Origin of the sequence: Bartonella sp. AP65SXKL (genome assembly GCF_042195725.1) — a bacterium.
GTDB lineage: Bacteria > Pseudomonadota > Alphaproteobacteria > Rhizobiales > Rhizobiaceae > Bartonella.
Map to the genome: position 1 here is coordinate 173,014 of NZ_JBHIOW010000002.1, position 92,209 is coordinate 265,222.

The 92,209-nt window shown below is 37.3% G+C and carries 62 protein-coding genes, 3 tRNA genes and 4 pseudogenes (1 of these 69 cut by a window edge); 36 read left to right on the forward strand and 33 right to left on the reverse strand.

Annotation, left to right across the window (positions count from 1 at the left end; translation table 11 throughout):
- The 5 genes from pheT to nth all read right to left on the reverse strand — a co-directional run.
- Window positions 1–315 carry the 5' portion of a phenylalanine--tRNA ligase subunit beta gene (gene pheT, locus ACFIMP_RS02090; RefSeq protein ID WP_375685943.1) on the reverse strand. 2,100 nt of this gene lie to the left of the window's left edge, so only the first 315 of its 2,415 coding nucleotides appear in the window; the start codon lies at window positions 313–315; its stop codon lies beyond the left edge, outside the window.
- A 32-nt stretch (window positions 316–347) separates the two neighbouring features.
- Window positions 348–1,430, reverse strand: a complete 1,083-nt coding sequence (gene pheS / locus ACFIMP_RS02095) for a phenylalanine--tRNA ligase subunit alpha (RefSeq protein WP_375612817.1) — start codon at window positions 1,428–1,430, stop codon at window positions 348–350.
- A 94-nt stretch (window positions 1,431–1,524) separates the two neighbouring features.
- Window positions 1,525–1,926: a 50S ribosomal protein L20 gene (gene rplT, locus ACFIMP_RS02100; protein ID WP_012754515.1), complete on the reverse strand. Its 402-nt coding sequence runs from the start codon at window positions 1,924–1,926 to the stop codon at window positions 1,525–1,527.
- Window positions 1,927–1,959: 33 nt separating this feature from the next.
- A complete protein-coding gene (gene rpmI / locus ACFIMP_RS02105) occupies window positions 1,960–2,163 on the reverse strand; it encodes a 50S ribosomal protein L35 (protein ID WP_183193590.1) in 204 nt (67 codons plus the stop codon).
- A gap of 155 nt (window positions 2,164–2,318) precedes the next feature.
- Window positions 2,319–3,059 (reverse strand): endonuclease III, encoded by a 741-nt coding sequence (gene nth, locus ACFIMP_RS02110; RefSeq protein ID WP_375612818.1) that lies wholly within the window; start codon window positions 3,057–3,059, stop codon window positions 2,319–2,321.
- Window positions 3,060–3,179: 120 nt separating this feature from the next.
- Here nth and ACFIMP_RS02115 point away from each other — a divergent pair, with 120 nt between their 5' ends.
- The 3 genes from ACFIMP_RS02115 to ilvD all read left to right on the forward strand — a co-directional run bounded on the left by ACFIMP_RS02115 (window position 3,180) and on the right by ilvD (window position 6,699).
- Window positions 3,180–3,611, forward strand: a complete 432-nt coding sequence (locus tag ACFIMP_RS02115) for an Hsp20 family protein (protein WP_375612819.1) — start codon at window positions 3,180–3,182, stop codon at window positions 3,609–3,611.
- A gap of 26 nt (window positions 3,612–3,637) precedes the next feature.
- Window positions 3,638–3,889, forward strand: coding sequence for a BQ00720 family protein (locus tag ACFIMP_RS02120; protein WP_012754519.1), 252 nt, complete (start codon window positions 3,638–3,640; stop codon window positions 3,887–3,889).
- Window positions 3,890–4,860: 971 nt separating this feature from the next.
- Window positions 4,861–6,699 (forward strand): dihydroxy-acid dehydratase, encoded by a 1,839-nt coding sequence (gene ilvD, locus ACFIMP_RS02125; RefSeq protein ID WP_375685944.1) that lies wholly within the window; start codon window positions 4,861–4,863, stop codon window positions 6,697–6,699.
- A 1,031-nt stretch (window positions 6,700–7,730) separates the two neighbouring features.
- Here ilvD and mutS read toward each other — a convergent pair.
- Window positions 7,731–10,475 carry a DNA mismatch repair protein MutS gene (mutS, locus tag ACFIMP_RS02130; RefSeq protein WP_375685945.1) on the reverse strand — a complete coding sequence of 915 codons (2,745 nt, stop codon included), beginning with the start codon at window positions 10,473–10,475 and terminating at the stop codon, window positions 7,731–7,733.
- A gap of 195 nt (window positions 10,476–10,670) precedes the next feature.
- Between mutS and ACFIMP_RS02135 the strand changes: the two genes are divergently transcribed.
- Window positions 10,671–12,971, forward strand: a complete 2,301-nt coding sequence (locus ACFIMP_RS02135) for an NADP-dependent malic enzyme (protein ID WP_375611416.1) — start codon at window positions 10,671–10,673, stop codon at window positions 12,969–12,971.
- Window positions 12,972–13,038: 67 nt separating this feature from the next.
- Here the strand turns inward: ACFIMP_RS02135 and secB are convergent, their stop codons facing one another.
- Window positions 13,039–13,515, reverse strand: coding sequence for a protein-export chaperone SecB (gene secB / locus ACFIMP_RS02140; RefSeq protein ID WP_375611417.1), 477 nt, complete (start codon window positions 13,513–13,515; stop codon window positions 13,039–13,041).
- Between the two features lie 142 nt (window positions 13,516–13,657).
- Entirely contained in the window at window positions 13,658–14,152 is a 495-nt protein-coding gene (locus tag ACFIMP_RS02145; RefSeq protein ID WP_375675441.1) for an FxsA family protein, read from the reverse strand.
- A 174-nt stretch (window positions 14,153–14,326) separates the two neighbouring features.
- On the opposite strand from ACFIMP_RS02145, the gene ACFIMP_RS02150 reads away from it, so the two are divergent.
- Together ACFIMP_RS02150 and ACFIMP_RS02155 are read left to right on the forward strand one after the other, a co-directional pair.
- On the forward strand, window positions 14,327–15,019 hold the full coding sequence (locus ACFIMP_RS02150) for a Tim44/TimA family putative adaptor protein (protein WP_375612823.1): 693 nt from the start codon (window positions 14,327–14,329) through the stop codon (window positions 15,017–15,019).
- Window positions 15,020–15,071: 52 nt separating this feature from the next.
- Complete coding sequence (locus ACFIMP_RS02155) at window positions 15,072–15,662, forward strand: Smr/MutS family protein (RefSeq protein WP_375611420.1); 591 nt, start codon at window positions 15,072–15,074, stop codon at window positions 15,660–15,662.
- A 135-nt stretch (window positions 15,663–15,797) separates the two neighbouring features.
- Here the strand turns inward: ACFIMP_RS02155 and ACFIMP_RS02160 are convergent.
- Window positions 15,798–16,046 (reverse strand): annotated as a pseudogene (locus tag ACFIMP_RS02160) (integrase arm-type DNA-binding domain-containing protein); the annotation flags it as partial.
- A 528-nt stretch (window positions 16,047–16,574) separates the two neighbouring features.
- Entirely contained in the window at window positions 16,575–17,111 is a 537-nt protein-coding gene (locus ACFIMP_RS02165) for a GcrA family cell cycle regulator (RefSeq protein WP_375677680.1), read from the reverse strand.
- Between the two features lie 486 nt (window positions 17,112–17,597).
- On the opposite strand from ACFIMP_RS02165, the gene ACFIMP_RS02170 reads away from it, so the two are divergent.
- Genes ACFIMP_RS02170 through ACFIMP_RS02180 form a run of 3 tightly spaced genes read left to right on the forward strand, consistent with a single transcriptional unit; the run spans window position 17,598 to window position 20,782 of the window.
- Window positions 17,598–18,812 (forward strand): aspartate aminotransferase family protein, encoded by a 1,215-nt coding sequence (locus ACFIMP_RS02170; RefSeq protein ID WP_375671742.1) that lies wholly within the window; start codon window positions 17,598–17,600, stop codon window positions 18,810–18,812.
- Window positions 18,809–19,744: an ornithine carbamoyltransferase gene (gene argF, locus ACFIMP_RS02175; RefSeq protein WP_375685946.1), complete on the forward strand. Its 936-nt coding sequence runs from the start codon at window positions 18,809–18,811 to the stop codon at window positions 19,742–19,744. The genes ACFIMP_RS02170 and argF overlap by 4 nt, the downstream gene beginning before the upstream one ends.
- A 36-nt stretch (window positions 19,745–19,780) precedes the next feature.
- Window positions 19,781–20,782, forward strand: a complete 1,002-nt coding sequence (locus ACFIMP_RS02180) for an Hsp33 family molecular chaperone (RefSeq protein ID WP_375685947.1) — start codon at window positions 19,781–19,783, stop codon at window positions 20,780–20,782.
- 841 nt (window positions 20,783–21,623) lie between these two features.
- Here ACFIMP_RS02180 and ACFIMP_RS02185 read toward each other — a convergent pair.
- Genes ACFIMP_RS02185 through ccmA form a run of 5 tightly spaced genes read right to left on the reverse strand, consistent with a single transcriptional unit; the run spans window position 21,624 to window position 24,545 of the window.
- Window positions 21,624–22,217: a DsbE family thiol:disulfide interchange protein gene (locus ACFIMP_RS02185; protein ID WP_375612827.1), complete on the reverse strand. Its 594-nt coding sequence runs from the start codon at window positions 22,215–22,217 to the stop codon at window positions 21,624–21,626.
- Window positions 22,192–22,443: a hypothetical protein gene (locus ACFIMP_RS02190; protein WP_375612828.1), complete on the reverse strand. Its 252-nt coding sequence runs from the start codon at window positions 22,441–22,443 to the stop codon at window positions 22,192–22,194. Before ACFIMP_RS02190 ends, ACFIMP_RS02185 begins: the two co-directional genes overlap by 26 nt.
- Window positions 22,431–23,210, reverse strand: a complete 780-nt coding sequence (locus tag ACFIMP_RS02195) for a heme ABC transporter permease (protein WP_375611426.1) — start codon at window positions 23,208–23,210, stop codon at window positions 22,431–22,433. The genes ACFIMP_RS02190 and ACFIMP_RS02195 overlap by 13 nt, the downstream gene beginning before the upstream one ends.
- 46 nt (window positions 23,211–23,256) lie before the next feature.
- The gene (gene ccmB / locus ACFIMP_RS02200) at window positions 23,257–23,922 is read right to left on the reverse strand and encodes a heme exporter protein CcmB (RefSeq protein ID WP_375611427.1); all 666 of its coding nucleotides are present in this window, start codon (window positions 23,920–23,922) and stop codon (window positions 23,257–23,259) included.
- A gap of 11 nt (window positions 23,923–23,933) precedes the next feature.
- Window positions 23,934–24,545, reverse strand: coding sequence for a heme ABC exporter ATP-binding protein CcmA (ccmA, locus tag ACFIMP_RS02205; RefSeq protein WP_375611428.1), 612 nt, complete (start codon window positions 24,543–24,545; stop codon window positions 23,934–23,936).
- A gap of 295 nt (window positions 24,546–24,840) precedes the next feature.
- On the opposite strand from ccmA, the gene acnA reads away from it, so the two are divergent.
- The 11 genes from acnA to gpsA all read left to right on the forward strand — a co-directional run bounded on the left by acnA (window position 24,841) and on the right by gpsA (window position 39,344).
- The gene (gene acnA / locus ACFIMP_RS02210; RefSeq protein WP_375685948.1) at window positions 24,841–27,528 is read left to right on the forward strand and encodes an aconitate hydratase AcnA; all 2,688 of its coding nucleotides are present in this window, start codon (window positions 24,841–24,843) and stop codon (window positions 27,526–27,528) included.
- 237 nt (window positions 27,529–27,765) lie between these two features.
- Window positions 27,766–28,032: a 30S ribosomal protein S20 gene (gene rpsT / locus ACFIMP_RS02215; RefSeq protein WP_375612830.1), complete on the forward strand. Its 267-nt coding sequence runs from the start codon at window positions 27,766–27,768 to the stop codon at window positions 28,030–28,032.
- A gap of 701 nt (window positions 28,033–28,733) precedes the next feature.
- Complete coding sequence (gene dnaA / locus ACFIMP_RS02220; RefSeq protein WP_375611430.1) at window positions 28,734–30,305, forward strand: chromosomal replication initiator protein DnaA; 1,572 nt, start codon at window positions 28,734–28,736, stop codon at window positions 30,303–30,305.
- Window positions 30,306–30,491: 186 nt separating this feature from the next.
- On the forward strand, window positions 30,492–31,613 hold the full coding sequence (gene dnaN / locus ACFIMP_RS02225; RefSeq protein WP_375685949.1) for a DNA polymerase III subunit beta: 1,122 nt from the start codon (window positions 30,492–30,494) through the stop codon (window positions 31,611–31,613).
- Window positions 31,614–31,633: 20 nt separating this feature from the next.
- On the forward strand, window positions 31,634–32,767 hold the full coding sequence (recF, locus tag ACFIMP_RS02230) for a DNA replication/repair protein RecF (protein ID WP_375611469.1): 1,134 nt from the start codon (window positions 31,634–31,636) through the stop codon (window positions 32,765–32,767).
- A gap of 54 nt (window positions 32,768–32,821) precedes the next feature.
- Window positions 32,822–33,274, forward strand: coding sequence for a type II 3-dehydroquinate dehydratase (aroQ, locus tag ACFIMP_RS02235; protein ID WP_375611431.1), 453 nt, complete (start codon window positions 32,822–32,824; stop codon window positions 33,272–33,274).
- Between the two features lie 130 nt (window positions 33,275–33,404).
- Window positions 33,405–34,376: a ubiquinol oxidase subunit II gene (gene cyoA / locus ACFIMP_RS02240; protein WP_375611432.1), complete on the forward strand. Its 972-nt coding sequence runs from the start codon at window positions 33,405–33,407 to the stop codon at window positions 34,374–34,376.
- A 76-nt stretch (window positions 34,377–34,452) separates the two neighbouring features.
- Window positions 34,453–36,471, forward strand: a complete 2,019-nt coding sequence (cyoB, locus tag ACFIMP_RS02245; RefSeq protein ID WP_375611433.1) for a cytochrome o ubiquinol oxidase subunit I — start codon at window positions 34,453–34,455, stop codon at window positions 36,469–36,471.
- Window positions 36,468–37,136 (forward strand): cytochrome (ubi)quinol oxidase subunit III, encoded by a 669-nt coding sequence (locus tag ACFIMP_RS02250; RefSeq protein WP_375628427.1) that lies wholly within the window; start codon window positions 36,468–36,470, stop codon window positions 37,134–37,136. Before cyoB ends, ACFIMP_RS02250 begins: the two co-directional genes overlap by 4 nt.
- Window positions 37,136–38,104, forward strand: a complete 969-nt coding sequence (gene cyoD / locus ACFIMP_RS02255) for a cytochrome o ubiquinol oxidase subunit IV (RefSeq protein ID WP_375685950.1) — start codon at window positions 37,136–37,138, stop codon at window positions 38,102–38,104. Before ACFIMP_RS02250 ends, cyoD begins: the two co-directional genes overlap by 1 nt.
- 232 nt (window positions 38,105–38,336) lie before the next feature.
- Window positions 38,337–39,344 (forward strand): NAD(P)H-dependent glycerol-3-phosphate dehydrogenase, encoded by a 1,008-nt coding sequence (gpsA, locus tag ACFIMP_RS02260; RefSeq protein ID WP_375612834.1) that lies wholly within the window; start codon window positions 38,337–38,339, stop codon window positions 39,342–39,344.
- Window positions 39,345–41,190: 1,846 nt separating this feature from the next.
- Here the strand turns inward: gpsA and fabI are convergent.
- Genes fabI through fabA form a run of 3 tightly spaced genes read right to left on the reverse strand, consistent with a single transcriptional unit; the run spans window position 41,191 to window position 43,845 of the window.
- A complete protein-coding gene (gene fabI, locus ACFIMP_RS02265) occupies window positions 41,191–42,009 on the reverse strand; it encodes an enoyl-ACP reductase FabI (RefSeq protein ID WP_375610038.1) in 819 nt (272 codons plus the stop codon).
- Window positions 42,010–42,057: 48 nt separating this feature from the next.
- On the reverse strand, window positions 42,058–43,278 hold the full coding sequence (gene fabB, locus ACFIMP_RS02270; RefSeq protein WP_375628420.1) for a beta-ketoacyl-ACP synthase I: 1,221 nt from the start codon (window positions 43,276–43,278) through the stop codon (window positions 42,058–42,060).
- 57 nt (window positions 43,279–43,335) lie between these two features.
- Complete coding sequence (gene fabA / locus ACFIMP_RS02275; RefSeq protein WP_273722474.1) at window positions 43,336–43,845, reverse strand: 3-hydroxyacyl-[acyl-carrier-protein] dehydratase FabA; 510 nt, start codon at window positions 43,843–43,845, stop codon at window positions 43,336–43,338.
- 232 nt (window positions 43,846–44,077) lie between these two features.
- Between fabA and irrA the strand changes: the two genes are divergently transcribed.
- The gene (gene irrA, locus ACFIMP_RS02280; protein WP_375612837.1) at window positions 44,078–44,590 is read left to right on the forward strand and encodes an iron response transcriptional regulator IrrA; all 513 of its coding nucleotides are present in this window, start codon (window positions 44,078–44,080) and stop codon (window positions 44,588–44,590) included.
- Window positions 44,591–44,636: 46 nt separating this feature from the next.
- Here irrA and ACFIMP_RS02285 read toward each other — a convergent pair whose 3' ends face one another.
- From ACFIMP_RS02285 to ACFIMP_RS02300, 4 genes are all read right to left on the reverse strand, one after another.
- The gene (locus ACFIMP_RS02285) at window positions 44,637–45,197 is read right to left on the reverse strand and encodes an SH3 domain-containing protein (protein ID WP_375612838.1); all 561 of its coding nucleotides are present in this window, start codon (window positions 45,195–45,197) and stop codon (window positions 44,637–44,639) included.
- Window positions 45,198–46,816: 1,619 nt separating this feature from the next.
- Window positions 46,817–47,050, reverse strand: a complete 234-nt coding sequence (rpsU, locus tag ACFIMP_RS02290; protein ID WP_012754552.1) for a 30S ribosomal protein S21 — start codon at window positions 47,048–47,050, stop codon at window positions 46,817–46,819.
- Between the two features lie 185 nt (window positions 47,051–47,235).
- Window positions 47,236–48,909: a formate--tetrahydrofolate ligase gene (locus ACFIMP_RS02295; protein ID WP_375611441.1), complete on the reverse strand. Its 1,674-nt coding sequence runs from the start codon at window positions 48,907–48,909 to the stop codon at window positions 47,236–47,238.
- A 755-nt stretch (window positions 48,910–49,664) separates the two neighbouring features.
- A tRNA-Arg gene (locus ACFIMP_RS02300) sits at window positions 49,665–49,741 on the reverse strand.
- A 367-nt stretch (window positions 49,742–50,108) separates the two neighbouring features.
- Here ACFIMP_RS02300 and ACFIMP_RS02305 point away from each other — a divergent pair.
- The 3 genes from ACFIMP_RS02305 to pgi all read left to right on the forward strand — a co-directional run bounded on the left by ACFIMP_RS02305 (window position 50,109) and on the right by pgi (window position 56,233).
- Complete coding sequence (locus ACFIMP_RS02305; protein WP_375612839.1) at window positions 50,109–51,248, forward strand: efflux RND transporter periplasmic adaptor subunit; 1,140 nt, start codon at window positions 50,109–50,111, stop codon at window positions 51,246–51,248.
- Complete coding sequence (locus ACFIMP_RS02310; RefSeq protein WP_375612840.1) at window positions 51,245–54,379, forward strand: efflux RND transporter permease subunit; 3,135 nt, start codon at window positions 51,245–51,247, stop codon at window positions 54,377–54,379. Before ACFIMP_RS02305 ends, ACFIMP_RS02310 begins: the two co-directional genes overlap by 4 nt.
- A 189-nt stretch (window positions 54,380–54,568) precedes the next feature.
- Window positions 54,569–56,233: a glucose-6-phosphate isomerase gene (pgi, locus tag ACFIMP_RS02315; protein WP_375612841.1), complete on the forward strand. Its 1,665-nt coding sequence runs from the start codon at window positions 54,569–54,571 to the stop codon at window positions 56,231–56,233.
- Between the two features lie 317 nt (window positions 56,234–56,550).
- Here the strand turns inward: pgi and ACFIMP_RS02320 are convergent.
- Window positions 56,551–56,640, reverse strand: a tRNA-Ser gene (locus ACFIMP_RS02320).
- A gap of 285 nt (window positions 56,641–56,925) precedes the next feature.
- Between ACFIMP_RS02320 and rplU the strand changes: the two genes are divergently transcribed.
- The 4 genes from rplU to ACFIMP_RS02340 all read left to right on the forward strand — a co-directional run bounded on the left by rplU (window position 56,926) and on the right by ACFIMP_RS02340 (window position 62,996).
- The gene (rplU, locus tag ACFIMP_RS02325; protein WP_375612842.1) at window positions 56,926–57,405 is read left to right on the forward strand and encodes a 50S ribosomal protein L21; all 480 of its coding nucleotides are present in this window, start codon (window positions 56,926–56,928) and stop codon (window positions 57,403–57,405) included.
- A gap of 12 nt (window positions 57,406–57,417) precedes the next feature.
- Window positions 57,418–57,687, forward strand: coding sequence for a 50S ribosomal protein L27 (gene rpmA, locus ACFIMP_RS02330; protein WP_100130483.1), 270 nt, complete (start codon window positions 57,418–57,420; stop codon window positions 57,685–57,687).
- 1,416 nt (window positions 57,688–59,103) lie between these two features.
- A complete protein-coding gene (gene ptsP / locus ACFIMP_RS02335; protein ID WP_375685951.1) occupies window positions 59,104–61,635 on the forward strand; it encodes a phosphoenolpyruvate--protein phosphotransferase in 2,532 nt (843 codons plus the stop codon).
- A gap of 1,271 nt (window positions 61,636–62,906) precedes the next feature.
- Window positions 62,907–62,996 (forward strand) — tRNA-Ser (locus ACFIMP_RS02340).
- Between the two features lie 680 nt (window positions 62,997–63,676).
- On the opposite strand, the pseudogene ACFIMP_RS02345 reads toward ACFIMP_RS02340, so the two are convergent.
- The 7 genes and pseudogenes from ACFIMP_RS02345 to ACFIMP_RS02375 form a co-directional block, all read right to left on the reverse strand.
- Window positions 63,677–64,247 (reverse strand): annotated as a pseudogene (locus ACFIMP_RS02345) (integrase); the annotation flags it as partial.
- Window positions 64,248–65,071: 824 nt separating this feature from the next.
- Window positions 65,072–66,295, reverse strand: coding sequence for an MFS transporter (locus tag ACFIMP_RS02350; protein ID WP_375685952.1), 1,224 nt, complete (start codon window positions 66,293–66,295; stop codon window positions 65,072–65,074).
- 365 nt (window positions 66,296–66,660) lie between these two features.
- Complete coding sequence (locus tag ACFIMP_RS02355) at window positions 66,661–66,831, reverse strand: hypothetical protein (protein ID WP_375612867.1); 171 nt, start codon at window positions 66,829–66,831, stop codon at window positions 66,661–66,663.
- Between the two features lie 912 nt (window positions 66,832–67,743).
- A complete protein-coding gene (locus tag ACFIMP_RS02360) occupies window positions 67,744–67,833 on the reverse strand; it encodes a YqcI/YcgG family protein (RefSeq protein ID WP_375612870.1) in 90 nt (29 codons plus the stop codon).
- A gap of 154 nt (window positions 67,834–67,987) precedes the next feature.
- Window positions 67,988–68,059, reverse strand: a pseudogene (locus tag ACFIMP_RS02365) (YqcI/YcgG family protein); the annotation flags it as partial.
- A 164-nt stretch (window positions 68,060–68,223) separates the two neighbouring features.
- Window positions 68,224–69,429: an ATP-grasp domain-containing protein gene (locus ACFIMP_RS02370; RefSeq protein ID WP_375685953.1), complete on the reverse strand. Its 1,206-nt coding sequence runs from the start codon at window positions 69,427–69,429 to the stop codon at window positions 68,224–68,226.
- Entirely contained in the window at window positions 69,426–70,616 is a 1,191-nt protein-coding gene (locus ACFIMP_RS02375) for an MFS transporter (RefSeq protein ID WP_375629323.1), read from the reverse strand. The genes ACFIMP_RS02370 and ACFIMP_RS02375 overlap by 4 nt, the downstream gene beginning before the upstream one ends.
- Before the next feature lie 1,126 nt (window positions 70,617–71,742).
- Here ACFIMP_RS02375 and ACFIMP_RS02380 point away from each other — a divergent pair.
- Together ACFIMP_RS02380 and ACFIMP_RS02385 are read left to right on the forward strand one after the other, a co-directional pair.
- Window positions 71,743–72,111: a dTMP kinase gene (locus tag ACFIMP_RS02380; protein WP_375685954.1), complete on the forward strand. Its 369-nt coding sequence runs from the start codon at window positions 71,743–71,745 to the stop codon at window positions 72,109–72,111.
- 682 nt (window positions 72,112–72,793) lie between these two features.
- The gene (locus tag ACFIMP_RS02385; RefSeq protein ID WP_375629578.1) at window positions 72,794–74,005 is read left to right on the forward strand and encodes an MFS transporter; all 1,212 of its coding nucleotides are present in this window, start codon (window positions 72,794–72,796) and stop codon (window positions 74,003–74,005) included.
- A 319-nt stretch (window positions 74,006–74,324) separates the two neighbouring features.
- On the opposite strand, the gene ACFIMP_RS02390 is transcribed toward ACFIMP_RS02385, so the two are convergent.
- The 3 genes from ACFIMP_RS02390 to ACFIMP_RS02400 form a co-directional block, all read right to left on the reverse strand.
- The gene (locus ACFIMP_RS02390) at window positions 74,325–74,594 is read right to left on the reverse strand and encodes a hypothetical protein (protein ID WP_012754562.1); all 270 of its coding nucleotides are present in this window, start codon (window positions 74,592–74,594) and stop codon (window positions 74,325–74,327) included.
- Between the two features lie 2 nt (window positions 74,595–74,596).
- Window positions 74,597–75,043 carry a hypothetical protein gene (locus tag ACFIMP_RS02395; RefSeq protein ID WP_375612874.1) on the reverse strand — a complete coding sequence of 149 codons (447 nt, stop codon included), beginning with the start codon at window positions 75,041–75,043 and terminating at the stop codon, window positions 74,597–74,599.
- Between the two features lie 104 nt (window positions 75,044–75,147).
- A complete protein-coding gene (locus ACFIMP_RS02400; RefSeq protein ID WP_375612875.1) occupies window positions 75,148–75,387 on the reverse strand; it encodes a hypothetical protein in 240 nt (79 codons plus the stop codon).
- A 149-nt stretch (window positions 75,388–75,536) separates the two neighbouring features.
- Here ACFIMP_RS02400 and ACFIMP_RS02405 point away from each other — a divergent pair, with 149 nt between their 5' ends.
- The 6 genes and pseudogenes from ACFIMP_RS02405 to ACFIMP_RS02430 all read left to right on the forward strand — a co-directional run.
- Window positions 75,537–76,043, forward strand: a complete 507-nt coding sequence (locus tag ACFIMP_RS02405) for a helix-turn-helix domain-containing protein (protein WP_375610047.1) — start codon at window positions 75,537–75,539, stop codon at window positions 76,041–76,043.
- Between the two features lie 1,064 nt (window positions 76,044–77,107).
- A complete protein-coding gene (locus ACFIMP_RS02410; protein ID WP_375685955.1) occupies window positions 77,108–83,425 on the forward strand; it encodes a Vomp family autotransporter in 6,318 nt (2,105 codons plus the stop codon).
- Between the two features lie 635 nt (window positions 83,426–84,060).
- Window positions 84,061–89,055 carry a YadA-like family protein gene (locus ACFIMP_RS02415; RefSeq protein WP_375685956.1) on the forward strand — a complete coding sequence of 1,665 codons (4,995 nt, stop codon included), beginning with the start codon at window positions 84,061–84,063 and terminating at the stop codon, window positions 89,053–89,055.
- 612 nt (window positions 89,056–89,667) lie between these two features.
- Window positions 89,668–89,862, forward strand: a complete 195-nt coding sequence (locus tag ACFIMP_RS02420; RefSeq protein ID WP_375681851.1) for a hypothetical protein — start codon at window positions 89,668–89,670, stop codon at window positions 89,860–89,862.
- A 180-nt stretch (window positions 89,863–90,042) separates the two neighbouring features.
- Window positions 90,043–90,345: a hypothetical protein gene (locus tag ACFIMP_RS02425; RefSeq protein WP_375611461.1), complete on the forward strand. Its 303-nt coding sequence runs from the start codon at window positions 90,043–90,045 to the stop codon at window positions 90,343–90,345.
- Window positions 90,346–90,771: 426 nt separating this feature from the next.
- Window positions 90,772–92,209: pseudogene (locus tag ACFIMP_RS02430) on the forward strand (Vomp family autotransporter); the annotation flags it as partial.

Consider the following 92,209-nt stretch of genomic DNA (forward strand, 5'->3'; position numbering starts at 1 on the left):
TAATGTTACATCAAGTCCTGGAATATAAGTGCCTGGTAGTGCCAGAACACCAACAAGACCTGCGCGTGCATTTGGTGCTCCACAGACAACTTGAACAGGTGTGGAAGTCCCTGTATCGACTGATAAAATTTGAAGTTTATCTGCATCAGGATGCTTTATTGCTGTTAAAACTTTTGCAATCACAAAACCTTTTAAAGAAGACCGATCATCAACGTAATCAACCTCAAGACCTATAGCGGTTAATTTTTCACAAATTTCATTCAAAGATGCATTTGTTTCTAAGTGATCTTTTAACCAGGACAATGTAAACTTCATTTTAAAACCTCACATGAAAGCGATGACTAAGATCACACATTTCTATTAGGAAAAAAAGCAGGCATATCAAAGCAACGAAAGCCATAATGGTCTAACCAACGCAGGTCAGCATCAAAAAAAGCCCGCAAATCAGGCATACCGTATTTCAACATGGCAATACGATCAATGCCCATGCCCCATGCAAAACCTTGATATTCATCTGGATCTAAACCAACATTTTTCAACACCTGGGGATGCACCATTCCGCATCCTAAAATTTCCAACCAATCCTGCCCTTCTCCGAACTTTACTTCTGAACCAGAACGATCACATTGAATATCTACCTCCATAGATGGTTCGGTAAAAGGGAAAAAAGAGGGACGAAAACGCATTTTTACAGAGGGAACTTCAAAAAATGCTTTACAAAAAGTTTCATGCAGCCACATCATATGTGCAATGGTGGAGGTTTTATCAATGACAAGACCCTCGACCTGATGGAACATGGGAGAATGTGTTGCATCCGAATCCATGCGGTAAGTTTTTCCAGGAATAATGATTCGTATCGGTGCTTTTTGTTTTTCTAGTGTGCGAATTTGTACGGGTGATGTATGGGTTCGCAATAATTTTCGTTCTCCCATTTTATCAACATCAAAAAAGAAGGTATCATGCATTTCACGCGCTGGATGCCCTTCAGGAAAATTCAATGCTGTAAAATTATAATAATCTGTTTCAATATCAGGTCCCTCTGCAAGAGAAAAACCCAACTTTGTATAAATGGCAATAATTTCCTCAATCACTTGTGAAATAGGATGAATGCGTCCCCGTTCTATAGGTGAAGAGCGAACAGGCAAGGTAACATCAACTGTTTCACGAGAAAGACGGGCATCCATTGCCTGTCTTTTCAGAAGATCACGCTTTTGTGCCCATAATTCTAAAATGCGATTTTTTAATCCATTAAGAACTGGTCCAACTTTATGGCGCTCGCCAGCATCCATTTTTCCTAATTCTTTTAATTTTTCAGAGATACTACCTTTTTTACCCAATGCTGCAATACGCACTTCTTCAAGTGCTTGTTCATCACCTGCTGCCTCTAAGGCTAAACAAATTTCTTGTTCCAGACGCTCAATATCATTCATATTTTTGCCTATTTTTTAATAAAGAAAAACCCGCACTCGCAATAGCCAGCACGGGACCTCGAATAAATGAATGCTTTAAGAGAACACGACTGGCTTATTTGACAGCGCCTTCGAAAGCATTAGGTGTCGTATCTTTTAAATATTCTAAAGCTTTTTTTGCCGAAGCAACTAAAGCAGAAAATGCTTCTGCCTCATGGATTGCTATATCTGAAAGAACCTTACGATCAACCTCAATACCGGCTTTTGATAAGCCATCAATAAAACGTCCATAAGTTAAACCTTCTGCGCGAACAGCCGCATTAATTCTCTGAATCCACAAAGCACGGAAAGTACGTTTCCTATTTTTGCGGTCACGATAAGCGTATTGCTTTGAACGATCAACCGCTGCTTTAGCTGCACGAATGGTATTTTTACGACGACCGTAAAAACCTTCAGCCTGTTTAAGAACTTTTTTGTGCTTAGCGTGTGCTGTCACACCTCTTTTCACACGAGCCATATTATAATCTCCTCAAAATCAAAAGCGTAAGGTTTAAATACCATTCGGCAAATAATGCTGAATGACTTTTTTAGCATCTTGTTCACACAAAACCATTGTTCCACGTGCATCGCGAATAAATTTATTCGAACGCTTAATCATGCCGTGGCGCTTACCGGCAGCTGCTACTTTAATTTTGCCTGACGCAGTGATTTTAAACCGCTTTTTAGCGGATGATTTGGTCTTCATCTTGGGCATTTTGCTACTCCGTACATTAATTTATTCAATCAAACATTTTATTCACTCAAGCGGACCAACGCTTGAACAAGCATTTAAACAGCCACGGCATGCCCTGCCGGGCGGCTCTTAAAGACGTTTTCATAAGCTAGTATACACAAAATAGCAAGACCGTATTACAAAAAAATCGGCGCTCCATTGCCTTGAAGCTCAACCAAAGGTGCTGGAATTGCATTTGTTTTGATGGCTGCTTTACATAAATCGGCAATAATGCATTGCGTACATTGTGGTTTACGGGCTTGACAAATATAGCGACCATGTAAAATCAGCCAATGATGCGCATGGCGAATATAATGAACCGGTATAATCTTTAATAATTTTTTCTCAACAATTTCTGGTGTTTTTCCAGGCGCCAAACCAAGACGATTGCTTAAGCGAAAAATATGTGTATCTACTGCCAATGTAGGCTGACCAAAAGCAACATTCAAGACCACATTAGCCGTTTTGCGCCCCACTCCAGGAAGGGCCATGAGTGCTTCACGCGTATCGGGTACTTGACCGCCATAATAATCAATTAAACAGTTGCAAAGCGCATAAACATTACGTGCTTTTGCACGCCAAAGGCCAATTGAACGGATATGATTTGCTATTTCTTCTTCCCCTAATGCAACCATTTTTTCCGGTTGATCAGCAAGGCAAAATAATTCTTTTGTCGCTTTATTAACGCTTACATCTGTCGCTTGAGCCGAAAGCACAACGGCAACTAAAAGTGTAAAAGTATTTATGTAGTTAAGATCACTCTTAGGTGTTGGGCGTTGCACAGAAAAACGGCGAAATATTTCCGCAATTTCATCTTTATTATACAATATACTAGATAAATTTCGCACCTTTGATAATTTTATGTTACTTTGAGGCATTGAACTCTCTTAAATCTTCTCTCTTGAAGTTATCATTCACGCTCGCCATATGAGAGGAGTGCAGCGAACACTTTTATAGAGTTTGGTCAAGTAAAGCCGTTTTAAAGAGGATACTCATGAATGACACATGTGACGCCTTTCTCCAATCCTTTTCTTTTAGGGTTTGAAACCGTAGAAAAAATATTGCAACGTATCGGTAAAGCTGATGAGGCTTACCCAGCCTATAATATTGAACGTTTGCATAAAAGTGATGATGCAAATCATATCCGGATAACTTTGGCTGTTGCTGGATTTAAGATTAACCATCTTAATATTTTACTCGATGATAATCAATTGGTTATTCATGGTAAACAAACAGACAACCAAAATCATCAATATTTATATCGCGGTATAGCTGCGCGACAATTCCAGCGAACCTTTGTTCTCGCGGAAGGGATGCATGTTACAAATGCAGAGTTGAAAAATGGTCTTTTATCAATTAATCTGTATCAACCAAAATTAAAAAAAGAAATAAAACAGATTCCAATTAAAGTCAGTAGTGGTGAGTCATAAAAGTTAAGGCGTAAAGGAACAGTGAAATGGGAGAACACAAACAAAACTTGTCGTTTCAGAACACATCCTACTCTGATGCGGGACAGATTGCCTATTTAAAAAAAGTTTGTACAGATGATCTGGCTAAAAACTTTCCAGATCTTCCACCAATGACCCCAGGCATTACGATATGGGCTCTCTTTGGTGAAACAGGTTATCCTATCATTTTATCCGATGAGCGTTCTATCGCCCTTGCTGGAGCCAATGAGCATGAACTACAAATTGTAACTCTGCACTAGATTACCTTACGAGAAAAAGCTGTACTCTTTATAAATTCTATCTGTTTTTTCGTAAAGGGTGTAATGTGAGTTATAATTAGATTAAGTATTGATTTATATTCATAATTAATTTTTTACAACTGGAATGAGAGTCCCGAATATCATAAGGTTCTCTCATTTGAGATCTTCTTATATTGAAACAATTAAAGTCACTTGCTTGATGTCATAAGCAGGGAGAGCCATGTGGATAAAAACACTTGAAGAAAGGAATAAAAATATCTCTTTTTAATTGTCTCAATTACCAAGGACGTTCACGATATGGGGATAAAAAAATGTATGATGGTGTCAGTTTTCTTCTTCATAAGTGTGAAGATGTCCCTTATAGATTTATATTATTCACGGGGGCTGTTATACCATTCATAGGCGCTATCGTGAAATGGGCTCGAGTGCATTGAAAGATGTCTCTTTAAAATGAGTATAAAGGCTATACAAGTGTATTTTGTTTGGTGTGTTTTGTTCTTCCTGAGGGGAGTAGCTCTATTGAAGAGTGTAAAAACAAAAGCATGAGATAATGCGTCATCATTATTTAAAAGATATTTTTATGAATGCGTTTGAAAGGTGTAAAGCTGAATTATAAGGAGATGATAGATTTTTATCACGATTTCTTTATATTCTTTCCAATTCCAGAAATTACGCAAACAGATAGATGCAATATGCTAACCAAATCTGGCATACAAAAATCTGGAACAGTTCGTGTCATACTGAAGCGTTTTGATATTTGTCTCAAACGTGGACTTGCACAGGGATTAGATGTTGATTAACAGGTAATAAAAAACAAAGGCTTTATGAAAAAGTTTATGCAGAGCTTTTAATTTTGTGCTTCAAATGCCGCAGTACAAGGTATTTTTCTCTTTTGAATATTAAAGCTCTTGTTTTTATAATGAAGTTACAGCACAACAAGCAAAATGGAATTATTTGAGGGGAAAAAAATAATGCCTTCTTACCGTTCAAGAATATCAACCCACGGGCGTAATATGGCAGGAGCCCGCGGACTTTGGCGTGCAACAGGGATGAAAGATACTGATTTTGGTAAACCCATTATTGCGATTGCGAATTCTTTTACACAATTTGTACCAGGGCATGTTCATTTAAAAGATCTTGGGCAATTAGTCGCACAACAGATAGCAGTTGCCGGTGGTGTTGCGAAAGAATTTAATACCATTGCTGTAGATGATGGAATTGCGATGGGGCACGATGGAATGCTCTATTCGTTGCCCTCACGTGAAATCATTGCTGATTCTGTAGAGTATATGGTTAATGCACACTGTGCAGATGCACTTGTTTGTATTTCTAATTGTGACAAAATTACACCTGGTATGTTAATGGCTGCTTTACGGTTGAATATTCCGACAATCTTTGTTTCAGGCGGTCCTATGGAAGCAGGTAAGATTAAATGGAAGGATCAAGATCTAACGGTTGATTTGGTCGATGCCATGGTTGCAGCAGCTTCAGAACAAAATTCAGAAGAAGAAGTTGCTGAAATGGAGCGTGCTGCTTGTCCTACATGTGGTTCTTGTTCAGGAATGTTTACGGCCAATTCTATGAATTGCTTAACGGAAGCATTGGGGCTTTCTCTTCCCGGAAATGGATCAATGTTAGCAACACATGCAGATCGACGAATGCTTTTTGAAGAAGCTGGAAAACAGATTGTTGCATTGGTTAAACGTTATTATGAAGAAGATGATGAAACAGTTTTGCCGCGCTCTATTGCTTCACGCAAGGCTTTTGAAAATGCAATGACCGTTGATATTGCCATGGGGGGATCAACCAATACAGTACTGCATCTTTTAGCTGCAGCGCAAGAAGGTGAGGTGGATTTTACCATGACGGATATTGATCATCTTTCACGTTGTGTTCCTGTTTTATGTAAGGTTGCTCCTGCTGTTGCAAATGTACATATGGAAGATGTTCATCGCGCTGGTGGTATTATGGGGCTTTTAGGTGAACTGGATGCGGCAGGACTCATTGATACATCAACTTATACGGTTCACGCAAAAACAATGAAAGAAGCTCTTTACCGCTGGGATGTAAAGCAAACTAATGAGCCAACAGTTCATGCATTTTATCGTGCCGCTCCAGGTGGTATTCCAACACAGACAGCTTTTAGTCAATCTTGTCGCTATGAGACCCTTGACCTTGATCGTGAAAAAGGTGTGATTCGCGATAGGGAACACGCATATTCACAAGATGGGGGATTGGCAGTTCTTTATGGAAATCTTGCAAAAGATGGCTGCATTGTAAAAACAGCAGGCGTTGATCAATCAATTTTAACTTTTAAAGGTCCGGCAAGAATTTTTGAAAGCCAAGATTCAGCTGTTTCAGCTATATTAACTGATAAGATTAAAACAGGTGAAATTGTTTTAATCCGTTATGAAGGCCCACGTGGTGGACCTGGAATGCAAGAAATGCTTTATCCAACGAGTTATCTCAAATCTAAAGGATTAGGCAAGGTTTGTGCACTTGTTACAGATGGACGTTTTTCAGGTGGAAGTTCAGGGCTCTCAATAGGACATATTTCACCAGAAGCTGCTGAAGGAGGAGAAATTGCGTTGGTGGAAGAGGGGGATATCATAGAAATTGATATTCCAAATCGTAGAATTCATATGTTGGTGGATGACGTTGAGATGAACCAGCGCCGTTCTAAGATGGAAGCAAAAGGAAAAGGCGCTTGGCAACCGATTGAGAAGCGTCAGCGTAAAGTTTCAAAGGCTCTCAAAGCCTATGCAGCGATGACCACATCTGCTGCAAAGGGTGCAGTACGTAATATTTGATGAGTTGAATAGAGATAGTGCTCTGATTTTTTGCATCTTTTGCACGATATTCTAAGCTAATTATTTTATGAGTTTATGAACTTATCAGAATATTTCGAGTCATGATGAGTATGATTAAAAAGCTATCAATACAACTAAAAACTGCGGTAGATTGCTTATTTTAGCAGCTATGTAAGACAGATACAGTATAATTACTTTTCATATCATATTCCAATCTTATATGAGATTATGATTTCTTATTACTCATAATTTATGAAAGATATTTATTGTACTGGTGGCATTATCTTGTTGTACCGTAAAAACACTGTCATTTAGAGCTGTGATATACGGCATCTTCCTTAAATATTAAGTGTGTTTTTAGTGTGTGGTGAATATTCTTAGACTTGTTTGTAAAGCTTTGAGTTTAAGAGAAGCACATGATTAGGAAGTCAAGGAAAATCCGTTAGAAGCTGGACTATTTGCAGACTTGATTCGAATGAAAATCCTTATCCATTAAGGTGTGGGAAGGAGTTGAAGGATGTTTATGAAAATAAAGTACAGCTGTGATATATCTGATTATATGTTTCATATGAAAACAGTAAAAGAGCTCTTTATAACTTAAAATGTGAAGAAAATGCGAGACCCATTATCCATGAATTTATTATGCAAAATGGGATGGTATTTCAACACCAACAGCTTTAAACTAGAAATGTTGCTATGATAACAATAATATCGATCATGAAAAAGCATAATTCACTAAATATGGCGTATTTGCAAGGTGGAGGAGATTTCATGACAATCTTTACAAAAAACGACTATCTTGTAAAAATAGTCGATATTGACCAATTTTGTGTATACGGGCCAATATTGATCTAAGGAAATATGAAATATAATGCATAGGGTTTTGCCTATAGGCAATTACACTTATCAAAATATATTATGTAGAAAAGCGATGGGAATACGATAAATAACTGTTTATGCTGTGGTATATCAAAAATGGTTACGTTATCTCCTATTAAGAAGGTTTTTTAATAAAAAATAACATCTGTTTTCTATAAAGGGTTACTCTTTTCAAGCTGTTTGAGGTGGTAAATTGCTTCTAAAGCTTGTTTAGGAGAGAGTTCATCGGGATGAATATTTTTTAAAGCTTCGTGAAGTATACAATGTTTGTTTTTTGCTTCATTGACGGGAGATGTTGCTTTAAGAGAAAAGAGTGGTAAATCATCAATGAGTTTATGTCCTTTTCCAGCCATTTCGCCTTGTTCTAATTGATGGAGTACATCTGTTGCTCGTGTAATAACGGCTGGGGGAAGTCCAGCAAGCTTTGCGACTTGTACACCATAGGAACGGTCAGCGGCTCCTGGTGTGACCTCATGAAGAAAAACTACATCACCATCCCAATTTTTGACTTTCATGGTTACATTATGCAGTCTGTCAAGTTTTTCGGTAAGTGCAGTCATTTCATGAAAATGGGTAGCAAGAATAGCACGACAATGGTTAACTTCATGGAGATATTCAACAGCAGCCCAAGCAATAGAAAGTCCATCAAAGGTTGATGTTCCACGTCCTATTTCATCAAGAATAACAAGGGAATGGTGGCTAGCATGATTGAGAATCGTTGCTGTTTCAACCATTTCCATCATAAAGGTTGAGCGCCCTCGTGCAAGATCATCGGAAGCCCCAACGCGACTAAATAGGCGATCAACGACACCAATATGTGCTGAAGTTGCTGGAACGAAGGACCCCATTTGCGCCATAATAGCAATAAGAGCATTTTGCCGCAAAAAAGTTGATTTTCCTCCCATATTAGGCCCTGTCAACAGCCAGATTGCTGCATATTGCTGATTTTCTTGCACAGAGAGATCACAATTATTGGCAATAAAAGGTTCTGCTGCTTGTTTGCGGAGTGCTTGCTCAACGACAGGATGGCGTCCTGCTGTAATATGAAAGGTAAGTGAAAGATCAATTTTAGGGCGGCAATATCCTTGTTCTTCAGCAAGATATGCTAAAGCGACAGAGACATCTAAAATAGCAAGTGCTTCAGAGGCTTTACGAATAAAATCAACTTGTTCGGTAATTTCATGAACGAGAATATCAAAAATCTCTAGTTCAAGTGTCAATGCGTGATTGGCAGCATGGGCAATACGGCTTTCAAGGTCAGCGAGCTCTGTTGTCGTAAAACGCATAGCGTTTGCCATTGTTTGCCGATGAATAAAACGTGCTTTAGCTTGTGGATTATTTGTAAGGGAAGATGCTTGTGTGCTGGTTACTTCAATGAAATAACCTAGAATATTATTATGCTTTATTTTAAGCGTCTTAATATCTGTTTCTTGGGCATATTGCGCTTGAAGCTCAGCAATGACACGGCGAGATTCATCACGTAAAGCACGCATTTCATCGAGCTCTTTATGATAATTAGAACGAATAAAACCACCATCACGTTTAAGGAGTGGGAGATCATCAGCTAATGCTTGTTCTAAATGAAAGTATAACGCTGTAGGTAATTTTGAGAACACCTGTTGTACATCACTTATTTCTTGAGGCAGAAGCTCATTATCAAGAAGTTGATGCAATTCACGAATGATTTCAAAGCCACGCTGGATTGTCGCTATATCACGGGGACCTCCTCGTCCAAGAGCCAAACGTGAAACGGCGCGGGGCATATCTGGTCCCCCCTTTAAAATAAGCTTTATCGCTTCTGCAAGAGAAGGATTACGTAGAAAAAAATCGATAGAATCCAAACGCGTATCAATAGCTGAAGGAGTTGTGAGGGGAGCAATAAGGCGGTCAATAAGAAGGCGTGATCCTCCTCCTGTTACAGTGCGATCAATAGCTTTTAATAAACTTCCATCCCGTTGACCTGATGTCGTACGAATAAGTTCAAGGCTTAGTCTGGTTGCAGCATCAATAAAAAGAGTTGCACTTTCATTTTGGCGCTCAGGCTGCATGAGGGGAGGGCGATGCGTGATTTGTGTTTTTTCGATATAACGAATAGCAGCTACAATTGCAGAGAGTTCACAGCGTGAATAATCGGCAACGCCTTCAAGAGTTGAGAGTTTAAAATAATTGCAAATATCGCGTTCAGCGGTGAGTGCATCAAAGAGACAAGCAGGTTGAGGTGAAACGATACGATCAAGAACACTAAAAAGTGACTTGTGAGATTTATCATGAAAAAATGAATCAGAAACAATGATTTCTTGTGGATCCACACGCATAATATCTGCTAAAAGTTTTTCTTGGCGGCTCTCTGTTACACGAAATATGCCTGTTGAGATATCAATCCAAGAAAGAGCAAATTCCTCTCCATCGCTAGTTTTTATACGGGAAAGTGTCATCAAATAATTTGCGCGTGTTGGATCAAGGAGTTTTTCTTCTGTTATTGTTCCAGGTGTTACAAGACGAACAACATCACGCCGAACAACAGATTTTGAGCCACGTTTTTTTGCTTCAGCAGGATCTTCTATTTGTTCACAAACAGCAACTCGGTAACCACAAGCAATCAGTTTTTGTAAATAATCATCTGCAGCATGAACGGGAACACCACACATAGGAATATCTTGTCCTAAATGTTTTCCGCGTGCTGTGAGTGTGATTCCTAAAGCCTGAGCAGCTTCAATCGCATCATTAAAAAATAATTCATAAAAATCCCCCATTCGGTAAAAGAGAAGGGAATCATGATGGACGGCTTTGATTTCTATGTACTGCTCCATCATAGGTGTAAGACGTTCTTGAGAGGAAGCAGATGGGGAGGCAGGCTGTGGAATTAAATTATTTTTATGATTGTTTTTTTTATCCATTTGTACGAGGCCTGTTTCCTTTAAGTGAAGTTTTTACTCTTTTTTGTTTACTTCAATATCTATTTATCTCTAAATTGCAACGCATCATCAGATTTGCTAAGGCAAGAATAGCGATTTCTAATATATGAATCAAATTTAATGACTATACGCATTATCAAGCAAAATTTACACTGTTTTTGGAGAAAATAAAGTGAGATGAAAAAGAGCGAGCAGGATCAGAAAATGTCTCAAACTGTTTACAGTGCGAGCGAAAGAGAAGCTCTAGATTTTCATAGTCGTGGTCGACCAGGAAAGCTTGAGATTATTGCAACAAAGTCTATGGCAACACAGCATGATTTAGCACTTGCTTATTCACCAGGTGTTGCCGTTCCAGTTAAGGCAATTGCTCAAAATCCAGCGCTAGCTTATGATTATACAGCAAAAGGTAATCTTGTTGCTGTTATTTCAAATGGAACCGCTATTTTAGGGTTAGGCAATTTAGGTGCACTTGCCTCTAAGCCGGTCATGGAAGGCAAAGCAGTGCTGTTTAAGCGTTTTGCGGATATTGATTCCATTGATTTAGAAATTGATATAAATGATACGGAAAGTTTTATCAATTTGGTGCGTCATTTAGAACCTTCTTTTGGTGGAATCAATCTTGAAGACATTAAGGCACCTGAGTGCTTTATGATTGAAAGCCGCCTACGCGAGGTGATGAATATTCCTGTTTTTCACGATGATCAACATGGTACAGCGATTATTGTTGCTGCGGGTGTTCTCAATGCTTTGACTTTAACAGGGCGCGATATGCAAAATACGCGGTTAGTCTGTAATGGTGCTGGTTCTGCTGGGATTGCTTGTATTGAACTGATTAAAGCAATGGGCTTTCGTTCTGAAAATATCATATTATGTGATACAAAGGGTGTGGTCTATGAAGGTCGTAAAGAGGGAATGAATCAGTGGAAATCTGCGCATGCTATTCAAACGGATAAACGTACGCTTATGGAAGCAATGGAAGGAGCAGATATATTTTTCGGGGTTTCTGCTAAAGGTGCTCTTACCCCTGAAATGGTAAAATCCATGGCGCCGCAGCCGATCATTTTTGCTATGGCCAATCCCGATCCAGAAATTACACCGGAAGAGGTTATGCAAGTGCGTCATGATGCTATTGTTGCAACAGGGCGTTCCGATTATCCAAATCAGATTAATAATGTTCTCTGTTTTCCTTATATATTTCGTGGTGCGCTTGATGTGCGTGCAACAGTTATTAATGAAGACATGAAGATTGCTGCGGCAAGGGCTCTTGCCGATTTAGCGCATGAGGAAGTACCTGACAGCGTTGCAGAAGCTTATCGTGGAAAGCGATTAAAATTTGGTCCTAATTATATCATTCCCGTTCCTTTTGATCCGCGTTTGTTCACAGTTGTTTCAATAGCGGTAGCAAAAGCAGCAATGGAAAGCGGTGTTGCACAAAAGAACATAGATGATTTAGAGGCCTATGAGCGTGATTTAAATGCGAGGCGTGATCCTACTTCTTCGATAATGCGTGGGGTTTATAACCACGTTCGTCAAGCGCCAAAACAAATTGTTTTTGCAGAAGGTGAAGAAGAACAAGTTATGCGGGCAGCCGTTTCTTATGTTCATCAAAAATTAGGACAAGCGATTTTGGTTGGTCGGGAAGAGCAAATAAGAGAAGCAGCTGTTATCGCTGGAATTGATTTGGAGCGTGAAGGTATTTCTATTATAAATGCCAAGCTTTCTTGCCGTACAGATGCTTATGCGAATTATCTTTATAAAAAGATGCAGCGTCAAGGCTGGCTGTTGCGTGACTGTCATCGTCGTATCAATAATGATCGCAATTATTTTGCTGCGTGTATGGTGGCACTAGGAGATGCTGATGCAATGGTTACAGGGGTGACACGCAATTATGAAACAGCGTTGATCGATATACGTCGGGCAATTGATGAAAAACCAAAAGAACGATTGATTGGTATTTCAATGGCCATTTGCCGTGGCCGAACTGTGTTTATTGCCGATACAGCTGTTTATGAAAATCCTAATGCTGAAGAATTTGCTGATATAGCGGAACAAACAGCTTCGTTTGTACGTGGATTTGGGTATCAACCACGGGTAGCATTTTTAGCATTTTCTACGTTTGGCTACATGAAAGGGCAGACGACGCAGCAAATTCAGGATGCAATTAATATTTTGCACGAACGCAAGGTTGATTTTGAGTTTGATGGAGAAATAAGCGCTGATGTGGCGCTCAATTCCAAATTGATGCAGCAATATCCATTTATGGGATTAACGGAGCCTGCTAACATTTTGGTTATGCCTGGATATCACGCATCTTCCATTGCAAGCAAAATGTTACAAGAACTCGGTGAAGCAACTATCATTGGTCCTATTTTAATTGGATTGGAAAAATCTGTCCAAATTGTACCGTTTAGTGGGAGCGATACAGATGTTGTCAATATTGCAATGCTTGCGGCTTATCATGCCGCAAAAGTCGTCTAAAGGAAAAAAGCCCCTAATATACCAATAATATATCAAGGGGCTTTTTGATAGCAAAAAAATAAATTTTTTAAGAGGGCTGTATTTGATTGTCTTTTTGCTCTTCAGAAAGACGCTTTTGGAAGAGTGCTGCAAAATCAATAGGATCAATCCACAAAGGTGGAAAACCACCACTTTGAGTAGCATCAGATATAATTTGGCGAGCAAATGGAAATAAAAGACGGGGACATTCAATAAAGACCAGTGGCATAACATGTTCTTGTGGAATGTTTTTAAGGTGGAAAACACCACCGTAAATAAGTTCTACATGAAATAAGGTTTCAGTTTCATCATTGGCTTTGACGGAGAGAGACAAAACGACATCATAATTGTCATCACCAATTGGGTTAGCATTGACGTTAATATTGATATCAATTTGTGGTGATTTTTCACGTGCACGTAATGAACGAGGAGCACCAGGGTTTTCGAATGATAAATCTTTTAAATATTGAGTTAATACAGCAAAAACCGGCTCTCCACCACTGTTATTCATTTCATCTTCGGCCATACGACAAACCTCTTCCATTATAATATGTATATTTATTTTAGATCTAAAGACCAGATTGGTTATCACGCCTTGCAAAAGGTTGCAAGAAATGCGCTCTTTATCTTGAATATTTTTTTAGTTTGTTACAGATTTTTTAGGTATTTCAATGGTTATCATCATTTTTGCGCCATGGAGATTCTGTCGTATCATGAATTGTGTAATCTTCTGCTTTTAGATCAATTATTTTTTCAGAGTCATTTTTTCTTTTAGTATTGGGATTCATTTTGTTTTTTAATGATGCAAAGAAATACCAAGCAACAGAGCGAATTGGTTTAATAAGAAGTAATATTCCCAAGAGGTCAGTTACAAAGCCGGGAAGAATAAGTAAAATTGCACTAAACATGATGAAAGCATCATTAATAATATTATTCTCTAATGTGCGTCCTTGGATAAGTTCATTTTGTATATTTTTTAAGAGGCTAATCCCTTGAATTCGCAATAAAACAACCCCAACTATGGTTGTGAGAATAACCAAGCTCAAGGTTGCCAAAATACCAATTTCTTGACCAACAAAGATAAAACCAGCAATCTCGATTAAAAGAATGCAAAGAAAGATAACAACAAAAAAACGAGGATTTATAGAATAAAGTTTTATCACATGAAAGTTTCCTTCTAGATGAGTAGGGGGAGAAATTCTTAAGAGAACTCCGTTTAAATACAAAATCTATAAAAATATTTGAATGATAAGATTCCTTATTTTACATATTTATTGATAAATGGTATTGACTGCAATGTTTATTAGAGACTTAAGCTTTGGAGATTGATAGCGCCTATGGAATTTGACGTTATACTTGTCATAGCTCTTGTTGTTATGGTTGTTATTTTTGTGCAACTCCGTAATGTATTAGGGAAACGAATTGGGTTTGAAAAGCCACCCTTTGATCCTTATTCACGACGTTCTAAAAAACAAGTTGAAGCAGAAACGGCTGATAATATTGTTTCGTTCCCTCATCAGAAAAATTCACAAAAAGACGACTTTAGTGAAATTGATAAAATTTCACCGGAGGGGAGTGTTTTGAATAAAAATTTGCGGGAATTTCATAGAATTGATCCTCATTTTTCTCCTCAACTTTTTATAAAAGGTGCACAAATTGCGTATGAAATGATTGTAACAGCTTTTGCCAAAGGTGATCGCAATCAACTTAAAAGCTTGCTTTGTCAGGATGTTTTTGAGAGCTTTTGTATGGCTATTGAGCAACGAGAAAAAAATAAAGAAAGAATAGAATTCACTTTTGTTGGAATTAATAAGGCCGAATTTGTTGCGGCGGCAATACAAGAAAAAGATGAACTTTTAACAATACGTATTGTCAGTGAGATGATTTCTGTTACTTATAATGAACAGGGCGAGCGTATAGACGGTGATCCTGATGCTATTGTAGAAATCAGGGATATTTGGACTTTTGTTCGCAATAGTTTATCGTCAGATCCCAACTGGAAGCTTTTTGCTACAGAAAATGAAAATTAAAATACTTTTTGTTTTTCTTCCATAAGCATTCAATGATTTATGAGAAATTAAAATGTCCTCAAGTAAATGGAGACAAAAAAGAGATTTATTGGCTTCACAAGATCGTCTTTTATGGGAGATGGTTTGTCGTACGATAACACCGCTTCACGGTAAGATGCTCTCTTCTGCTTCAGAAACTATTGCAAATATTAATGATAAAAAACAGCCTGTAACTCAAATCTCCTCATTGTCTCAGGAAAATCAACAACCCTCGACAATTATTAAAAGAGAAAAGAGGTCAGTTACACAAGCACAAAAGATTCATTTCTTTGATCATGTTGCATATCGTAAAATTTCCCAAGGTCGTTGTCCTCTTGAGGCGCGTCTTGATCTCCATGGTTATATGCAGGAAGAAGCTTATTTTTTCTTAAAAAAATTTCTACAGTCCTCTCAGCAGAGAGGATTGCGTTATGTCCTTGTGATTACAGGAAAAGGACGATCCGTTGGGAGCGATGGAGCTTTGTATAGATTTGTTCCGTATTGGTTATCAACACCAGCTTTTCGATATTATGTCCACGCGTTTGAGCAAGCAGCGCGTCAGCATGGCGGAGAAGGTGCGCTTTATGTTTGGTTGCGCCGTTTTGTGTCGGGAGAAGGAAAGTGATGTTATTGTGGTCGCTCTAGATTTTATATTTATTTATACTTATAATTTATTGTTTTTGTATATTTCGTAAGAGCCTTGAATACAATATTCCCTTCTTTATAATTTTTTATAAAAAATTATAAAGATATTATTTTACATTCTACGTATTGCTTCACGCTTTTGTTTATCGCATTCTTTAACGGGGCACATCCCTCACGCAAAACAGAATGACATTGAATTGCATGTATTCACAGGCTTGTTTTAAAGAAATATCTCTCAACGCTCCCAAGCCTATTTTGCGACGGCATCCGTGAAGAGTATAATGATAAATCCATGAAGCACCCCCTATCTTTATACTTAATAAAAGGGCAATCTGGCATCATCATACACTTTGCCATCTCCCAATGTTGCAACAACCCTTTAAGTCCTTGGCACTTGAAAGCATTTATAAGAGGCATGCTTTTCTTTAAGTGTTTTTAACTCTCCACAGTTCTCATCTCGCTCGTGACGCCCAAACAAAAGATTTTGATTGATTCAATATAAGAGGACTTAAAATGAGAGAGATATAAATGGATCTCATTCAGGTTGCAAAGCGATAAATTATTTTTATAAACCACAGCATTACTCTATTAAATACACGAAGCATAAAAACATGAGAAATTGAGAAACTAGCTTATTCAAAAGATGTCGCTATGGATAGTGTTAAAAGCAGTACAACTAAATTAAAGAAAATTGTGAAAATAAACAGGAATATAACTTTACAACACACAGCTGCGCAATAGCACCAAAAGATACAGTTTCGTTGAATAGTTTCATGAAGAAATTTTTTCATTCATTAAAAGCTCCATTAAATTTCTTTCTCATAATAATTCGATAATTAAAATTTAATAGCGAAGCGCAGAAGGCGTAGAATACGAGATTCAATTGAGGATATTACACTCTTATCCGACGTCTTTCAGATATTGGTTGAAATGCTAGCTTAGCATGAAAGGCACAATAGGGGCTATTTTCATCAGAATCTGCACCACAAAAATGAAAATCTGCTGATAATGGATCGCCAACCGGCCATCTACATGTATTTTCACTCAATTGTAGAAGATTAAGTTGACGTGATATAGGCACAACTACATTGGATTTTGTGGACATATCAACTTCTTTTACATTTTCCACTACAAATTCTGTCTTTAAAGCGGTTTCTTCAATACTTACAGATGATGTGTTTATTGGCGATACCGTGGATGTGTTGCGACGCACACGTGGAGATGATGGGCTGCTACTTCCCACGGGAGTTTTTTGCGCACGCGTGCTTCCTTGTGCTGTCTTACCACGTCCTGGTAATTTTAATCGATGTACTTTGCCGATGACTGCATTTCTGCTGACCCCACCTAATTGAGCAGCAATTTGACTTGCACTTAACCCTTCACTCCAAAGCTTTTTAAGAAGCTCAACGCGTTCACATGTCCAACCCATACCAGCACTCCATTCCGATTACGTCACTAAGATGCTCTCCCCCGTTGCATCTTCAAATGTTTAAATAATGTTTTCATTACGCTGAATGAAAGAACTTTACACTCTACGTGAGCATAAAAAAATCATCCAACCTGTGGATTTACAAATCAAAACACATCATCTTGCTTATTATATTGTAAATTACAATATGCACTCACTCTATGACAAGAGTCTTTACCTCTTAAAGAGTTTATTTAGAATGTTTTCCCCAACTTGCAAATCAATCATAGGTTAAACTTTCACTTTTGTTTAAGGCTTTTTCCCAAAATGCTTATTTGTAGAACCTTCATTGACTTTTTTTCAATTGGTGTAATGATCTATTCTATAGGTGTAATCACTAATCGTAATGAAATGTTGAAAGCACCGTAACGAAATATACCATGCTGTTTTATTTGTAGTGTTGCTTTGTATATATATTGAAAAGACTAAAATATAAAGGGAATTATGATGGATGCCGTCTCTATACAACCACTTTATGAATGCTTCGCAAGACGAAATTTGCATTTTGAACAAGGGCATGGTGTATGGCTTATTTCCGATAAAGGAGAACATTATCTTGATTTCACATCTGGTATTGCTGTTAACGCATTAGGGTATTCACATCCAAAATTGATTGATACGCTCAAAATACAAGCTGAAAAACTTTGGCATATTTCTAATATTTTTCAATCTCCTGAACAGGCATCTTTTGCCACGCGGCTTTGTGCAAATAGTTTTGCGGATAAGGTTTTTTTCTGCAATTCAGGTACTGAAGCATTGGAGTGCGCATTCAAAACGGCACGCCATTATTACTATGCTGCTGGTCATTCAGAACGCATTGAAATAATTACTTTTGAAGGGGCATTTCATGGACGTACACTTGCTGCACTTGCTGCGACTGGGCATGAAAAATATCTTGAAGGCTTTGGACCTAAAGCTGGTGGATTTATTCAAGTACCTTTTTGTGATGAAGTCGCTTTGCGTAACGCTATTAATAAAAATACCGCCGCTATTCTTATTGAACCTATTCAAGGAGAAGGAGGAATACGAACGGTCCCTCATGAATATTTAAGATTTTTGCGCAAAATATGCGATGATAATGGTCTGTTATTGATTTTAGATGAAGTCCAAACGGGTATAGGACGAACAGGAAAGCTTTTTGCTTATGAATGGAGTGATATCACGCCTGATATTCTTACCCTCGCAAAAGGATTAGGAGGGGGATTTCCATTAGGTGCTTGCCTTGCAACGGATAAAGTTGCAAAAAGCATGACACTTGGGACACATGGCTCAACCTTTGGAGGAAATCTTCTTGGAATGGCTGTAGGAAATAGTGTTCTTGATGTTTTGTTAGAGCCAAGTTTTCTTAACCATGTTCAGCGTATGGGGGATAAACTAAAAAGTGGACTTTTGCACATTCTCAATATCTATCCTGATATTATCTGCGCAGTTCAGGGGATGGGGCTTATGTTGGGTATTCAGTGTATTGTACCTTCAAATCTTGTCGTTAATGCTTTGGAAAATGAATATCTCTTAAGCGTTGCAGCCAACAACAACGTTGTGCGCTTATTGCCTCCTCTTATCATTAGGGAAGAAGAAATAGATGAAAGTTTACATCGTATTGAAAAAGCAATAGCGTATCTTTCACAAGTAAACAAAGAAAGACAAATATCACACACATGACAAATGCTCTTCGTCATTTCACGGACTTATCCATTTTAACGCCAGCAATAGCACGTGCACTGATCGATTATGCAAAGATCCTTAAAGCATCTTTTAAAGCAGGAAAAGGTTCAAAACCTTTTATAGGTAAAACACTTGCGATGATTTTTGAAAAACCATCCACACGAACCCGTATTTCATTCGATATCAGTATGCGCCAGCTTGGCGGAGATACAATCATGCTCACGGGTTCAGAGATGCAACTTGGTCATAGTGAAACCATAGCTGATACGGCGCGCGTTTTATCCCGTTTTGTGGATATTGTGATATTGCGAACAACGAAACACCAACGTATGCTCGAATTGGCACAATATGCACAAATTCCTGTCATTAATGCCCTTACAGATGATACACATCCTTGCCAAATTCTAGCAGATATCTTAACCTATGAGGAACATAGAGGGCCAATTGCTGGCAAAATATTTGCGTGGATGGGGGATGGTAATAATGTGCTTCATTCCTTAATTGAAGCTGCAGCTCTTTTTGGTTTTCATTTGCGTATTGCCACACCAAAGGGCAGTGAACCACAGGAACAATTTGTACATTGGGCACGTGAGCGGGGAGCACATCTTATGCTAACCCATGATCCCCAAAAAGCGGCTCAAGATGCTGATTGTATTATGACCGATACATGGGTCTCCATGGGACAAGAATTTCGTGCTCGCAGTCATTCTATTTTTCAGCCTTATCAAGTCAATGAATCTCTCATGAAATTAGCAAAATCTGATGCTCTTTTTATGCATTGTCTTCCTGCTCATCGTGGTGAAGAAGTGGTTGATTCTGTGATTGATGGACCGCACTCCGTTGTTTTCGATGAGGCTGAAAATCGTCTTCATGCTCAAAAAGCAATTCTTTCTTGGTGTTTACAAGATGCGTTTTTCTCTCCACAATAGCCTCCCTACAACAAATTATATAAAAAAGGCAAAGCTATGAGTGAACAAGCTAAAGATGAAGCCTCTCTCAACAACAACTTCTTGCATGAAGATGATAGTGTTATTCCCTTTCAAGTTGAAGAACTTGATATCCGTGGACGTGCCGTACAACTTGGGGAAACTTTAAATTCTATTCTCACAAGACATCAATACCCTGAACCGGTTTCTTATCTTCTAGCAGAAGCTTTACTTTTAACGGTTCTGTTTGGAACTTCTCTAAAACTTACGGGAAAATTTATTTTACAAACTCATTCCGATGGACCAGTTAATATGTTGGTGTGCGATTTTTTGCCTCCTTCAAGTTTACGTGGATACGCTCGTTTTGATAAAGAACAGCTTAAACAAGCCATAGACAATGGTCAAACCTCTTCAGAAACACTTTTAGGAAAAGGCACTTTAGCTTTCACAATTGATCAAGGTCCCCATATGCAACCCTATCAAGGGATAGTTGCATTAGATGGATCAAATTTACAAGAAGCTTCTCGTATTTATTTTGATCAATCAGAACAAATTCCTACCGATATCCGTCTGGCTGTTGCTATATTAATTAATCGTGACCAACAAGGAAAACAGCAGAAAAGCTGGCGAGCTGGAGGTATTTTGATCCAACTTTTACCCCAAGAATCGTCTCATCATAAAATAGATGCCCCTCATCAAAAGCGAGAAGAAACGAAAACTCATACCCAATTGGATAACCAATGGCAGGAAGCTAAAATACTCATGGCAACGATTGAAAGTTCAGAATTAACAGATCCCCAAGTCGGTAGTAAACAGCTCTTGTTCCGTCTTTTTCATGAACAAGGTATTAGAGTTTTTAACCCTTTTTCTCTTGTCGATCAATGTTCTTGTTCACACGAAAAAATTAAAGGAATCCTAGAAGGCTTTTCTATTGATGAACGCAATAAAATGGTTAAAAATAAATATATTTCAGTCACATGTGAATTTTGCTCAAAAACATATTGTTTTACACCGCAAGAATTTTTAGAAGAAAAAACATAATCAAATATTTTTCATAAAAAATGATGATTGCAACAAAAGCCTATTTTATTTGCGTCATAAAAGTTTACGCATAAGCTCATATGAACTTCTAGAATATTTCTTGTCTTAGAGTTTTTTTAGTGTATACGAGTGATCGTTCTGTTGAGATCGGTAATTACGTCATAGAGTGCTTAAAAAAGAGTTCTCTGTAAAATATATTTTCTCTTCTCGAAAAAGCTTCTTTTGTACTTTTTACATCTCAAAAGTTTATTTCTTACAATGAATTCTTTTATAATTTTCATTGATAAATTGATTATGTACTCATAACTTATCTTCTCTGTTAAATGAGACTTTTTGATTGTAGTCATATTTTCTTACTCGAATTTATCTTATTAAGACTCAATAAAGCTTATTAGTTATAATCATAAGGGAAATTATCGAGAGAATAAGAATGTATAGATTCAATATAGACTTTATGGAGTCTATTACGAACAGATAAGTGTAATGGGAATAAATATAACAATGACGCTGCAAAAGAGCAGATTTATTATTTTATAAAGATGAGAATAGTGGTGAAGTCCCCTCATAACAATGTGTATTTCAGATAAAAAAGCGGAGAAAAAATACTATATGATTTTGAAAACAATAGTTGGTTGCTGTCACTAAGCTAACGATGGTTCTATAGCAATATTGTTTTGTCCAAATAATCAAAAATAAAGCTCCCAAACAGATATTTCTTTACACATGTTTTTGAATCAACAATGGTAATGCTCTTGTAAAATTTTTCTAAGAAGAATGATGGTCCGTATAAATAAAATAGCATACATAGCATGATAAAACGTTATGTTTTTACAAACCTGCATTATTTTTCTTCTGTCATAATCGCTTGTTCAATTTTTGGTAGAATTTTTTTTTGATAAATTTGCCATGTTAAGGGACCAACATGTTTGGCAATAATGATGCTCTCTTTATTCAAGAGAAAGGTTTCTGGAGGTCCATATATTCCCCAATCAATGGCTGTATATCCTGAAACATCAAAGCCAATAAATTTAAAAGGATTACCAAAACTGTTTAAAAAGCGCAGGGCGTTTGTTTTATTGTCTTTGTAATTAATACCAATCAGATCAAAACGTTTATCTTGTGCAATTTGCATAAGAATAGGATGCTCTTCGCGACAGGGCAAACACCAAGAACCCCAAAAATTGACCAATGTGACACGTCCTTTAAACTGTTTTGAATTGAGATAACTGTCTTTATCAAGAAGAGGAAGATAAATATTGGGAGCAGGTTTTTCAGCTAATGCGTTTGGGAGAAGAGAAGAATCTTGAAGGTGTTTTTTATCCATAAAGTTGAAAAAAAACATCATGAGAAGAAGAAAAAGCACAAATGGTCCAAAAAAAACAAGCAGAACAGGCAAAGATATATTTTTTTTAAGTTTTGGAGGGATGTTTTTCATTATACTTTTCTTTTTGTGACAGCTCTTTTTTGTTTAGCTGTTGGAGAATTTTTTTTTGGTAGAGGGCTTTGCAAAGAATATATCCAATAAGACATAAGAGGGATATTGCAGAAAGCACATAGCTTAAAACAACAATTTGCTCGTGTTTAAGGGTGCTCAGGAAAAAATCAATTTTCTGAGATAGATTTCCTAAAAGTCCGCCGTGGATGCCATTTAGGTCGAGCATGATGAAGCGTCCTGTTGTTGTGCACGACGGGATTTTTTAATCTGAAGTATTCGGATATAATGACGATTGATTTCATTTCGCATAGCCATCAAATAAAGAGCAATAAACATAAAGATGAAACAAAAGAGCATTGTTATAAGGGGCCATAACATAGCATTGTCGATTGTTGATCCTCCAGCACGTAACAATGATGCTGGTTGATGCAATGTATTCCACCAATTAACGGAAAATTTAATAACAGGGATATTAACAAATCCAACAAGTGTAAGAATTGCAGTAGCACGAGCGGCTTTTACTTGGTTGTCAAAAGCACGCCCAAGCAGGATAATGGAGAGATAGATAAAAAGCAGAATTAAAACTGATGTTAACCGTGCATCCCAGACCCACCATGTTCCCCATGTAGGTCGCCCCCAAAGTGCTCCTGTCATGAGAGCCAAGGCGGTAAAAATTGCCCCAATAGGCGCTCCACATTTAAGTGCCACGTCAGCAAGATGATATTTCCAAATCAGATTTCCTAATGCTGCTGCACTCATCGTTACATAGCAGAATGTAGACAACCACGCAAAGGGTACATGAAGGTACATAATCTTAACAGTAATGCCTTGTTGATAGTCATCAGGGGAATGCATCACTAGAATAAGCCCTAAGATAAGGAAACACAATGTTATGCCGGCCAACCAAGGTAAGACGACTCTGCTTATTTTCATGAAAAGGGTGAAACTTGCAGGGAGTAACCTGATTTTATATGTACGAGATAGTTTATTCATAAAATTCATAATAGGCAGAGTTTTGCTATGCGGCAATCATCTTTTATTATTCTGATAAAAGTTTAAGCGTTATCGCAGCAACAAAAGAGCTAAAGAGACTCAAAAGAAGTGAAAAAGCGCTGAGAAGAGCTAGAGAAGTGAGAAAAGAGGTATTTGGGTTTATTGGGGCTGTAGCAGCGGAAACACCAAAAATCATAATTGGAATGATCCACGGCAAGATAATGATAAAAATAAGCAAAGTACTGTGCAACAATGAGGTTGCGAGTGCAGCGCCTATAGCACCAATAAAAATAATAGCTGGTGTTCCGCATAAAAGGGTAAGTATTGTTGTAAAAGTTATTACTACATCTAAATGGAGCATGAGGGCTAAAATAGGTGTGGCAAAAATAAGAGGAAGCATTGTTCCTACCCAATGGGCAAGACATTTTGTAAAGACAATTAGTGTAAAACTTTGTCTTTTTCCTGAAAGGATAAATTGGTCGAGATTACCATCATCGCGATCGATTTGGAAAAGTTTGTTCAGATTGAGGAGTCCTGCAAGAAGGGCTCCAAACCACAATATACCTGGTCCTATTTGTGCAAGAGTTTTGGGATCTGGTCCAATGGCAAAGGGGGTTATGACAACAACAGCGATAAAAAACAATAATCCTGTTAGTGAAGTGGCTTGTAGCGCTAATAATAGTTTAAGATCACGCCAGAACAGTGCTTTCATTTTATTCTCTCCTAGAGAGGTAAAAATTTTTCCAGAGCGATTTTATGGTTTTCTGGAATGCCTATGGAATTATGAGTTGCAGCGATAATCATACCTCCTTGATTGAGATGACGCTGGAAAATACGAGCAAGGAGTTTTTGAGCATGGTTATCAAGCCCAGATATTGGTTCATCTAAAATCCAAAGAGGACGATAGGAGAGCAAAAGGCGCGCAATAGCTACGCGTCTTTGTTGTCCAGTTGACAGGGCGTTAAAGGGTAAATGTTCAAGGTTAGAAAGACCAATATCGGCAAGAGCTTCATGCGCAAAACGTAAATGTTGACCGTAAAAGTCTGCCCAAAATTGCAAATTATCAATGACAGATAAGAGAGGTTTCATAGCATTTTGAGGACCAAGATAATGACAAGCAGTTGCAACAGGGTATATTTGATCATGGTCTTTAAGTATTATATGACCTTCAGCAGCCTCAAGAAGACCGACAATGATTCGGAGTAATGTAGACTTTCCGATACCATTAGGACCGGTGATTGTCATAAGTTGCTGTGAAAATAAACAAAAAGAAAGACCTTGAAACAGAATTTCCTCGTTTCTGTAAGCGGCTAAATCTTTGCCTGATAACACCATGTGATTGCCTATTTTGTTTTTATTTTCATATTCTTTATTGCATTATAGAATAAAAAACACATTTTTTATGCAATTGTACCTAGAATAGTTCTAGAAATAGTTCTATAAGGGATACCTTACATCAATATCTGGTGTAAAATGGTTTCTGGCGCTGATTTCCGCATTATGCCTAGAGGGTGGAGGGGGAAATGGATGGCGGAGGTAATTGCGTCTGCGCTCAAGCTGCGACCTTGACTCGTAGTTTGTGTTGTTCATTCCTGGAAATTGGGTGGTTATAGTATGAGGGTGGACAGTCATGACTCAAATTGATAGCTTTAATTGTCGTAGAGTATTAAATGTTGGTGGCAAAGAATATACTTATTATAGCTTGATTGAAGCGGAGAAGAACGGACTTGAAGGTGTTTCTCGTTTACCGTTTTCGATGAAAGTTATTCTCGAAAATTTATTGCGATTCGAAGATGGTCGCACAGTTAAAAAAGAGGATATCTTCAATGTTGCTAAGTGGTTAAACGACAAAGGGAGCGCTGGGGCAGAAATTGCTTACCGTCCTGCACGTGTTCTTATGCAGGATTTTACAGGTGTTCCAGCAGTTGTTGATCTTTCTGCAATGCGTGATGCTATGGTTAAACTTGGCGGTAACGCTGAAAAAATTAATCCTCTCATTCCCGTTGATCTCATCATTGATCACTCAGTTATTGTTGATGCTTTTGGCAATTCCATGGCTTTTAAGGAAAACGTTGAGCATGAATATGAACGCAATGGTGAACGCTATCGTTTCCTTAAATGGGGGCAACAAGCCTTTCAAAATTTTCGCGTTGTTCCTCCAGGAACAGGGATTTGTCATCAGGTTAACTTAGAATATTTAGCACAATGTGTATGGATGAAGAATGAAGAGGGCTGTGAGACGATTTATCCTGACACCTGTGTGGGAACTGATTCGCATACGACTATGGTAAATGGTTTAGGGGTTTTAGGTTGGGGGGTTGGTGGTATTGAAGCAGAAGCAGCAATGTTAGGCCAACCTGTTTCTATGTTGTTACCTGAAGTGATTGGTTTTCGTCTAACAGGTAAACTTAAGGAAGGTGTAACAGCCACCGATCTCGTATTAACGGTGACCCAAATGCTACGTCGGAAGGGTGTTGTCGGTAAATTTGTTGAGTTTTTTGGTCCTGGTTTGGAGCATATGACGCTTGCTGATCGGGCAACGATTGGAAATATGGCACCTGAATATGGAGCAACGTGTGGTTTTTTCCCAATTGATAAGGAGACAGTGCGTTATCTCAATATGACAGGGCGTGATGAAAGTCGGATTGCCTTAGTGGAGGCTTACACCAAAGCACAAGGGATGTGGCATGATGAAATGGTGGCTCATCCCATTTTTAGTGATACAATTGAATTAGATATGGGAACCGTTGTCCCTTCTATGGCTGGTCCTAAACGTCCTGAAGGACGTATTGCATTGGAAAATGTTGGGCAGGGTTTTGAGAAGGCATTGGTCGAAGACTATAAGAAGACTTCTGGACAAGATAAGCGTTATCAGGTTGAGGGTGAAGAATATACGCTTGGTCACGGTGATGTGGTGATCGCTGCGATTACGTCGTGTACGAATACATCGAATCCAAGTGTTCTTATTGCAGCGGGTCTTTTGGCACGAAATGCTGTGGCAAAGGGTCTTAAGAGTAAACCATGGGTAAAAACTTCTCTTGCACCTGGTTCACAAGTCGTTGAAGCTTACCTTCAAAATTCGGGTCTGCAAAAAGATTTAGATGCATTAGGATTTAACTTAGTAGGATTTGGGTGCACAACATGTATTGGGAATTCTGGTCCTTTGCATCCAGCTATTTCCAAAACGATTAATGACAATGGTATAATTGCATCTGCGGTTCTTTCAGGAAATCGTAATTTTGAAGGGCGTGTTTCCCCTGATGTGCAAGCGAATTATTTAGCTTCACCACCATTAGTTGTTGCACATGCGCTCATCGGGACGGTGTGTAAAGATTTAACCAAGGAGCCTCTAGGTGAAGATTCAAATGGCCACCCCATTTATTTGAGAGATATTTGGCCAACTTCTCAAGAAATACAGGAGTTTATCGAAAAAAATGTCACGCGGAAGGTTTTTGCCGAAAAGTATGCAGATGTTTTTAAGGGAGATGAAAATTGGCAAAAAGTTCAGATTCCTACGGGTTCTACCTATTCTTGGGATGAGCAATCCACCTATGTACGCAATCCACCTTATTTCGATGATATGCAGAAAACACCTGATATCTTACCAGATATTAAAGATGCACGGATTTTAGGTTTATTTGGTAATAAAATCACGACGGATCATATTTCTCCTGCTGGTTCTATTAAAGCAGCTTCTCCTGCCGGAAAATATTTAATGGATCATGGTGTTAAAGTGGCTGATTTTAATCAGTATGGAACGCGTCGTGGGAATCATGAAGTTATGGTGCGTGGGACCTTTGCCAATATTCGCATTCGTAATTTCATGTTAGGGGAAAATGGTCGAGAAGGAGGTTATACGGTTCATTATCCGTCAGCGGTAGAACAAACCATTTACGATGCAGCAATGGCGTATAAACAAGAAGGTATTCCACTCGTTGTTTTTGCAGGTATTGAATATGGTAATGGATCATCTCGCGATTGGGCTGCCAAGGGGACCAATCTTCTTGGTGTCAAAGCAGTGATTGTGCAGTCTTTTGAAAGGATTCATCGCTCTAATCTTGTTGGTATGGGCATTGTCCCTTTTGTTTTTGAGGAGGGGCTAAGTTGGAAATCTTTAGGCTTAAAGGGAGATGAAAAGGTGACAATTGAAGGGATTCATAACTTGAAACCTCGTCAAAAGACTGTAGCGAAAATTACTTTTTCTGATGGTACGGTAAAAACCGTTCCATTATTATGCCGTGTTGATACTGAAGATGAGCTAGATTATTTGCATCATGGTGGAATTTTGCAATATGTCTTGCGTAAGTTAGCCGTTTAAATTCTTTTGTTTGTTAAGGAATATCTATTATTAAGCTATAAAGTTGCGGATCAAAGAGTTTGGCTTCGTTTTTTTATGGCTATCTTTGAAAATCTAATTGACGTTAGCTTTAGGATTGCGCTATAACCCACACGGTTATAGGCAGCTTTATAGTTTTGCTTGGGTTGGATTTATTTATATTGGTAGAGTTGTTATTGAGACTTATTTTACCAAGGTGTTGAAAGAGAGATTATATTTATGGCGAATACACCTTCTGCTCGAAAAGCGGTGCGCAAGGTTGCGGCGCGCGCACAGGTTAATAAGGCCCGCCGTTCACGCGTTCGTACTTTTATACGTAAGTTTGATGATGCTTTAGCGGGTGGCGATAAGGCATCTGCAGAGATTGCATTTAAGAATTTTGAGCCTGAAATTATGCGTGCAGTTTCTAAAGGGGTTTTTCATAAAAATGCTGCTGCGAGGAAAGTATCGCGTTTAGCTAAACGTTTGAAGGCTCTCAGCGTTTAAGCTTTTTCTCCTTTAATTGAGAACAAAGCCAGTATCCATGAGGATGCTGGCTTTTTGTTTATTATTTCAAAAGTTTCTATTGAAAATAAGAATCGATAATGATTCTCCACTTGAAAAAGGAGAGAAAGTTTATAGGGGGAGGTATGGTTATCCACAAGCTTTGTGGATTTGTACAGAGTCTTTTTTGTCAAGCATTTTATTTTTTTTTTTAAATCTGAAGAGATTCTTTAATTATTGGTAAATTTAGAGAAAAAAAATGAATTGAATCAATATTTTTTTCAGTCCTCATTAATATAAGCATTTTTTTCGGGTTTTTTGATTTTATTTTGACCTCTTGCATTTTACCTCTGCTGTTTTGTATGGTTCTTATGAAGACTAAGAAGCATGAAGGGGTCACATCAGCGCATTATTCTGTATTTTGTTGAATACAAGATGTTTTGATTTAGGCTTTTCGAAACTTTTGTGTTGGAGAGGTTTTCTGACGGTTTTTTAGTTTTCTTAATGGATATGTTTACCATTTTAGAAGGGTGGGTCATATCATGAGTGCAAGTAAATCTTATTGGTCATCTTTGTTAGTAGGGTTGTGATGAGGCTATCCTAGGGGAGGGTGAGTAATCTTATTTGGGGTAGGGCGTTTTGCCTTCGCTAGATTTATTTTAGTTGTTTGGCAGGACAAAATTTTATTTTTATCAGGATGGAAGATGGTGGATAAATTGAACTCTAAAGCTAGTTCCTTTAAAAGGGTTTCGGTAAATATCCTGTCGGCAGAGAACATAATAAAGAATAGGATGACGGAAAGTGATGAGAACGTTTGTAGAAATGCTTCTATAGGGCATTCTATTGTTTCAGAGGAGGAAAGTGCGGCGGCTTTTATACGTGTTATGGCGCAATTAAAGGTGCAGGTTGGTGTTGAGGCTTATACCAGTTGGTTTGGACGTGTGAAGCTTGCTGAATATAGTCATACTCTTGTAAAACTTTCTGTTCCTACTGCTTTTTTACGTTCATGGATTAATAATCACTATGGTTCTCTTTTGACTCATTTATGGAAACAAGAGAATTCAGCAATTCTTCGTGTTGAAGTTATTGTTCGTGGTATGGAACGCGTTTCAAGAGATGTCGTTTGTAAAAGAAGTGTTCCTCCTGTTGTGCTAGAGGAGCAGGCGACTTCATCTTTTGTTGAAAGTTGCGCAGAGCATTCAGTTAAGAATTCTCAAACGGGAGTTTTTGGATCTCCACTTGATTCTCGCTATACTTTTGAAAGTTTTGTTGAGGGGGCTTCTAATCGTGTTGCTTTAGCAGCTGCGCGTTCCATTGCAGAGGGGCATAAAAGTGCCTTACGTTTTAATCCTCTTTTTATTCACGCATCTGTTGGCTTAGGAAAAACACATTTGCTTCAAGCGATTGCTGCTTCTGCATTGAAGCGTTTAACGTCTGCGCGCGTTATTTATTTAACTGCTGAATATTTTATGTGGCGTTTTGCAACAGCTATTCGTGATAATGATGCTCTTTCTTTTAAAGAACAGCTTCGTGATATCGACCTTTTGATTATTGATGATATGCAGTTTTTGCAGGGTAAGTCGATACAACATGAGTTTTGCCATTTGCTTAATATGTTGCTTGATAGTGCAAAACAGGTTGTTGTCGCTGCAGATCGTCCACCAGCAGAATTAGAATCGCTTGATCTTCGCGTTCGCTCTCGTCTTCAGGGAGGGGTAGCTCTTGAAATTGAAGCACCAGATTATGAAATGCGTTTGCAAATGTTGCGCCAGCGGTTGAAGGTGGCACAACAAGATGATGGCATGGTATCAATTTCTGATGATATCTTGGAATATATTGCGAAAACGGTTTTAGGGTCGGGGCGTGATATTGAAGGTGCGTTTAATCAGCTCTTGTTTCGTCAATCTTTTGAGTCTGATTTATCTTTAGAGCGGATTGATGAGTTATTAGGTCATTTGACACGTCCTGGTGAACCTAAGCGTATTCGGATTGAAGAAATTCAGCGTACGGTAGCACGCCATTATAATGTTTCTAAACAGGACTTGTTATCTAATCGTCGAACACGTACGGTTGTGAAGCCACGGCAAGTTGCAATGTATTTAGCAAAAGTATTAACTCCTCGCTCATTACCAGAAATTGGGCGCCGTTTTGGTGGGCGTGATCATACAACAGTTTTACACGCTGTGCGTAAAATTGAAGATTTGGTTTGTGGTGATCAGACCTTGGCTAAGGAACTTGAGTTGCTTAAGCGGTTGATTGGAGAACAGGCTGTATAGTGTTTATCGTTTCTTTCTTTGGAGAGACTTTAAAGAATTTAATGAAAAGATTTATTTTTTCTTATGCAGGAGTGACTTGCCATTTTAAGAGAGGTTTAATAAACTCTAGCAGGCGATTCTCTAAAGGGATCTATTCTTTAATTCTAAGGAATTCTTATAGTTTTTAGTAAATCATACGGGGCTTTTATGCGGATTACAGTTGATCGCAGTCAATTTCTCAAGTCTCTTGGTCGGGTTCACCGAGTGGTAGAGCGCCGTAATACTGTTCCTATTTTATCGAATGTGTTGATTGATGCAGAAAATGGCCGTGTACAGTTAAAAGCAACAGACCTTGATTTAGAGGTTATGGAATCTTTTGCAGTTAATGTTAAACAAGCTGGAGCAACAACTGTTCCGGCACATTTGCTCTATGATATCATTCGAAAACTTCCTGATAGCAATGAAGTTGTATTGTCCGTCGATGAGAATCAAGCAGGTACAATGTCCGTGGTTTCGGGGTGTGCACATTTTCAGCTTCAATGTCTTCCGAAGTCAGACTTTCCAGAGTCACTTCCTGGGCAGTTTGGTTATCGTTTTTCTTTATCGGCATCAGGCTTAAAACATTTACTTGATTGTACACAATTTGCCATTTCTACTGAAGAAACCCGTTATTATCTTAATGGTATTTATTTCCATATTATTAATGATGGTGTTTTGAAATTGCGTTTGGTTGCAACTGATGGTCATCGTTTGGCACAAGTTGAGATGGAAGCTCCTTCGGGAGTTGAGGGAATGCCTGGTGTTATTATTCCCCGTAAAGCTGTAGGAGAATTGCAAAAACTTCTTTCAGAAGAAAATGATAGCGATGTATGTATAGAGCTTTCGGAGACAAAAATTCGTTTTTCTATAGGCTCTGTGATTTTTACATCAAAATTAATTGATGGAACATTTCCAGATTATCAACGTGTTATCCCTCTTGGAAATGATAAAGAATTAATTGTTAATAGGCAGGACTTTTCTTCTGCAGTTGATCGTGTTTCAACGATTTCAAGTGATCGGGGGCGTGCAGTTAAATTAACGATTGAGCATGGACAGTTAAGGCTTGTTGTTAATAGCCCAGATTCGGGCAGTGCAGAAGATCAATTATCAGTAACTTATGCATCTGAACCGCTTGAGATAGGATTTAATTCACGTTATCTTTTGGATATTGCTGGGCAGCTTTCAAGTGATGAGATGGTTTTTATGTTGGCTGAGGCTGGAGCACCAGCTCTGATTCGTGATAATGATGATGCGGATGTGCTCTATGTACTGATGCCTATTCGCGTTTAGGGGCAGTTGTTTTGCAATGCATGGCCAGTCATGTGCACAAAGTGGCAGTGAGGCAGCTGAAGCTTTTACGTTATCGCAATTATTCTTTTTTCAATATTCATTTTTCTGGTCAGCATGTGGTTTTTACTGGCCATAATGGTGCTGGTAAGACGAATCTTTTAGAGGCGTTATCTTTTCTTTCTCCTGGTCGTGGTTTGCGGCGTGCTGTTTATTCTGACGTTAGTTTTGTAGATGGTGGTGGTGGAGGATTTGTTGTATTTGCGCGTCTTGAATGCGCTCTTTATGGTGAAGTAAAGATTGGTACAGCTTTTGAGGTTAGCGATAACAGTCGAAAGGTCCATATTAATGGTGTGAATGAGTCGAGTGATTGCCTAACAGATTATTGTCATATTAGTGTCCTAACACCGTCTATGGATGGTCTTTTTACAGGTCCTTCACTTGAGCGCCGTAGTTTTTTGGACCGTATGGTTTTGGCGATTGATCCCTTGCATAGGCGCCGCATAGCCGATTATGATAGAGCTATGCGCGCACGTAATCGTTTGTTTTTAGATGGAAATGAAGATTGTGCTTGGTTTGATGCTTTAGAAAAGCAAATGGCAGAATTGGCGACAGCTATTTCTGCGGCGCGTGTTGATGTTATTCGTCTTTTAAATGACATGTTTACACAAATGCCCTCACAGATACCTTTTCCACGAGCTTTTTTGCAAATTGATGGTTTTTTAGAAACAGCTCTTAGTGAAATATCAGCAACTGAAGTTGAAGAACAATTTTGTGATCGATTGCGGCATAATCGCGCAATGGATCGTGCTGCTGGTCGGACGTTAGAAGGACCACATCGTGCAGATTTGCAGGTTTTTTATGCTGATAAAAATAGAGCAGCAACATCTTGTTCAACAGGTGAACAAAAAGCGCTGCTAACAGGTTTAGTTTTGTGTCATGCACGTCTAACAGGTATGATGTCGGAAAGATCTCCCATTCTTCTTCTTGATGAAATGGCTGCCCATCTTGATTCGCATCGACGTGCTGCTCTATTTGATATTCTTGATGATTTAGCTGTACAAACATTTATGACAGGAACAGATCGTCTTTTATTTGATGACTTAAAAGGACGCGCAGAATTCTTTGAGATTAAGGATGGAGCTTTATTGCCGTAAAAACATGCTAAATATTTTTTTAATAAGTGATAGGTCTGAAAGAAAAGGCTTGCTATGTCAGAGATAATAACGATTTTAAATGGTCCTAATTTAAATTTTCTAGGTCAACGTGAGCCAGAAATTTATGGAACTGAAACTCTAGAAGATATTGAAAAAAGATGCAGAGAATGGGCAAAAAAAAATGATATTATAATAAATTTTTATCAAAGTAACTATGAAGGGCAATTAGTGGCATGGATACAAGAAGCAATAGAGGCAAGTTCTGGATTGATCATTAACCCAGCGGCTTACAGTCATACATCTGTTGCACTTCTTGATGCCCTAAAAATGTTTTCAGGGCCGAAAGTAGAAGTTCATTTATCTCATATTTATCAGCGTGAAGCTTTTCGTCACCATTCTTATACATCTGCAGGTGTAGACGCTATTATAACTGGGTGTGGAGGTGATGGATATCGGTTTGCACTTGAGTATATTGCAAAACAATTAAGCAAAACAATTAAATTGTGATAGGTAAAGAGTAAGCGTTTAATAAGAGTAATATAGGCATTTAATTCTCTTGATAATTATTTTCAAATCTGTACAATGTGAGGTATATATTTATGACAGTTTTTAGTGCGTATGACGGGGGTAAATAGAGATGAAAAGCTTTGTTAGACAATTAGAAATGCTTGTGATTTTAGGGGGAGCACTGCTTTTGTCTGGTTGTAAAATTGATGTTATGCAGCCATCAGGTTATGTTGCACGTCAACAGCTCATTTTGATCGTTGTTTGTGTGGTGGTGATGCTTTGTATTGTTATCCCAGTTATGGTGAGTGTGGTATTTTTAGCTATAAAATATCGTGCATCGAATATGAAAGCGGACTATTCTCCTGATTGGGCACATTCAAATAAAATTGAAGCATTGATGTGGGGTATTCCAGTTGTAATTGTAATGGTTTTAGGTTCATTAACAGCTTATTATACCTATAAGCTTGAACCTACAAATCCTCTTCCAGTGGAAGTTGTAGGTGAAGGAAAGCCATTACAGATTGATGCTGTTGCTCTTGATTGGAAATGGCTTTTTATTTATCCTGAATACGGTGTTGCATCGATTAATGAGATTTATGCGCCTGAAGGACGTCAAGTTTTATTGCAATTGACGTCAGAGAATTCTGTCAATGCTTTTTGGGTTCCCAAATTGGGTACAGTTCTTTACGCTATGCCGCAGATGAATGCTAAGTTGCATTTGGTCGCTGAAGAGCAAGGAGTATTCAAAGGAGCCTCAGCAAATTATAGTGGTGATGGTTTTTCGGGTATGCGGTTTAAGTGGCATTCTGTGTCTTTGCAGGATTTTGAGGATTGGATTGTAAAAGCTCGGGCTAATGGTCGAGTACTTGATCGTTCATCTTATCGTCAACTTTCTATTGCGCCTCGTATGGGTGATATTGCTGCGAAGGAAAAAGATGCTGAAGTTCGTTATTTTGCACCTGTTGAGAAGCGGCTTTACTATCGTGTTGTTAATCGATGTGTCGATGAAAAGACGGTATGTAATGAAGATTTAATGAAACGTGCTGCTGCTCAGACGCTATGGGGTGCACTATGTTCAGTATTTGATCCTGATGTTATTTAACAGAGTCAATAAAGTAAAGAGCCCTTTTAACAAAGGTTTCTTTTAAACTTGAATTTCATTTGAAATGGGTTGAGAAATGTTTGGAAGACTTACAGATCCTACGGCAGGTGCTTTTCATGCGCTTGCACATGAACCGATCGTTTTGTATACATGTATTGCGATTGTTTTGGTTGGTTTAATTGCTGTTATTGCTCTAACAGTACTTGGGTGGTGGGGGATTCTATGGCGAAATTGGATTACAACGGTTGACCATAAACGCATAGGTATTATGTACATCGTTCTTGGAATTATTATGCTTGTTCGCGGTTTTGCGGACGCACTTATGATGCGAACGCATCAAGCTTTAGCTCTTGGGAGTGAAACAGCAGGTTATTTGCCCCCTGAGCATTTTGATCAAATTTTTTCGGCGCATGGTACGATCATGATTTTTTTCATGGCCACGCCTATTTTATTTGGTCTTTTTAATTATCTTATACCACTTCAAATTGGTGCGCGTGATGTTGCTTTTCCCTTTGCAAATAATCTAGGTTTTTGGATTACGGCTGCAGGGGCGATATTGATTAACATATCCCTAGGTGTTGGGAATTTTGGTCGTGGTGGTTGGTTGATGTATCCACCTTTTACAGAATTGCAAACGAGTCCAGATACAGGGGTAGATTATTATTTATGGTCACTTCAGCTTTCTGGTATTGCAACAACAATGGGATCAGTGAATTTTATTGCAACGATGATTAAAATGCGTGCTCCTGGAATGACAATGATGAGAATGCCTATTTTTTGTTGGAGTGCTTTTGTCAGCAATGTTCTTATTGTAGTCATTTATCCTGTTTTGGCTGTAGCATTTGCACTCTTGGCATGTGATCGTTATTTGAACATGAATTTCTTTACCAATGTTGGTGGCGGAAATCCGATGGTATGGATTAACTATGTTTGGGTTTTTGGTCATCCTGAGGTTTATGTTTTGGTTGTTCCTGCTTTTGGAATTGTTTCTGAAGTTGTATCAACTTTTTCTTCAAAACGCCTCTTTGGTTATACTTCAATGATATGGGCCATGTTGGTTATTTTGATTCTTTCGCTTCTTGTTTGGGGCCATCATTTCTTCACAATGGGTGGGGGTGAAGCTGTAAATACCTTCTTTAGTATTGCTACGATGATTATTGCAGTTCCAACCGGTGTAAAAGTTTTTAATTGGCTGCTTACGATGTATAGAGGTCGGATTCGCTTTGAGCCTCCTATGCTTTGGTGCATGGGTATGATCTTTACATTTGTTGGTGGTGGATTAACAGGTGTTTTATTATCTATTGTTCCTGCTGATTGGCAGTTTCATAATTCGCTCTTTTTGATAGCACATTTCCATCATACAATTATTGGAGGTGTGGTTTTTGCGTACTTAGCGGGGATTGCATTTTGGTTTCCAAAAGTTTTTGGTTATAAACCAAATCGCATACTAGGTATTACATCTTTTTGGTGTTGGTTTATTGGTTTTTACCTTGCCTTTTTCCCGGTTTATGCGCTTGGTTTAATGGGGGCGACGCGTCGTCTGCAGCATTACATGGAACCTAGTTGGCAGCCGATGTTTATTATTGCTGCATTGGGTGCTTGTATTATCTTACTTGGTATCCTTTGTTTTGTGCTACAGGTTGTTTTGGCGATTTGGTACGGTATTAAGCATAAAGGGCACTTACCGGTAACATTAAATGATTCTTGGGGTGATGCACGTACACTTGAATGGTTTACCTCTTCACCGCCTCCTTCTTATAATTTTGCCCTCCTTCCAAAGATACAGTCTGATGATGCTTATTGGAATATGAAGAAAAGTGGTTATCAACGGCCGACAAGTGGATTTACAAAAATTCATATGCCATCGAATACATCGGCTGGAATTATTGCTGGCTTCTTCTCATTAGTTGTTGGTTTTGCGCTTGTTTGGCATATTTGGTGGCTTGTTGCGGTTGGACTGGTTGGTTTTATTGCAACGCTTGTGTGTCATTCATTAACAGGTGATCATCATGGTTACTATATTCCAGCTGAAGAAGTGCAAAAAACTGAAGATGCCTTTACGGCTGTTCTTAAAGAACAAGGAGTGACAGTATGAGTGCTGTAACAATGAATAACGCGAGTACTATAGATGAACTTCACCACGATAGTAGCTCGGTAATGACGTTTGGTTTTTGGGTCTATATTCTTTCAGACTTAATCCTGTTTTCGACACTGTTTTCAAGTTTTGCTGTATTTTCTGCTTCTTATGGTGGTGGTAAAGCGGGCAGTGAGTTTATAGATTTAAAGTTTGTTTTGGTTGAGACTGCTTTCTTGTTGTTTTCGTCCGTCACTTATGGCTTTGCAATGGTACAAGCACATAAAAATAACATCAGTGGTGTGCGTTTATGGATGGCTATTACCTTTGGATTGGGGTGTTGCTTCATTGGTATGGAACTTTACGAATTTCATGAACTTTTGAGTGAGGTTTTTTATTTTGATCCAAATGCTTATGCGGGTATTGATCCTGCAACAGGTTTACAGCTTTTTGGACGGGAAATTCTCTCTGCTTATTGGTCAGCATTTTTTGCTTTGGTTGGCACCCATGGACTTCACGTAAGTGTTGGCCTTCTTTGGATGGTTGTGATGTTTTTTCATCTTCGTCGTAATGGCTTGGATCAGAACAATAAAACACGTTTAGCATGTCTTTCCATTTTTTGGCATTTACTTGATATTGTATGGATTGGTGTTTTCACCATGGTTTATCTATTAGGAGCGTTGTGATGAGCGTGCAAAATGAAACACATGGTCCCAGTACTGGTTCCTATTTGGTTGGTTTTATTCTGGCTGTATTTTTCACTTTGGGTTCTTTTATTCCTGTGATGTATGGAATGATGGAAAGTTGGGCAGTTAGTACAAAGGTTGCGTATCTTATTGGGATGGCGATTATTCAGATTATAGTACAAATTGTTTTCTTTTTGCACTTGAATTCTGGTCCAGACGCCAAGTGGAATTTAAGCGCGTTGTGGTTTGCTGCTATTTGCGTTTTTGTTATTATTGGGGGAACTTGGTGGGCTATTTCTCATTTGAATTATAATATGATGGGTGGTTCAGGACGTGTTATTGAACCGGAAATATCAAGTAGAGATGATTCTTCAGTGTCTGAGCAGTTATCAAACAAAGATATATCCGTAAGAAAACAGCCAGAAAAGATACAGGGCTCAGAGGTTTCGATGGAGCAAGGTGCAAGTACGCAAACTCCTGTAGATCAAGCACCTGTTTCAGAAATGCCTATGGGGCAGGGTCTAAGTACGCAAACTCCTGTAGATCAAGCACCTGGTTCAGAAATGCCTATGGGGCAGGGTCTAAGTACGCAAACTCCTGTAGATCAAGCACCTGGTTCAGAAATGCCCATGGGGCAGGGGCTAGGTACGCAAACTCCTGTAGATCAAGCACCTGGTTCAGAAATGCCCATGGGGCAGGGTCTAGGTACGCAAACTCCTGTAGATCAAGCACCTGGTTCAGAAATGCCTATGGGGCAGGGTCTAGGTACGCAAACTCCTGTAGATCAAGCACCTGTTTCAGAAATGCCTATGGGGCAGGGTCTAAGTACGCAAACTCCTGTAGATCAAGCACCTGTTTCAGAAATGCCTATGGGGCAGGGTCTAAGTACGCAAACTCCTGTAGATCAAGCACCTGGTTCAGAAATGCCCATGGAGCAAGGTCCAAATACGCAGTTTCCTGTGGAGTAGTTGTTAGAAATATCTACGGAGCTGATGCGGCATGTATCAGCTTCGTAGAAGAAATTTGTAGGATATAAAGCAGGAGATAAGTACAAGATATCAGTGGAATGAGTATCATTATTTTGAATATACTTTTAATTTAAAAGAGAAAGTCCGTGGGGTATTTAGTATAGCATTAAAATTATTTGTAATAATAATATGCAATTGAAATCAAAAATTTAGAGAATAATCAGAAAATTTAATGAAAACCGTTGCAATGACAGTTATAGGTGCTGGTTCTTTTGGTACTGCATTAGCGATAGCTCTTGCCCGTAATGGTCATAATGTTTTACTTTGGGGATATAGTCCTCAACATATCAAAGAATTACAGGAACAACGTTGTAATCAAGTATATTTACCCGATGTTCGATTTCCTGAAAATTTATTACTTGAAGCTTCCCTTGAAACTGCAATAACGGCAAGTCACAATATATTAATCGCTGTTCCAAGCCATGTATTTCATCAAGTTTTGTATAATATTCAGCCTTATTTAGATCAGCATTCACGCGTTATTTGGGCTACAAAAGGTTTAGAACATGGTACTGGACGTTTCTTGCAAGAGGTTGCTCGTGAGATTTTAGGTGAAAAAATTCCTTTAGCTGTTTTTTCTGGACCAACTTTTGCTCAAGAACTAGCTATTGGTTGGCCTACTGCAATGACGATAGCAGCTTCTGATGTTGAGTTTGGTAAAGAATTGCAGCAACTTTTTCATTGTGACAAAAGTTTTAGAGTTTATAAAAGTTCAGATATGATTGGTGTTCAATTAGGGGGGGCAGTCAAAAATGTTATTGCTATTGGTGCAGGAATATCAGATGGCATAGGTTTTGGGGCAAATGCACGAATAGCTCTTATCACACGAGGACTAGCTGAAATCAGTCGTTTAGGGGAGGCTATGGGTGCTGAGCTTTCCACATTTATGGGAATGACAGGCTTAGGTGATCTGGTTTTGACATGTACTGATAATCAGTCGCGTAATCGCCGTTTTGGAATACTTCTTGGTAAAGGAATAGATATAAAAGAAGCAGAAAAACAAATTGGTCAGGTTGTGGAAGGATACTTAAATACCAAGGAAGTATATACGTTGGCGCAGCGTATTGGGGTAGAAATGCCCATTGTAGAACAAATTTATCAAATTCTCTATTGTGGTAAAAATATAACTGAAGCGGCAAACACATTACTAAGCCGCGCCCTCAAGGACGAAATTCAATAATATCCTGTTTTTTAATAATTCCAATCGTAAAAAATAGAAACATGCTATGATAGACATATAAAATAGATTTTATTGATGGTTGTATAAGGCAGTCATATTCCAGAAAATTATAGATTCATATCATTCGATTCTTTATGAAACATGGCTGAAATATAAAAGTTTTGGCTTTTGTCTAAGAGCTATCTCTTTTAAGATAAATTATCGTTTCCACTTACACATGTTTATGTAATGTAATGAACAAGATATTTTTATTGTCTCTTAAATTCATCTCACAATGATATTTGCAAACAGAATAGTACAAGACTCATTAGGTAGAAGCATCTTATTTATGTAACGTATAAGCTAAGAATATCGGGGCAGGGATATTGTGAATCTCTGTTTTTGTAATTCTTTAAAACAAGAAGACAATCTAATTTGGGAAGAAGATGAAATTTTAAAGCTGAAAATCTGTTCCCATTTCTACAATCATTTTTAAATTCAGTTTTACGCTATCTAAAGCAATATCTTTTAAATAATGGAGATTATCTCACACCTTTATTTTTCTCATTTTCTAATGAAAGCATTTTTCTGATGTGTCAGGTAAAATAGAACGTCCAAAAAAACACGATTGCTGTTATATATTCACGTGCTTGTTTTAAAGAGACCTCTCTTAAAAATCCTAAGTCCAATTTGCGACGGTGACTGTGAATAGTGTAACCGATAAAGCTATTGTGCACATCCCCATCTTTATGTTTATGAAGGAGGAAGACGAGCGTCATTACACCCCCAAATGTTGTGAGACAGCTCTTGGCACTTGAAGCTGTTCAGTAGAGATATTTAAGCCTTTTATTTTCTCACATGTCAATTCTGTTTTTTATATGCAAGAAATGATTTTTGGAATTATAACTTTGAAAGTCTAAGATTGAAAAAATGTTATTGTACTTGTTTGTGGCTGTCATTTAAACTGAAAAATAATGTGATTATAAAGATAAAAAATTGATTTATATAAATAATTCATTTTATTTTTGTATTGAGTTAATTAAAAATATATGTTTGCTTGTCACAAGCGGGTTAGTATGTGGATAAAAATTATTAAAGATACTTCTAATGAATCATCTCAAGTGTCAAGGGTTGTTTCAATATTAGAACATGGCAAGTAAAATGACGGTGTCGGTTTGTCATCTGTATAAACATTAAAATGGTGGTAAAAAAAGGATTTTATGTACTTCACAAGGATTTTTTATATGTTCTACAGGTACCATTGTGAAATGGAATGGCGTGCATTGAGAGATATCTTTAAAAAATGCATGAAGGAGAAACAGCTATAGTGTTTTTGGGTGTTCTATTTTACCTGACACATCAGAGCAATGCTTTCATTAAAGAACAATAGTAAGATTAATGATTGATTTCTTTACGCCTTCATATTCATCCTAAATTAGATTGTATTTGCGTTTCAAGAATAAATCAAACGGTAGGAATATTTTTTTCAATTTGCTACACAAAAGCTGAAACTAAGGGTTTTAATAATTCTCTAATCTCTGTTTCAAACTGCGGTGGCATGAGGGTTGGATATTGATTTATAAGCAATGGCAAAAGCGTATGCTTTAGTAAGGTAAATAACGTCATAAAATACACACTTTATCAACCATGGATTGAAGAAATATTCCGGCTTTTATAAAATATTTTGCGAAACAAGGCATCGTACATCTGGTTTTGTATTGACTTATTCTTACAAACATTTGCACATATTCCTTACGTCATATTATTATAAGTCAATACACTATTATATAGCTGAGAAAGTACTCAATACCCGATTAAAGCACTATGTACATGATTGATTTTCTTTTTTAGTGCAATGAAATAAATTTTATTCTTCTTGGGAATCGTCACTTTTTTTCAGTTCTTCAAGTATTGGCATAGACATGATGTTATAGCCTGAATCAACATAATGGATTTCACCTGTAACACCTGATGATAAGTCAGAGAGTAGATAAAGAGCAGATTTTCCAATTTCATGAATATCTACGGTACGCCGTAATGGGGCATTACGGCGTTGATGTGAAAATATTGCCCGTGCAGCTGCAATACCATTACCTGCTAAAGTTCTAACAGGACCAGCGGAAATCGCATTGACACGAATATTTTGAGGACCAAAGTCCGCTGCTAAATAACGTACCATAGCTTCTAAAGCTGCTTTAGCAACACCCATGATGTTATAATTAGGCACAACTTGCTGTGAAGCACCATAGGTAAGAGTTAAAAGTGTTCCTCCATTGGGCATAAGCTTACCCGCGCGCTGGGCAATTTCAGTAAAGGAATAAGCTGAAATAACCATCGTGCGTTGAAAGTTTTCACGTGTTGTAACATCAACGTAACGCCCTTTTAGCTGAGTTTTATCTGAAAAACCAATGGCATGGACAATAAAATCAATTGTTTTCCATTCTTTTTCAAGTTGCTCAAAGACGTAATCAATATTTTCACTTTTTTCAACGTCACACTCTAGCACTAATTTGCAGCCAAGTTTATCTGCTAGGGGATGAACACGTTTTCCAAAAGCATTTCCTTGATAAGTCAACGCTAATTCCGCTCCTGCTTGTGCGAGCTGACAGGCAATGCCCCAAGCAATTGAATGGTCATTCGCAATTCCCATAATAAGGCCGCGTTTGCCCTCCATCAAACCTTTCATATTATTCTCCGTAAGACCGTACTTTTTTCAATTACTAAGAGCTTTTGTTTATACATAACGTTGGAAAACAAGCGTTGCATTGGTACCGCCAAAGCCAAAAGTATTCGACAATACGGTATTCAGTTGTTGATGATCACGTCGTTCACGAACGATTGGCATATCAGCAAAAGCTGGATCAAGTTCTTCAATATGGGCACTTTCACAAATAAAATTATGATTCATCATTAACAATGTATAGATTGCTTCGTGAACACCTGCTGCTCCCAAGGAATGTCCTGTTAGAGACTTGGTAGCGGAAATGGGGGGGCATTGATCACCTGCTCCAAAGACACGACGGATAGCTTCTATCTCAGGAGGATCACCAACAGGAGTTGCTGTCGCATGGGGATTGATATAATCAATTTTATTATCGACTGTTGCAAGGGCCATGCGCATGCATCGTTCTGCTCCCTCTCCTGATGGGGCAACCATATCATGTCCATCGGATGTCGCACCGTATCCAACGATTTCTCCGTAGATTTTTGCACCACGTGCTTTAGCAAGTTCTAAATCTTCAAGGACTAAAACGCCAGCACCTCCAGCAATGACAAAACCATCACGATTAACATCATAAGCACGTGAAGCTTTGTGAGGAATGTCATTATATCTGCTGGACATAGCGCCCATGGCATCGAATAAAACAGATAGTGTCCAATCCAAATCTTCGCAGCCACCGGCAAAGATGCGCTTCTGTTTACCATATTGTATCATTTCGTAAGCATTACCAATACAATGATTGGAGGTAGCACAAGCTGAAGAGATTGAATAATTGATCCCCTTTATTTTAAAGAAAGTTGCTAATGTTGCAGATGCTGTGGAACTCATCGCTTTAGGGACAACAAAAGGTCCAACACGTTTTGGACCTTTTTGGCGTGTAATGTCAGCAGCTTCTACGATTGAATGTGTTGAAGCACCTCCAGAACCCATAATAATACCCGTGTGTTCGTTCGATACTTCATGCGGTTCTAGACCCGCATCAGCAATTGCTTGATCCATGGCGATGTGATTCCATGCTGTTCCACGCCCATGAAAACGTAGAGCACGTCGATCTACGAGTTCTTCTATATTAATATCGGGCTTGCCATAAACTCTGCTACGAAAGCCTAATTCAGCATATTGAGGTGCGTAAGAAATTCCGGATTTTGCTTCACGTAAACTGGTTAAAACAGCTCCAGGATTATTTCCAATTGCGGAGACAATTCCCATTCCGGTTACAACAACTCGACGCATTCATACCTCCTCGTTCCATACAGAATAGTGAAAAGTTCTTTCTGACGGAAATAACGTTCAATCTTCTTTGAATAAAGCAACGCGTAAATCGTTCGCCTTATAAATAGTCTCTCCATCTGCTTTTAGCCACCCATCAGCTATTCCTAAGACTAAATTTCCACGTCGAATACGCTTAAAATCTATTTCATATTCAAGAATTTTGGTTTGTGGAGTTACCATCCCTGATAACTTTACTTCACCTGTTGATATTGCTCTTCCTTTGCCTGGTTCGCCTAGCCAACCAAGAAAAAAACCTGTTAATTGCCACATACCATCCAGTCCGAGACATCCTGGCATGACGGGATCGCCTATAAAGTGACAATTAAAGAACCACATGTCTGGTGTAATGTCAAATTCGGCGCGAACCATTCCTTTATCGTATTTACCATCAGTTTCACTAATTTGAGTGATTCGATGAATCATTAACATTGGCGGTGCTGGCAATTGCGCATTACCTCTACCAAACATTTCGCCGCGAGCGCAGCTTAGAAGCTCTTCATATGTGTAGCGAGACTTTTGTTCAGCCATTGTTACTCCATTTATTTGCATATATCTTTATTTCTGCGCTTTTCCCAACCTACTTTTAGAGCAAATTTTAAAGAGAGGGAAATGATTTTATATCATTTTTAATGACAAAAGCCTTTTTTTATGTATTCTACATAGGTAATTATTTAAAAATGGAATACAAGATTACACCATACTATTCCCATTTTTTTGTATTTTGATCTTATTTAGCAGGAATATATTTGGGTTTGTAATTATGTCAGTGAGTGCAGACAATTTAGATATGAATGAAGAGCAGCAGTTCACAAAAGAGTGTGGAAAAATTGTGCAATATTATTCCATTTCTATGTTAGAAAAACATTTGCGTCAAAATGGTCTGCGTCCAACACGTCAGCGGTTGGAACTTGCACATATGATTTTTTCTCAAGGAAATCGTCATATTACTGCTGAAGAGCTCTATGAGGAAGCGGTGAGGGCAGGTGTACCTGTATCTTTAGCAACGGTTTATAATACGCTTCATCAATTTACGGAAGCGGGATTATTACGGATTATTGCCGTAGAAGGCTCAAAAACTTGGTTTGATACCAATACCTCTGATCACTACCATTTTTATATAGAAGGCGAAAATCGTATTCTTGATATTCCTTATAATTTGGAAGAAGCTCCCATTATTAGAAATTTGCCTAAGCCACCAGAAGGTATGGAAATTTCACATGTTGATTTAATCGTGCGATTGAAACCAAAAAATCAATCTTGTGATAGGCAGTGAGGATATTCAATGAGGAATAAAAATTAAACTTGTTGAGTTTGAGTATTCACCAACCTTTTACTTTTTCATCAGGATAGATTCCCCATAACTGGGGTTGCTGAAGCCATCCGCGCGTATTATTAATGTTTAGTTCGCACCATTGTCCATCACATTGGCGGATGTTACCAATGACGTTAGGTTCTACTTCCGCCACAAGTTCTGCGTTGTCGGTGGGGTTTTTTCGTAGCATCAGCCTTTTTGTTTTATCTTTTTGCCATGGAATAGTTATAGCAGTTCGCTTTCCCGATAAAAGCGATTGATACACCCATCCCTCATCGCCTTCTGCATCACGAATTTTGCGCCATTGATCATATTCTTGAATGATTTCAATAGGTAAGCCCTTCTTTTTGTAGGTGAAAATGATTGAATAGTTGCTTCCTGGTCCGACGCGCACATTAACGCTGGTGGGTTTAATCGAAGCAAATCGCGGAAGTGGTAAACCACTGGGCCCTAAATTTTGATTAAATGTTTGTGCATGCAACAAATGAGATGAACCCAATACAATGACTATTGCTATTAAGATACATGATATGAGTATTGAAACGCGAAACCAACGAGAATTTTGCACACCGAACTCCTTTATTTCGTCATATATTGGAAATTTAAAATCTGAAAGATAAGACTGGAAACTGATAAAAAGTATGACACATTGCTCGTTAAAGAGATCTAAACGATGAAAAAATTGCTACAAAAATAACAAAATAAGGAAAACAAAAGGTTTGTATTTCTTAGTGCTTATCTTGTTTATGAGGGGGTAGATATAAATAAACATTAGATTTTTATGTAGCTGTAAGCGTGATAAAACAGTAAAGTATATTGGAGCCATAGGCAGTTTTTGTACAGGAAATTAGGGCTAAAGTATTGCATCTCTTTTTTGAGTTTGTTTCTCAAAGTAAAAGTGCATGTATGCATACTATGAACAAAGAGCTGTTCAGAAAGGGATTATTGTGTGGCTTGAAAAGAAGTTTTGAATGAACAAAATAATACGATAAATAAAACATTTAAGCGTAAAAATATGAGCAACATTATAGAGTAGATTGATATATGAAGGGCTAATTTTAACAGGACACTTTTTCGTGATAATTCATTTATAAAATTTTCTACACTCTAATCTTATGCCATGATAATGCTTATCCGTATGGTAGATAAGCTGGCTCCATCGTTCTATTTACCAGCTTTCAATGTTATGCAGTTCCTATTATTTATAGTGTTTATAAGAAGCATTTTTGTTTTTTCTTAAATAGCTTTTATTCTATTTGCATACGAATCCCGCTTATGATGTACAAGAAAATAATCTTGATTGATTCAATATGAGAAAGTGTTGAGAAACTTTACGTTATTCAGAATTATTACTTAATATGAAAAACGATTACTTATAATAATAAATCTCCGCGTTAAAAACTTTAACTCGTTATTTAAATTTTAAAAACATTTCCATCAAAAATGGTAATAAAAGGCACATTCATCCATATTAAAATACAGTGTTTTCTCTGTTTATTGTCAATTTTCTTTTTCTCTAACTCAGTATAGAAGAAAGTTGAATGAAATAGAAAGGCTTATTCGATACACTGATGAGGGTAATTACATAAGTGATGAATAGAAGAAATTTATCAAGAAAAAAGAATCTATAGTGCAGTGGTTGAAATTCGTCATCCTTTAGAGAGACAGAATCAAGAGATATAAAAAGTTATGGAATTATATCGTTTCGTTACATAACTGAAGGGAAAGAGGATTATGAATTTGATATTATATTTTACACACAATCGCATATTGCGATAGTTATTTTTGTTTTGTAATCAGACCTAGGATGATCGAAAGATGTAGAATATTTAATGACAAAAAAGAAATTCATCATGAAATTTGCACATAAGAAGCAGTGATGTAAGAGATATCCAGAAGGAGAAAATTATAGCGAAAAGTGATAATAAAACACCCCGCACTCAATTTACATAGGAAAAAGTCGCTTAAATATCTCAAGTGTAGTTTGTTATCTATTTTTAAAATATAAGAGTGAAATAAAAACCACCTCTATGATAGAAACCTTATTATTTTCAAATAACTAACATATTAGATAACATTGTACATAAAAACCTACACAAGCAATTCATCGCAATTGCCTATGAAGATAAAATTTTCTAGTAGCTTACTATCTATTGCTTATGCAATTATATAATATCATAAAGTATATTACTTTACCGCAACAGTTCGTCCGTTACTAACAAAACCTTCTCTTTGTGCACGCTTACGAGCAAGCTTACGTGTACGACGAATAGCTTCAGCTTTTTCACGAGCACGCTTCTCAGATGGCTTCTCATAATAACTACGCATTTTCATTTCACGGAAGATACCTTCACGCTGCATCTTTTTTTTCAACGCGCGGAGCGCTTGATCAACATTATTATCACGAACGAGTACTTGCACTATTTATCCTGCTTTTTTCAGTGTCACAAATAATAGGAAAACCTACGTCCTTTTAAAGGCATATCCAAAAGGACAGAAACTTATACCATATAAATAAGACATTTGTCTATATCGCTTTTAAAAATTCTATTTTTTTTGTAATAAAATGCTTTTTATAATGAATGATAGATTTCATGATTATAAACTTATGAAAGTCCTTGTATTTGATCATTTTCGTCAAGATGAATTTTTTCCGCCGTGGGATAATGGGGTAGTCCCGGCATGGTCATAACATCTCCACAAATGACAACAATAAAGCCGGCTCCCGCACAGAGACGAACTTCTCGTATGGGAATTTCAAAATCAACAGGAGCTCCGTATTGCTTGGGATCAGAAGAAAAAGAATAAGGTGTTTTGGCCATACAAATAGGGTAGACGCCAAAACCTTCTTTTTCCCAAGTTTCAAGTTGTTTGAGAATAGGGGCTGAGATGATGGCGCCACGTCCACCGTATAGCTTTGTTATAATACAATTAATTTTTTGAACGAGTGGAATATCATCTTGATAGAGAACTTTAAAATCAGAATCGTGCTTTTCAATCAAGGTAACGAGTTCTTGTGCAAGTTCTATAGCGCCTTTTCCACCTTGTTCCCAATGCTTACAGATAATAGCTTTGTGTCCAGTTGTTGCAACTATTTTTTGTAATGTTTTTATTTCAGCATCGCTATCGCTGTCAAAATGATTGATAGCCACAACACAAGGAATACCGTAGTGCTTCATATTTTTTATGTGTCGTAAAAGATTGGCAGCTCCTTTTTCTAAAGCGGTGATATTTTCTTCTGTCAGGTTATTTTTATCCAGACCACCATTCATTTTTAATGCACGAATAGTTGCGACGATCACTGTAGCATTTGGTACAATACCTGCTTGCCTACATTTGATATTGAAGAACTTTTCTGCTCCAAGATCTGCTCCAAACCCTGCTTCTGTGACAACATAATCAGCAAGTTTTAAAGCAGTTTTTGTTGCTATAACTGAATTGCAACCATGAGCAATGTTGGCAAAAGGTCCTCCATGAACGAGAACAGGATTATTTTCAATTGTCTGTACGAGATTGGGTTGTATAGCATCTTTGAGAAGAACTGCCATTGCACCTTCCGCATTGAGATCAGCAACGGTGATGGGCGTTTTATCATAACGATAAGCAACAATAATTTTTTTGAGTCTTTGTGTAAGGTTTTCTAAATTTTCAGAGAGACAAAGAAGCGCCATAATTTCTGATGCAACAGTAATATCAAAACCTGTTTGACGGGGAAAACCATTTGTTATGCCCCCCAATGAAATGACAATATCGCGCAATACACGGTCATTCATATCAAGAACGCGTTTCCAAACAATGCGACGTGGATCAATGTTTAGAGTATTTCCCCAATAAAGATGATTATCTATCATTGCGGCAAGAAGATTATGAGCAGATGTAATAGCATGAAAATCACCGGTAAAATGTAAATTAAGGTCATCCATTGGAATGACTTGCGCATAACCACCACCAGCAGCACCACCTTTTACACCAAAACAGGGACCTAAAGATGGTTCTCTCAAGGTAGCTATTGTTTTTTTACCAATAAGATTAAGAGCATCACTTAGTCCAACTGTTGTTGTTGTTTTGCCTTCTCCGGCAGGTGTGGGATTGATAGCTGTGACAAGGATAAGTTTACCATCTGGATTTTTATTAAGCGATTTTATGTATTCAGAAGAAATTTTAGCTTTATCATGACCATAGGGAATGAGATTTTCATGTGAAATACCAATTTTTTGTGCAATTTCAATAATATGTTGCTTTTTAGCAGTGCGAGCAATTTCAATATCAGTTTTAGGCATGGAAAAATTCTTTAAATTCAGCTTTTATTAATGTTTGAGATCTGTACTCCATGGATTAATTAGAAAAATTCATAGAGAACAGAAAAATATTAAGATATCATAGAAATCGATGATATGCCATGCAAGAGATAATGCTAAAGAAGCACAAGAAGAGTTTTATTGTTTTTTAGGAAAAAGAATCTCTTTGCTTTTAAGCAGTAAAAATACGTTTAATTCAATTAAAAATATTGCGAAAAGAAGCTTTGGTTTGCAACAAATGCTGATGATATTAATGGATACCATAAGTGTTTCATAGTAGTACGTTTGAGAAGTAGTTTATTTATTCTTTCCAACAACACACTGAAAAAGTTTCACATGGTGGTAAACCGGAATTTATGGCGGCACATCTGAAGTCCCTCTTAAGATGGGACTGCTAGGAATAAAATATCCAGAAACATCCAATTATGGAACAATTAGAAATAAGCACGTAAAAAATTACCTAACTGAGTAGAGAGTATAATCCGGAAGAGACCAAAAACAAGCGCATAGATTGATAAAAGAAAACAACAACATACGCTACTCATGCAATCGCTACGATTATAAGCTAATAAAAGCACCTTAGAGCTGAATTGAAGGACTCATAACATCTTATTCTAGCAAAATGGCTAAAGAAACGACTCACAACAGAATGAAATAACAAAATACAAAGATAGGTAAAAATAAATCACAAAATAAAGAATTTAAAAAGTCTGACTTTATAAGAAGATATTGATAGATGGCGCACCCGAAGAGATTCGAACTCCTGACCCCCAGATTCGTAGTCTGGTGCTCTATCCAGCTGAGCTACGGGTGCATACATTTCAATTTTTTACATTGTCTAAGACAAAGGGTTCCTAATCGTTTCATTAAAGAAATGCAAGTGAAACTTGAGTCGTCATAAAAAAAATCTCTCTTTTTTATGATATATTTTAAAAAAGGATATAATATATTATGGCTTCAGTTGGTTTTGATATGAACATTTTTTTGTCATGACCATACAAAGCAATATGAACGATAGTTAACTTGACGTTTTAATCTATGAAAGATAGTCAAGCAGAGATGAGATGTGTTTTTTGCGGTGGGGGTAAGATATATACACCCGCTGTTGGGTTTTTGTGTAAAACGCCGATATTACTGTTGAAAACTATTTCAGATGAACATGACACAGCAAGGGCGGATGTATGGCGTTATTAAAAAAGAGCTTTCCATTAGTGTTTTTAATCGTTGTTTTAACGGTTACTTATTGGGCTGGAAAAAAGAGTGCAGACCAACCCATTTCTATGGTGGATAAAACAAGAGTATCGGATAAAGCTTCAAATGAAAAAATGGGAAGGCCACCGGTAAATGTTGTCGTTGATCTTGTAAAAGTTCAAGATCTTTATGAACAACTTAACGTTCTTGGGAGTGGAAAAGCTCTTGCAGAAGTCGAGCTTACCCCTTTATCCTCAGGTGTTATTGATAAGCTTTTTGTATCAGCGGGTACAAAAGTACAAGCTGATGATGTGATTGCAAAGCTTGATTCTAAAAAAGAAGAAATAGCGGCTGCAAAAGCAAAAGTGCAACGTGATAACAATGCGTTGACGCTTTCGCGTATTCTTAAATTACGCGCCAGCAATACAGCAACGGAAGTTCAAGAAATTATGGCACGCTTAGAGTTGGATAACGCAAATTTAGTTTTGCGTAATGCTGAATTAGATCTCGATCGGCGAACAATTCGAGCACCGATTCCTGGAGTTGTTGGTATTTTGCCCGTTGATGCGGGGAATAACGTGACCCTTAATACTGTAATAGGCCGTATTGAGAATAGAGAACGTATTTTGGTCGATATATGGGCCCCTGAACGATATGTGTCGCGCATCCATAAAGGAGATGAGGTAACGGCAACGTTAATCGCGCAGCCAGATAGATCTTTTGTTGGTCATATTTATGCGATTGATAATATCGTTGATCCAGAAAGTCGCACACTTCATGTTCAGGTTGAAATCAATAATGAAAAAGATACGCTCATGTCTGGTATGTCCTTTTCTGTTTCCTTGCAGTTTCATGGTGGTTCTTTTCCTGTCGTTAATCCTCTTGCAGTTCAATGGAATAGTAAAGGGTCATTCGTTTGGCGTGTGAGAGAAGGAAAAGTAGAGTCTATTCCCGTAACAATTATTCAGCATAAAGCCGATCATGTTTTCGTGAAAGCTCCCCTAGAAAATGGTGATCAAGTTGTCATTCAAGGGGTGCAAATGCTTTATCCAGGAAGTAAAGTAACTATTGATGATCCAAAGTCTCATCAACAGCAATTATCAGTAGGTTATGGAACGGATATACAATGAGCCAAGAATTGAGCACAAAACAGCCTATGTCAAAGGTGGAGCAAGGTGGTCTCATTACCTTATTTATTCGCAGACCGGTTTTTACTCTTGTTTTGAATGCTATGATCATCATTGCAGGATTTGCAGCATGGTTAAATGTTGATGTAAGAGAATTACCCGATGTTGATACTCCTGTAACAACGATTGTGACGATGTTTTCTGGTGCATCGGCAGAAACAATTGATCGTGAAGTTACAAAAGTTATAGAAGATGCTGTTTCTCGTGTTTCAGGTGTTAAGACGATTTCTTCAACGTCTTCTTTTGGACGCTCCCGTGTGAAGATTAACTTTAATGTCGGTGTTGATTTGAATGTTGCAGCATCTGATATTCGTGATGCTCTCTCTCGTGTTACCTATTCTTTACCGAAAGATGCGGATTCGCCTTTGATTATTAAAGCAGATTCGAATGCTGCTGCCATGATGTATTTGGTTGTGACGTCACCAACAATGAGTGTTGATGATTTAACCACGATTGTAAACGATCAGATTGTTGATGCTATTTCTGCTGTTGATGGTGTTGGTGATGTACAGGTCGATAGTGCTCGCACAAAGATTTTTCAGATTGATATAGATCAAGCAAAACTTGCAAGTTATGGATTAACTGTAGCAGATATTTCACGTGTTCTTGCTGATATGACAACAGATGTGCCAGTAGGGTCATTACGCAATTCTAAGCAAACTTTAGTTGTACGTGCTACTGCACGTTTAACAACACCAGAATCTTTTGAACAAGTTGTTTTAAAGCCTCATGTGCATCTTGGTGATGTTGCGCATGTTACTTTATCGCCGGATATAGAAACAGTTATTCTTCGTATCAATGGAAAGACAGGTATTGGATTAGGTATCGTGCGTAAAGCACAATCCAACACTCTTAATATTTCTGAAGGTGTGAGAGCCGTTGTTGATAATCTCAAAAGTATTGTTCCTTCTTCTGTAAATATAGACGTTATTAATGACGATGCAATTTTTATTAAAAGCGCTCTTCATGAGGTTGAAGTTGCGTTGGTCATTGCTATTTTGAGCGTTATCTTGGTCATTTTTCTTTTTCTCAGAGACATTCGTGTAACGCTGATACCTGCTTTATCTCTTCCTGTCGCTTTGATTGGTACCATTGCGGCTATTTATCTTGTAGGATTTTCATTGAATATTCTCACATTTTTAGGACTTGTTTTAGCAACAGGGCTTGTTGTGGATGATGCCATTGTTGTTCTTGAGAATATTGTTCGGTGGCGCAATATGGGATTAGGTTCCAGAGCAGCAGCGGTGATAGGAACACGTGAAGTATTTTTTGCTGTTTTAGCAACAACATTGACATTAGTGGCTGTGTTTGTTCCTATTTCCTTTCTTCCTGGGCAAGTTGGAGGTCTTTTTAGAGAATTTGGTTTTGTTTTGGCAATTTCTATTTTGCTTTCTTCAGTTGTTGCCTTAACGCTTTGTCCAATGTTGGCTTCGCGTTTTCTCAAAGAACATATTGAGGAAAAAGAGGAAAAGTCCCATCATTTTGCTTTTTTATATAAATTAGGTACTTTTTTTCATAAGGCATATACTTACAGTTTGCATAAGTGTTTAGAAAAGCCTTGGGCTGTTGTTTTTGCTTCACTAATTTTTGCCGGTCTTTGTGTTGGAGGCTATACGAAGCTACAACAGGAATTAACGCCAGCAGAAGACAGAGCTGTGATCTTTTTGGTTATTAATGGACCACAAGGTATTTCAACACAATATTTGAACGAGCAAATAGAGCAAATTGAAGCAAGTCTACAGCCATTACGTGATGCAGGGGAGATTGCTAACAGTTACTCTATTGCGGGTGCTGGCGGTTCACCCAATACTGCTTTTTTGATTTTATTGCTTTCATCTTGGGATAAACGTTTACGGAGTCAGCAAGAAATCGTGAAAGATATTAATGCAAAGGTTAAACAGTTTCCCGCAGTTTTTGTGTTTGCTGCGCAGGGAAATTCTCTAGGTGTGAGCGGAACTGGGCAAGGGTTGCAATTTGCAATTCTTGGCAATGATTATGCAATATTACAACCCATTGCTGATAAGCTGGTAAGTGCTTTACAAGATGATCCGCGTTTTATTCGCCCACGCCTTACTGTTGATGCAACACAACCGCAATTTTTTATTGAAATCAATCGAAAAAAAGCCTCCGATTTAGGGATTGATATCACCAATTTGGGCGATACATTACAAACAATGTTGGATGGTAAAAAGATTGGTTCCATTAACGTGGATGATCATTCTTACGATGTTAAATTGATATCGCGTACAAATTCTATGAAGAGTCCTAGCGATTTAGAAAATATTTTTTTAAAAACCAAAGACAATCGATATGTTCCTTTATCGGTTATTGCGCGTTTACATGAAAAAGCTATTGCTCCTCAATTAAAACGGGAAAAACGCATGAGTGCTGTTATTTTAAGCGCAAATCTTACTCCAGATATCGCTTTAGGGGAAGCTTACCAAACTGTACAGAAAATTGCTTCTCCTTTGTTATCAAAAGGAACCTATTTGGTTCCCTTAGGGGAAGCCGAAACGCTTAATGAAACATCTTCCAATTTTATGATTGTTTTTGGCATTGCCTTTTTGATTATTTTATTGATTTTGGCTGCTCAGTTTGAAAGCTTTATTTCAGGATTCATTATTATGGCCACTGTCCCATTAGGGATTGGTTGTGCTGTAATTGCTATGCTATTAAGTGGTGTAAGTCTTAATATTTACAGCCAAATTGGATTAATTTTGTTAATTGGTGTTATGGCAAAAAATGGTATTCTCATTGTTGAATTTGCAGATCAATTACGCGATCAGGGAAGAAGCGTGCGTGAAGCCGTAGAAGAAGCAGCAAACATTCGCCTTCGTCCAGTTTGTATGACAATGATTTGTGCCATTTTAGGAGGTATTCCTTTGGTTTTGGCCAAAGGTGCTGGCGCAGAAGCTCGTATAGCCTTAGGTTGGGTTATCGTTGGTGGCTTAGGTTTAGCAACTATTTTTACGCTTTATGTCACACCGGTTGTTTATCTTTTTTTAGGGCGTTTTATAAGACCAAAAGCAGAAGAAGATTTACGTTTAACAAAAGAACTCAATCAAGTTAAATGATGTATATGATAGAAAAGATTTGAAAGTTTATTCTTGTAAAAATATCATTTTCGGATCTTATCCTTTTATTTTGTATATTCCTTCATTTTTATGTGAGCAGTGAAAATAGCGAGCAATAAAGGAGGTGTTTTCTGCTTTGTTATTGTTTGGGCATAGATTTCATTATCAATAACCGTATAGGATAAGCTTATGGGAGATAGCTTTTCGATTCGAAATGAAATGGCTTTTGAAGCCACATTAAAAGCTTTAAGAAACCATGCCGCAAAGGATGGGGTCTATGATATTCGTCGGCATTTTGTAGAAGATGAACAGCGTTTTTCCCATTTTTCCCTCAGACTTGATGATCTTCTTTTCGATTTTTCAAAATGTGGTGTGACATTTAAAACATTGCAACTTCTAGATGATTTAGCGGTCGCAGCAGATGTGTTAGGCCGGCGTGATGCAATGTTTTCTGGTAAGGCGATTAATACAACTGAAAAACGCTCAGTTCTTCATATTGCATTACGTTTACCTGCTGATGAAATTTTCATGTTGGATGGTCATAATCTTATTCGCGATATTCAAGACGTCCTTGAAGATATGGAAAGATTTTCTGAAAAGGTGCGTGATGGAAGCTATAAGGGAAGCAGTGGCGAGAGAATAAGTGATATTGTCAATATTGGTATTGGTGGTTCTGATCTTGGTCCTGCAATGGTCACATATGCTTTAAAACCTTATCATGATGGTCCACAGTGTCATTTTGTTTCGAATGCTGACAGTGCCCATATTTCTGATACTCTCTCTATTTTGAATCCAGCAACAACGCTGTTTGTCATTGCTTCTAAAACTTTTACAACGGCTGAAACAATGGTCAATGCTCAAGTTGCACGTCAGTGGATTTGTTCACATTTAGGAGAAGAAGCCGTTTGTACGCATTTTGTTGCTGTTTCAAGTGCGCTTGATAAAGTGGCAGAATTTGGCATAGATTCCACAAGAGTTTTTAAATTTTGGAATTGGGTTGGAGGACGTTATTCAATTTGGTCAGCCATTGGACTTGTTGTTATGTTTGCAATAGGTGGTGGAAATTTTCGCCAATTTCTCAATGGTGCTTTGCAAATGGATCAACATTTTAAAACTATGCCTTTGCATAAAAATATTCCTATTCGTTTTGCTCTTTTAGGATTCTGGCATCGTGTTATTTGTGGTTATTCATCACGTTCGATCATTCCTTATGCACAGCGTTTAATACATTTTCCAGCTTATTTACAACAGCTTGATATGGAATCAAATGGTAAACAAGTCTCGCTGGATGGAAAACCATTAAGTTTTTCAAGTGGTCCAATTGTTTGGGGGGATTCAGGAACAAATAGTCAACATGCTTTTTTTCAGCTTCTGCATCAAGGAACAGATATTATTCCTGTAGAATTTATTTTATTTATAAAAGGGCATGAGAAAAAATTACATTCTATGTATGAGATGTTGCTAGCAAACGGTTTAGCACAATCAAAAGCCTTGATGAAGGGGCGTAGTCTTGAAGATGCTCGGCATATCTTGATAAAAAATGGAGTTGATGAGGGTGAAGCAGACCATTTAGCACGTCATAGAAGTTTTAAAGGAAACCGTCCCAGCATTACGCTGGTTCAAGATTCATTAACACCTTTTGCACTCGGTCGTCTTATTGCGCTTTATGAACATCGCACTTTTGTTGAAGGGATTTTAATGAATATTAATTCATTTGATCAATGGGGTGTTGAACTTGGTAAAGAATTAGCAAACGAGTTACTACCAATTCTTCGTGGAGAAAGTAAAGCGGATAATCGTGATAGTTCAACATTAGGGTTGCTAGCACATATTCAAGCAAGACGTGCAAAATAATATAATTTTACAGTAGGTTTTGTACTAACTAAGCAAAAGTAGAATGAGAGAGAAATATGAGATAATTCTTTAATTTTACTATGCCTTCTCTTATTATCTGGATTAGATTTATGTAACAGAAAATCAAAAAAGTGCAAAAATTGTAAAAATGAGAATTTATTCGCAAAAACGATAAAGACCTTTGAGAGGTCTTTGAAGACCCTTTGAGCCCCCCTTAAAATCCTTCGAAAAAAATAAATTGGTACAAAACCTGCTGACAAGCTACAACCGGAAAGCTACGATTAAAGACAGTTTTAATAATATCGCTTTATAAACTGTGGCGGAGAGAGAGGGATTTGAACCCCCGATAGAGTTGCCCCTATGCCGCATTTCGAGTGCGGTGCTTTCAACCACTCAGCCATCTCTCCATAATAAAGTGAAACAAAAATCGGCACTATTTGAGTGTATAAGGGGTAGATAACCTTCAATTGTTTTTGGTACAACCTTTTTTTCTTTTTTATGGGACTTTATTGACAGAGAATAGAAATTCCTTCATATATACAAAATATAAGCGTGGGGAAATCTGCGCATATTTGTGTTAAAGAAGGTTTTATCCTTCTTTGGGATCTATTACGACTGATAAAAAGCAGCCTATTTTCCCTTATTTCAAGGCAGAAATTAAATAAGAGCTGGAGTGAACGGAAGGATAAAAAATGTTCGCAGTCATTAAAACTGGTGGTAAGCAATACCGCATTGTTGCTAATCAAGTGGTAAAAGTTGAAAAAGTTAGTGGAAATGCGGGTGATGTTGTTGAATTCAATGACATATTAATGGTTGGGCAAGAAGGTAATGCGGTTATTGGTACCCCTGTCGTTGCTGATGCATTGGTGACAGCTGAGATTTTAGAACAGGCACGTGGGCGCAAGGTTATCGCATTTAAGAAGCGCCGTCGTCAAAATTCTAAACGCACGCGTGGCCATCGTCAAGAATTTACGAGGCTTCGTGTTTTAGAAATATTAATGGGTGGTTCAAAACCTAAAAAAGTTGCTGCAAAACCGATAAAAGAAGAAGCAATTACACCAAAAGAAACAAAAGCTGCTGCTTCTGTTGAGAAGACGGCTAAAAAAACAGTTGAAAAAAAGACTGCGCCGCAGAAGAAAGCGTCTGTAGCATCAAAGAGTAAGAAAGATTAAAGGAGAGCGTCTATGGCACATAAAAAAGCTGGTGGTTCCTCGCGTAATGGTCGTGATTCAGAATCGAAACGTCTAGGCGTTAAAAAATTTGGTGGTGAAACCGTTATTGCCGGAAATATTATTATTCGCCAGCGTGGTACACGTTGGCATCCTGGTAACAATGTTGGTATTGGAAAAGATCATACGCTTTTTGCATTATCAAATGGAAAGGTTTCTTTTCAACGCAAAGCGGGTAATCGTTCCTATGTTTCAGTCATTCCTATGCTGGAGGCAGCAGAGTAATCTGTAACACTCTCTAGAAATCAACAGGATTTCATTGAATTATAGTTGTGGTTTTATAAGTATTAAAAGGGAAAGATAGAGTCTTATCTTTCCCTTTTTGCGTTGGTACTATAATAAATGTAGGAGATATACGAAAAAGGTAGAATTGAGGAAATGGCTTTTCTCAATGAGGGAAAAAGTTTCTGCGCTGTTATGTTAGTATTTAGTACTGAACATATTGATATTATGATAGAGTTTGTTGATAAGTTTCTGTATAATAATAGTGAGGAGAGACTTTCTTTTTATGTATGAAGAAGCGTCGAGTAATTTCTTATAAGAGAAGCAGTTTGTTTTCAGAAAATTATGAGAAATTTAATGAGAGCATTATTGATGTAATCATTTTGATAAAGATGGATCTTTTTATCGGCATTGTGGTATTGATGAGTTGTCATACTGTTTTTAGGTGGTAGTGTGGATAGGTGGGGCTATTCATTTAAAAAGACATAGGGATAAAAAATCCATAAAAAGGTAGTCAAAACTACTTTGAAAGTGACGTGCATTAAGGAATTTTCGGTAAATCGAGAGTGAAATTATATTTTTAAGGAGGACGGTGTTTAAAGATATAAAAATAACCAACGTGCAATCAGCGCCCTTCAAGAATATTTTTTCTGATTTCACTATTATTGTGTATTGTTGAAAATAAACAAGCATAAGAGCTAGAGTTAAGGCAATAATTGCGTTTCATTTTTTACTTTATTTATCTTATTTGTAGAGTTTTTCTTGATTTTAGTTGTTGGTGATGGTGCTTGGAGGGTGTCGTACTTTGCAAATGTGCGACAGAGGGCATTGTGTATTTACGATATTGATTGAAGTAAAGGTGTGGCTTAAAATATATAAATATTATATATCGAGGGTTTGATATCATAAGATGGGCAGCACGGAATTTTAAAGATGATAAGTTGCATGGAGCAATTTGTAATTATGTAATGAATTTATAAAGAGGGATAATAGGTTAAATAAACTTTGAGGAATCAATCAAAATATTAGCTGAAGTTACGGATGATTGGGAAGGATGCTTTCTTGTAGGAAAAATAATGAAAAGTTATGTTGGATAACTTAGGATCAACTTAGGATAATAAGAGCATTTTGAAAGCATAGTTTTTCAGGTGATTGGTGCTGTAAAAAACGGGGTTTTGTCTTTGTAAAGTAAAAGAGTAAGAGGCAGACTTGTTTATGATGGTTTTAAGCACTTAGGTGGATAATAATATCTAATTGTTTTATCGGTTATATTGAGGTATTTAAGCACCTCACTTAGCTATATTCTGTAAAATATAAAGAGAGCTGTGGTGGTATTTATAGCTTGTATTTTGGGAAATGCAGCTTTGAAAAGGAATGTATCAGAGATATTGGTGTTCAAATGTGAGGCAATTTGAATTCATGATGAGATATGAGAAAGCAGAAGCAATGAATGTAGATTTTGCTGATGGTGAAATCTTGTCTATAAGATCTGTACAACTTGCAGCTGCTTTTGATCATAAAAATGATGCAATTTATGCTGCTGCTGAATTGCTTATGCAGGTTGGTGCAGTTGATAAGTGTTATCTGGCAAGCATGCTTGCACGTGAAGAAACAACCAATACTTGGCTTGGAAATGGTATAGCCATTCCTCATGGTATGGCTGAAAATCGTGATTTAATTATCAAGGATGCTGTTGCTGTTATACAGGTTCCTGCTGGTGTTGAGTGGCAGGATGGCAAGAAAGCATATTTGGTTATTGCCATTGCAGCGTGTCCAGATCGCTATAGAGAAATTTGTAAAAAATTGACGTCTCTTTTATTTGATAAAAAACAGCTTGAAGTACTTGCAACAACTATGGACAAACAACAAATTGTTACAACTTTGTTTGACCAAAATATGAAGATAGAAAAAACTTTTATTGGTGACCTTTCTGTGTGTCAGGAATGGACTTTAGATTATCCAAGTGGTCTTCATGCACGACCAGCTTCTCTTTGGGTTGATTTTGCGAAAAAGGCTCAAAGTTCCATCAGAGTTCGCCATGGTCAATATACCGTTGAAATGAAAAATTTGGTTGGTTTATTGCAATTAGGAGTAAAAAACGGTGATGTTCTGATTTTTTCTACAGATGCTGCAGAAGGAGCACAACTTCTCAATGATGCCATTGCTATTGCAAAAAAAGTGAGTATTAGTGAAAAATGTCTGATGAGAGCAATGGAATCTCAAACAAAGGCTTTTCATGGTTGGTATCCACGCTCTATGCAAAAAGGCATTTCTGGTGTTGGAGCGAGTTCAGGATTAGCATTTGGTAAGATTTTTGTTTTAAGGCAAAATGATATTTCCATAATAGATCAGCCAATTGATTTTGCAGCTGGTGCAGCATGTCTTGAAAATGCTCTTACAAAAACAAAACATAAAATGGCATCTGTGATTTCTGATATTACAGTGCGTATGGGAGCAGATTCTGCTGCGATTTTTTCTGCGCAAATGGTTTTGCTTGAAGATGAAAATTTAATAGCTCAAGCTTGTCGTTTTATAGCGGAAGGTCATGGTGTCGCTTGGTCTTGGGATAGAGCGGTTCGTCAATTTTCAGATATGTTTTTTAAGGTAGATAATCCTTTGTTAGCAGCACGTGCTGTTAATTTAGTTGATGTTGGTCGACGTGTTTTAGGTGAAATCAATCCATCCTATAGATCGTTCTTTTTAAATGATATTCCACATGGTGTAATTCTGGTTACAAATGACCTTTCTCCTTCTGATGTAGCACAACTTGATTGTACAAGGGTAAAAGGATTAGCAACAGCATGGGGAGGTCCATTATCTCATACAGCTATTTTGGCGCGTACTCTTGGTATTCCAATGGTTGTTGCTGCAGGTGATGATATTTTAGCAATTCAGTCTGATATTCAGGCTATTATTGATGGCGATAATGGGTTTATTTACCTTAATCCTACGCTTGAAGACGTTGAAGATGCTCAAAGGCATATTGATACTGTTGCGCAAAAACGTGTCAGTGAAATAAATGCATGTAGATTACCAGCGCAAACGACAGATGGTCAAAGAATTCGTATCATGGCTAATGTCAACTACGCAAATCAGGTTCCTGTTGCGCTTGATTTAGGGGCTGAAGGTGTTGGACTCATGCGCACGGAATTTTTGTTTTTAGAGAATCCATATATTCCGGATGAAGAGCTACAATTTAATATATATCGGGCGATGATTACAGCTGTAGGAGATAAGCCATTAATTATTCGTGCACTTGATATTGGTGGAGATAAACAGGTTACGCATTTACATTTATCTAAAGAGGACAATCCTTTTTTAGGTGTTCGAGGAACGCGGCTTTTGTTACGTCGACGTGATCTTTTGGTGCCTCAATTACGTGCTTTATATCGAGCGGCAAAAGAGGGTGGAGATCTATGGATTGTGTTTCCGATGGTCATGTCTGTTTCAGAGATTGTCGCTATAAAAAAGATTGCAGAGGAAATCCGCAACGATGTTGATGCACCAAAATTAAAACTTGGTATTATGATCGAAGTTCCAGCAGCGGCCATTATGGCAGATGTATTAAGCGCCCATGTTGATTTTTTTTCAATTGGAACCAATGACCTAACACAGTATACAATGGCTGTTGATCGGCAAAGTCCGTACCTTGTGTCTGAAGCTGATAGCCTTGATCCAGCAGTTTTGCGTATGATTTATCAGACTATTCAGGGAGCTGCACAACATAAGTGTTGGGTTAGTGTATGTGGTGGTATGGCTGGAGATCCTTTTGGTGCAATGATTTTGACTGGATTGGGAATTCATGAGCTTTCTATGATATCTTGCGATATTTCTCCAGTAAAGGCGTGTTTACAGACTCATAGTTTTGAAGATATGAAAATTTTAGCACAAAAAGCATTACAATGTGAAACTGCACGAGCTGTACGTGCTCTAAGCAAGGATATAAGGTGATAAAGAACATTAAGGGAAAAGAACGAGCTCATTTTGCAGAGTAATCAGATCTTTAGTGCTGTAAAACATTATCCTTTAAGACGATTATTAACAACATATTAATTTATAATGGTAATTTATCGTTTTACATAATGAGAACTCTAAATATCGTAAGGTTTTTTCGTTTTAAATTTCTCTATATTAAATTAATAAAATTATTCTTTTATACATTACAAGGAGGAGTAATGTATGGATAAAAACACTTTAGGAAAGAATAAATGCCTTTTATGCATTCTCTTAAATAGCAGGGGATGTTGCAACATTAGGGGATAAATAGCGTGATCGTACTTGGCTTTTCCTTTTTATTTAAGAAAAGATGATGCTATCCAATAGATTTTATACCACTCATAGACACCGTATGAGGTAGATGTGACAAGCTTTAAGAGATGTTTTTTAACAAACGTGTGGATGAGAAAGAAAATATATTTTTAGAGTATTCTGTTTTGTTATGAGACCATATCCCACTTAAAGAATGCGATAATCAAAAGTATGAAGTAATACGTAATTTTTTTTAAATAATGGAGACTACTTTAGATATTTTGAAAACTGTAACGCTGAATTTAAAAATATATGGTAAAAATGAAAACAGGTTTGCATTTTTATGATTTTGTATTTGATCAAAATGAGACTATTTTTTCATTTTAGAAAATAAAATATATTCATACATATTAAATTAAAAATGCAAAGTTTTTTCTGAATTTTATTTTCTTTAGTATCAACTAAATATAGAAGTGTGAAATTGAATAGAGGATTTAGAATAGGGCTTATTATGTAATCCTATGAAAGAGAAAACTGATACCATCACACTATTTTACAGCTCTCAATGTTGCAAAAATTCGTGCTATTTAAGAAAATGCATAAGAGCCGCTTATCCTCTCTTAAAATGTTCTTCCCCCACATACCATCCCTTCCTATGACGTATAAGTAAGTGATTTTAATTATTTGGTTGTGTAAAACTATGGACTGTATGCCAATTTTAAGAGAAGTATTTTTTTGTGAAGCAGAAAGTGCGTAAATGAGCATGAAAGTTTATAACTGGTGACAATCTTTTTATTCTCATTATTGTATTCTACAAACCTATCCACGAAAAAAGTTTTTTCTTAAAAAGAAGGGATGTGCTTGTTATTCAACAGATAAAAGCTCTTACTTTAATAAATGAATTTGTTTTTTGGGTTTTGAATGTATAGTTTAGACTTGCACGTTATTTCTTTCTGGGTATAGTGCGAACTTCTGGAGAGGTGGCCGAGTGGTTGAAGGCGCACGCCTGGAACGCGTGTATATGGGAAACCATATCGAGGGTTCGAATCCCTCTCTCTCCGCCATTGATGATAAACAAACCTTTATATAGATTTTATCACATAACCTTTAAATCCTAGAATGTACGAAATTTTTTGATATTTTTTGTTGATCGGATCTCTATAAAAACTCTTTAATTTTTCTTTTATTGCTTCTTTTCTGAAAAGATTTGTACTTGGAAACAGGAAGTGCGGAATCTTTAGACAAGAAACATCAATCGCTTGTGAACAGGGCAGTTCGTGTCTATCTAATAGTATAGCATTGTTAACGAGCGGGCTCTACAACTGCGTGAAGGGTAAAGAAGGGTTTATAATATTTTTTGAGACAAGGAAATTGGATCTTCCGAGAGATTGAAAGTTTGTTTGGACTTGTTAGTCAAATTTTGTTTTTTATTGTATTTCTCCCATGGGGACATTGATCTTGTCCAGTGCTTGTAAGGCTACCTACAGAGTTGTTTTTTCAGATTTTCATCTTTAAGTGTTCCGGTTTTCGCTGTTTTTGGCATTTCTACAGGACACAAACAGCATTTTTTCTGCTGTAAATTCAATTTTAAATTGTTTGTATTTTATAGCGGCTGATGTAGGGCAGTGATATTTATCATTTGGTTTTACGAATTGCGAGAACACCGTTTTTAACCAGTTGGTAACCATTGTCTGATACTGTTTTTGAGTGCGATCTCCAAAAATGAGCACAAGGAGCTTTGACTGATGGCTCTCCAATCCATTTCTGGAAAGTTTTGTGTTTTATGGCGTTGTTTCCCTAACAAAGTCTGCGCTTTTGTTATTGCTTGTAAATAAACATCTACATCTAATGCCGCAGCATGTTTTAGACAAGGATTAAGGCGGATGAGTGCTTTCTCTGCTGTTTCAGATTTTGTATGCCAAATAGGAGCAAATATGTTATATATCTCTTTGGGTAATTTCTAAAACGAGCAGATAGCCTAATTTAGAGAGAATATGAAGTTTTAAGGATAGAAAACACTTCCCATCTCCTTTTAATTCTGCTTTACGACTTTTAAAGATCTCAAGTAATATATTTTAAATAATGAAGATTATGCATTGATTCATGCTTTTTTTATTGCGTTCTTGAATGAGGGAACACCCCTCACGTAAAACAGAACGCCATTGGTTTGCCAATTCACGGTTTTTTAAAAGAAACATCTCTCAAAGAGCACCCAGGCCCATTTTACGGCGATGTCCGTGAATGGTATAACGATAAAGCTATTGAGCAGTGCCATCTTTAAGTTTATGAAAGAGCAAGCCGGCACCATCACACATTTTGCCAGCTCGTGGATGTTGCGACAGCCCTTAGTACTTAAGACGATTCATGAGAGGTATTTTTAGTCTTTTCTTAATAGTTTTTTACCTACATGCTAGTCTTGCTTGTGGTGTGTAAACAAGTGATTTTAATTGATTCAACATACATAGATTTGAAATGAGGAAATCTTACGATATTCGGGTCTTTAATTCAATATGAATAACGATATATTATCATTATAAATCAATGTCTTGTCCAATAGTTGATGGGTCGTATGTTTACTTTTTTTTCTTGTTTATTCACGAAGCTGCATTTCTGCAATCAATTTTCATCAGGTGAGAATCTACTTTATGATCAAAGTTGGCCACATTGGAAGGAGGAATCTTGACCATGTGGTTACGTTCAGTATGCTCAAACTTAACAGGAAAACTCTATCAATCGACCATAATGGAGAAATGCACCGTCACTCAACCGATGAAGCCAAGAGATCATTCAAGCATAGCTTTTGTTTGTCATTATGTGTCCCTAAAAATTTGTGTTGGATTTCCATAAGTTTTATAATTTTTATCTCCTTTCCCTCTTTAGATTATCTGATGCAGCATAAAATATTTTTTCGAATATTATTGAATGATTTTTACCATTATCACCAACTTAAAGCTTTAGAATCAATGGTGATCATAGAGCTATTTGCAATTTCGTTTATTAACGGGCTAAATTCGTTTTATCTACACCAGAGGTAACAAAAACTTCAGTTTTTCTTGTGCAATGTGCTCATTTAAAATTAATATCATGAATATTTATCTATTACTATAATCAGAATAAAGGTTGGCGTAATAATTGAATATCATTCATGCAACGCTTTTTTATGGCTAAGGCCTTTTAGGTAAATGGATAGCCCCTGTAAAATAAATAAAGGTGCGCAAAAGCCTATAAATACACACAGGACGTATAATATAGAAAATGAAAAAAATTTTCCTGCATATAAAAGTACAATAGAGAATAAAGCTGTTATGATGCGTACACTGGCATCGCCTGCCAAAATCACCTCGGCTAAATTTTCACTAGGTGTGATAGCTTGTCCAATTGTTATTCCCGATACCCTAAAATAAAATTGCCCAATACCTAATAAAAATCCCATAATATAAAGGGAATATTGAGTAAAATTTAAATATAAAACAAAAGAGATTGCGATCACGGCAAAAGCCGGTGCCCCCCATACAAAAAAACGAATTAAAGATGGAAATTTCCGTAAATAATAAGATGAGATAAGACCATTGATCACAAAACCCAGTGCTGACAAAGCAAAAATAGAATTTTGAATAGCTGTAAATTTTATATTATCTGATGTTATAGAAGCAAGAACAAGTGGCAATAAAACAATAGGCCCCGTATAGAGAGAATTATTCAAAATACGATTAATCGTTAAAAAACGCAACGCAGAAATCCGCCAAAGGCACCTGAACCCAACTCCATAAGCTTTTTGAGATGGCTTTTTTAATAGCTCTTTTGCTCTGTTTAGTTGTTGTATAGACTTTATACGAAACCATAAGCAGGCATTCAAAAGATAGATAAATACAATAAAGGCTATGGCTATTTTGTGCCCCAAATGCGCAATTATAAAATATATAAGCAATGGGGATATAATAACAAAAAACTGACAGCAACTAGTGTAAAATGCAAAAATTCCAGCTTTTTGTTTGGGAGCTGGAACCAGCTGATTCAAGGCACTATTGTTATTTGGGTTATCAGCCCCCATCAAGAGAGCAAGTAAAAAAAATACAAATAAAATAAGTACCGGATTGTTCATAAATAATAAGAAAGACAATAAACAAGCGCAAATAATTTGGCTATAAAACCCAATTATAAAGCCTTGATAGTGCACCAACACGTTTCCCAAACATAAGCCAGCAATTCCAATTGCGATTAAATTAACGACATTTAAAGCAGCAGATGCTTCTCCAGTTGTATCTTGGAATTGTAATAAAGAAAGGCCGATAGATAATACACCACTAGCACAAAAACTCGTCAAACAACCAATCACAATCATAAGAAAAACAGAATTACGCAATAGCCTCCCCCCTCTTAAACAGAGACTCAAGCCATTTTATGATTTTCTCCATTGTCGAATATGGTTCGGTACTAAATTCCAGTTTTTCATAAAAGTTTAGTTCAAATGCGTTATAGGCACTTATTTTTTGAAAGTCATCTGTCAGCATGAATTCTATACTTGGCAGCGTTGTACCCATAGATTGAGACAAATAATAGGAAATTACTTTCCAATACATATAGGTACGCTCTCTTGCCAAATAATTTTCCAAGGCATATTTCAAGTGACAACCACTTAAAATATATTTCGGACAATGGTGCAACGGATAATAAATACAAATAGCACCGGCTTCATGTCCGAGACAAGAAGAGATATTAATATTTTTATCATTTCATAATATTATAAAAACGCTCAGTGAGCAGATCTTCCAAATTTAGTCTAGTCACAACAAGATTGGTTGCTAATTTTTGAGCAACGTGAGACCAAGCCAATCTTACTACTAAAGTTCCAATAACCTTTAAGTCAGATTCTGGATAAGCTTTTTTTAAATTTTCCACCCATATGTCTCTGTGACATATAATAATTGGCTCATCTCGTCTGAATGAACAAGATGTAATTCTAAACCAATATTATCACAAAGTTTTGAGCTCTTGAATTCTCCATATCCTAACCTGGTATTCTTAAATCATAATAGAAACTAAAGAATTTTTAAGTATTCCAACTTTTATTAAACTTTGTAACAATCTATTGGAATCTCCCCTTCACTGACTTCGACAATTATTTTCTCACCACTATAAGAACAAAAAATTATCTTTGAATTTGCTTACTTTTAGAAAAAAAATGAGCAATACTCTTCCTTAACTAAAAGAAACACGCTCTATACCTTTTTCTTTATGATTATCAAAAAACTATCCCGTTATAATTTAACCATCCATTATTAGGATAAATATTCTGCGTTTAGCCTAATAAACTGTTATAATCAATGTTTCTCTCTGTTCTAAAAGTCAGCGCTTTTCATTCTAGAGATACTCATAATTGCTGTAAAATCTTTCCCCAAAAGGCTTCCCTAAACATTGCTATTAACACGATCATCCTGAGAAGTTTTATACATACACACTGCATTCTATGTATTTTTTGGAAAATCCCTTTGAATCTCTATCGAGCCTTGTTTTGGCAGTATCATTTTTAATATATCATAAATATTTTTATTTAATTTAATTTTAGAAAACTTAGTCATTATCGTGTTTCATTAGATGATATGAGCAAGGTAGGGATTCAATAGTGTTGCCTTGCAGAAAATATTGCGTCCATTCTCTATTTTGGAGTTTGCTATATTTTCTTAAAAAAGGAGATTTTGTGATAATATCAAAAGGTTCAGGCCTTTTTCCTACAACGAGAATACATTTTGTTCTGTAGAGAGAAGACTTAGAAAAAACACTTAAGTTGGAAAGTTAACATAAATATAGAACTTACTTAATTCTGTTTATATGAGACGGGATATTGCAAACTATAAACATAGGTTCGCCATGAAAGCAGAACTCCCATAGACGATTGTACATATTTTTTGTATATACTTAGGTCATTCTCGGTTGTCAAAATCTCGCAAATTTTTAAGTGTAGACCAGAATTTTTCTCTATAAACTTCGATACTTTGTATGGGGTCGGTTTCTCGAATGCAACAAAAGATGTGTTCTTTCCAAAACTTTTATAATTATCGCAATAAGTTATCAGATCTTCCATTATATTTTTTGAGGTCAGCTTGTTGTAGAACCCAAATCTAAGCATATTTTTTGAGTATCCATTTACACCGAATAGGCAGAAAAGGCCTAATTGTGTTATTCATGGTTGCATTGAATTCTTTAAAAATGACTTGCTTCCATTTTTAATATTTGTCTATATTTTCAATTGATTGCGCTTCTGAATCCATGTTTTTCTCCCCTTGCTGTATTTTATAGGAAATTGCTACGAATGATCCTCTCCAAAGCTGATAATTCATCATCATTGTGTCCCCAAATTGCTATAATAGCTGGGCAGGTATTTAAATCGATGGTTAGGGGGAGGGGCTCGTTTTCTTTAAAAAAAAGCGTAAAATGAACCATATTTTCCCAAGAATGAAGCTTTTGCCGCCATACGTTAACATCTTTTATAATATGACCGTCGATCTCGTTGATAAGGAAGATAATACGCCCTTTTTTCTTAAAGCGACTTGGGGTTTGCGAAAACACGCCTGCAATAAGGTTAACGGAGCTTTCAAGTAAACCATCTTCATAGCAATGCGCGAACAAGGTGGGTGCAATTCCTCCGTGGAGGCGGGCTCCTACTTCGATCATCACTGGACCACGAGCTGTTTGCATGATTTCCATATGCGCAGGTCCATATTCAATCCCCAGCGCGCGAATGCATTGTTTTGCATAAGAGATAAGAGGGGCATAAGAGGGATCTTGAGAATCAAGTACATCAAGCGTTTCATAAACAAAAGTACTTCCATTATGAATACCTTTTTTATATCGTGACAAACTACATATTTTTATAGCCTCTCCCTTTACAACGGCATCGACGATGTATTCCTCTCCCTCCAATCTTTCTTGAAGCAAATAGGCCTCGTTAGGTGCGCCAAAAATATTTTTTTTCTTCCAGTCGATTTCAGAGGCCCACGTTACTACTTCCTCAAGATTAGAGAAAAACAAAACACCATCACTCCCTGCAGAATCATTTGGCTTTACCACATAGCCGCTGTGGCTTTCAAAACCATCGAGAGTACAATCGTTTTTTGTAAGAATTTTTGATCGGATGTAAGATAAACCATTTTCACAAAGACGTTTTTGCATCGCTGCTTTTTTCCGTCGCCAATCGGTAGTCAAGGGGTTATTCCCAAGACAACCATAATAAGCCGCCAATTGCTCTGCACAATAGATACCTCTTTCGGCACCCGCTATTACAGCCTCTATCGTGCCGATAGGAAAGCGTTTCTTTATCTCATCTACACTATGAAGCTTCGCTTCTGCCATGCCCTTTCCCTGATAAGAAAGCATAAAGTGTGAAAAAGGAGCTGCTTGAGAGACAACACCATAACAAGCATAGCCTAATTTTTGCAAAGCAGGGCCATAGAGGGCACCCGTGGAGAAAGGGTCGACAATAAGAATAGGTTTTCTCATACTTTGTTCCGCTGTGATAAAAGGAAAAGAACATAAATAAAGATTATTAGCCCTATAAGGGGCAGAAGATAAACAGCTGCTTGAGGACCCATAAGGGCAGAGCTTGTAAGAAGACCAAGAATGACATAACCTGCCGACTGGGAGAGAGTATAAAGCATGCCGCTATAGCTTCCCACCAGCTCTGCTTGAGCCTCTGTTTTGGTCGCTTCAATCGTATGTTTGCGGGCATTAATTCGCATGGTATTCATTGAAAAGCCAATAAAAAAGCAAAAGACCACAGCCAAATAGGGCGATTGTGTGGTGCTAAAAATAAGATCAGCTACGCTCAATATAAGGGCTGGGAGAATAAATTCAAAACGAGGGATTTTGATAAAAGCAGCCAAAAAAGCGCCCATGCCCGCAACCGCACTGCAAAGCCCATAGTATTCAGAGCCAAAATTTTTCACACTCTGAAAAAGAATGGTTGCCAGCGTATTATAAGCGCAAATATGAAAGCCAATAAGTCCTATGCAGACGCATAAAAGTTTAAGCTCACGGGAGAGTCCATCCGCTTGCGGTGTAGGTGCTGGCTTCTTACCAGTTGCAAGTGCTGTGGTATCTGTAGCGTTGTATTCATCGCAAAATATAATATATCCGGCTATAAGGCTTATAATGATGTCAAACACACAAAGTGTCACAATCAAACCATTATAACCGATTTCAGCCGCTGCCCCTCGAGGGCTGGTCGCTTCTAAGAGATAACCACTTAGTGCTGCTCCCAAAAATGCGCCAATTTGCACCACTGTTTGCATAATGCGGGAAGCCTTTTGGGCGCTAATATAACCACTAAGTGCTAGTTTAGTATTATAAGTCTCGAGTGTGCTTAAGGTAATCAAAGAGAGATAGCCGATAGAGATAGAGACAGCGATAAAACCAAAGGGGGAATCAGCGTAATGGAAAAGAGCAATCAATAAAAGAAGGCTATAGATAATGATCCGCCTTTTGTATAAATCGACCAACCGCAGTGAGGCTTTAATGCGCACAAGACCGCTTTTTTTCAAAAGATAGGGCATAAGGGTGCCCAAAGCCATGGTTACGCCCAGGAAAACCGATGAGGATGTTATGCGATAAGCATTCCAAAGATTACTTAAAAATAAAACCATATCAGAAAGATACAGCAGGACAACAAGCCCATAAAACCGAAACATCAGTTGTTTGTGCACATTATCCCCCCATGTTAAATACACATGCTATACATTATACATTTTTACAAAAAGCTAATATATGTGTTGTTAGGCATGTCAAGTTTTTTCGATAGAAGCATGATACAGATTTGAACGATAACGTTTATCATAGGGATAGCTAATTTTGGAGAAACTGAGAGCGGAGGCGGTTGGTATTTTTACTGTATCTCTTGTGAGGTGCTTTTCCAATGAGGAGTTTCTTCGCTAAATGACCAGTATAGCTATGTTCTTGGGAGGGCTGTGTTTGCACTCTTAAGATTTCCTCCATTTATACTCAAGGTTTAGGTTTTTCTATTGACCGTTGTTAGATGTTGTTGTGACAATAAACTTCGTTATCTATCAGAAACATTTATGGCATTAGCGCTAAGGTATTGTATTAAAACCTTTACATGGTAGTCTGTCTGATAGAGAGGTATTATTGGTTCAGTTTTAGGAGGCTTTATTACGGCTGATTTGGGCGTCGTCGTTGTTTGAGGTCTTATTATAATATTCTTAATTTCAGTTTATGAATATACCGAAAAATATAGTGAAACATTTGATTTAAACGCTTTTGCAAGGCATATTTCAATATCTCAGCGATGTTTTCCAAGAATTGCTCTGCTGCTTTTTGACGGAATTGAATATCAAATGCTTATAGCGAGGGCAGTGGTTTGAGAAAAGATAGAGTTGATTTCATTAGATTTCTATGTAGTGCAATCCAGTACCAGCTCTTAAGGGACAATAATATACTGAGATCGAACTCATTTCTATACATTTACACGACGCTATAGGAGTAATCCTCAGAAACTCTACTAGAATTCGTTAAAAAATGGCAGGTTATGGAGTGTGATCAAAAAATATATTTTTTACAAATACTTAATCTCATTTTAAGTTGTCTAAAATATAACCTTATCTTAAAACTAAGTCTATATACCGCCATTTATCATAAAGTTAATAAGTTATACAAAATGCGGGAGTATTGTGTTTTTCTGTTTAGAGACGAGTTAAAAAACACCTTATTAAACATTAAGAGATTTCAGATATAAAACAATTTAACTTATGGAAAGTATATAGACAAAATGTATCTTGATAAAAAAGTTTATAACTCCATGTGGTCTTCAAAGAAATTGCTCGCCATTACTCAACAGAAAAACATATAATAAGAACTTCTCAACCCAGTTATTGGTATAGAAATAATCCAGAAATTAGAGATTACTTAGATAATGGAAAAGCAATTGATCCGTTGCTTTTAGCACTCTTATCAGCGACAGATAGACGCAAATATACGCTTGAAATTATTGAACCTTCCTTAACGTCATCGCAAAATTTATTAATTAGCGATCGATATGTTTATTCTAGTCTTGCTTATTTTTATGCTCAAGAGCTTTCTGTTGAAAGTGTCGTTAAATTAAATCAATCTATTCCAAGACCTCATATTACATTTTATTTTCATTTACCGCGTTTTATCGGAAATAGATGAGCGGTTTATAACAATTGATGGAACTACTCCTGTTTCTTTAATTCATCATCAAATACGACATCATATAGATAAGTTTTTTTGATTATGAATAAAATCATTTATTAATCAATTTATCCACGATAAATCCTCCTTTATGTATTCTTACTCTAAATCTGAAACTTTAGAGATGTGATTGCAATAATTTAACTGCTCAGGAAAAATATCACGTTATATATTTTAATTAGAAAACTAACTGTAATGGGCTTGTTTTAAAAGATTTAGAGAAGGGGAGTAGAAAAATTAGCAATATTTATTGTGAGGATAATAGTATGTTTATTCTTTTAGAGACGAAGTGTGGTGATAGAAGAACGACATGGAGGAATATACTCGAGCATATTTTAGTGCACAGAATAATAAGGACAATAATGTGAGTGAAGCTTCCATACCGTAAAATTGTTTCACATATGTATAAAGGTGTAGCTTCTGAATAAAACGCACATAAAATATTAATTTTGTTTTTGTCCATAAATGTTCCGTTTTCATAGAAGAATTAATCATAAAACAGCACAAAGATTGTAAAAGCCTCAAAAAAGAAATTTTGCTTTCTTAAATTTAATGATCTAAAATAAAAATTGTAAGAATGCCTGTTTTTAAACAGGATGTATCATGCATATCGACTGGTATTCATTTTAGAGGATAATTTATGTTCACTTCAAATTTGAAGGAACGCATTGCTTTATTTGAAAATAGAACTTTTCTCTATTTTACTTTGAGCGGCTTATTTGCTACATTTGGAAGTGGACTAAATTATATTACATTGTCATGGCTCGCTTACAATCAGACGGGCTCAATCCGTGGTGTAGCGTTGATGATGCTTTTTCTTTGGACGCCTGGCATTATTTTCGCGCCTATTTTTGGCATATTGGCAGATAAATATAATCGTAAAACGCAGATTATTATTTCAAATCTTGTGAGAGGTTTGGTAATTGTAAGCTGGGTAATGCTTTGGCATTTTGGTATAGAAATTGAATTGATGGTCTTATCTGCTCTTTTGGGTATTTTTATCCCTTTTTATATGCCATCAGCTATTTCTTTAATTCAAAGTATTGTGCTGAAGGAACAGCTCATCAATGCAAATGCAACCATCGATATGGTTTATGAACTTGGCACTATCGTAGGTATGGGCTTAAGTGGATTTATACTGTCCTATGCAGGAACAAAAGGAACTCTTCTAATAGGTGGTATATTCTTTATCATTGCTGGTTTATTTAATTTTGCAATGAAGGTACCTAAAAACCGAAGATCTAAAAAACAAAACCAGCAAAATTGGTGGGAAAATTATACAGCATCCCTTCATTATTTTAAACAGAATCCAGCTCTTGTTGTACCTTATATAAGCCAGATGATTATTATGACTCTTTTGATGACCATTCCTGTTATTCTCGTTCCTTATATACAAGAGGTTTTACATGCGGATAACAGGACCTTTGCAATATTTGAGGTGCTTTATTCTATGGGTGTATTGACAGGTGCGTTTTTTTCACCACTTCTTTGTAAAGTTTTATCTATCAGGAAAACATTAGCCATTTTATTAGCTTTTATGGCTATTGGCCTTGCTATTCTATCTGTTAATACACACAATTTTGTTGTTTTTCCTGTTTACTTTATGATTGGATTTGGACTTTCGAGTTGGGCTCTTTCGATTTCTTTATCACAACTCTCTTGTGATCCTGAATACCAAGGAAGATTGCAGGCAAGTTTTAATGGTATCTCTGGATGCTTGATCCTCGGAGTCTATCTCATTATGGCAAGCGATAACAGTAGCATATCACCTCAATCGATATATTTTTTTCAAAGCATTGTTGCGTTTGTTGGAATACTCATAGTGCTGTTTTATAAACATGAAAAACAATAAATTACATTTAAGTGTGGACAACATACGCTATTTTATAAATATTTACGCTGCAGTACATTTCACATTTTGCTTTTAAAGGAGAGTTGAGAAAATGTAAAAGTTGGTGCTTAATGAACAAAGCATAAATTGATGTATGCTAGAGAATACTCTCTATTTTTTGATAATGATCTAAAAGAATTGATGCGTTTCTTTAATTCATCTCACTGTTGTTAAGAAGACGAAAACGTAACACTTTAAATCTTCTTGAAAGTTTTTTGTCTAAGCGTAGCAGAAAGTAAAGCGATGAGGTAATATCGTATCATATGGGGAGAGTATTGTATTATTTTTGTTTTTCAAAATCCATATGAAAAATTGTATCAATTTCATCTTCATTGGAATGAGTATTTCTACGACGATGCAAGGTTTGCACAATCTCTTTTTTTAAAACAGCATCTGTTTCACTTAAACGGTGAATACTGAGTTCCAATTCAAGAGATAACGCCAAATCCACGCACAGTTTAAGTTCTTCTCCAATGTCGAAACCGCGTTGATAGTCGTCATAAAGACCAACCAGTGTATCAGATAATTCTTTATCGCATAAAGAGGTCATGCTTAATTCCTCAACGTTGCGGGTTTCCATGCAGCTTTTTTAAGTATCACTCCACTATCATCACTTAAAATTGCCATGTATACGAACCTCATGGTTTTGTCAATTTTCTGCAAAATACGCGCTTTTAAATCAAAGCCTATTAAAGATTTTATTACTCCAAGATTTTGAAGCGCCCAATTGTAAATATGGATGGCAATGTGTTTACTATAGAATTTATAGCATTTAAAATACATTGCCAAAAGGCTTTTAATATGCGTAGAGGAAGAGTATTCTGACGATAAACCAAACACCCTGAAATCTCTATTGCCAGTTACAGCTAAATCAGTGCTATTAATATATAAAATAAGCAAACAGGGTTTGTAAACGTCTAACTTTTTAATAACGAGTGATAATCTCATTTTTTGTAGAATACCAATTATTTTGCCTATTTTATATTGATTTTTAGACATTGATAAACTTTTTACCTTATAAAAACCTATGGGAAATGCATTAGCATATTTTTGTAATAAGATTTCAGTGGTATATTACACAGCATGAAATGAAGAGAATCGTATTAGGCTTTTTGCTTTTGAAAGAATATGACTGCAACTTTTGAGAAAGCAGTTGGCAAGAATTGGCTTGGCATGCAAACTGATAGAGTTGGCAGTGGCGCATTTAGTTTTTTCATTGGCCTGTGTCCAAATGTTTTTGACTCTGGAAAATAGCCTCTGATAGGCTTGAGTTTTTCCAAGGTTATATTACAGGGGCGCAGCTCAGAAAAATACCACGGCGATTGCATTTTTGTAATTGTCATAATTTTCGCTCCTGCTTGAATGGATGCTGTAACATCCGTTTTTGTGGGGTTATGTATGTGATAACTGCTCTTCTTAAGGGGCAGTAATGATAGATGTAAATCAATATAATTATTTAGTCAACAATTATATTGATTTTGGAGTGTTTTTTTTGGCTCGTCCGGAAGCAAAACCTAAAACTGAGTTGGCAAAACGTTTTCGTAAAGTGCGTCACGCTCTTGGTTTTACAGAGCGTAAGCAGTTTGCTGAACATCTTGGTATCACTGCTGGCTCTATAGGAACTTATGAAACTGGTATAAGTGAGCCTACAGCCTCTGCGCTCTCCAAATATCAAGAAATTTGTGGTGTTTCATTAGATTGGCTAGTAACGGGAAATGGCGAGATGTTTTCAGATGTGGCAAAGGCGAAAGCAGCTGGTTTTAAACCGCAGGCGATTCCTACTGGGCTGATGAAAAAGCTGGGACATTTAGTTTATACGACCTATCATGATGCAAAAATAACACTTTCTCCTGAAGATGTTGCGGAATTAGCAGCAGAGCTTTATGGAAGATTGCAAGAGCTTATTCAAAACCTCAATGATATAGAAGAAGTCGAAGCCACTTTGCCACTTTTAAAATTACATTTAAAGCGTAAAATCGAAACTGAAAAGCACATCTAGAATTTCATAAGATACGAATGAACAGCCTTTAAAAAAATAAAACTTTTTTGATTTTCTGCTGTATAACCAAGTTTGGAATGTGAAAATCTCACGATTTTCGAGTCTCTTATTCGATCTGAAAAACGAGAAACTATCATTATAAATCAATATATTTCTCTGATTAAAGATAAAATGGTTCATAAAAAGAATGACGAGTAGTGATACAAACAAAATTTCTTCAAAAAGAATCTAATATAGTGCCATTCCTGAAATATTTGTTGGTTGAAGAAAAGATACGGACAATAGTGAAAATACAGTGGGTTCTGTGAGAGGAAAGAGTTTAGAAAACAGCTTCTTTTCGGTTTGTGATATTAAAAAATTTATACAACAGTGAAAATACAATGACGATGTTTTGTTCCTATAGAAGGGTAACAGATATATAAGAGAGAAGAACGAAAGACTATTTATAGATGCGCTTTTGTCTTTTTATGAAGATGATAAGATGAGCACGTTAAAACTTTTTACAGAGCGTGCATCATTATATTTAAGACAGATTTCTTTCAAAGAGATGTATAATATATTGAAACAGTTTACCTCGCAACAAAAAGTGAGATTATCATGATAATCGTCATTATTACATTATGCTATAAGTTAAAAAATCATAAATTTGTGCTTATAAGAACAGCTAATTTATTGAGAAGTATTTTTATAAATTTATAAAAAATAATTTTTACACTCTTGCCATTCTTCTGATGCGCTTTATTTGAAAAGTAGAATTGCTCTTTAGTGAAACTATTTTTGTTAAGAGATAAATCGCAGTATTTTTGAATGGAGATAACAGTATATTTTCAAAGTTTTGTGTTTTTATTTATTTTTTAGCTTGAATCCCTCTAGCTAAAAGGGTTGGGGACTTTTCTAGATTCGATGTTGTTGCAGAGATTTTAGGTCGATGCCGGATAAGTATCGGTATCGTAGGGGGGAGTTTTGTCTTGATTTATTGGTTTTTGAAGTGCGCAAACTAAGGGTTTTGCCATGTGTGTTTTCGCGCGTTGTGATGATGTTGAACTCTGTAGGAGGAGATTCTTATGAAAAAAAAATATTCCACACCAAATTTAATTAAAGTTGTCTCTCTTAGTACGGTAATGGCCACACTCTTATCGAGTGTTTCTCCTGTTTTTGCGGCGAATCTTGCGATAGTAGGAGGGACGAGTCAAAGTACACCTGGTACTGGTGTTGTATATCCACACGGTAGTCATGGGAGTGTTGTTTTTGCTGGTGATGATGACTACTGTGGTGCAGACAATGTTATTGGTCGTGGCGGCAAACAACAACAAGGAATTGCTGATAGTCAACGAATAACCGCAGAGCAACAATATGAGAGATTTATTGGTGAGAAAGTTTTTGGAGGTCGTAGTCCTTACGGCACGACCACTGAAAAGGTTACTTGGCAAGGCGCTGGGATTCTAACCAACAATGCTACTTATATGGGAACAAACACTAGTGGTATCATTAATGCTATGCCTGAGGCTTATGGTGTTTATTCTTTTGCAACGGGTTGTGGATCTGCAGCGACGGGTAATTATTCAACCGTATTTGGTGCAGGTGCGACAGCAAAGGCAGGGGGTGCACAAGCTTTTGGTGTTTCCGCACTTGCAAGTGGTATAGCAAGTGTTGCTATGGGTGTAGGCTCAGAAGCATCGGGCAAATCTTCAGTTTCTATTGGAGGGCTTGCAACTGCATTAGGTACAAATAGCATTGCTTTAGGTACAAAGGTAAAGGCAGAAAAGAGTTATACGATTGCTATAGGTACAGATGCTGAAGCTAAAGCTTCAGGTGCTATTGCAATAGGGGGCAGGCGCTCTGACAGAACCGAAGAAAATGATCCTAACAGAAAAGTAATCGCGAATGCTGAAAATGCGATTGCTATAGGTACGCAAGCTTATGCTGAAAAAGAAGATTCGGTTGCCATTGGTGTAAATTCGCAAGTGCTTGTTAGAGATGGTGTTGCTGTAGGTGGTGGGGCTATCTCTGATAGAGACAAGAATGTTGCTGGTTATGATCCTGTAACAGGTAAAGGGACAACAAAAACCAGTATAGCATGGAAGAGCACCACAGGCGCTTTTAGCGTTGGTGAAGTTGGCGGTCGTGGTAATGGTACGCTAACACGACAAATTACAGGGGTTGCAGCTGGAAGTGAAGATACTGATGCGGTAAACGTGGCGCAACTAAAAGCTATGAAAGATATCATAGCAGGGGGAGGGGGGTGGAAACTTTCTGCTAACGATACCGATCCGACAGATGTGAATTCAGGCAATACTGTAGATTTTTCAGTGAAAAGTGAAAAAGAAGCGGGAAAAGACAACTTAAAGATTGCAAAAAACACTGCAGATAATAAGCATAAAATTGAATTTACTTTAAATGATCATCTTAAATTGACGCAAGTCACCACAGGCCAAAGCACGATGAGTGATGATGGCTTTTTTGTTAACGGTGAAAGCGGTTCACGCATGACTGTAGACGGCTTTTTTATTAATGGTAATGATGGTCCAAGCATGACTATTGATGGTATTGATGCAGCCAAGCAAAAGATCACAAACGTAGCAGATGGGTCTGAACCTAACGATGCAGTGAATTATAAACAGTTGCAAGAGGTGAAAAACGCGAACAAAACGAGTTGGCAGCTTGCTGTTAACGGTGGAAATGCTACGGCTATTGGTCCAAATGGTACAGTAAATTTTCAGTCAGTTGACAATAAAGGTACAAAAAATATCAAGATCGAAAAAGATAATGATCACAATGTCACATTTGATCTAGCTGATGATATTCAGGTAATGACTGTCACAGCAGGAGACAGCATTATGGATGCTGCTGGCTTTAGATTTGACGGTGATGAGGGGCCGAGCATAACTGTTAATGGCATTCATGCTGGTAATAAAACGATTAAAGGGGTAGCGGCAGGGGAAGAAGATACTGATGCTGTAAATTATAAGCAGTTGACGGAGGTAAGAACACTTGCTGAAGCAGGCTGGAAACTTTCTGTTGATGGGAACAATGCTACAGATGTTAAAGCTGGGAGTACAGTAGATCTTGTTGCGGATGCGGGTGAGGACGGAAGCAAAAATATAAAGATTGCAAAAGACAGTAATAAAGTTACATTTTCTTTGAATGATAACCTTAAGCTTACGAGTGTCACGACAGGCAACAGCATTATGAGTGATGAGGGCTTTAAGTTTATTGATGGTAATGGACCAAGCATAACTTTGAATGGTATTAATGCTGGTGATAAAAAAATTACAGGAGTAGCTAAGGCAGAAGGCAATACTGATGCTGTAAATTATGAACAGCTGAAAGAGGTAAGGACACTTGCAGAAAATGGCTGGAAACTTTCTGTTGATGGTAACAATGCTACAGATGTTAAAGCTGGGAGTACAGTAGATTTTGTTGCTGGTGAAAATGAAGATGGTAGCAAAAATATAAAAATTGCAAAAGACAGTAATAAAGTTACATTTTCTTTGAATGATACTCTTAAGCTCACGAGTGTCACGACAGGCAACAGCATTATGAGCAACGATGGCTTTAAGTTTGTTGATGGTGGTCCAAGCATAACTATGAAAGGTATTGATGCTGGTGGCAAAAAGATTACAAAAGTGAAAGCTGGTACTGATGATACTGATGCAGTAAATTATAAACAGCTGAAAGACTTTACAGCGGGGATGGAAACGGGCTGGAAACTTGCTGTTGAAGATGAAGAAGCTACAGATGTTGAAGCAGGAAGTACAGTAAAGTTTGTTGCAGTTAAGCATAAAGACGATGATAATAATGAGAGTGAGAACACAAATATAAAAATTACCAAAGGTGATAACAATGAAGTAAAGTTTGATTTAAGCGAATATATTAAAGTTGGTCGTGTAGAAACAGGGGACAGCAGAATGAGTAATGCCGGTTTCATGATCAAAGATGGCCCAAGAATGACCAAGGGTGGTATTCATGCCGCCAATACAAAAATTACAGGAGTCGCAGATGGTAGCAATGAGCATGATGCTGTTAATCTTTCACAATTATATAAAATGAAGTTTGAGATAGAAGACAATAGTCTTGTTAAATGGAGTAAAAGTAAAAAAAATATTACCATTGGTGCTGAAAAAGAAGGTATCGAAATCAATATTGCGAACTCTGAAGGCAAGGATCGAATTATTTCTGGCGTTGCAGTTGGAAAAGTCAGTTCCGATTCAACAGAAGCAATAAATGGCCATCAACTGTTTAATTATATTACTAATATAGTGGATTTTTTTGGTGGTGAGGAGACAGATATACTTAATGGTATCAAACCAACTTTTATGGTTCAGAATACAAAACACGACAATGTAACGGATGCTTTCGCTGCTGTTGATACTTCTATCACAGATATTTATAGTCAGATTAATAATGTAACAGAAAATAGTCTTGTTAAATGGAAAGAAGATCAGAAGCTTATCACTATTGGTGCTGAAAAAGGCGGTACGAAAATTGATATTACAGGTACTGAGGGAGAGCGAACCATTGCAGGTGTAAAAAATGGTGAAATTTCCAAAGACTCCATGGAAGCTGTAAATGGTAGTCAAATTAATACAATCTCTGGAGATATTGCAAAATTCTTTGGTGGTGGTACTTCATTTGAAAATGGTGTGTTTGTTGGACCACAGTATAATTTATCTACCGTTTCTGCAGATGGTAAGGTAGAACAGAAAACCTTTGAAAATGTTGGTGATGCTTTGACTGGGCTTGATGCGAATGTCAAAAATGTGAATAGTCGTTTAACACATGTAGTCAATAATTTTACTGAGGAAATTCAGGGTCTCTCTAAAGATGCTTTATTGTGGAGCAGTTCTGAGAGTGCATTTGTTGCACTTCATGAAAAAGATGGACAGAAGACAGATAGTAAGATTAAGTTCCTTGCGGATGGCGATATTTCAGGAGATTCAACAGATGCAATAAATGGTTCTCAACTTTATAAGATGGGCGATAAGATTGCGAATTATTTTGGCGGTGGTGCTAAATATGAGAATGGAGAATGGACGGGGCCTGTATTCAAAGTTTCTCGTAACGATCCTGATGGTAATATTGTTGAGAATAGGTATACGAATGTTGCTGATGCTTTTGAAGGTGTCGATAGTTCTATTACGGATATCTATAATCAGATTAACAATGTAACAGAAAATAGCCTTGTAAAGCAGGAGGGAGAAGATGGTCTTATTACTGTGGGTAAAGCAACCGGTGGTACTGAAATCAGCCTTGTAAATAAAGATAAGCAAGAAAGAACACTTTCCGGTGTAAAAGATGGAGAACTTTCTCGAACATCTACTGAAGCAGTAAATGGTTCACAACTTTTTGCTACGAATGAGAAGGTTACAACTGTTACTGATAATCTTAAAACAGTCGCTCAAAATACATCGAAATATTTTGGGGGTAGTACAGATGTACTGAATGGTGTAGAACCAGCTTTCCTTATTCAGGGGAAGACCTATCATAATGTTACGGAAGCGTTTACAGGTGTTAATACTTCTATCACAAATATTGATAATAAGATTTCCGATGTGGTAAAAAATAGTCTTGTTAAGCAAGATGGAGGTGCATCAGGTATTATTACTATTGGTAAGGATACCGCTGGTACTGAGATCAATATTGCAGGTGTTGGTGGTTCAGGACGTAAAATTTCTGGCGTGCGGGAGGCAGAAAATGGTGATGAAGCTGTTAACAAAGACCAACTTGATAAAAGCATAGATAAGATTTCTAAAGATATTGAGACAGTAACTGCTGCTGCGGTTCTCTATGATAAGAATGACGATAATAGTGTTAATTATGGTAGTGTAACTTTGGGCGGCGATAAGAACAACGGACCAGTTGCTCTTCATAACGTAAAAGATGGTAGCATTTCTGAAAATTCCAACGATGCAATCAATGGTAGTCAGATTAATAAAATATCAGCAGATATTGCAAAGTTTTTTGGTGGTGGTGCAAAGTTCATTAACGGTGCTTTTGAAGGGCTGAAATATACTTTATCCGCTATTGTAGGTGGTGAAGTAGGGAAGGCTAATTTTTACAATGTTGGTGATGCTTTAACAGGTCTTGATAAAAATGTTCAAGATGTGAATCAACGCTTAACGAATGTATCCAATGAGTTTAACCAGAAAATTGAAGATTTCTCTAAAGATGCTTTACTGTGGGATGATGAGGAAGAAGCATTTGTGGCACGTCATGAAAAAGATGGTAAGAAAACAAACAGCAAATTGAAGTATCTTTTAGATGGTGAGATTGCTCAAGGTTCAACAGATGCCATTACGGGCAACCAACTTTATTCCATGAATAACCAACTTGCAAATTATTTCGGTGGCGGTGCCAAATATGAGAATGGCAAATGGACAGATCCTACTTTTAAGATTGTTCAAGTCAATGCTGATGGTACGACTGTTGAGACAGAGCATCATAATGTCGCTGATGCTTTTGGTGACGTCAATAAAAATATGTCAAATATTAATAACCGTATTGATGATGTCATCAACAAGGTCGATTCAGATGCTTTAAAGTGGAATGATAAAGAAAAAGCCTATGATGCTGGTCGCGATGGAAAGCCGAATAAAATTATCAATGTAGCTGATGGTAAAGTTGAAAAAGGCTCGAAAGATGCCGTCAATGGTGGGCAACTTTGGGAAACCAATGAACGTGTCACTGGTGTCGAAAAAGATGTGAAGCATCTTACCAACAGAGTTGATACCATTTCCAATACGATTGCTGATATTGGTGATACAGTTATCAATATTGATGCCAAAGTTGATAACATCAATAATAGAGTTGACGGCATTGAAGAGGATGCTGTTCGTTATGATAGAGATGAAAACGGCAAAAAAACCAATAAAATCACATTAGCGGGGGGGGATGCCAGTGAACCTGTTCTGATTGATAATGTAGCTGATGGTAAAATTGAAAAAGGCTCGAAAGAGGCTGTAAATGGTGGTCAACTTCATGATTATACTAAAGAACAGATGAAGATTATTCTTGATGAATCCAAGCAGTATACAGATCAACGGGTTAATAATATTGTGATTGATGCGATTGATGATGCTGTTGATCGGGCTAAGCAATATACAGATATGAAGTTTGATGTTTTAAACTATAGTATTGAGAGTGTGAAAAAAGAGGCAAGACAAGCAGCAGCTATTGGTCTTGCAGTGTCTAACTTACGCTACAATGATACACCTGGAAAATTAAGCGTTGGATTTGGTACTGGTTTATGGCGTAGTCAGTCTGCATTTGCCTTTGGTGCAGGTTACACCTCAGAAAATGGAAAATACCGCTCTAACATATCCGCAACAACTTCTGGAGGTCACTGGGGTGTAGGTGCGGGATTCAATATGACATTGAATTGATAATAAACAAAATACATAAAAATTCCTTTTCACCCCTGTCTCATGAGGCAGGGGTGAATTGTTGTTACGTATGTAAAAAAATATATATAAATTGATAAGCGCTAACGATAAATACAGGTTTAAAAAACAGAAAAACCGGACGCTTTCAACAAAATGAACCTCTTATTTCAAAATAAGATAATGAGTTTTTTCATAAATTATAAGTTTATTATTTTCTTCTTTAATTTTTAAATCTGAAAAATCTGTAGCACTCTACAGATAAAAAAACCTTTTGCTCTCTACAAATCTATTAAAAACCTTTCTACTAAGACAAAAATCCCCATTCAAATGTATTTCAACTTTACTGGAAGAAGCTATAAAACAATACGCTAAATTAACTCTACCCCTTGCAAAAAACAACCAATAAGTTTAAAGGTTAAAAAAAACCAATCACCACAAAAAAAATTTTACTTTCTTAGGAAATGTAAAAGAGCAAAACACATTAACCATAAAACCTAAAAACACAACTTCTCTATCTTTTCAGTCAGGTACTAAATTTTTGAATACGTTTAGAAAAACCAATTTTAGGGAACTTCATAGCGTTTAAATGTGTCTTTTTTATGTTTATAGTTATTTCTTTCATTGGGGAGTTCATTATGAAAAAATTATATACAAAATTAGCAGGGAGCGATTTAAAATTTTCTCGTTTTCCTTTTATTAAAGTCCTATCCTTGACTTCGATAGCGGCACTTTTAGCCAGTATTTCCCCTGTTTTTTCGAATGATTTGGATTCTTCTAGTTCATCACAGGAAAATTATTTAACAGCGCTGAATGTTGCTTTGACATCCAAGGTAAGTGTTGCTGATGACTATGCAAATTTTTTAACAAAAACTCTTACTGGTGTAAGCGATTATAGTCCTATAGTGAATGTTTTGGCAGAAACCAGCGATTCGATACGTTCAATTGATATGAATGTTGGAAGTAAAAAAATCACAAGAGCAGCTTTAACTCCAAGAGTTGTAAAGGGAGATCAGATAACTAGGGATGAGAATTTGGGTAATCCTCTTGTCCATGGTGAACGAGCTCAGGGAGAAGCTCATGATGCTATTGTTTACGGGCAGGTAGCGCAGACGAAGGCTGACCAAGGGATTGCAATCGGCTTAACTGCTTTAGCCGGTAGTAGTAGAAATACTAAAAATAGCATTGCAATCGGTTCTTCTCTAACCGATAGTTATGATGAAAAAGAGAGAACAGCTTCATTAGGTGATTTTTCAATAGCCTTCGGTAGTAAAGCACATAGTTATGCAAATGAAGCGATTGCTATGGGGTACAATGCATATGCACAGGAGCAGGCGCCGCAGGGAATTGCTATAGGCGCTAGCTCTAATGTGACGGTTGCGAAAGGTGTTGCTCTAGGAAGCGATTCTGTAGCTGATAGGGCTGCTGGTGAGTTTGGCTACACTCCTTTGTTGCAGGGTCCTGCAACAAACATCGAGACACAATGGAAAAGTACGCGGGGCTCAGTTAGTGTTGGTGATTATAGTAAGGGTATAACCAGACAAATTACAGGCGTAGCAGCTGGTTCTAATGTTACCGATGCAGTGAACCTTAGACAGTTGCAGGACTTAGAACAAGTTGTAAGACAAAACGGTTGGAAATTCTCTGTTGGAGATAAAAATGCTACAACTGTTCTTATGGATAGCGCGGTAGATTTTTCTGCTGGAAGTAGCAACCTAAATATTACAAAGGGCGAAGATGACAATAAAGTAAAATTTGATCTGGCTCAAGACATTACGTTAACAAGCTTAAAAGCAGGTACAAATACCTTCGATGCCACGGGCTTAGTAATTACTGATGGTCCGAAAATAACCACCGGTGGTATTGATGCTGGAAATAAAAAGGTAACGGGTGTTACATCTGGTGATCTTAGTGCAGATTCACAAGAGGCGGTAAATGGTAGTCAGTTGAATGTTGTAGCTACCCATATAGCTGGATATTTAGGCGGTGGTGTTAAATTTACGAATGGTCAATGGGATGATCCAGAGTTCAAAATTAAAACTTTAAATCCTGAGACGAATGAGATGGAAGAAGAAAGTTTTCCAAATGTAGCCAAAGCCTTTGAGGGTGTGGGTAAGTCTTATGTAAATCTTCACAATGAGATTAAAAAAGCTGCCGATGATAGTGTCTTTAAATGGCACGCCGAAACGGAGAGCATTACAATTGCTGCCAGTGAGGGAAAAGGTGGGCAAGAAAGTATTGCTATAGGTAAGCTTTCAAGTGCAACTGCTAACAATGGTATTGCATTAGGTGGTTCTGCAAATGTATCTGGTGAAAATAGTATTGCATTAGGTGGTTTTGCAAATGCATCTGGTGAAAATAGTATTGCATTAGGTGGACTTTCAGCTGCAACAGCTAAAAATAGTATGGCATTAGGATCAAATGTACAAGTACTTCCTGAGGGTGGTGTTGCTGTGGGTTATAAATCTGTTTCTCGTAACTCAGTGTCCACAGTTGGCTATGATCCTTCTATAGGGAGCCAGTCAACGGATGATGGTGTGATATGGAAGAGCACTCAAGGAGCTTTTAGTATTGGTGATACTCCGAATAAGATAACACGACAGCTTACAGGTGTGGCAGCGGGTTATGCAGATACTGATGCCGTCAACATTGCGCAGCTGAAAAAATTAAGGGAATTTGTAGCACAAGGGTGGACACTTTCTCTTAATGATAAGGTTGTTTCAAGCTTTCAGCCGGGTGATATATTAAATTTGGTTTCTGGAAGCAAAAACTTTGAGATTAAAAATAGTGATACAACAGACAGTAAAGACAAAAAAATAACATTTGATTTGGCACAAGATGTCACATTGAACAGTGTAAAATTAAAAGACGTCACTTTAGATAAAACGGGCTTAACGATTGAAAATGGCCCCAAAGTAATAGCGGATGGTATTGATGCTGCAGGTAAAAAAATAACAGGTCTTGCAGGTGGAGATCTTAGCACAAATTCGACAGATGCCGTTAATGGTGGTCAGCTTCATACAATTACTGGGGATTTATCAAAAATTTTAGGTGGAGATGTATCCTTTGATGGAAAAAACTTTAAAGTACCAGGGTATAAATTATCGAATATTGATGAAAAAGGTGTTGTAACAGATAAACCGCATACCGATGTTGGTTCTGCCTTTAAAGGACTTGATGACAATATCAAGAATGTGAATGCTCGCATTAAGGAAGTCTCAGAAGGAGTTGCACAAGATTCTTTATCTTGGAGCGATGCTGACAAAGCTTTTGTTGCCCAGCATGGGGAAGGTGATGACAGAAAGGCAAGTAAAATCACATCGCTTGCTGTAGGAGATATTACGAAAGAATCGATGGATGCCGTAAATGGTTCTCAACTTTATTCACTGGGCGATAAGGTTGCAAAATATTTTTCTGATGACGCTGAATATAAGGATGGGGAATTGAAAGTTCCTGATTTTAAGCTCAAAATTATCAATGATGATGGCACTGAAGCTGAATCAAGCTATAAGAATGTATCAGATGCATTTTCAGGTGTGGGTAAACTTTTCACAAAGGTTCAAACTGCGATCAGCGATGTAATCAGTAATTTGCTTGTTACGAAAAATGAAGATGTTATCAACATTGGTAAAGGAGTAGAAGGTAGTGAAATCAATATCGCAAACAAGGGTGGTAAGGATCGAACTCTTTCTGGTGTAAAGGCAGCAGAAAAAGCCAATGAAGCTGTGAACAAAGAACAATTTGATAAAGGTTTGAAGGATCTTTCTGATACCCTTCTGTCGGATAGTTCTTCTGTTGTTCTTTACGATAAAACAACAGATAATCAAACTGATTATACAAATGTAACTTTTGGGAAAGGGAAGGATGCTACACCTGTTGCGCTCCATAATGTAGCCGCCGGATCGATTGCGGAAAACTCAACGGATGTTATCAATGGAGGACAGGTTCACATTCTTTCAATGGATATAGCAAAATTGTTGGGTGGAGATGCTGAATTTAAGGATGGTGCTTTTAAAGGGCCAACTTATAATTTATCCAGTATTGATAAAGGTGGTGAAGTAACAGATAAACCGCATACCGATGTTGGTTCTGCCTTTAAAGGGCTTGATGAGAATATCAAGAATGTGAACGCTCGCATTAAGGAGGTCTCAGAGGGAGTTGCACAAGATTCTTTATCTTGGAGCGATGGTGACAAAGCTTTTATCGCTCTGCATGGGAAAGGTGATGACAGAAAAGCAAGCAAGATCACATCACTTGCGGCTGGCTCTATAGTATCAGGCTCGAGTGATGCGGTTAATGGCGGACAGATTTATGATCTGAATCAGTCGCTAGCAAAGTATTTTGGTGGTGATGCTAAGTATGATGGTGATGGCTGGGCGCTTCCAGGTTTCAAGATAATGACTTTCCAAGAAGATGGAAGCTTTGAAGAGGAGAATTATGATAGTATTGCAGCCGCGTTTGCCGGTGTAAATAAGGTTTTCAAGAATCTTCATAATGAGATTTCAGACAACATTGAGCAAAATGCGTTGTTGTGGAGTGATGATGCAGGTGCGTTTGTAGCACAGCATGAGAAAGAAGGTAACAAGGAAAACAGCAAGATCACGTTCCTTGCGAAAGGAAAGATATCAGAAGATTCGACGGATGCGATTAATGGTGGTCAGATTTATACACTTCAACAGACATTTGCCTCATATTTTGGTGGAGGAGCTGGTTATGATAAGGAAGGAAACTGGCAAGGACCAAAATTCACTGTTCAGGTCTTTAATAAGGATGGTACGAAAGGTGATAAAGAGGAGCGTAATAATGTCTCTGAAGCATTTGATGTTGTTAATGACAGCATGAGCACTATCAATGATCGTATAAAAGAAGTTGAAAAGGGTACCTCTTCGAATAGTCTGAATTGGAATGAAGAAAAAGGAAGCTATGATGCATCTCATGTTGATGCTCAGGGTGTTAAGAGTCCAAGTAAGATTATCAATGTAGAGGATGGCAAGGTAGACAGAGATTCAAAAGAAGCTGTGAATGGAGGACAGCTTTGGGAAACTCAGCAGATGATTACAGATCAGGTCAAGGATATTGAAAATAAAGTTACGGAGGGATCTGTACAATACGATAAAGATAAAGAAACGGGCAAAAAGACCAATAAAGTTACATTAGTTGGTGGAGATGACAGTTCTCCAGTATTAATAGACAATGTAGCCGATGGAAGGGTTGAAAAAGATTCGAAAGAAGCGGTTAATGGTGGTCAATTAAAAGATAAGATGGATTTTGTGCTTGAAAGTGCCAATAAGTATACGGATGAGCAAATTTCTCATCTTGTAAAAGATGGAGTTAGTGGGGCTAATTCGTATACGGATATGAAGTTTTCGACATTAAGTTATGCTGTTGAGGATGTTCGAAAAGAGGCAAGACAAGCAGCAGCTGTTGGTTTAGCGGTAGCTGGTTTACGCTATAGTGATATTCCTGGAAAATTAACAATCGCATTTGGTAGTGGTTTATGGCGTAGTCAATCTGCTTTTGCTTTTGGTGCAGGTTATACTTCAGAGAACGGTGATATTGGTTCCAACTTGTCAATTACCACTTCTGGAGGTCACTGGGGTATAAGTACAGGGGTTAATGTGATACTCAACTAATAAACGACTAAATCCATAAAATTGATTTGCCTTTTTCTTAATTGAAGAAAAGGGCAAATTTTTTACTTTCTTCCAGAGTTCTCTAAAGCTATTCTAAATGTATAAAACACCCGTAATTATATAAAATCCGAATATAAAAAGCCTATGACAACTTTTTTTGAGAATAAAAGACCTTAATGGTAAAGATTTAAAAAATTGATTGCTATTATTTTGATTTATTAAAATGCTTCAAGAAATGTAAATACGAATATACCCTTTATTAAAAGAAGACAGTTTTAGCTTTTATTTTCGTATAGTTTTAAACGTATGCTTTATAATGCAACGATCTACAGATATGCAACGTACTCCAAACACAAGTATTGCTTTAGGGTAGTGGAGCGCAAACGGAAAAAGAATGAAGCGTTTCTGTAGGCAATATGGCTTACGCTTTAGAGAAAAGCAGTATTGCAATAGGTAGTGAATATAATAAGAAGAGCGAACACGGGGAAAATGATTATACTCTTTCGAAGAGTGATTATTCAACAGTAGTAGCAGCTGTTTCTAAAGCTTTAGAATATGGTTCGATTGCTCTTGGTCATCCGTACATAAGCATTTGCTCAAGAAGCTATTTCTATGGGCTTCTATTCAAAAGCAAAAGGGGTTGGAAGTATCGCTTTAGGTTCCTATTCTAAAGTGATGGTTGATGGGGGGCTATCGGGAACAGCTCTGTGTCTGGTAGGACTGCTGGCGTTTTTGGGGATACGTCTGTTCTGCAAGGATTGGCTAAAAACACCTAATCTCAATGGAAAAGTACGAAAGTTTCAGTAAATATTGGTGTTCCTAGTAAGAACATAACGCGACAAATTATAGGCGTAGCAGCTGATAGCAAATCTGCCGATGCGGTGAACCTGAGACAGTTGCAAGATTTAGAAGAAGTCGTAAGAAAAAAAGAGTGGAAACAGTCTATTTCTGGTGAGGCAGCTAAAGATATGGGTGCTAGATAGTACAATGAATTTTTCATCGGGAGGAAGTAACTTCAGGGTTAAAAGAGATAAGGACGATGAAAATAAGCTCATATTTGGTTTGGCTAATGATATAGCATTGAAAAGCATAACATTAGGAGAGAAAAGAAAAGTCGATGCAACAGGCTTAGTAATTACTGATGTCCCGCAAATAACCACCGGTAATATTAATGCGGCAAGTAAAAAAGTAACAAATGTTGCAGAAGGAACTAGCAATACTGATGCAGTGAATTTTTCACAACTGAAGGGAATAAAAGAACAAGTAGCAGTGAGTATTTTTGTAAAATAGGATACAGCAACGAGACACATTACCATTAGTAAGGATATAGATGGGGCATTTTAGTAAAAAGCTTTCATAAATCCTCTAATGAAATAAAAGAGCTTATTCACGAAAAATAAACTGATGCCTAAGCGGATGATCAATAGGCACAAAAATTATACCTTTTTCAAAGAGATCAAAGCTAAAAACGACACACAACCTTTGATAGAAAAATGAAATCCATTCTAATATTAAGTATTTTTTTACCTTCCTCAAATTGACTTTCACGAACCTACCCCTAATTACCCTCTAAAGGCGTTGCAGAAACAACAGCTTACGTCTTAATTTTATTTATGTCCTAAAACACGCTGTAAAAGCAGGAACACGCAAGGGAAATAAGAAAGCTCTAGAACACACCTTTTTTGTGTTTTTAATCTATTGTTATGAGGGGGTATTATGAAAAAATATTCAACACCAAATTTGATTAAAGCTGTTTCATTGGGAACAGTTATAGCGGCGCTCTTGTCGAGTGTTTCTCCTGTGGTTGCTGCAAATCTTGCGATAACAGGTGATAAAGTTCAAAGTACAAGTGGTCCTAGCGTGTCTTATCAATACGCTAGCCATGGCAGTATTGTATTAGCTGGCGATAAGGATTACTGTGGTGTGTTTAATGTTGTTGATCGTGGTGGAAGCAATCAAGGTACTAATAACCAAATCACTGCAGAGGAACTATATGAAAGAGTTTCTATGAATAAAGAGATTAATGGCAAGCGTCCTTTTAACTGGGCGAAGGTTCAGCTTAATTGGGTTGATGATGGTCTGACCGGTAAGGGGGGATATATGGGAAAAGCAACCGGTGGTCTTTCAAATGTTCTGCCTGAAGCTTATGGTGTGTATTCTTTTGCAACTGGGTGTGGATCTTCCGCAACGGGGCATTATTCAACAGCATTTGGAGCGGCTGCAACTGCAAAGTTTGGGGGATCACAAGCTTTTGGTATTGCTGCACTTGCAGGTGGACAAGCAAGTATTGCTATAGGGGTTGCGTCTGAAGCAGTAGCAAGCAATACGATTGCTATTGGTGGGCGTGCAAAAGCAAAAGGCGTTGATAGTATTGCATTCGGTAACAAATCACTTGCAGGTGGACAAAAAGCAATTGCTATAGGTTATGGTGCTCAAGCTCAAACAGATCTTTCGATAGCGATTGGTTCAGATGCAAGAGCGACTGAGCATAAGGGTGTTGCTCTTGGGAGCGAGTCTGTGGCTGATGTTGCTGCTGGCGCTATCGGGTATAATTCTTTAACTAAAGGCCCTTCAGATTCTGACGACATGATATGGGCGAGTACGCTAGGTGCAGTGAGTGTTGGTGATGCTAAATCAAAAAAAACGCGCCAGATTGTAGGAGTGGCAGCTGGTAGTGGCGACACTGATGCCGTTAATGTTGCACAGTTAAAATCATTACAAAAATACGTAGACCAAGGTTGGACACTATCTGTTGGAGGTAAAAATGCTAAAGCTGTTGGTGTACAAGATACTGTAGATTTGTCGGCTGCAAGTGACAACCTTAAGATTACAAAAGGTGGGGAAAACAATAATGTAACATTTGATCTAGCTAATAATATTACAGTGGAACGAGTTACCGCTGGGAGAAGCTCTATCAGTGATGATGGCATTTTGTTTGCTGATGGGGCTAAAATAACTGTGGATGGTATTGATGCTGGCAATAAGCAGATTACAGGAGTGGCAGCTGGGGAAGAACCTGATGATGCAGTGAATTTTGCGCAGTTGGAGCAGGTTAATCGGGACGTTGCAAGTGTAAGTCAAAATACATCACAATATTTTGGTGGTGGTGCAGATGTATCTAATGGTAAAGCACCAACTTACACAATTCAGGGTA

Bases quoted from the DNA above. Each gene is read 5' to 3' on its own strand.
- ACFIMP_RS02165 (WP_375677680.1), bottom strand. From the start codon at position 17,111: ATGGGTTGGACATGTGAACGCGTTGAGCTTCTTAAAAAGCTTTGGAGT.
- fabI (WP_375610038.1), bottom strand. From the start codon at position 42,009: ATGAAAGGTTTGATGGAGGGCAAACGCGGCCTTATTATGGGAATTGCG.
- mutS (WP_375685945.1), bottom strand. From the start codon at position 10,475: ATGGATAAAAAAAACAATCATAAAAATAATTTAATTCCACAGCCTGCC.
- ACFIMP_RS02425 (WP_375611461.1), top strand. From the start codon at position 90,043: ATGAATTTTTCATCGGGAGGAAGTAACTTCAGGGTTAAAAGAGATAAG.
- ACFIMP_RS02195 (WP_375611426.1), bottom strand. From the start codon at position 23,210: ATGAATAAACTATCTCGTACATATAAAATCAGGTTACTCCCTGCAAGT.
- ACFIMP_RS02390 (WP_012754562.1), bottom strand. From the start codon at position 74,594: ATGACCTCTTTATGCGATAAAGAATTATCTGATACACTGGTTGGTCTT.
- rpmA (WP_100130483.1), top strand. From the start codon at position 57,418: ATGGCACATAAAAAAGCTGGTGGTTCCTCGCGTAATGGTCGTGATTCA.
- ACFIMP_RS02170 (WP_375671742.1), top strand. From the start codon at position 17,598: ATGGATGCCGTCTCTATACAACCACTTTATGAATGCTTCGCAAGACGA.
- ACFIMP_RS02120 (WP_012754519.1), top strand. From the start codon at position 3,638: ATGGGAGAACACAAACAAAACTTGTCGTTTCAGAACACATCCTACTCT.
- ACFIMP_RS02400 (WP_375612875.1), bottom strand. From the start codon at position 75,387: ATGACAATTACAAAAATGCAATCGCCGTGGTATTTTTCTGAGCTGCGC.
- ACFIMP_RS02395 (WP_375612874.1), bottom strand. From the start codon at position 75,043: ATGTCTAAAAATCAATATAAAATAGGCAAAATAATTGGTATTCTACAA.
- cyoD (WP_375685950.1), top strand. From the start codon at position 37,136: ATGAGCGTGCAAAATGAAACACATGGTCCCAGTACTGGTTCCTATTTG.
- ACFIMP_RS02310 (WP_375612840.1), top strand. From the start codon at position 51,245: ATGAGCCAAGAATTGAGCACAAAACAGCCTATGTCAAAGGTGGAGCAA.
- ACFIMP_RS02185 (WP_375612827.1), bottom strand. From the start codon at position 22,217: ATGAAAAACATCCCTCCAAAACTTAAAAAAAATATATCTTTGCCTGTT.
- pheS (WP_375612817.1), bottom strand. From the start codon at position 1,430: ATGAATGATATTGAGCGTCTGGAACAAGAAATTTGTTTAGCCTTAGAG.
- ACFIMP_RS02410 (WP_375685955.1), top strand. From the start codon at position 77,108: ATGAAAAAAAAATATTCCACACCAAATTTAATTAAAGTTGTCTCTCTT.
- ilvD (WP_375685944.1), top strand. From the start codon at position 4,861: ATGCCTTCTTACCGTTCAAGAATATCAACCCACGGGCGTAATATGGCA.
- ACFIMP_RS02385 (WP_375629578.1), top strand. From the start codon at position 72,794: ATGTTCACTTCAAATTTGAAGGAACGCATTGCTTTATTTGAAAATAGA.
- rpsT (WP_375612830.1), top strand. From the start codon at position 27,766: ATGGCGAATACACCTTCTGCTCGAAAAGCGGTGCGCAAGGTTGCGGCG.
- ACFIMP_RS02190 (WP_375612828.1), bottom strand. From the start codon at position 22,443: ATGCTCGACCTAAATGGCATCCACGGCGGACTTTTAGGAAATCTATCT.
- ccmA (WP_375611428.1), bottom strand. From the start codon at position 24,545: ATGGTGTTATCAGGCAAAGATTTAGCCGCTTACAGAAACGAGGAAATT.
- irrA (WP_375612837.1), top strand. From the start codon at position 44,078: ATGTCAGTGAGTGCAGACAATTTAGATATGAATGAAGAGCAGCAGTTC.
- ACFIMP_RS02155 (WP_375611420.1), top strand. From the start codon at position 15,072: ATGTCCTCAAGTAAATGGAGACAAAAAAGAGATTTATTGGCTTCACAA.
- ACFIMP_RS02360 (WP_375612870.1), bottom strand. From the start codon at position 67,833: ATGTACAATCGTCTATGGGAGTTCTGCTTTCATGGCGAACCTATGTTT.
- ACFIMP_RS02305 (WP_375612839.1), top strand. From the start codon at position 50,109: ATGGCGTTATTAAAAAAGAGCTTTCCATTAGTGTTTTTAATCGTTGTT.
- ACFIMP_RS02415 (WP_375685956.1), top strand. From the start codon at position 84,061: ATGAAAAAATTATATACAAAATTAGCAGGGAGCGATTTAAAATTTTCT.
- ACFIMP_RS02295 (WP_375611441.1), bottom strand. From the start codon at position 48,909: ATGCCTAAAACTGATATTGAAATTGCTCGCACTGCTAAAAAGCAACAT.
- gpsA (WP_375612834.1), top strand. From the start codon at position 38,337: ATGAAAACCGTTGCAATGACAGTTATAGGTGCTGGTTCTTTTGGTACT.
- rpmI (WP_183193590.1), bottom strand. From the start codon at position 2,163: ATGCCCAAGATGAAGACCAAATCATCCGCTAAAAAGCGGTTTAAAATC.
- fabA (WP_273722474.1), bottom strand. From the start codon at position 43,845: ATGGCTGAACAAAAGTCTCGCTACACATATGAAGAGCTTCTAAGCTGC.
- ACFIMP_RS02420 (WP_375681851.1), top strand. From the start codon at position 89,668: ATGGGCTTCTATTCAAAAGCAAAAGGGGTTGGAAGTATCGCTTTAGGT.
- ACFIMP_RS02150 (WP_375612823.1), top strand. From the start codon at position 14,327: ATGGAATTTGACGTTATACTTGTCATAGCTCTTGTTGTTATGGTTGTT.
- fabB (WP_375628420.1), bottom strand. From the start codon at position 43,278: ATGCGTCGAGTTGTTGTAACCGGAATGGGAATTGTCTCCGCAATTGGA.
- ACFIMP_RS02250 (WP_375628427.1), top strand. From the start codon at position 36,468: ATGAGTGCTGTAACAATGAATAACGCGAGTACTATAGATGAACTTCAC.
- dnaN (WP_375685949.1), top strand. From the start codon at position 30,492: ATGCGGATTACAGTTGATCGCAGTCAATTTCTCAAGTCTCTTGGTCGG.
- secB (WP_375611417.1), bottom strand. From the start codon at position 13,515: ATGGCCGAAGATGAAATGAATAACAGTGGTGGAGAGCCGGTTTTTGCT.
- acnA (WP_375685948.1), top strand. From the start codon at position 24,841: ATGACTCAAATTGATAGCTTTAATTGTCGTAGAGTATTAAATGTTGGT.
- ACFIMP_RS02180 (WP_375685947.1), top strand. From the start codon at position 19,781: ATGAGTGAACAAGCTAAAGATGAAGCCTCTCTCAACAACAACTTCTTG.
- argF (WP_375685946.1), top strand. From the start codon at position 18,809: ATGACAAATGCTCTTCGTCATTTCACGGACTTATCCATTTTAACGCCA.
- ACFIMP_RS02375 (WP_375629323.1), bottom strand. From the start codon at position 70,616: ATGTTTCGGTTTTATGGGCTTGTTGTCCTGCTGTATCTTTCTGATATG.
- ACFIMP_RS02115 (WP_375612819.1), top strand. From the start codon at position 3,180: ATGACACATGTGACGCCTTTCTCCAATCCTTTTCTTTTAGGGTTTGAA.
- pgi (WP_375612841.1), top strand. From the start codon at position 54,569: ATGGGAGATAGCTTTTCGATTCGAAATGAAATGGCTTTTGAAGCCACA.
- rplT (WP_012754515.1), bottom strand. From the start codon at position 1,926: ATGGCTCGTGTGAAAAGAGGTGTGACAGCACACGCTAAGCACAAAAAA.
- cyoA (WP_375611432.1), top strand. From the start codon at position 33,405: ATGAAAAGCTTTGTTAGACAATTAGAAATGCTTGTGATTTTAGGGGGA.
- rplU (WP_375612842.1), top strand. From the start codon at position 56,926: ATGTTCGCAGTCATTAAAACTGGTGGTAAGCAATACCGCATTGTTGCT.
- ptsP (WP_375685951.1), top strand. From the start codon at position 59,104: ATGATGAGATATGAGAAAGCAGAAGCAATGAATGTAGATTTTGCTGAT.
- cyoB (WP_375611433.1), top strand. From the start codon at position 34,453: ATGTTTGGAAGACTTACAGATCCTACGGCAGGTGCTTTTCATGCGCTT.
- ccmB (WP_375611427.1), bottom strand. From the start codon at position 23,922: ATGAAAGCACTGTTCTGGCGTGATCTTAAACTATTATTAGCGCTACAA.
- recF (WP_375611469.1), top strand. From the start codon at position 31,634: ATGGCCAGTCATGTGCACAAAGTGGCAGTGAGGCAGCTGAAGCTTTTA.
- ACFIMP_RS02370 (WP_375685953.1), bottom strand. From the start codon at position 69,429: ATGAGAAAACCTATTCTTATTGTCGACCCTTTCTCCACGGGTGCCCTC.
- ACFIMP_RS02135 (WP_375611416.1), top strand. From the start codon at position 10,671: ATGAAAAAGAGCGAGCAGGATCAGAAAATGTCTCAAACTGTTTACAGT.
- nth (WP_375612818.1), bottom strand. From the start codon at position 3,059: ATGCCTCAAAGTAACATAAAATTATCAAAGGTGCGAAATTTATCTAGT.
- aroQ (WP_375611431.1), top strand. From the start codon at position 32,822: ATGTCAGAGATAATAACGATTTTAAATGGTCCTAATTTAAATTTTCTA.
- dnaA (WP_375611430.1), top strand. From the start codon at position 28,734: ATGGTGGATAAATTGAACTCTAAAGCTAGTTCCTTTAAAAGGGTTTCG.